This is a genomic window from Pseudoalteromonas sp. CO348 (assembly GCF_004208845.1).
GTDB classification, from domain to species: domain Bacteria; phylum Pseudomonadota; class Gammaproteobacteria; order Enterobacterales; family Alteromonadaceae; genus Pseudoalteromonas; species Pseudoalteromonas maricaloris.
In genome coordinates this window covers 57672-173014 of the sequence record NZ_SGPI01000017.1, presented here as the reverse complement: position 1 = coordinate 173014, position 115343 = coordinate 57672, and the positions used below count along the sequence as shown (strand labels likewise).

The window sequence follows — 115343 nt, the reverse complement described above, 5'->3', positions numbered from 1 at the left end:
TGAGGAAAAAGGTGAGTATTTAACCGAGCCAGACGCCGAAATTGCACTATTAAAAGCTCAGTGCCACAAGTGGTGGGCGCGCAAATTAAAAACTATCAGGCGCCGATATCTAGAGCATTTAGAGATCGCTACCGGAGAGGTGGGCCGGGACCTATTTACCACACATAACAAAAAGACAGGATCGGTCACCAAAAGAAAGGGGATTAATGCTTATTGCTCCAAACAAGCGCTTAAAGAGTACCAAGCCGACCGCGAAAAGGGTAGGCGATACTTAGAAAGCTTAGAGCTTATAAATGAACATAACGATGTAATTTCATTAATGAAAGCCGTTGAAGCGGGTGTGGCTAACCCAGAAAACATGCGTAATGAATTAATGCTACGGATCCGCGAGACTGAAGAACTTGCGGACGAAATGGGCTATGTAGGCGGTTTTTTTAACATTACAACCCCGAGCCGGTTCCATGCGAACTCTCCTAAGTGGGACGGCTCAACACCGAAAGAAGCAAGCAACTACCTCAATAAGCTGTACTCACAAGCACGGGCTAAGCTGGACCGCGAAGAAATCCCATATTTTGGTATTCGCGTTGCTGAGCCACATGCCGACGGCTGTACTCATTGGCATATGCTGCTGTGGATGCCTGAGCGTTGTTACCATCAAGTTAATCACATCCTGCGTAGGTACTTTACCAAAGACGATAGAGAGGTTTTTTTTGAACGGTTCAAAAATCGTAAATCACTGCGTGCCAGGTATGTTCGCGCTCGCAGAATATGGGGCCTGAATAAAAAGCGCAAAGTGTATACCCGAGAACCCAAAAAGGATTACACCCCAAGCGGCCCTCGCTATACGGCCATTAGAATGGAGCCACCAAAGGTTGATAAAGATGGCAACAAAACAGGTGGTGCGGCGGCTTATATCGCAAAATATGTAAGTAAGAATATAGACGGGTTTGCGTTAGCCAACGAATACGACGCGGAAACCGGTGAAAAGCTCGTTAAGGCTGTTAACCCGGTAAAAGCATGGGCGAGTACGTGGGGCATTCGCCAATTTCAATTTCAAAAATCCCCCTCAATTACCATCTGGCGTGAGCTGCGCAGAGTACGTGAAGAAGTTAAAGGCAATGACGAGCTAGAGCAAGTGCGTAAAGCTGCTGATGGAGGTGATTTTAAGACATTTGTGACCTTAATGGGTGGTTTTGGCATTGGCCGTGAGGCGAGGTTTAAACCTGCTTATCAACATACTGAGTTTGGCAATGCGTATTCTGAGTGTACAAAGCGGCTTAAAGGTGTTGTTGATGAACAAAGTAGATGCACGCTAATAACTCGGGTACACACCTGGGACAAACAACCAATTGGTACTGCCGCAGCTAACGACAACACCTATGATGCGAGTATGCACGATGCCAACAACGTCGGCGCAGCCGACCTACCTTGGACTAGTGGGAATAATTGTACGCCTTGCCCTACGGGGCATAGAGACGGATTATTGCTAGATATGATCGGATATACAGAAAAAGAGATCGCAGAGTTTAAAAAGGATCTAGCGGACGGTAAAAAGGTGCATCACAATGGCCGAGTTTACGTAATTCGGGGAGGTCAATTGCTCGTTATGAATGAAAAAGACCAGAAAAAAGCGATCAAACATGACTATGTGGTTCACGTAGCGCAAACGCTTGCCCAAAAACAAGCTGAAGAACGCAGGAACGAAGTTGTAAACAGCCTAGCGTATTGGGATGTCTTAGAAGATGATCAGCTCAAAGCGTTAGAAGAAGACGGAACCGTGATGGCTCATGGGCGGGTGTTCTATAAAGAGGGTGATAAGTTGCGTTCGTTTAAACAACTAGACTTTAGCGATATGGACCGAGCAATTGCAGCTACACCAGAAAAGGATCATTGGCGTGAGGCAAGAGAAATTGTTGATTTGGCATTCAGCTTGGCGGAAGCCGAACAGCGGCGCTTGCCGTCGAACTGCAAATACAAGAAGAAGTTGCAGTTAGTTGGAGATATGGAGCTAGCCAGGCTAATAGTTAGCGGACTAGCCACTGATATCAATACGAATGATTGGTGGGATATTGGGTTTAGTATGGCGTAGAAGTTGGTTTCTGTATACAATAAATTGTTCAGGGTATGAGAAAAGCAATATTTGATAAATAACCTTAAACGTTTAGTTTGAAAGAGCTACTACTAAGTTTATCAATGTTTTACGCAGTAGTTTTATTAAAGTAACTTACATATCATTTAGATAGAAACACAGGATAGATATCTATGGAGAGTACTTACATTGTCCAATGAACCTATAAATCACCATTATTTACCTCAGTTTTACTTAAAAGGATTTTCTGAATTAAAAAGGAGTAGCTATAGAGTCTATTCTTATGATAAAGAGCATGAAAGGAAAGTAATAAAGAAATCAGTAAAAAATATATGTTGTGAAAAGCATAGGTATACAGTTAGTCTGGATGGTGTGAATGATTACTTTATTGAAAAAAGCTATTCTGAGCTTGAAGGTATTATGTCAGAGGTTTTTAGAGCTAAAAAAGATTTTGTAAAATTAAAGTTGATAGAGAAGAAGAGAACGTATTGGTTATGGGATAGGCGTAAGTTTATAAAATGTCCGGAAGTTATATCTCTAGATGATATATTGAAAATTCCATTCTATGGAAGAATATTTAATTATTTCCTTTCCGTCTTGTATTGGCGTTCTACAGTGCATGATGAATACTTTCTTACCAAATCTAATAAAAGTTTTATATCAAGTTCAATTAAAAAAGTTGTTAGTGGATTTTCTAGTGATAAGGAGTTTAGCAGTTCATTTGGATTTAAAAATACTGAAGAATTAGACTGCTTAGTTGAAAGCGTTGATTCGAATACATCAAAAGATAGCATCGCGAAAATTCATAATAGTCTCATCTACCCTTTACATGGGCTTTTCAAGAATAGAGCAAAAACTCATGAACTTAGTCTTGTTTATATTGCAGACTTAAATGTCGTCAGCTCTGATTTTCCTTTTTTTACAAATGAAAGTTGCGTTAACCTAGAAAATGACTTTTTATTCGCGATGTCAAGTAAGTTAATATTTGTTAATGTTGATAGAAAAAAACGTATTAATATAGAGGATTTTTCAGATTGGACTTTTAAGTTGTCAATGCTTTATTACTTACAATCGAAAAGATACGTATTTTCTAATGATAAAGAACTGTTAGAAAATGTTATTAAATTTGCTAATGTTAGATATGGTTCTACGGGTATTAATGAATTAAAGAAAGAGCTTCTATCCTATTTTGTCTAGAACGTATACTTTTAATATACTTTTTCTTTTATTAAAGGCTGTTGTGTTTCCGACTAATTTTTACATACCAAGTAACTCCATTTGTTGATCTCTCGGAAGATTCTTAATTAGCCCCGCTGCAATTTGAGCTGTACTTTTGCAGGGGGGATTAATGAAATGATCAAATGATTGTGTCACTCGAAATGTGGCACCACACTCACGAGTATTACTGCAAGAACAATACAGTGTAACAACATGTGCGCTTTGTTTATCACGAGACGTGACGATAGCTTTAGCCTCACAGTTAGGACAAGTTACTCTAGCCATCAAAACCCCACATCAAAACAATTAATACACTGTGATTCTATACAGTATTCACTACCTCTGCAAATATCACTCAAAAATGAAAGCGAGAAAGCAAAAGGGTGAAAAATTCACTCCTCCTCGCCAAGCCCGCCGCTTTTGAACAAAAAGTTTGTGACATTCTGACACGGTTTGACTTTGGCATATTTTAAGAATTCTAAATATTAATCATCAAGTTGTAGGATCTAAAGGGATCGGGGGATCTATAGCGGCTTGTCAAAGTTGTGACATCTTGTGACATAAGTTGACACAATCAATGAAAAATCACTAGAAAAACTCAAAAAATCAAATAAAATAAAATTATTATGACTTAACTCATAACTATTCTATGAGATATCTTTTTAAAGGCATGCAGAGCCAAGAGCGTTTTGAATTGCTTTTGTCTCTCACTCGAATTCAAAGTGAAAATGTCATTAGTGCGCTTTTTGACTATTTGGTAAAAGGGATGGATAAGAAAGCCGCAGCAATGATTAATGGTGCAGAATTGCCTAATCTTTCTGCGGCCTTAAATAAGCTAGAAGAAAAAGCAGCTGTTATTGAAAGGATAAAGGAGTTAGATTTACCTAGTCAGCTCGATTAAAGAGTGAATATGATATAACCATTGAACATAAAAGGAATAAGCAATGTCGGTATTAAATTTTATTGAGTCTATTTTGGAAAGTGAAGGTTTATATAAACGTGCTGGGCCAACGCAAACCTCAGTGACGAAGCATCATTACAGGTATAATAACGAAGGTTTTTATGTAAACTTCAACTTAATTATTGATGAAGTTTGTTTTGATCCAACCGAGGAAGACAAAGAATTGTTTCGAGCTTTTCAAAACGACAAAGTACTTGATGAGAGGTTGAGTCAATTTGCTCACCATATAAGGTGCGCTGTTCAAGAATACAAGAATAAAGCGAAAGAAACTACGGGAAACCAAGAGGGCACAACTTTCAAGTTAACAAGCGATCTGAGATTAGAGAAAGAGCCATCCTAAACTCACGAATATGATACGACAATAATTAGCTTAAGAACACGCTACAACTTTATTATTAAAATAAGTAAATAGTAACTTTTTTGGTGTAAGTATTATTTCTATGTTTAGTATTGGGAGTCCGACAATTTTGTGGACTCCTAACATGTTTGAACTAATTATAATTACCATTAAAACAATTGAACACTTAGTACTATTTAGACACGCCTTTTATCTTCTCTACTGTTCGCAGCCCTGCGAGGCCAAGCATACCAAGGGTAAGTTCCATCATTACCTCAAGCGGAAGAGCTGGCGAGCCTATTTCAGGCCAAAGCCACTGAAGAATAGGGTTAATGACAAACGCAAATACAAATCCTAGCCCACATACCCACATCAAAAATGGCCTAGCACCCGCAACAAATATGCTGCGGTGTGCTGCCTGAACTGCATTGATTTTTGTTTGTGCTAATTGTGGCTTTTGTAAAAGTCGGAGTTTTACAGTTTCAAGCTTGAGCTCTTCCTCATCAGACGTAAATAATTCATCTAGAATATCGCCGATCGCACTTACGGGTTCTGCTGCTCCAACGCTAAAGATTTTTGATAGCAAACCCATTACTTTCTCCTTAGTTGGTTTATGACTTTCAGCGGATCCTTGCTAAATCGCTGACCTAAATTATTTAATCCATTGAATAGGTGGGGAGCCAAGTAAGCGCCTACGCCAATAAAGCCTGGTCGAGCGCTTTCGGCCACTTGCCAGAAATCGCAAAAGCTCGATACCAAATAAGCTGCAAGCAATGCCATTAGCGCATTAAAAAAGTAGCGTGCAAAGGTGAAAGCATGCGGGCTCAAATAAAGTTGTATTGCGGCAGCGACCATGCTGATCACCACAAACTGAAAAATGTGTTTTAGATATTCCATATCTATCATGCGGCCTTGTCCTTGTTAGGGTATAAATCGGAGTATTCCGGAATGTCAAAAGCAATGTGCAAATGGGACGGCAAGTAGCGATTAATGCCTGCCATCGTTTGTTGAAGAGGCACTACTTCATTGTTGTAATACGCTCGAGTGATTTTATCCAAATCACCAAAGCCCGGGCTATCGCCAGAGCTTTGGCCGCTCAATGCTTCTTGCGCACGATGCATGCTCAGCATGTCATTGAGAGTAATTTTCTTAATGCGTTCAAATTCATCCTTGGTCGAGATATCACCAACAGGTGTGATCTTAATAGACTTCTCAGCGTCGGCTTTATTACTCCTAAAGTTGAAGAACAAACTTCTAAAGTTACCCACGCCCTTACTGTCTTTAATTGCATCTTTGAGCTTGGCTTCATCATCAGTACTTAAATTAGGATCGGCCATACTAAATATAAAACCCATGTGTGCGCCGTTCTTGTAATAACGGCGCCTAAATAGTGTTGCGTCCTCATTGAGTAGGGCGCTTTGAATACCGCCGTAATACTCAGGTATACCGTAAATTCCTTGAGCCGGGTCGTATTCCTTCACATGTAATATTTCACCTGCTTTAAAGCGAATGGGTTCTAAGTAGTTATTACTGAGCTGCGCATATACCCCGCGCTCAGTTGTGTATCGCATAGTTAGTGCAGGCAGATGGCGCAACCGGATTATTTGACCGAATGGGTTTTTGATGATCTGCAGGTACGCGTTACCAGACCATAAATAATCATAAGCGAATTTTTTAAATGCTTCGTTGCTAAGCACTGAATTGGGTTTAAACCACTTTAAAATCATGTTGCGCTTAAAGCCTAAAATAGGCCCATGCTGTGCATTAACTCGCAACAGCTTTACCAGTCCATGTAAACTAACGGGTGGTGCGTAAATGCCGTTACTGTCTGCAAATACTCCGGTGTAATCGGTCAACCGGTTATCTAAACATGGTTCGGGATCTCCAAAACTAAATACATCGCTCATTGCTGTATAGTTTGGCGTCTCGCCACTTTTTACGTTTATCCTTGGCTTATCCATTAAGCTGCTATCCCTACAGATGTTTGACGGCCCATCGTGTTACCGTCTAATGGTTCAAATTTCATGGCGTGCATAATTGCCCATGCAATATCGGCGTGGCCCGTTGTTTCAGTGCGGTTTGTGGCATAGGTGATTTGGTCGCCAACTACCTTGCGACGAATGTTGATAAATGAGCTAGCAATGTTTACCGCATCTTTATCAAACTCAAAGCGGCGATTTTTAATCACGTTTAGCGCTTTAATTACCATTTGGTTTTTAATGATCGGGTTGTAGTGTATTGGCTCAGCATTTGGAAAGAATGCGGTTATTAGTTCCCACACGCCATAACCCATGCCCGTTGTGTCAACCCCGATGTGCTGTACATTGTATTTGTGAGTGAGCTCTTCTATTTCGCGGGCCATTGCCTCAAAATCGTTACCGCTCAAATCAAGCGCTTCTAGTAACCTAAATTTTTCGCCTGGTTTCATGGGTAGGCTCAATACCGCTACGCACGCTTTATCTCCAAAGCGTGCAGGGTCAAAACCAATTACCACAGGCTTTAAGCCAAATGGGCGTTCGTACTCATCGTCAAAATCATCCCATTTTGTTGAGTCGCCCACGCAGGCCATCAGTTGTTTTAAGTTAAACGCCGAGTGTGCATCGTCGATAAACTTACACATAAACAAGTTGTCGAACTCGTCTTGTGAGTATTCGTTTTCAAGTACCTCAATATCAATGCGGTCAAAGCCTGAGTTAACTACATCATGCACGTTAAGCATCTGGCGCCAAATGCCATCTTCACATAATCGACCATCTTTTAGCGCTTTATGACTACAATCAATTGCGAACTCAGGGTCGTTACAGGCTTTAGTTTTACGAAACCATTTACCATTCCAATGATCGTATGCTTCGTGGCTGGTAACTGAAGGCGTACTAAAGTAAGTGATCCTCAAATGCTTGTGAGTTGCCATTGCTTGGGCAAGGCTACGAAGGGTTTTGTATTTTGGTATCCAAAACACTTCATCTATATATAGGTCGCCACTTTCCGATTGTGCTGTTCTTGCATTGGTTGATTTGAAAATAAGCTTAACTGTTTTGCCACCTTTGAGCGTTAGCACCATAGGTGAGCCAGTGAGCTCAATATTAAAGTGCTCACGAACAAGTGCGATAATATTGGCTTTGAATACTTCGGCTTGGTCACGACTTGCTGAGATGAAAATTTTATTGCGGCCATTTACAACGGCATCATAAAACGCTTCGAATGCAAAATAGAATGTGGCCCCAATTTGGCGCGGTTTTAAAATAAAGCGGCTTCGGTGGTCTTGGTTCTCAAACCAATGGAGTTGGTGCGGATAGAGTAACTTTTCTTTTAGTTCGTCGAGCATTTCAACCGTGATGGCTGAGCAGTCGTTTTTCTTTTTCTTCTTCTTTTTACTACCGGCTGCGGAGCTATTACCTTCTGGTTGCCCGTCGTTGGCTGCTCGTTGTTTAGGTGCCGGCGCAAGTTTACTTTTGTTTAGTGCACAGAGCTGGCGAGTACAAAACTCTAACTCTTTATAATCAGCTTCGGTCTTTTCAGGTTTGTCGGTTAGGATATTAATACGGCGACTAAATGCCATTTCAGCATTGTAACTCGGGCACATATCTGCCCATTTACCATCATCAGCCCAGCGGCGAATACTGCGCGCACTCGGCATGTTTGGCAAATCTGCTATTTCGTCAAACGTGTAGCCTTGTACCACATATAAGTCTTGCGCTTGTTTGCGTACCTCTGGCCCGTACTTTGGTTGCATCCTGCACCATAATTCATCCTTTAATTCGTACAGTTTAAGGGCTAAAAGTAGCTAAATCGTCCAATTAAAATCCTAGCTATTCCTAAAAGCTAAATATAGGAATTTCAAAAAGTTAAACCATTAGGAATAATCATTTATTGTGTGCAAACTTGGCCTAACTTAATAACGCAACGCATTAAACAGGTTAATCAATGCCAGGTCAATTACGCACAATACCGCTTGCTATTGCAGCTGCTGGTTTAACAGTAGACGGGCGAGAAATCGAAGAGCAAGACATTAACGATATTGTTGAGACGTACAATCCTAAAAAGTATGGCGCCCGCATTAATATTGACCATTATGCAGATTGGTCTGGCTGGAAAGCCGAAACACTATCATCGGTTCAGCTCACGGGCGGTATGCTAGGCGATGTGATTGAGGTGAGCACCGACACTAACGAAGATGGCGTACAAGTTTTAAAAGCAGTTCTAGCGCCAAATGCTAGCTTTGTGCAACTAAACCAAGCCGATCAGCACGTCTACTTTTCTATTGAAATTGACCGCAATTTTATGGGCACCGGAAAAACCTACCTTACAGGTTTAGCCGTCACTGATTACCCAGCAAGCACCTACACATCAAGAGCCAAATTTAATAAGGGCGCAGATAACACGGACGTTTCTTTTTTACGCGCAGACCTTGGCCTACATAGCCAAAAGCCAGCTAAAAAACCATTTTTTAGAAATCTATTCAGCAAGGAAGATGACCCCATGCCATTAACGAAAGAAGATAAAGCCGAAATTGGTAACGCAGTTGCCGAGGCGCTTACCCCTGCATTTACTCAGCTTACGTCGAGTATCAAAGAGTTTGGTAAAAATAATGAGCAGGAAGCTCAGGGCCAACAGGATGAAGGCCAAGGCAGTGATGCCACAAACCTAGAGCTGACGGAGCAGCTCACCCAGCTAAACAAAAAGCTCGATGAGCAAGAAGAGAAGTTTAATGCGCTTCAAAACAAGTTTACTGAACTCTCAAGTACGGAAGCCGCTGGCACTACCGAAGCCGACGACGAGCATACCGGCGACGACGGTAAATATAGCAACTTATTGTAAGGAAACAGCAATGCGACCTAAAACAACTCAAATCTTTAATGCCATTTGTGTGGCGCTTGCAAGCAATTACGGTGTTGCAAGTGTGTCTGATAACTTTGCGGTAGAACCGACAATTGAGCAAAAGCTTTATGATGCGGTGTATGAATCGGCTGAGTTTTTAACTCGCATTAATCATGCGTTAGTTGATGACTTAGTGGGTCAATCGGTGTTTATGTCTGCGGGCTCAGGTGTTACTGGCCGTGCAGGTGTAGACGAAGACGGTAACAACGAGCGTAAAACTAAAGACGTGTCGGGTTTAACCAAACGCGAATACCGTTGTTATGAAGAAGAAATCGACGTGCATTTAACCTGGGCAAAAATGGATGCCTGGTCTAAGTTCCCTGATTTCCATAATCGTTATCGTAACCATGTCCGTCAGCAAAAAGCACTCGATATTATCAAAATCGGCTGGTATGGCACGCATGTCGCAACAGTAACAAATCTGACCGAACACCCCATGATGCAAGACGTCAACATTGGTTGGTTGCAATTGGTTCGCCGCGACGCGGAAGAGCGCGTAATCACAGAGGGTGAAGTTGCCGGAGAGGTGCGCATTGGCGAAGGCGGTGATTACGAAAACCTCGATTGCGCCGTGCACGACTTAATTCAAGGGATCCCGTTGCATAAGCGTGTAGGTTTGGTTGCCATTATTGGTGATGAACTTATTTCGCAAGACAAGGGCAAGCATTACGCCAAAAACGCCCACACTCCAAGCGAAAAAGAAAAAGTTGAAATGTCACAGGTGATCAACACTTACGGCGGCTTGCCTAGTTTTCAAGTGTCGTTCTTTCCACCGCGCGGCATTTTGGTCACGAGCTTTGACAATTTAAGTCACTATGTTCAGTCGGGCTCAACACGAATGAGCATTGAAAACAATGCCAAGAAAAAGCGAGTGGAAGATTACGAGTCGCGTAACGCCTGTTATTACGTTGAAGACCTAGAAAAAATCGTTTTCATCGAGTCTGACTCCGTAAAAATCCATAAAGATGCCGACGGTAACTGGTCTTAATTTCCTTTGAGGTAGAGCTTCGCCGCTTGGCAGTTTACAAGCGGCGTTTTTTAGAGAGTGTTTTTATATGAGCTTAGTCAAACGAGCGTTAGCCAAAACAAAAGGCGAAGTGCCAACAAGCATTAAAAGTAGTGCGCCAGCAACAAGCAAAGCGCAAAACCGCAAAAGTGAGCATACCGAGTACGCGTTTTTTAAAGCGGCCATTGACTCAGACTTGGCTCAGCTAAAAACATTCGGCGATATTAGCGACAAAGCTGACTATAAAGCCAAAGCGATCGAGAAGAACGATTACATAGGTTACTTAAACCAATACCGATTAAGTGGTGACAATCATCCAAACCTTGTTTTAGCTTGGGTGTTTATTTGGCTAGTTGATTTAAAGCGATGGTCTCAGGCGATTGAACTATTGCCATTGCTGATCGAGCAAAAGCAGCCGCTACCTAAACAATTTAACACCAAGCACTGGCCGACCTTTTTAATCGATCAGCTGTACGACGATGCCAACTGGTACTTACAAAACAGCTGCACAGTGGAAGATTTGGCAAACATGGCGTTTACACTCCAGCGAGTTATTCATGCCACTCGCAATCAAGACTGGACTGGAAGCGAAATCGCGGGCGGTAAGCTCTATGCCATTGCTACCAAAATAGAGGCCACGTTGCATAACAATGGTAATGCCATTCGGTTTGGCAAGATTGCACAACAGATTAATGAGAAAGCGGGTGTAAAAACACTCGTCGAAAAGCTAGAAAAAAACGTGAAATAGCTCCAACGCCAGTGGGCAACTTAGCGTAACCAGTTAACAGTATTTGATTGGCTGCTTACGTCTAAGTGGCGCCCACACAAATAGCAAGGGTAATTGATGAACTTAAGTGGAATGCCAAAAGCAGATTTGCAAATTGATGATCAGGTTGTCCCAGGCGATGGTTATTACCCTGATTTAAGTACTGCTTATTTTATTGAGCATTATGCCGTTGCCGGTGAATACGCCAATAAAAGCGAATTACTGGTTGAAAAGCTAAAACTTGCTCAAGCCGAAGTCAATCAGGAGCTGATGCAAATAGTACTAACAAATGCTGAAGCACTGCACCCACAGCAAGCGCTGTTCTACAAAAATGCTGTTTACAGCAAGGCCAAAGCCAACTTGCTAGTGAGTAAACTGGGCAGCACGCACCGCGATAATGCAACAGCGCAATCACAAGCCGCCATTGATAATTACGAATATTGGCAAAGTGAAAGCGTCAATGCACTGAGACTATTGCAGGCGCTCAGCCCCAACTTATCGGTGGAACTACTATGAGCCAAAGCAAAATAGCCAAGCTTAAGCAGCACTTAGTGAGTGCGGTATACCAAGGCCACAAACTAGCGCTAGAAACACAATTTGATTGTTGGATTGAAGGCGGGCGAATTGAGCCAAGTAGTAAAACAGTCAATGGCAACGGCTTATTGGCCGCAAGGTTTTATTACTCAGGGGTTATTAGCATAAACCCTTGTGCTGCACCGGCTGCATTGATATGTGCGTTTGCATCATTTTGGTTGCAAAACAATGGCGGTAAGTATGACAGCACAGGCATTGAATTTAGCGCTGACGTTAATGACGACAACAGCAACGAAGTTGAACTAACGATAGAGCAGCTTTGTGAGGATATTGAGCTTATTCAAACCGGCAATGGCCCGCTTGAATTAAATGGTAAGCGTTATGACTTTGGTGAGCAAAGCCTATGGATAGCTGAAGCATTCACGCTGCATGGTGAAGTAAGCCGTGCTTAACGTCAAATTTGACTACGGCCAAAGCAAAGAGCAGTTAGCGTTTTTACAGCTCAAGCCAAATAAAAGACGTAACTTGTTGCGGGGTGCGATAAGAGCCGCGAACCGCAGTAGTAAAGGGCGAATAACCCAACAAAAAGATTTAACGGGTAAAGCGTGGAAAGGCCGAGCTAACGGGCGCAAGAAAAAAATGCTCACTAAGCTAAAGCGTCGAATGAAAGTGCGGTACGGACCAAATAACGCCAGCGTTTATTTTAAAGATACACGTACTGGCAAAATAGCTAGAGCGCAGCAAGAGGGAATAAGCATTACTGCGCAAGTGCCAAAAAACAAAGGTGAGCAGCGCAAGGACGGTTTGGCAACCCGCAACCAAGCAAGAGCATTAATTGCAGCGGGTTACAAAATACCGCGCGGGAAAGGCAAAGGTACAAAACGCGCAAGCATTGTGTGGATCACAGAGCATTTAAGTAAAAGCCAAGCAGGTTTTTTGCTCCGAGAGTTAAAGGGCAGCTCAGGTAAGAGCGAATGGCAAATTGACTTGCCGGCCCGCTCCTTTTTAGGTCAAACACAGGCCGAAGAAAAAGAGCAACTGAATTTTATATTAAACAAAGCTATGCAAGTAGCGTAGCGCAAATAAGGAACGACCATGGCACAAGGAAAAGTATCCGTTGCCGCCATTCAAACTGGTAGTGGCGCTACGAAAGAAGTGGAACGCACGACTCTATTTATCGGACAAGCGCCTGCAAACATTGGCAGCATTCTACCCATCAATGCTCAAAGTGATTTCGATGATCTATTCGGAGCTGATGATTCACCATTAAAAACGCAAATTGCTGCCTGGCAGCGTAACGGTGATGAGCTAGTGAGTGGGTATGCAATTCCTCACGGTGCCGGCGATGATGTTATGGCGCTCATTGATAAAGCAATGAACCAAGATGTGAGCCCTGAAATCATTGTGATCTGTACCCCAGTCACAGGCAAAGCTGATATCGAGAGCTATCAAGCTAAGGCACTAGAGATCTTATCGAGTTTGGCTAGGCGCGTTCGATTTCTTATTGCTGCACCAGGTTTATCTGATGGTCAAAATTGGTCGGATTTAGTTACGGCGTTACAGCCGTTAACAGATGGTATCGTTGGCGATAGAGTGGCCGTTGTTCCTCTGCTATTCGGTGATGAGCTGGGCGCCGTAACTGGTCGACTATGTAAGCGAGCAGTTACGATTGCTGACAGCCCAATGCGAGTACTTACAGGCGCTATGTCGCTCATGCCATTGCCAAAAGATGCAGCAGGCAACCCGTTAACCAATGCAACAACCGCCGCACTTGATACGCTACGATTTAGCTGTACACAGTTTTATGCTGATTATGATGGTGTTTACTTTGGTGACGTTAACATGCTAGATGCTGAAGGTGGTGATTTTCAGCAAATCGAAACAGGCCGCATTGTTGATAAAGCCGCACGCGCCGTGCGCATCATTGCTATTAAACATATCAAAAATCGCCGCTTAAACAACAGTACTAGCGGTATTGAGTTTGGCAAACGCACACTGGGTAAGCCACTTCGTGATATGAGTAAGTCAGTAAACATTGGTGCAGATAAGTTCCCTGGTTTAATCGACACGCCGAAAGACGACAGTATCAATCTAACGTTTATGGACGAGCGAACCTTACAAGTTGTGCTGAAGGTAAAACCGATTGACTCCCCGAGCACCATTATCGTTGGGATTATGTTAGACCGAGAAGTGTAAGGAGCGCACATGCAAAAAGTATTAGGTGGTAAGGACTTTGATATCTTCATTGGTAATTCAATGGTCCATGTTATGGAAGCCACGGTAAAAATCACGGATGGCAGAAAGGTTAAAAAGGTTCGCGGTATACCAAAAGGCTTTATTGATGGTGATGTTGAAGGTGAAGTCACATTAAAACTTGACCATGAGAACTGGTTGATATTGCAAGCTCAAGCGGAAAAAGCTGGGAGCTGGAAAGCGATTGAACCTTTCGACGTTGCGTTTAACGCTGAAGTAGCGGCGGGTAAAAAGAACGTTGAGGCGTTCGGGTGTTTACCGCAACTAGAAGAGATTTTAAACATCAAGGCCGATGGTGGTGAAGAAGACACCACGACAATTAAATGCCCAATCACAAGCCCTGATTTTGTGAAAATCAACGGTGTGCCTTATCTAACTGACGATGAAGTAAGGGATCTGTGATGACAAAAGCCATTCGAAACTTAAACCCAGATATGGTGATAAACACCGTGCGTGCATGTGGCCATCGTGTATTTGAGGGAGAATTAAACCTCAATATCATCGGTGTTCGCCACAGTAATACACGAGCAAATACATTTAATGATGCGATCTGCGTGCTGTACCAACAAGGTGGCGAATGGCAACTAAAGCAGTATAAAGCAACAACTGATGCGGGACTTTACTGGCGCAAACATCCAATGAATGTAGACGGTACAGCCGTGCTTATCGCTGGGCAACACCTAAGCCTCTGGACACTTGGCTACCACCAAGGCAAGTACCGCGCACTTGTACAACATAAACCAGTAGTTGTCTTACGGGATAATAACCAGGACGACGAGTTGGACACCAATACCACGCCTCATGCAGAACTACAGCAAGGCTACTTTGGCATTAATTGTCATCGAGCGAGTGCAACAACGACCTCGACCCAAGTGGGTAAGTGGTCTGCGGGCTGTCAAGTAATTGCAAATCCGAATGACTTTGACGAGTTTATTGAGCTTTGCGAATTATCAGCTCAAAAATGGGGCCCATACTTTAGTTATACACTGCTAGACCAAGCAGATTTAAAAGAGAGTAATGACAATGTCACTAGCTAAAACAATCATCATCGAGACAGACACTACAGAGTTCAAGTTTAATGTTGATACTCCTGCATACAACAAGTACGTCAATGCATTAACTCCAATCAATAAAATTCAGCCGGCAACGAATTTTTTGATGTCTACAGTAGATGAATCACAAGCAAAAGCATTGAAAGATCTGCTACAGCAACCAGCGGCGGCATTGCATATGGCGAGTACGATTGTGGAGGATTTTCAACCGGAGTTTAACTTTACCGTAAAAAAATCGAAGAGCGCGCCAAGCAAATAAAGACAAACCGAATTGATCAGTTACTGGCATACCACGCTCGATACTTTGGGGCTATGCCAGTAACTGATGAGAGCTTAGCCCAAGCGCTCTTTTTAGAGATCCAGCAAAATGAGTTGTTAGCCACTGCCGTAAATAACGGTATATGTATGGCGTTAAATGGCGATGATTAGATGAGCTCACTCAGTAAATTAGACAAACTAATGTATTCAATAGGTGTGGTAGACAAAGTCACTGGGCCTGTGAATAAGATCATGGCTAAGATTAATCAGATGAGTGAGCAAACCGCAGCTGCGAAAGAGCAGATGACGGGTGGGTTAATGAGTGCCGCTGGCGGCGCGATGATGCTTGTTGGTTCTCTCAATCCTGCGATAGATGCAAAGGACGCGCTCGGTGAAGTCAGTTCACTCAAAGTAAGTAATGAGGCGTTAACTCAACTCAATAATACAGCCATGAATTTTGTAAGTAACTATGGCGGCAATTCAGCGGAAGTGATCCGCAGCTCTTATGATATCCAATCTGCAATAGCAGGGCTTAATGGTAAAGAGTTGTCACAGTTTACCAACTCATCAGCTATTCTCGCCAAAGGCACAAAGTCAGATGCCGCTACTACAACAGATTATTTCGGCACTATGTATGGTATTTATCAAGATACTGCAAAAGAGGTTGGTAAGTCTGAGTGGATACAAATGCTCACAGGCCAAACTGCTGCAAGTGTGCGTATGTTCAAAACCACTGGTAGTGAGATGGCGGGGGCGTTCTCAAGTCTAGGCGCAAGCGCAAACTCGCACGGTATTGAAATGAATGAGTCAATGGCAGTGCTAGGCCAGCTGCAAGCAACAATGTCAGGGTCTGAAGCTGGTACAAAATATAAAGCATTTTTAACAGGAGTGGGGGCCGCACAGCAAAAACTTGGCATTCAGTTGACAGATTCTCAAGGCAAGTTGTTACCAATGGTACAAGTGATTGATCGTCTAAAAGGACGGTTTGGGGAGATAGATACCGTAGCTAAGACAGATGCATTAAAGAATGCATTTGGTAGTGATGAAGCCGTTGCAATGTTACAGCTTCTTATCCCTCAAACAGAGCAACTAGAATCCAATATTAATCAACTCGCTCAAATAAAAGACATGGGAGTTGCCGTTGAAATGGCTAATTCAATGAGCAGTTCGTGGGACCGTTTTGGCGGTTCAATGAATGCTGCAATGACTAGCCTCGGACAAGCAGTCTTACCTATTATTGAACCTATCGTCGATGGACTATCTGCCATATTGAGAGGCGTTGTTTGGTTAACGCAAACGTTTCCAACCCTAACCGGGATCATTGCTGCAGGTGTTGTGGCCTTTACTGCTTATGTCGTTGTTATGGGTGCATTTAATGCGGTGATGGGGCTGTATCGTATGACCATGTTATCTAGTATTGCGTTAACAAAAGCACATTTACTAATTACTAAGCTATGGCAAGCTGCACTGGTCGCTTTACGTATCGCAGGGTTGATTACCTTAGTTGCAAGTCTGGGGGCAGCTACAGTTGCGATGGGAGCATTAAATGCGGTAATGGTGGCAGGAAAGTTCGCTGCACTGCTATTTAGTGCGGCGCTTTGGGCTAATCCAATCACATGGATAGTAGCTGGAGTCGTGGCACTTATTGCAGCAATCGGTGCGCTTATCTATTACTGGGATGATTTAGTTGCTGCATTTAAAGACACAGCATGGGGGCAAGTGTTGATGAGTGTCTTTGACCGTGTCAAATCGTCATTTGATGGCTTAGCAGATAGCGTGGGTTGGATACTAGAAAAGCTAGGTCTGATTGATGATACCGAAGCAAAATTAAAAGTAGAACACACAAGTCAGCCATTACAACAGCAGTTCTTTAAAGCAAACCCCGAACAAATGATGATAGCACAGCGGGAATTTGGTCAAACAGCGAACAGCCATCAGATCAGCAAAGCTGAATCAACCGCTGTACTTGGGCAGCTACAAAACACAATGTCAGGCGCTAATGCGGGTAGTAGTTACAGATCGTTTATAGAAAGTTTGCCATACGCTCAACAAAAGTTAGGTATTCAACTAAACGGTGACAAAGGCACCGCATTTCCTATCGTTACCATTTTAGAGAGGTTACAAGAGAAATATGGTGAGATTGACTCGGCCAAAGAATACAGTGAGTTAACACAAGCGTTCGGTAGTGATGGAGCCTTAGTAGTAAAAACACTAATGCCGCAAGCGGATAAGCTAAGAAATAATATTGAACAACTTCCTGGAGGTAACAATAACAAAGCTGCTCATGTAAGCATGAGCGGCGTTACTCAATTGCCTATCTACAATTCAGATCAAAATATTACCAACTCAGCAATCAATAGCGCATTAGAAATAGAGAGACAAAAAAGCGAGCTTCAGCAACAAAATAACAGCTACAAGGTGAAAACGCATAGGTCTGAGTTTTTACAAAGCTTAAGCAAGAACACAACAAACAACCAAGCAGTATCGACTGATAACTCGAAGCGCGTGATGATTGACTCTCTCACCATAAAGTCAGACAACGTGAAGAGAGATTTTGATGAGCTAATGGAGTTAGCTGGATGATACGTATAGACCTCAATATTGTTGATGGAGATATTCATCTAGATAGCCTATTCAACCCGTCACAAATCAATGATCGTGATGTGGTTGCACAGGATATTAAGCACCGAATTATTGAAAGTAAAAAACTCCCTTTGCTAATTGGCCTTAGGAACAAAGACCACATTGCAAAAGTACTCACTGAAATTGAGCTAATTGTTGAACAAGATGATCGTTTAGTTCCTGGCACAATAAAAATCACACAATTGACTACAGGCCTTATCAATGTAGAGGCAGATACTCGGGATTACGGAAGGATTGAGCCTAATGGATTATAAAGCGCTTTTTGAAAAGGAGATGCGAGCTGCTGGTATGTCAGTCTCCGTGGAAGATTTTTCAGCGCAGTTTGATGAGCACCTAAAAAATGCGGGGTTTGTAGTAAACAACCAAAGTCCATACAGCCCATTTTTTAGATTACAAAAAGCGTTAGTTGCAGAGCCTGCCGCTCAACTGGTCAAACAGATGACTACTCATGTAATGCCAAACAGCTTTGTTATGTTGGCTCAAAAAGAGTGGTTAGACATTCAAGGTAATGCCCGTGATATTAAGAGACTCAAGGCTGTGACTGCTAGAGGGCAGCTAAAAATAAGCCGTTTAGACGCATCACAAGAAATAGAGATCCCAGCAGGGACTATTGTAGAAAGCATACCGCTTAATGGAAAAGTATATCGCCTCGTTACAGAGAGCGATTGTGCCTTAGCAATAGGCCAATCAACAGCCTCACTGACTGCTGTCGCTGAATCTCATGGTCATGAATACAATTTAAGTGCTGGCTATTATGTTCGTGTCGTTGGCGAATATGATGGTGTAAATATCATAAATGACGACGACTGGTTGATCACAGCTGGGCAGTACATAGAGAGTGATGAGAACTATCGATTGCGAATAAAAGCGGCATTCGCACACTTAGGTAAATACCATGTGGATGACGTATACAAGAATATTATCGCAACAGCAGGTGGGATCCCCATGGACAATATCGCACTTGAAAAAGGCGCGCCACGAGGTCCAGGCACTGCAAACGCGTATGTTTATTTAACAGTAGGAACAATCAGCCAAGCGATTATAGACAGTATTAATAACCATATTGCTGCTGGTAATCATGGCTTGGCCGATGACATGAAAGTGTTTGCAATGCCAACTCAGTCATTTGATATGACAGTCACCTATGAGGCAAGCCGAGATATTAGCAGTGACATCAGTGTTTTTATCCGCTCTGTCTTTCGGGAGAACGCCGCTTACTCTTCAACTAGAGTCATGCCAAATACCGCATTTAGTTTTAGTTTATTGGCGGCAGAATTACACAACGCATTCCCTGAGTTAACACGAGTATCGTTTAATCAAACCAGCTTAAGCACAGGGTTTTGGTTACCAAAGTTAAATGAACTGGTGGTGCAGCATGGCTAACCTACCAAGTTGGATATATGGCGATGATGCTAAAAAGTTAGCAAAGGCCACTGAGGACTATTGGAACGAGCTCAATTCACAACTGCTATGGTGGAATACAATTCAACACAGCACAGACGCCAGCGAAAAAATATTAGATCTACTTGCATGGGAAAGAGGCGTTAGCCGGCTATCGGGTGAACCACTGAGCATGTACGCAAAACGAGTTCAGTTAGCTCATGTAAATGCTATTGATGCGGGCAGCGCAGCTGGGCTTGAAAGGATTTTCAGGCGTCTTGGAATATTAGCAGAAGTCAACGAAAGGGTAAGTGGGTTTGACTGGGACCAAGTACAAGTCTCAATGCTAGAAAAGAACTTCGCAGGGAGAGAGCGAATGATACTAGAGCTGATAGCGAGTTATGGCAAGACATGCAGGCGGTACGTGTTAAATGCAATGACAGCAATCACAACAGCAGAAGTATGTGGCTTGGTGTTGTACAACAAGGAGGTAGTTGGGTGAGCCAATTAAAAATTACAAGCGCAGGTATCGCGTATAAAAATGATGTCTTTGCAGGAACAGAAACCCTCAATATAACAAAGATGGTTTTTGCTCACGTACCAGGATTAAATGCAGATTCGCCGATTTTAAGCGATAGTGTGCCGGCAAACATTGTATATAACCAACCCATTGATCGAGTCAGCAGCTTAGATGGTGATGCAGTCGTGATATCAAGCGTGCTTGGCCACGACGTTGGCAACTTCACTTTTAACTGGTTTGGTGCAATCGCAAAAAAAGCTAATGGCACTGAAGTGCTGATTGCGATTGTACATACAAACGAGCAAACCAAAACGCGTACAGATGGAGCTAATACCGGTGACTATAGTGTTAAGTCAATAATTTGGAGAAGCCAGCAATTAGCTGGGGATCTGAATGTAACACTGGCTACTCTACCTTGGCAGGTCAGCGATGGAGTGTTCGCGACAGCACAAGATTTGTCAGCGCTAACAGAAAAGTTAAACCGTCGCACCCACGGTAGAAATATAGCCGTTGATTTGTCAGACCAAGTTCAATTGTCATCATACCGCAAAAGCGTGATTGCACTGTGTAAGTTAGTCAACACATCGAGCAATTATGAAAGTTGGAATTTTGGTGAGTTGTGTTTTACTCGGGTTAACGGCATTGTGCCGAATATAATTGCACAAGTCGCGGTCAGTCGACGGTATATGACCGAGAAAATGAGAGGAAGCTTACAGACAAACGGGTGTAGGTTCACACCCCGCCTGTGCACGTTTAAACTTAATGGGACTAGGTATGGCGGTGTTGAGTTTTATCATTCAGCGCCAGAACAGGATGTAGTCACGTACAACGGTACAGGTTCGTTCGTGCCATTTGGTTTGGATTACTATGACACCAGATCTAATCTAGCGCTAAATCAAGAGGTGGCTGATACAATCAATTTTGAGAGCACGATTGAAATTGACGATGAAATAGCGTTCAACGGTGCGAGTTTATTAACTGACAAGCGGTTTTGCGATGATGCAGATGTTGTGACTGGTGGGCGCACTGACCTAATTGTTAGCCCAAAAGCGGCAGCAGCCGGTGATAACCAAGTTCGACAAGAGATGGCTATTCATGGGGTGGGCAACAGGATGAGCCTTCAGTCGGGTTACTTTATAACTCGCTCGTTTGATATAACCATGAACTTGAATAGTCCCTGCGAATTTCCTGATTTGCCATCGGATGCATCTGATATTCTGGTATTCGGCACTACGCAAGGCACAGGCTCAGACTCAAATTTGGTCGCGCGATTCCATAAGTCGAATGGTGAGTGGAAAGCTACGCATATTTATACATATGACCTGTTCTCAAACCGCCCCAGTGTTAAAATTATCAACGGTAAACCGCATTTCACATGTTTCCATGCATCGAACTATGTATATAGTTTTTACTGTCAAATTGCACTCCAAGGAACTGGGTCGGCTCGGCCATTTGACTTCTTTGCAAACATATACAGTACACAAAACAAACCTACACCGCCTGAAATAGGAGCCATTTCAGATATTGGTAGATACATCGGCGGCGTTGATGCAAATGATTTAACTGAGCGCACTGAATGCGTTTTAGCGTTGAATAATGTGCAAAACCTGCCATCAGAATCGCCATATATTATTGAAGTGATTGTAGTAAAAACCCAGAACAGCAGCGAACAGCGAATTGTACAAAAAGCCCATCTTTATCATGGCGAACCAAAATCATATATTCGTTATCGAGTTGGAGAGGGCCAATGGTCTGAATGGGATTTAGTACTCACTACAAAAAACCCGCCGAGTAAAGCGCTGCTCGACTTAGACAAGGTGCAAAATATCAATGCGTTTGATTATATGCCACTGCACTCAAAGCGAGATTTTAAAGATGGCACGTTGATAAAAACCAGCATCAATTATGCGGTGGCTAGCGGTGCTGCGTGGATGTTGGAGATTAAAGGGAATGGGTACGGTGGTTCGCCAATCAGCGTAATAGCGCAGGGATATATCTATAGCAGTACGATGCTGAACTGCAGGGGGATTGCGACGGGTGAAAGATTGCATGGCCTCGTTGTATTAAATGTCGATAGCAAAATGTGTTTTTGGTTCCCAAGGCAGAGTTACTGGCAGGGAGTCGATGTGTATTGTAAAGACGTAAAAAGCGACGGGCGACTGACTAATAAAGTTGAATCTATCACAGATGAACCAAAGCCAGATGGTACGAAAGAAGTTGCTATTGCCATGGATTACGTCTACAGCACTAGCAACATCAAACCGGTGCTGATGCAAGAACATCGCCAAACATCTGCAACCCACGACTTATCGGCACACGAAAAGCGATATCTCACAACTGAGGGGCCATTCATCCTACCGCCAACAGCAGAACTGTCCGATGGGACAACAATAGCCCTCAATAAATGTCATGGCATTTGGCCTGTTATTAAAACGGCTGATGTCGATATCAAGTTAAGCAAGCGTCACGGTCAAGCCGTGCAAACTGGCAGTGAATTTATGTACAAAGCAAATCGAGAAATTTTAGTCGCATTCAACGGCGAGCATTGGGAGGTTCAATGATGATGTCAGTAACAGATGGTGTCACACCTCGACCTGTGGAATTACTAACAGGCACATTTTACGCATCGAACCCATCACTAGCGTGTACCACCATGCAAGTGGGAACTGATGAGGTCATATTGTTTGAGCACAACGATACTCAGGGGGTATTGACATACCTAAACTCCCTAGACTATGTGGCAATCACAGAGTTAACCGTAGATGGCGAAAATGTGCTGGCAACATTTGAGGCTGCTCGCGGCTCAAATCATCCGATGACAGAATCAAATCTAGACAGAATTTTACCACTACATTTTGATAGTCAAATTAGATTAAAGGGAAAAAAGCGTAGCGGCTCTGGAGATACGGCATCGTTCCAATATGAGATATGGAGAACAGAATGACAATAGTAGCATACGAAACATTAAATAATGAACCGTTGGATTCGCCTGAGGCGCCGTGTTACAAGCTAACAATTGGTGATAACAATAACGTACTATCTCGAGTTCTGTATCATCCAGTCCCACGAGACAATAGGCCAACAATTACGCTGGAATCAATTGAGCTAGAAAGTTCTGCGTCTCGCAAAATCGGGGATATTTGGTGGGTGCCTTTGGGTGAACCTATCACAATAACAGCCCAAGCTTTGGGTTTACCAAACGGCGGGCTCATGGTGATGGTTGAGCGCGTAGTAAATGCGAGCCAACCAATTGAAGACCTACGGTTTATTGCGACTATCAAAGATGGTGTGGTGACGTTGCCATTACAGTTTGATACCAGCGGTAATTATCTCATTACTGCTAAGAGGCTTAACGAGGGTTTGGCACGTATCGAAAACGCGCCGTTTAGATTGGATTTTGAAACGATGGAGTTTGACGTTTATGTCCCAGTTGCCACAGCCTAAGCTGGAATTTATAGGGTGTGGAAAAGCGCGCGTGCTTGAGCCAATTAAACACAAATATGGAGAGGTCGCTGCTGGGTTCGTAACGGATGGGTTCAGTATTCCGAGGTGGCTATGGTGGTTTCACAATCCATTTGGAGATGGGCTACTAGCTGCAATCATTCATGATGATGAGCTTAGAAAGCGCAACCCACAAGCACATAAGTATTTTCGAGAATATCTTGAGCTTGGTGGTGTGAGTAAATTCAAAGCTCACATTATGTATTTTTTTGTGCTCGGGTATCAAAAAGTAAAATACCCCAATGCTTTTAAGGATCACACCTATGGACAGGGCAGCGTTAAATAGGCAAATAAAAACACTCCATAAGCTAAGCCATTACAGCTATCAAACATCACGAACTATGACCAGTGCAGCAGGGGCCGCTGAACTTGCGGAAGCTGTACAAGATGAAACCAGAATTGATAGCCCTAACAGTTGGGATGGTTTACTGCTCTATAGTTCTGGACAAACCGCAAAAGCTCTAAAAAGTAAGCTAGAGAACTTTAATCAATCATGTCCAATTGCTGATTTTATTCACACGGCAGCTTATGCAGAGAGCTTAACTACTGTGGAGCAAGATAAGTTTACAATCACAAACGGGCAAAGTTTAGAGTGGCAAACGTTAACTACAACATCATTAAAACCTTTGAGTTTACAATGGCTCAATGACTCAAAAAGGCTCATAAATGATGAGGGGACAACCCTCATTACATCCATTGACAATGCGATGACAGAAACTGAAAAACTAAAAGCTGAGCGAAATTATAGGCTGAATCCTAGCGAAGCACACATTGTAACGAGACTTAATGCTGAGCTGATTAAAGCTTCAAGCAGAGGCTCTCTTGCACAAGCTATAACTCGATATGGCAATAATGACGAACACTGGGTTTTTGTGTTACTCGTCGGTAATTTTGAAAGCCTAAGCATAGTGAAAGACGCAATATGATCAGTATAGATGGATGGCGAGTACCAGGTTATGAGACTAAGGTAAGCGCGGCAGTAAAAATTAAAGGTGATGATGCATCGGGATTCGGATCGTTTGCCTTGTCACTTGACCAAGGTATTAAGGCCTCAGTGCTTACTGTAAAAACAAAGATCCCATTCGCTGAAGAACAGGAGTTAGAAGCGTTGATCAGTAAGGCAAAGGCACTCGATGAGGATGGCGGGCGTAGAACCTATACCATCAACAGCCCCATTTCAGCAGCATATAAAATTCGCCGCGCCAAATTTGATGGCGATGTAAAAGCAACTGAAGATGAAGACGTGAGGGCTTGGCTCGTGTCTTTTAACCTGCTCGAAGTGAGATCGGTATCAGAGCGCCAACAACAGCAACTAGACTCCAAAGGGCAGCGACACACTGCGGCGCAGTCAACGACAGGCCATGAAAAAATATTGGCTCAATTTAGTGAGGTTGAAGGGCCTTGAAATTAAATGAGCAACTAACAATTGGCGGAGTGCCAGTAACAACAATCGAAAAAAAGCTAGTGCAACTGGATATCGGTTCTACAGGCAGGGCGAGCTTTCAAGTCGTTTGTGACTTCGAGCCAACCGGACTAGTTGAGCTGCATATAGGATATCAATTAGACGCGTTAGAGCCTTACTTTTTGGGTGTGATTGAATCAAAGTTGTATTCAAACGGCTTGTGGCACTTAACATGTAGAGAGCTAATTGGCGCACTAAGCTTTAAAATACCTATGGCAATTAGGCATGCAACGATTGAAAAGGTATTGGCAGAGCTATCACAAGGACAGCTAGAATTTGTCATACCAGATGTACAGTATTCGAAAGCCGTCGTACCAGCATTCTACCATGCAGGATCAGGCATTGAAGCGCTACGCCAAATTGGTGCTGTTTGGCAAATACCTCACTACATAGTACAGCAGCGACCAGATGGGAAAATCTACGTTGGCAGTTGGGAGCATTCAAAGTGGGCCACCTCTGAGGTTAGTGAGTTCCCTGAGCACGCAATTAAAACGATAAACAGCTTAAGCGGCGAGGTGTTAGCAATACCAAAGTTAAGACCTGGCATAAAAATCAATGGCCGATACATCACGGAAGTAACACTAAACAATGACAGGATGCAATTAAGATGGTCAAACAAGCTATTAAACGGCTCATACTAAGGTATTTTCCTGAGCTAGGTGAGCGAAAACATTTACCACAGCTGGCAAAGTTTGTTGCTATATATGATTTGCCTGCAGATACACCAAAAGCTAGCACTCCGTTTCGCCCATACAAAGCTGCAGATATACAGCTCATAAACCCACAGACTCTTGAGCCAACTGATGCACCGGTATTTCAACAAGTAACATTAGCTATTGGACAGCCAAATAATGCAGGTGTCATCTCACACCCCAAGCCCGGAATGCTTTGTCTACTGCAATATATTGATGGGCTCAACAGTCTACCTGTGATCATTGCAATTTTACCGTGGCAAAGCTTAGTGCCAAACTATAAACACACAGACGTATCTCTTTTACAAAGTACTTCCAGCAGTATCCAAGGCCGGGATGAAAGCTGGCATATGAAAACGGATAGAGATATCAGTCAACGTAGTGACACAAGCACCGTTATGGCGAGGTCAAGAAATGAGGCCTACCATGAGCGCACGTGCAACATAGAGAGTCATGACACAACAAAGATAGATGGCAACCAAATAAATGAGGTGATGGGGGCCCTGAAAACAATTGTGGGTGAAAAGGCGTTACTAACCGCGCTCGAAGGCGTATTGATTGGCAGCAAAAAACAAATTGAAATAAAAGCACATGGTGATATGCAGTTGCAAAGCCTGAGGACGCTTTATGCAAAAGCTACTGATCTTGCAAAAGTAGAGGGGGCGACTGTATGGGTTGGTGACAACTCAGTTAATGCGATAAGAATTCTTTTAGAACTAATCGAGGTTGTCGCAGAGACTAACGAAAAAATAGCAACACACAAACATGGGGTCACCAAGCCACCCCCAATTAACGCCGCTGAGTTTATCGGTTTTAAAAGCAAAGCTGATGCGTTACATGAGAATCTTCAGCCAATAACTGAATGAGCACGTCAAGTGTGTATATCACTGTGTATATAGTATTGATTTTTATTTTAAAAGTTTAACTAAAACATGTGGTTAGTTGGTGGTTCGATTAGTCGTGCCAGAAAATAGTTGGGATGTTCTGGGCATTATTTGGTGTATCTGATTGGTTTGTATTTGTCATAAAATCAAAAAGTTATTCTACTGTTTTTGTTTGTTTTGGTTAATCATACTTGTCGTGATGGTATGACAACTGTGTATATTAATGTGTATATCAGTTCACACCAGTGTGTATACCGTGATAACTAAGCTGTTTGCCGCTACGCGGATACATATGACTAACGATAGATAGGCATTATCGCATAGAGGCGAGCTTAGAGTAAGGCGTAACCATAGCGGATTGTGTTATTAAAGCAGAGCAAAGCGATAATTGGGGAAGCGACATCACTTATTGATTTATCAAGCTGCCCAATTATCTATTGATCAATCACTAAATCGCGATTAAAAGCGCTTTCTTTGAAAGTTTTTCCACATAACAACCGTTATAACTACCAATAGAGTTGAGATAACAATCAAGACATTAAAATTAAGCGTGTGGTTTTCGCGAGGCGTGACTAGCAAACTTGCAATGGTGCCGCCAGAGGCTATCGCAAAGTGCTGTATCGCATTTTGCAGACTTATAAAGGTACTGCGCTCTTCTGCGTGAAGTGAGGTTATAAGTTCTGTCACTAAGATCATAGAGCGGGTAGCGCTTGCAATCACAAACAGGGTAAAAAGTCCGGCTGCAAAAACAACTGAGCTTATCGTAAAGCCAAACAAGGCTGCCAATATCATCAATGCACTAAGAAAGTAAATTAAGTATGAGGTTGTGTGATTGTTTAGCTTACGTCGAGCGTATAGCTGAACTGCAATAAACGAACACACACCACTTAACAAATAGCATGCGCTTAGTATTGGGCTTGAGATGTTTAAGTTGGTAATTAGCATCACCGGAAATTGAGTTGAAATTGCAAATGTACTTAGCACCACAAAAAATGCGATGAACAGCGCGTATTTAAGGGTTTTGGTCGGGTTAAATGTGTAGCTTGGCATTGGGTTGCTAGCGCTGCTTTGCGAAGCTTGCTTTATGTTTGAGAGGAATATAAATGTAAATAATAGCGCTGTAATGGCTAAGCCACTTCCTAGTATCATGAACCCCAACTGCCAGCCTTGATTTGCTGTGATAAATAATAGAGCAGGGATCCCAATTGCCAAGGCGAGTGGAAAAGCACTCAGCAGTATCGCGGTGTCTTTTTTCTTGTCGTTTTCATGGCTTAGCTGGATCACCAAGTTGAGATTGAGTACTACCAATGCGCCGCCACAGATGCCAGTCAATGCACGTACGAAAAGCAGGATATAAAAACTCTCGAGCGCTGAAGTAAGCAAGGTTAACAATGTGGTTGCTGACAGAAAAATAAAGACCTTGTATTTCTCCTTTGAAAGGTTGCCGGTACCACGCACCCATAAACAAGTGAAAGCAGCGGCAATTGCATAAGCCGAAACGAGTAGTCCTGAATTTGATGGGCTGGTACCTGAACTTAGCGCCATTTCTGCACTAAAGGGCACGATAATTAATGCATCTAATGCGATTAAAAAGTGGATGACAAAACATAACCCAAATTTAGCTTTTGGGCTTGCTAAGGTGGTCATTGAAGCTGAAAACATAGACATCCTTAATTGATGTAAACAAAGAAGTCTTGATTGTATTAGCCTTGATTAGGTAATAAAGTGTCCATTATTGAATTGATAAACCCATATTTTGGGCTAATAAAATGATTGATCAGATTGACCCTCAGTGGCTTAACAGTTTCCACTGTGTTTATGAATGCTTAAGCTTCAAACAAGCGGCAGAGTTTCTGGATATCCCGACTTCTAACGTAAGTCGTCACATCGCACTACTTGAAGAAAAGCTTGATGCAAGATTGTTGGAACGAACGACAAGACGGATCTCAGTGACAGAGGCGGGTGAGCAGCTTTATACCAGTACCAAGCCGTTAATCGATTCGCTGTCGGATGCGTTGCAAGAAGTCAATAAACATGCCTCTACGCCAATAGGTCATTTGCGTATAGTGATGCCCGATATCCCCATTCTCGGTCAAGCAGTGGTAACCTTTTGCGCTGCGCATCCATTAATTTCAATAAGTTGTGACACTAGCCTAAGTCCGAGAGAAAACCTCTTAGATGGCTTTGATGTCGTGCTCTACTTTCATCGTGGCAAGCTTGAGGATAGCAATTGGGTGGTTAAAGAACTGGCTCGATTACCAAGCGTTGTGGTGGCAGCTCCCAGCTTGCTAGAAAAGCATACTTCGCCGTATAGATTAGCAGATTTACAGTCTCTTCCTTGTATTTCAACCCTTACCGCCGTAAACGGTACGCCTTGGATATTTACCACCAAGGAAGGAAGATTAACGACGGTGAATGTTAAATCGAACTTCAGAGTTAACAGTGGGTTTATAGCCAAGTCTGCCGCGCTATCTGGGGTTGGGTTTGCCATCTTGCCACTGAACTCCTGTAAAGCAGAAATCGAGTCAGGCGCGCTGATACCAATCGAGTTAGAGCAGCAACCGGAAGACCTTGTGCTTTATGCGTTCTATGCTGGCCGTAAACATCTGGCCAAAAAAATATCAGCATTTCTGGCACATTTAGAACGCGCGCTACAATGACCCTCTAATGATTTCTACTTTAAGCCAAATCACCGTTGATCGAATCTAGTAATTCAATAAGTGCTTGCGCTTTTTGCTCGTCGATACTTGGAAACTTACAACGGATCTGCTCGGGAATTGTGGCAGCTTGGTGTCGCAGATCATGACCCTTACTTTGTAGTTTTACCACTCGTTTGCGCTTATCTTTTTCGTCTTTAACGATAGAGATCAGGGCTTTGTCAGTCATTTTCTTTAAGATTTGCGTCATAGCACCGCCATCGATGGCGGTTTTTTCTAGTAACTCAGCTATGCTGATTTCATCTTTCTCCCAAAGTGCCATCATCACCACATATTGAGGGTAGGTTAGGTCGAGTTTTTGTAAAGATGCTCGGTAAGCACGGGCAATACCATTGGAAGCCATGTAGAGGCGGTGGCAGATTTGGGCGTCTAGTTTTAGTTGTGGGTAGTTCATCACATATTCCTACAAAGTAGCTAAGCTATATTTTAATTTGCACACAAAGTATTTGCAATTCTAAAAAATTGATTCTATTATTTTGCATGCAAAATAAGTGTCGAATTGATTTTACTTCATCTAGAGTAAAGCCTCGCTGCGTTAGGGTGTAGGTGAGTACTCTACAAGCACAAACTTAGGAGAACGAAATGAAAGAACTACAAAGTATTGCATATACGGCGAAAGCAACTGCTACAGGTGGTCGAGAAGGTGTGGCGAAGTCTGACGATGGTCGTCTTGATGTTGCACTTTCGACACCAAAAGGCTTAGGTGGTGATGACGGGCAAGGGACTAATCCAGAGCAATTGTTTGCAGCAGGTTATGCGGCGTGCTTTATTGGCGCATTAAAATTGGTGGCAGGCAAAGCAAAAGTTAAGTTGCCAGAAGATACACATATTAACTCTGAAGTGTCTATTGGGCCAATTGAAGGTGGCTTCGGGATAGCGGTGAAATTAGCGGTATCGGTTGGCGACTTAGACAAAGACACGGCGCAGTCACTCGTTGAAAAAGCTCACGAAGTTTGTCCATATTCAAATGCTACTCGTGGCAATATTGCGGTTGAGCTTTCAGTTATTTAATTAACCTGAGGTTTGGATAAGGAATGAACTAACTAACTGTTTTTTTATCGCCTTAAACTATCTTCTTACCTAGCCAGAGAGTTTTGAGGATAACACCGCTTCCGCGTCCTGCTCTCGCTAAGGTACCTACTTCCTGTAGGCAAGGCGAATTTACGTACCAATAGCTGGCTATTGGAAGTGAATTCAACGCAGTTAGCGTTAAAACTGGCTGCTAGAAAGGCATTAATTATCCGAAGCTCAGGTTAACTCACTTAAGTGAGTTAGAGCCAGCGTATTTTGACGCTGGCTTATGTGTTTTCTAACGGGTCGGTGACATTAAAGCAATGAATATCACCGCCCGTTCTAAAATCAACACGTTTAACTTGCTCAACGATTTCCACCGTATTATAGCCATTGAGTAAACCAAACATTGCCGCTTGTTGGCCTGAGCCAATGGCATAAGATTGCGCTAAGGGTTCAGATTTACAGGTGCCCCTTTTTACACAACCATACCATACGCCTTTTTTGGGGTGGTATTTAATGAATTCCAGACTCTCAATCGTATCAAACTGATTATTTGAAAAGTTGTGCTGCAAATTGTATATATCGCATGTTTGCCCGGTGCAAAACACTCTCCAGCCGTGATAATCAAACCACTTTTGAGCGTTATCGGTAACGATTATCTTGTCGGTAGTGGTTCTACTATCACAGGCTATTTCTGCAGTTTCTGCGTTATAGACGATGGTTGTCATTCCTTTTGACTCCTATGAAATTACAATTCGATGAAACCATGCAATAGTGCAGGTAAAAATGCTGATGGTATAAAGACTTGAATGCTAATTGAATGTTGCACGAGAAGAAGTTTACCTGAGGTGAATGTCTGCGCTTTCTAATTTCAGACAAGGATTATAAGAATTTTACGATGTTATTCAATTGTAACTTAAGTGAACTTTCTTCAATTTAGCTTATTACATCTAGCCAACTAAAATGGGGCGAAATTGACCGTTAACTCACAATCGTATTTATCACTTCATAAAGTTTTTTCATATCTATCGGTTTTGCGACGCAATTATCAAATCCAAGTTGCTGATAATTTTCTAAATCTCCCGACATCACGTTGGCTGTGACGGCAACCAGCGGGGTTGTTTTATCTTGTTCTCTGACTTCTGAACATACTTTTAGGCCATCTTTTTTTGGCATCTGAATATCGACAAAAAAGATATCAGGTTTCAATTCGTGATAAAGCTCAATCGCTTCTTCACCATCCTGAGCTATGACAAGATTCGCTTCAGTTGGTTTAATCATGGCACTAAATATTTTTTGATTAAGGGGATTGTCTTCAGCAAGTAGCAGGTTTTTATCCTTCAAGGCGGGTATAGCTTGCAAGTCTTGCATGATAGATTGTTCTGGTGCGTCGCAAATATCGAGTACGAGTTCAACTGTGAACTCACTACCAATACCTTCTTTACTTGTCACCGTAACACGGCCGTCCATTAACTCGGCGAGTTGTTTTACAATTGCAAGTCCAAGACCGGTTCCTCCATACTTTCTGGTGGTAGATGAGTCTGCCTGTTGAAAACGATTAAATAGCTTCTTTAGCGCGACTTCGGAAATACCGGCGCCCGTATCTATTACACGGATGGAGAGATGTTTACCGCCATCTTGGAGTATAACGGTTACAGAGCCGTCACTGGTAAATTTAACGGCATTGGATATTAAATTCCTTAGTATCTGCTTCAAACGCAGTGAATCACCAAGTCGATAGGGGTTAGCGAGTTCCTCAGTATGAATAATCAGGTCGATTTGCTTAGCACTGGCAGTATGGACAAACTCTTGTTTTACTTCAGTGACAATACTTTTGACATCCACCGTCGCTGATTCCATCTTTAATTCACCAGCTTCAATTTTAGAGAAATCAAGTAAATCATTGAGTAAACTAAGTAATGTTTCTGTGGACGTCATGCCTTGCGCAATGAGTTCTTTGGAGTCTGCTGCATTTCTATGATGCTTCATCAACTGAAATACGCCATAAATACCGTTAAGTGGCGTTCTTAATTCGTGGCTCATGTTCGCCAAAAAGTGACTTTTTGCCCGCTCTGAACTTTGTGCTTTTACTTTTTCACTTTCAAGAGAGCTGATCTGCTCTTTGATTTGCTTCGCAAGTTGGTTAAGAGTCACTTGGAGTGTTCTTAATTCTCTAAATTCAAAATCGCTTTTTGCAGAAACGTAATGTCCTCGTTTCAGTCGTTCACAATGGCGTTCAAGTGCTTGCATCGGATTGGTCAAGCGTTTTGCTAATCGGCGTAAATACCAGGTAAGTAATACCACTAGCATCAACCCGATAAGCACTATGTATAACACTGCGCGTAAAATGTCGTTACTGTATACTTCGGCTTCTCGTTGTAGCTGTAAATCAAGTGCTACAAAATCGTCTTTTAGTGAATAAATAGGACTACGGTAGACACCTTCAGTGGCATCAGAGGACTGTGTTCCCTCAAGCACAAGCTCTTGACTGGTGAGCCAGATAGAGCCTTTTTCCTGATTGGAACCTAAAAATGGTTCAAGATCGACTTCAAGGAAAAGCACACCCGTATATTTATAAGGACGCATTAACGATGATAATTTCTGTCTAAGGGGAATAGCGAGAAACAACTTGGCCTGATCAGACGGTTTTTTTTCAATGCTTTCAATTGGAACAACCAGTTTGTCGATTCTTAAAGTGCGTCGCTGTTGCGAGAGGACCTTGTTAGCATGCTCGCTAAATACGGAGTTGTTCCAACGTAAGGTATCAAAAGGATATCCCTCTACGGTAAACACGGAGCCATCGTTGATAAACGCAGACTTCACCATGTCGGTATTGTCGACTAAGTTAGTTAGCGCCTTAACCGCGTATTGAGTAAACAGTAGATCGCTCGGTAAGGTAGATAAAATATGGTCTTCACTTAATGGTGCAACTTGATAGATAAGCTCATTGACTTGCGCTTTAAAATCGCTGATAAGACTTGCGCCAGTGCGTTTAACGTCTTCTTGCTCTAAGGTTGCCTTTTGTTGCATCAGAGAAAAACCAACCATCGCAACCAGTACAACGAGGAAGAGAGAGAATAATGCCGTAATTTTTCTTTTTATTTCATCAACGATGCTGCGATTTGCTTTCATTCTGTCCCGACTTTGTGACGATAAATTGCATATATTGCGTCGTTTCTTCGACACTATACACACCACCTAAATAGCGTGTTAGTCCTTTTAACATGGCTTCCCAAATATAGGCCATAATAGGTTCATTGGGTTGTGGATAGGTTTCATGCAAAGATGCAATCAGCTGAGACAGTGCTTCGTCGCCGCGTTTTGTAAGTCCAGCTAAGCTGTCGCCGTTTGCAGGCAACGCATTGAGCTCATCCCACAGTTTATCTTGTACCTTCTGGCTTTGCATAAAGTCAACAAGCAGCTTTAGATGTGGACCTTTTTTAGATTCTATGCCATTGGCAGGAAAAGCCAGTACATGAGACGATGCTAGAGACATCAGCTGATGATTACCCCACCTCGGTAAAGGCGCGATAGCTAGGTCGTCTTTAAGCTTGTCTTTAAGTTGACGATATGCCCAAATTCCATTCACAAAGTAATCGAGCTTGCCAGTCTTAAAGCGATTCATTAAGCATTGGTAAACACAGTCAGCGTCTATGATGCCGCTGTTGAGAAGTGATTGATAATTGGAAATTGCAAGGCGCATCGCTTTGGTGTCAAGCTGTGGTACGCCTGCCTGGATGAGATTAGGCTGAAGGGCGTTCGCAAAGGTCACAAACCAATACATTTCATAAAAATTCCAGCCGAGCGTAGGTTTGTCTGTAACAGCATGCTGTGCGTAGGTTTGTAAGTCGGTAATAGGGTGTGGCACAAGTGCACGGTTGTAATAGAGTACAAGATGGTTGCCATACATAATTGGTACGCCCTTGAGCTCACCATTGACCTTACTGTTCTCAATGACTTTTTGTGTGAGCTTTTTGCTTAACCAAGACTCAGGCACCTGAGAAAATTGCAGTTCCGACAACCCCATATAATCGCTAGGAATAATCACGGCATCCGGTAACTGCAGGGCATCTGCATACAACAATAACTCGCTTTTCAACTGATTGTTGTTAAAAGCAAGAATGTTAACTTTAATCCCTGTTTTTGCACTAAATTCTTCAAATAATGGCTGAAAATCAAAGTTTTCAAGTCCTACCGCGACATCTATCTCTGGCGGCTCACTTGCACGTGCATGTACTGGGCTATAAACCAGAAGAAGTAACATGAACACCAAGCAAAGCATTTTACCCAGCATATCAATACGTTTCCTTTACGGGCCTAAAAGGCATGTTAATGTTGCTCGGCATGGGGCGGTTCTTACATAAAACTAATCGGATGTGCTTGTTATTGTAGACCAAATTTTTCTGTTTTAAATTATTTTCAGAATGACAAATTCAATTTACCAGGCAATTCAATTCTATTTCAGTCGTGAATAATTCACTAAAACACGATAAAATAACAGCCAAATAAGAATGATGAGTACGTCCTTGCTATGAAAAAAGGGTTTATGCTGGTCTGCGATGGCAGCAATGGCGCTGGAAAAACAACGGTTATTGCCGGATTGGAAGCGTATTTAAAACAACGCGGTATTGAAGTTGTGATGACTCGTGAACCTGGTGGAACAGAGATCTCAGAGAAGATCAGAGAAATCATTCTAGATCCCTCAACCCCCGAAATGACAGACATGACGGAGCTTATGTTGTTTGGGGCTGCGCGTGCTCAGCACGTTCGTGAAAAAATTATTCCAGCACTTGAGCAAGGCAAAGTCGTTATTTCTGATCGATTTGACGCTGCAACATTTAGTTTTCAACATTATGCAAGAGGACTAGATCTTGCCACCATCACAACCATTAATCAGCTTGCGCTTGGCGGTTTTCGTCCAGACATGAATTTGATTTTGGACTTGGACCCTGAAGAGGGCTTACAGCGAGTCAAATCGCGAGGTGAGGGGCTAGATAGACTCGAGGATGAAAAGCAACAATTTTTGCAGCGCGCACGTGAGGGTTATCTCGTTCAAGCGAAAAATGACCCTGAACGATTTACTGTGATTGATGCCAGTCAAAGTAAAGCACAAGTACTTGAGCAAAGTATTGAATTGCTTGATAGCTTGATAGCCACACACCTTACAGTGGATGGCAATGAATAATTTGCTTCCAAGTTGGCACAGCAACGCTTTGAGTTATCTTGCTCGGGCACAGCAAAATGGTCGTTTGCATCATGCTCAGTTGTTATCGGGTAAAAAAGGCGTGGGAAAGTCTCTGCTTGCGGCGCACTTGGCAGATGCACTGTTATGTTTACATCCACAAAATCTCACTGCCTGTGGGCAATGTAAGCCATGTAACTTGAACTTTGCTGGTAATCACCCTGATAGACTGAGTGTAGTGCCTGAGGGAAAATCAATCGGGGTGGATGAAATTCGAGAGATTACGCATTTCTTGAACCATTCAGCGCAGCAAGGTGGCAATAAAGTCGCGTTGATTGAACACGCGCATTTGATGACCCATTCAGCTGCAAATGCGCTGTTAAAAACACTTGAAGAGCCAAATGCTAATCGTTATTTGGTCGTTACCAGCGATGATGATAGTAAGTTACCTGCCACCATTTTGAGCCGTTGTAATAAAGTGGCGATTCACTCGCCCAATCAAGCGGAGGCCGCGCAGTGGCTGGCAGCTAAAAATATCGCTTGTGATTTCCCTTGGTTTGATGAATTTTCTCTACAGCCATTTATTATCGAAACGTGGCAACAAGAAGGTGCGCTTGACGATGTGACTGCGCTTTATCACGCGGCGAATCAATTAACAGTAGAGAGTGCGCAAACGGTTGAAAAAATTTTGTTAAAGCACAGCGCAATGAGTGATGTATTCGCCCGTTTTTTGCTCAACCGTTTAAAAGGGGCGATGACACAAGGGAATGGTTTGAGTTTTACCCAGTATCAAGACTTAGTGAGCTTAGTACATCGGTTTATGTACGAACAGAAAAATGTGTTAGGGTTAAATCAAAACCTGAGCATTTCTAATTTACTTTTTGCCTTACAAAAACAGCTATAAAGAGGTGGTGCATGCAAGAGTTACTTGCGGATTTTGAAGATTTAGATGAGCTATATCGTTGTTATATGCCATTTCTGAAATCCGGTGGCATATTTATCAAGTCCAATGCCCATTTTGATATGGGGCAAGAATTAAAGCTCAGAGTCACCTTGCCTGACGCCCTAGAAGCGGACGAAGTTGACGTGGTTGTTGCTTGGTTAACACCGCAAGGCGCGCAAAATTCTAATCCATCTGGGGTTGGCGTTGCGTTTGTTGACGCGCCAGCTCTGAACGATAAAATAAATAAGCTTTTGGGTGCGACTTTGCATTCAGATAAACCAACTTACACCATGTAGAGCCAGTATGATTGTAGACTCTCACTGTCATTTAGATAGACTCGATTTTGAAAAGTTAGGCCTAAGCCTTGAAGAAGTACTCAGCAACGCGAGACAAAAACAAGTAGAACACTTTTTATGCGTTAGCGTGACGCTAGACCAATTTCCATCCATGTTAGAAAAAATAGCCCATTTTGATGATGTTTCTGCATCTTGTGGGGTACATCCACTGGATCAAAAAGATAAATTGGATGTTGAAAGGCTAGTACAACTGGCGAGTAATGATAAAGTCGTTGCTATTGGTGAAACTGGATTAGATTATTATTATTCAAAAGATACGCATCAGGTACAGCAAGAAAGCTTTGCTGGACACATAGATGTGGCTAATCAGCTACAAAAACCACTGATCATTCATACTCGCGATGCAAAAGCGGACACGATAGACATCATGCGTGCCCACAATGCGCAAAATTGCGGTGGCGTGTTGCACTGTTTCACCGAAGATTGGCCGATGGCAAAACAGGCACTAGACCTTGGTTTTTACATTTCAATCTCAGGTATTGTGACGTTTAAAAATGCGACGGCGCTTCAAGAAGTCGTTAAGCAAATCCCTATGGACCGATTGCTGATTGAAACCGATTCACCTTATCTTGCACCTGTCCCGCATCGTGGTAAAACTAACCAGCCTGCTTACGTACAAGACGTTGCGTATTATATTGCTGACTTAAAAGGAGTGAGCTACAAAGCGCTTGCGGAGCAAACCACGAATAACTTTTACTCTTTATTTAATTTGGTGAAACGCCAAGATGGTAGCACAACTTAATCAGCTACCTCAGGTGTTGATGGGCCCGCTGGTTCGCCGAGCTGAGCAGAATAAAATTTGTATTCAGGTTGTTACTTGTGAAGCCGTGGACATCTCGGCTTCGCTATTGACCCATCAAAGTCGGTGTGAGGTTGAGACATTTCAGCTCGGTGCAGCCTGCTTTTTGCATTTTTTGATGATAAGCAGCGAGAAGGCTCTGCCAACAGCGCAGCTGCTCGAGTATCAAGTGCTTATTAACGGTGCCGCGTATAAGCCAGATTATCTGCGTTACGGAGAAGAGCTCAGCTTTGCGATACCTGCTGTGCTCAAGCAAATATTACATGGCTCATGCCGTAACCCGCATCACCACGCAAAAGACAGTCTACATACTGCGGATCAGTGGCAGGAGCAGCAGCGCGAGCTTGGTGAATTAGGTGCTGACTTGTGTATTTTTTCTGGCGATCAGATTTATGCAGATGATGTTGCCGGCGCCATGTTGTTGGCTATTCATCAACTTATAGCAAGGCTAGGTTTGTTTAAAGAAACCAAATTGCCAATGCACTTACCTGCTGATCAACAAGCCCAGCTTTACCATCGCCACTTATATCTGCCGAAGACGCCATGGCAGGAGCGCTCAAAGTTTTCACCGGGTTACTGGTTTCGAAAGGATGAACCGCACTTTTCTAGTGTTAAGGCTTTTAATCACCTAATTTTCTTTGAAGAGTTTGTCGCCTGTTACCTGTTAAACTTCTCTCATCTTGCTTGGCAGTTGGTTAACTTTGATGCGCTTCATTATGACGGTGGCAACGACAAAGTTAGGCGAATATTTGAGTCCGAACTTGACGCCTTAAAAGGCTTTGTCGAAACGTTGCCTAGCGCTGAGCGGTTGTGTGCGAACGTGCCCGTTCTGATGATGTTTGATGACCATGATGTGACCGATGATTGGAACTTGACGGCTAAATGGGAACAGGCAATTGCAAACCATAAAGTGAGTCGCCGTATAATCAGTAATGGCATCATTAGCTATTGGTTGTTTCAAGGCATTGGTAATGATGCGTTTGAGTATAGCGGGGCACTGACATCAGGTTTTAATTCAAGCCTGATTGACAACGAATGGCACTTTTCGGCGTTTGACAAACAAGTTCGTCGATTCACACACTGGCATTATTGTTTAGATACTTTTCCTAAAGTGGTGGTGCTAGATACTCGCACACACCGCTGGCGTAATGAACAGGATTTCAATGAACCAAGTGGTTTACTCGACTGGGAAATGCTGATGGAGCTGCAAGACACGCTTATCGACCACAGTGCTGTATTGATGGTCAGTCCTGCGCCAGTATTTGGGGTAAAGGCAATCGAAACCATACAAGCTGTATTTAATGCGTGTGGTGAGCCACTGATGGTGGATGTGGAAAATTGGATGGCGCATGAAGGGGCTGCGAAGAAGCTCATAGAAATTTTTAAGCGTCCAGATACACCTAAAGAAACAATTATACTCTCCGGCGATGTACATTATTCGTTTTGCTTTTCGGTTCAGGCACGTTTTGGTCGTCATGATAACCGTATTTGGCAGCTAACCGCATCAGGGATAAAAAATGAATTTCCAAAGCCGCTTATCAATATTTTGGATAAGATGGACACGATTTTGTATGCCAAATATAGTCCTCTGAATCTCTTTACGAAACGTTGGCAGCTATCTGTAAGTAAGCATCCTTCGTCGCTAAAAAAACATGGTTATTTGGTGTCAGACTCTGCGATTAGCTTAGTAACGCTTGAGAACGGTTTGCTAGAGAAGTATGAGCTACTGCACGGGACAGGGATCCACAGTCATTTTGAGTTATAAATCCTCTAAGGCCTAATACACCGTTTTTAGCTATTTGTAGCTTAGCTCTGTAGCGCATGTATGCGCTAAACCCATCAAAAAACACATGCTCTTTTTCGCTTTTGCTATAGTTAATATAACGCGGGCTAACATCTCGACTATATGACTCTACTCAAGCGCATGTCTCTGTTCGTTGTACCATACAGCACACTGAAATGGTTTTGTGTGTTGCTGCTGTTGTTATTACCGAGTTCTCCTTGTGCCGCCAGCTTTCCCGAATTTAGCGATACGGCGCAGGTTATGCGACGCTATGACTATAATTCTGGCCTCAGTCAGGTCACTATCACTGCCATTACGCAAGATCAACTCGGGTACATTTGGGTTGGCACACAGTCCGGTCTAAATCGTTTTGATGGTCATGATTTTGTTCAATTTGAAGTAAAGCAGAACTCCAAACATCATCTCTCCGGTGGCTTTATTACCTCACTATGCCACAGTGGCAAATATATCTGGGTTGGAACAAGTACTGGGCTTAGCATTTACGATACTGAAGCGGGGACCTTTCGCTCTATCTTAGCGGCGCAGAATGAGGCGGTGAGCTCCGATAGAGTGAAAAAAGTGGCCTGTTATGGTGAATCAGTCACTGTATCAACAGAAGAAGGCGACGCTTACCGGGTTAACTACCAGACCTTGACGCCTGAAAAGCTTTATTTAACCGGTAAATTTGTTCGTGAAGTCCAAGAAACAAGGGATGCGTTTGTTTACCTCAATGCGGATGGCCTAGTCCGTCAGCCAAAAGACAAAGTCGGAGCCAATGTTCTGTTGGAAGGTGAGTTTAAAACACTGTCGCTTTCCCACGGACGGATATTCGTGGTTGACGCGGATGATAAAATCATTAGTTTCGACACTCAGTTCAATAAAGTGCAATGGCAAAAGTCGGTCAGCGCGAAAGTAAATCTTAGTATTCATCAAATTAAAGTCAGGGCGAATGAAATACTCGTCGCTTCCAATACAGGTGTGTTTATTTTAGACCTACAAGGTAATATCAAACGTCATTGGTATCGTCGCGCAGAGCAATATGACGGACTACAAGACAACAATGTTCTGAGCGTTCAACGAGACAGAAATGGTGATTTGTGGATTGGTACGGAATCACAAGGCCTGCACTTTTTTAGTCAGCTGAGCGAGTCGTTTGGTCATGTTGGTGAACAAAACTTTCCGCACGCTCCCTTGGGGCATCCTGATGTTAGGAATTTCGCATTAGACAGTAGTGAGCGTTTTTGGATAGGTACGTCATCCGGTTTATATATTTATCAAAAATCGAGCTTTATCGAAGCGCATCGAATTTTCCCGAGTTTGTCTGCAATCAAAGGAAGCTTTATCACCCAAGTAAAGATTTATGATGACACCTTGTGGGTAACAACAAGGGGAGATGGCGTTGTTAGATACGCCTTAACTCAAGGGGAATATAGCCATTTGATGCCTGACTCTGATAATGGCCCAGAACTCAGTTTTAATGATGTCATTGAGTACCAATCTCAGATCTTAGTGAGTTCAAGGACGCTAGGTCTCATGAGGTACGACGAAGAATCGAAAACCTTAGTGCAGTTTTTTGAAAATCGTTCAGATGCGCCTTCACATGTGTCGTCGTTTAAAGTGGTCGGGCAAGACCTATGGTTTGGTTCTATCGGTGAGGGTTTATTCAAATTTAATAAAGGTCAGCTTCATAACCTCACCACACAGGATGGCTTAAAGTCGAATTTGGTCTTTATGATCGATGAAGATCCATGGCAACGTATCTGGGTTGCAAGTGAAGCGGGTATTAGTTTAGTTGATAAACAAATGAAAATTGTCCGTACTATTGGTGAGCAAGAAGGACTAGGAAACCAAGCCGTATGGGGGCTGGTTTACGATGACTACGAATACATGTGGCTTGGAACCAGTGGTGGGCTGTCCCGCGTTAATGTGATGGATTTTGCTATTGACAACTTTCTACCCATTGACGGAGTGCAAGCCCATGAGTTTAACTACAATGCCGCGTGGAAAGCCCCTGATGGCCGAATTTTTATGGGTGGAGCCAAAGGCTTTAATCAATTTTTTCCTCAGAATGTATCAATTTCAAATACCGCGCGACCTATTTTGGTCTCAACAATCGAATTACTAGGCGAGCCATTAAAGCCAAGTCTAGATGGGATCCTCACGGTCGCACCGGAGCTGGCGGGTTCATTGCGGCTACGCTATGACCAAAATATTATATCGCTACAATATTCAAGCTTAGATTTTGGTTCTGAGAAGCTGAACTTTTATTACCGTATTAAAGGATTAAGCGACAAATGGTTAAAACTTGCAAATGGAGCACGGCAAATAAACTTACTCCAGCTTGAACCCGGCACCTATCAAGTAGAAACCTATACCGTAAATCGCTTTAATATGCAGTCGCCCGTTCATGAATTTAGTATTTATATTGCCGCGCCAATTTGGTGGAATGCTTACTCGAAAACCCTTTACACCTTAGTCATTGTGCTGATCATCGCTGCATTTGTTCGAGCGAGACAGCGGCGTTATCAACAAGTACTGCGGGATAATCAGAAAATGTCTGCGCTACAAGAGCGGTTGGAGTTGTCGTTGTGGGCGAGTGGTGACGAACTTTGGGACTGGCATGTTGAGTCGGGTAAAATTTATCGCTACAGCGTGAATCCAAGGATCGACTTTAGTGAACTCCAAGATAAACTTATTCTCAATGAGCTTGACCAGTTTGTACACCCTAAGGATTGTGTGTTACTTGAGGAGCGTCTGCAATCCTGTGTAGACGGACGAGAAGACGTATATGAACTGTCTATTCGAGTTAAAGATCAACAGGGAGAATGGATCTGGGTATTAGACAGAGGAAAGGTGGTGGCCCGAGATGACAATGGTAGAGCAACGCGGATAGCGGGGGCACTGAAAGATATTGCTGATTTAAAGGCACATCAACAAGCCTTGCAGTCGTTAAACGAGCAACTTGAGATAAAAGTCGCGATGCGCACCGATGAGCTATATAAAAAGAATCAGAAACTTGAGCAAGCAATGTTTGAGTTAAAGCAAACGCAAGAAGACTTGATTGAAAGTGAAAAAATGGCTTCTTTGGGTGTTGTGGTTGCGGGTGTTGCGCATGAAATCAACACCCCGTTAGGTATAGCTATCACCGCACTTTCGCATAATGAAGATTGTTTATCTGAGCTGGTAGAAAAGCTTGAGAATAAAACCCTTAAGCAAAAAGATTTGGTCACTTCTATCGATGCACAGCAGGAAGGCTATCTGCTGATCAGTCGCAATCTGCAAAGAGCAGAAAGCCTTATTAGTAACTTTAAGCAAGTTGCAGTCGATCAATCCAGTGAGACGGAGCGTGATATTAACCTGCTTGAATATATCAACGATGTATTCGATTCACTCAAACCATTGGCTAAAAATAAAGAAGTATATTTGTCTATAGATGGGAATGCTGATGTAAATCTCTCCACCTATCCAGGCGCAGTTTATCAAATAATGGCAAACCTATTTAACAATTCCGTTATCCATGGTTTTGAGGGGAGTGCCTCTGGCACAGTCAGCGTGTTAGTCGAGGCGACAGATAGCCACTGGACTATTGTATATCGCGATAATGGTGTCGGCATGGACGAAGCAATGCAAAAGACCTTGTTTGAGCCATTTGTAACCACAAAACGTAATCAAGGCGGATGCGGATTAGGCATGCATATTGTTTATAATTTGGTTACGCAACTTTTAAAAGGCGAGATCCGCTGTAAAACGGCGAAATTACAAGGTGTCGAAATTACAATAAAAGTACCGTTTAAGAAAATAACGGCTGAAAATTAACTTAGGTGAATTACAGCAAGCTAACGGTCTGTGACAATGCTTCTTTTAGGAGTTTGTCATGTTCTTATTATCTCAAGTTTTGGTTACCGTTGCTGTTTTACTCGATCTCGCCTCATTTCAATTTATGAAACGCCAGCAAGTGTTATTGGCACTCAGCTTGTCGACTGCACTCACTGCAATTCACTTCTATCTACTTGATGCTATGGCTGGTGCTTTGCTTATGGCGGTTGCGAGCCTCAGATATCTGGTGTTCATCAAGTCGCAGTCAAAGCGCTTGCTTATCGGGTTTCTACTACTCAATACAGTGCCACCTTTAGTACATTTAAATGCAAATTACGAACTTTATGCTGTTTTTGGTAGTATTTTATTGACATTAGGGGCATTTATTCGCGAGCAGGTGGCATTTCGGTGTGTGATGATGTTAGGTACGGTGTGCTGGCTGATACATAATTGCTATGTCGGCTCACCCATGGCGATTGTGTTAGAAAGTACCTTTTTGGTGAGTAATTTGATTGGGCTAGGGCGAATTTATATGAAACGTAAAACGAATAAGTTGAAGGCTGAGTAAAACGCTCAGGCTAGCAGCCGAGTTGAAATGGATCCAATTTTACTGCTGTAGACACCAATTAAATTTAAAATATATCAAATAACTCAATGAATTAGGTTAGTCCTTGTCTGCTTTCTAAGCTGTTTGTAATGAGTTCAAGCGGTATCAAAAACGAGCTGAAATAAAAATTAATAAATAATTCCTATCTAAATCAAAGTGTTATTATCTTTATATGCAATTATTGCATAATTAATATTGTATACAATATATCTATTGTGTATTGTTTGTTCGTTACCAAAAAAACACTCAAATCAATGGGAACAAAAGGACAACAATATGCGTAATAACAAAAAAACAGCGCAAACACTGTGTAAATCACTCACAGCATCAGCACTTGCTCTAGCATTGGGGACTACTACTGCATTTGCTGCAGATGGCAATAGCACTGTGAAAGGGAGCATCGTTAATGGTCAAGGTCTTGAGTTATCGCAGGCTGAATTGACCTTTACACATAAAACTAAGGGGCTGAAGTTTGCTGTACAAACTAATGGCAAGGGCGAATACATTTTACGTAATCTGCCTGTTGGTCGTTACAGCGTGTCGATTAATAAAGCAGGATTTGAAACCGTTATTGAAGAGGATGTCGAGCTTAATATTGGACAGGCGCTGATCTTAGACGCTCAACTATTACAACAAGGACAGGATATAGAACGGATAGCAGTAACTGGTACGGCTATCCGACGTGTTGATATGGCCTCGTCAACGGCTGGCGTAACCTTTACAGACGCAGAGCTTAAAGTTATGCCAGTAAACACCGGCTTTGAAAGTATCGCGTTACTCGCCCCGGGTACCGCTGAACCTGGTGGTAGTTCATTTCGTGGTGCATCAAGCTTTGGCGGTTCTTCGTCAGCAGAAAATGGTTATTACTTTAATGGCCTAAATGTCACGAGTATTCAAACGGGTTTAGGCTCAATTCGCTTACCTTGGGAAGCCATTTCGCAAACCCAAATCAAAACGGGGGGAATTAGCCCTGAATTTGGTGGTGCACTAGGGGGGATCGTTAATGCAATCTCTAAATCTGGTGATAACGAATTTAACTTAGGGGCGGAAGTGAGGGTCGATCCTTCATCAAGTCATAGTTATCACGACTCTAATTATTTAGATAATGGCACCATCAATATAAATACCGAGCAAGATTATGACTCGTTCAAAGAACTGCAAATCTGGGCGAGTGGTGCACTCATTGAAGACAGCTTATTTTACTATGGTCTGTATGCGCCTCGACGAGAGGTTAATCGCTGGGCTGGGCAAACGACCTTCAATGACAGAAGCCGAGATGAAGACCGCTGGTTTGCAAAACTAGATTGGTTTATCAATGAAGACCACTCAATCGGCTTTTCAGCCATGAATAACAAAAGAGAATGGACGAGACAAACCTATGCCTATAATTGGGAAAGCGATGCGATTGGTGGTAAACAAGGTGTAGCGGCTCCCGGTGAAGATGGCGGTAAGGTTTACAGCATCAACTATAATGGCTACTTTTCAGACTTTTTCTCGGTGTCTGCGGTAGTTGGTCGAGTCACTGAAAATGTAGAAAATATTGTCGCATCAACCGTACCGGGAGTTTGGGATGAAAGAGAAGGGACGGTAACCTTATCAAGCCACACGGCAAGTGGTGTTTCTGAGCAAGAATTTATCCGTGACCAAGCGAGAATAGATTTTAATATCGATTTGGATTATCACTCCATTCTGTTTGGTGTCGATTATACCAAAGTGACAGTAGATTATTTTGAAGGTCAAAATGGTCTTGGTGATGCAGAAGGCTGGTGGACAATTAAAACCGCTGGTGAAGGGAGTATTTCCGGTGCTGCACTTGGTCAAGATTATATTGAACGCCGAGTGAGGACTAGGACGGTTGATTCTGAGGTTAACTCGCTTGCTTTCTATGTCAATGATTCTTGGCAAGTCACCGATCAGCTCGTGTTAAATCTAGGCCTGCGTTATAGTCAGTTTGAAAATACCGTCACTGACGGCAGAGCATTTGTTGATATGGATAACCAACTTGCGCCTAGATTTCAAGCGATTTACGACCTAAATGGTGATGGCGAATCCAAAGTTTTCTTTACTTACGGGCGATACTTTCAACCTGTGTCTGCCAACATGAACATCACTCAAGGCTCGGCTTCAGTAGAGTGGTTTGAGTATTTCGACCTAGATCAAGTCGACAGTGATGGCTATCCCGTTTTATTAAGTGATGGCTCGCCAAGTCGAGGGGAGATGCTTCGAGATAGACGCTGGCGCCAACGCGGAATTACAGAGCCCGGTTTGATTGCTTCCTCCACCCTTAAGCCGATGTATTCTGATGAGTTGACCTTAGGGTACCAGACCACCGTTTTTGACGATATGGCATTTGGGGTTAGAGCGATTTATCGAGATCTTGGACGCAGTGTTGAAGATACGGATGTCGGCCCTGTGCTTGCGAAGAAATTAGCCGAACTCGGTATCCAAGACAATGTCGGTCAGGGTTCTTACTATGTGCTAAATAACCCGGGTGAAGCGATCACCATGAGTTATGACTTTGATGGCGATGGCCAAGTCGATGAAGTGACACTCACTGCAGAAGAGCTTGCCCTGCAACAAGCTGTGCGTAAATATCTGGCACTTGAATTTACCTTAGAAGGAAATATTACCGACAAGTTACGGATTAATTCTTCTTATACTTGGTCACACAGCTATGGTAATACAGAAGGTTTAGTGAAAACCGATAACGATCAGGCAGATCCTGGTTGGACAACTTCCTATGATTACGCGGATCTGATGGATCACGGCTATGGTAATTTGCCGAACGACCATCGCCATTCAATAAAAGTATCAGGTTCTTACGATATTACAGATGAGTTAACTCTGGGGCTGGTTGCAAGAACGTCATCAGGTCGCCCGACTAACTATTTCTCAAAACACCCTGTCGGTGTAGATAGCTGTGCGCCTGGTAACCCTTGGGATGCTTGCGTGAGTAAATATTACGGCCATGTTTCGCATTATGACGAAAACGGCAATCCAGCTCCTCGCGGCAGCGTTGATAATCTTCCTTGGGCAACCACGGTAGACTTATCACTCAGTTACTCTACCGATATCATGGGACATGACTTGTTACTCAAGGGCACCGTTTATAACCTACTAAACAGTGATAAAGCGCTTGGGATCAATGAACAGCGATCTTTAGATGGTGCAAATGGCTTAATCGTTAACCCTGACTACGGCATTACAACGTTACGACAAACTGAGCGTTACGCGTCGTTGGTTGCAAGGTTTACATTCTAGTTTCCCTGGTGATAGCCAAGACTGGGTGCTATGCACCTAGTTCTTGGTTTAAGCCAAGCCAAGTGTTTGGCTTATTTTCAAAAAAGTATAGCAAGGAGCTGTATTAGTTCTAAGGATCCGTTTAACTTAAATCAAAATAACGCAATACAAAGAGAGTTTTAATTACGATGAATGTGGATTACGCAGCCAGACAGCAACGCTTAGTCAATAAATTACAACAACACCAAAGTGACGCTATCATTATTTATGGCTACGAGAATATTGTATATTTAACTGGCTTCACCGGTCATGCAGCAACATTGTTGATGTCTTCAAATGGGCGACACCGACTCATTACCGATTATCGTTACTTTGAGCGTGCTAGCAATGAAGCGGTGGGAGTCGAAGTCATTTTAAGAAATCGTGATAAAGAAACGCTACCTGATTGTATTTTTAGATTACTGGATGAGCCGCGACAGCTTGCATTTGAAGCGCATCATATCAGTCACGCAGATTATGTCTCATTAAACATCAGCGCAAAAAATACCACGCTTATTGCCGCGCCGCTGTGGGTGGAATCACTAAGACAAGTTAAAGATAGCTATGAAATTAACTGTATTAAACGTGCCGCCGAGATAGCTGACTTGGCGCTTGCCCATACACTGCCTTTGTTAAAAGTAGGGATCACTGAGCGAGACGCGGCAATTGAGCTTGAGTATCAGATGCAAAAGCTAGGCTCCGAAGGTCTTTCTTTTGACACAATCCTATTATTTGGTGCACGTTCTTCCTTACCGCACGGAAACCCAGGACAGACAAAACTTAACCTAGGCGATTTGGTACTTATCGACTTTGGTGCGGTGATAAGCGGCTATCGCTCTGATATGACGCGAAGTTACGTGTTAGGGGAGCCGACGAAGCAACAACAATCCATTTATGACACGGTCCAACATGCGCAGCGAGCTGCGTTGGCGCTAATAAATGCAGGCGTTAACTGCATAGATTTAAATAACGCATCACACGATGTGTTGAGTCATAGTGACTTTTCACAATATGCAGGTGAGGGACTTGGTCACGGTGTGGGACTATTTTTACACGAGCAGCCATTTATTAAACCTGGGGTCGATCACCAATTAGAAGCTGGCAATATCATAACCATAGAGCCTGGTATTTACATTCCAAATTATGGTGGTGTGCGCTTGGAAGAAGATGTACTGGTGACTGAAAATGGTTTTGAATGCTTAACCCACGCGCCACAAGTATTTCAGCTTACGAACTAAGGAATGATGATGCAAATTATTACTCGCCAAGAAGTCGCGGATAGCCTCAACTACCCAAGCTTAATTCAGGCGCTTAAACAGGGTTTTGCGCAACCAGCAGGTACACCAACACGGCAAGTTTTTGAGCTAGATGATAGTCACAGCAATCATGACGCTTTTGCTGTTTTACCTGCTTGGAATGCCGACGTGATTGGCGTAAAGGCGTTTACCTATTTCCCTGATAACAACCAGCACGATAAAGCCAGCCTTTACTCAAAAATCATGCTGTTCTCCAGACAGTTCGGCGAGCCGATCGCGCTTGTGGACGGCACCGAAGTAACGTTGTGGAGAACCTCTGCTGTGTCAGCATTAGCCGCAGAGTATTTAGCACCTAAGCATGCCAAACATTTGGTTTTCTTTGGTTCAGGCAATTTAGCCAGTTACATGATTAATTCGCATTTAAGTGTTAGAAATTATAGTAAAATTTCAATAATTGCACGCAATGCTAAAAAAGGACGCCTGTTGCTGGAGCTATTGTCCTCGCAGCATCAGGGAGTGGAATTTTCATTGTATCAGCAGGCAACTGCGTCTGTTATCGCTTCGGCAGATGTGATCAGCTGTGCAACAGGCAGTCATACGCCTTTGTTCAATGGAGAGTGGTTGAGCGATGGTACGCATATAGATTGCATTGGCAATCACCATAAAGATTGTCGAGAAATTGATACCACAACGGTAACTAAGAGTCGCGTTTTTGTAGATAGTCGCGCCAATGTATTGAACGAGGCGGGCGAACTGTTGTTACCGATCAGTGAAGGTAAATTTAGCCCCGAGAAGGTGGTTGCAGAGCTTAGCGAAATGACTAAAAATAATCTAGGTCGAAGTAACGAGAACGAAATTACTTTGTTTAAGTCTGTAGGAACAGCACTGAGTGATTTAATTGGAGCGAAATTAGTGTATGACTTGGTTCAAAAATAAAGAGCACGGTAAAGTGTATGAAGTAACTGCAGTAGTCAAAGCTGCTGATAAGCGCTTGGTGAATCCGCTTATTTGTCACGAATGTCACATGTTGGTTAGTTATCAAGGAGTTGGTGGCGAAACGAAAAGTGAAAAGCTGCTATATGATGAGGTGTTTTACAAAGCGTTTCAAAACCACGATAGCTGTTACGTCATGGTGGATGACAATGGTATTCGCCATTATCATCCAAGTGAGTAAAGTGACTTATTCAATTAAGTGAACACAATTAAGTGAATAAGCGCTAATTTTTGACCTGACAAAGTACAAATATAGAACGCTATAAATTCTGACATTTCAGCTATTGGTCAAATGCGGACAGCGGTACTAACATGTTTCTGTCCAATTTCGTTGGTTGGCAAGGAAGGTTAAAAATTGTGTAACCTCTTCCGTTCCCATTGTTTCAGGGTGACGCTTGTGGTGAAAGTTAATGAATGCCTTAATCCAATATAGGTAGGTTTTTTTCTGTTCTAATGCTGTAACCACGGATACGCATTTCCTCCTGAAGACCTTTCAGAAATGGGCTTTTTAGACTCATGATAACTCCTCATTCCACATTGTTGTATATATATACAGCGCTATCTAAAGTTCTCGGATATCAAGGGAAAGAATGAAAAAATTTTTGCGCGTTTACGCATGAATAGATTAAAAATGTTATTGTTTATCAAAAGGTTATTTGTCTGCGATTTGAGATAATAGGTTTGGGAAACGCGCATGCGCATTTTTCCAGATGGTATATTTAGCAGAATGTTGATAAGTTCTTTGCATACTGATAGTTAACTGTGCGCGTTTTCACTGGTCCAATGAGGTAAACGCGCATGCGCACGAATAAAATGTTAAACGTCATTTCGATAACAGGATAAAGCGACAATATGGATAAAGGATTAGTAACAACCAGCAGCCTTTTGGATAAATCAGTAAATGGCCTGTTGGACGACTTTGGCGCAGGAAATTCTGCACCAGGATCAGGGAGCGCAGCTGCACTTATGGGAATATTGGCTGGAAAGCTAATAATTACAGTTTGTAGCCTGAGCATCAAAAAAGCCGCCCAAGAAAAACGCGCAATCGATGACGGTACTATTAAATCAAATCAATTGAAATTCATTCCTTTTGAGAATCAATTTCAATTCATAATTGATGACATTAAAAATAATATAGAGCCCGAGTTGAAATATCTTTTCGAAGAGGACTCTAAAGAATTTGAACAAGTCGTCGAACTCAGAAAGCAGCGGATTCAGGCAGGAAATGACGGTAACAAAGAATTGCAATCAAGATATAACAAAGAATCATTAGATAAGTTACAGCATGTGACTGACTTTGTTTTTCGAATTTCAGATCAGTGTTTTAAATTGATTGATCATGGGAATTTTATTTTCGATAAAGCCTATACTGCGGTGAGAGGAGACTCCGGTGCAGCAATCAGCGCGGCAATAGCCGGTGTTACGTCTTCAATATTTATCATCAATTTAAATCTCGTTTCACTTAGCCGAAGAAATTGGTCTAAAGATAAAAAGAAAGCTTGTGATGAAATGTACGAGAAGCTCCAGAAAAAGCAAATTGAAGCTTTCACAAGAGTTGGCGCACTAAGCTCTGAAGTTGTAGAAACAATGCAATTTAATATAGATGACGTTTAACAAGCAGCAGCATCGGACTGTCAAACCCGTCACTCAAATTGCTTCGCAATTACGTGCCAGCTTTGCCAGCCGCTGTGCTGGGCGTTATGTTTCCGAGAGTTTAATAGGATGATAGGAATGGAATATGAAATTGGTATAGATTTATCAGGTAACCTTGTTATGGCTGGTCATACTATTAACGGATTTGAGATTGTACCAAACAACTTTCCTGATATGGTTGGGATGATTAACACGGATAGTGTAAAAGTACGAATGTATAATATAGTCAGTCCTACTATCCCGACTGATGCCAAAGTTGAAATGTCAGTCAAACATGACCATAAAAATGATGCATTTCTTTTGGTTTCTGGTGGTTGGATACCATGTTTATTTGTTAAAAATAATACAATTTTATTGGCTGATAGGAATGTTATTAGTGAAATTGTTAGTAGATATAAAAACGGAGAAAAGAAAAATAAATCCCCTTTAGATTCATTTGATAGAATTTTCTTGAACAACAAGGTTAGTGTCGATATCACTGCATTTGTAATCGAAGGTAATGAACGAAAAATTCCTGATAATAGTATGATTGATGAACAGATTGAGAATGTAACAAAATCTCTTAATTCAGCATTGCCGAAGTTAAAGGTTACTAAATACCCAAATGGCAATAATTATTACTATAGTTTTAGGGATATGTTATCTAGTTCAATAGAAAAGAGAATGAGCTTTTTCGAAAAGATTGCCCCTAAGATAAATAAACAGTTCACTGAGAAATCTAGACAGCTTGCGGTTAAACAAGTATTTTCTGCAGCAGAGGAATTAAAACTAAGCAAGACAGATATCGCGGTAATCCTTGCATTACTTAGAATCACTATGGTTGGTAAAAAGACAGCAGCTCAACTGGTTCTGAAAGACTCTCAAATTTACAATGAGGATAAATCTTATAATGCAGCATGTGATTTAACAGCTCTTGAATTACTGTTTAACTTAAATCGATTTCACATTGATAGGAAAAGTGGCTACAACGTTTCATTTATTACAAAAGATAAAGGCTTGTCACTGTTATCGTCGTTATTCTCGAATGTTGAAGTCAATGGAAGTGATGGAGAAAGCTTAAGTATAAATGCTACGATTGTTGGCACTGTGTTCGGTGATGATGAGGATTTAATAAAAACTTATCAAGACTGGTTTGCAGGTAAAGTTTAGTCATCAACGAAGAAACATAACAAACAATTTAAGAGTGATTCCCAACGCTTGGCATTTTCAGTTCAAGGTAGGGTTTCGTGTTTACGGTGCAATGGTTTAGGTTAGGTGGCTGCGTTGTTCACACCTTAATGCGGCGTTCTATTTCTCGGAGGAATAGATGAAAATTAAAATTTTGATTATTTTGTTCCTATTACCGTTTGTCGCTAATGCAGAGAAGTATGCATTTATAGGTTCACCTTATTCCGTGTCTCAAAGCGATGGCTTATGTGAAAGGTTGTTCTCAAAACAAGGCGATGAAATCATTTGTACAAGTGTTGGCTTTGAACTTAAGTACGATGTCATCGAATGGATCTTTAACCCTCAAAAAGGAGATGAGTTCATCTTTTACGGTTTTTATCATTACACTGGTTTGCCTTCTTATACTGCTTACCCATATGCTTTGGTTGTCGTCGAAAAACGAAATAGTATTTTTGTAATGCAACAAATCAAGCCTATTTTAGATAATGACAGTGAAGATTGGATGGTTTGCTCAACGGACACTGCAATGGATAGTTCAGAATGCGCATTGCCAATGCCAGTAAACGAATATATCCAGTCAGTGGTAAATGAAATATAACAAGCCAATGAATCAGATTCACCAAGGCATGTCATGCCATTTGCTGAGCAAATCGCCCGCCAGCACCTGGCTCACTTATTATTGAAGCGTTAGTTTGCAACCATATTTAAGCGCATAGAGGCACTATGGATAGAGTTAAAGTTGTAGCTATTAGCGGTGCATCTGGATGCGGTAAAACATCAACTGTCAGGCAACTATCCAGTGATTTCGATTGCCCTTTTTTACATTTTGATGATTACGTTCATAAATTCAGCTATCCACAAGACATGAAAAAGTGGCGTGAAAATGGTGCCAACGTATCCGAAATCAATACGCCTGATATGGTCATTAAGCTTCGGCAATTAATTGAAGGCAATTACTCGTATATTTTTGTCGAAGAGCCATTTGGTAGAGAACGCAGCTGTATTTCTTCGTTGATAGACTATGTGATTTTACTTGATCAGCCTATGGATATTTGTCTTTCTCGGGTTGTTAGGCGAAACATTGAACACGGCTCAAATGATTCACATAGTTCAGTTCTAAAATATCTGGGTAATTACGAAGGGCACTTCAGAGATATTTATATTGAAACGGTAAATCAAGTTCGTAAAAACTGCGACCTAATAATTCAGGAAATTTGCCCTGTTTCAGTAAACGTAGATATTGTTAGCAAGTGGCTAAAAAGTAAAACAAACTAACAAGCGGCTGTTGTGCCCTTTCAGGGCTGGGACGGCCTTTTCGCCGCTTTGCGGCTACAAGTCCGCCCCAAAAGCCGGGCGTTAGCCCATAGAAATTTTTATTCGAAATTCGTCTAATATAGCCGACGACCTAAAACATTTTTGTCCAAAAATAAGTTTATTTGACCGTCCGCTATTCGCTCTTTTCGGCAATTAATCAGTTACGAGCGGTCAGATTTGGTTGAACTCATAACCCTAAACAGCCAGATCGTGCTTGAGCCAGCGTCAGATCACTTCGTCGACGTGCTCAAATATTAAGCCAAATTAATGTAGTAGAGGCCGTAGCCCACGATAAATGCAGGCACTGCAGAGTAGATAGTGGCAAATAGCGCCGCCCTTGGTGCCAGTGCTATCGCTGGAAATAACGCATCGCCATCGTTAGCAACGGCATTGGCCGCCAGGGCACTAAATGGCACGACGCCTTGCAGGTACAGCGTTGTAACAACAATTTGGGGTCCACAGCCTGGTAATAATCCGACAAGAATAGCCACCAGTGGTGCATACAGCGCATAGTCTTTAAACCAAACCGCGAGATCAAGCCCTAAATACGCAGTAGATAGCTCGTAAAGCAAAAAGCTTGCAACGACCCAAGCGGTCACAAAGTGCGTGTCCTGTAGTACTCTAGTGAGTTTTGACGGTGGGTCACATTCACCTTCTTCACAGGTGATATCTTTATAGCTTACGCCTTTTGAATTAAGTGCCCACACACACACAGCAAAAAGGCACAATGCTGCTCCAAGCCAAGCAATTTCTGTATCAAAAGGTGCTAAGTCGACGTTAAAAGCAATCGCGAGCGCAATTGCAAGGCTAGGCAGTAAGCCCAGCTTCCACACCTTACGGCTTAGACTAAACGCACGGCTCGCGTGTAAGGTTTCTTCTTCGACCTCATTGATGGTCTGCGGGACACAAAAGTCGGGTTGATGAATTAAATGCACACATAGCCCACTCACGATACCCACACCAACCCCCATCGCGATGATAGTGAGGCCTGTCAGCGGCTCTTTGGCGAGTAGCAAAAACGCTGCATCTCCCATCGTCGCAGTAAGCACTGCGACAACTGAAGCAAAGCTTGCTTGTTTTTTGGTAAATTGGGTGACCACGATAATTGCACCACCACAGCCGGGCAGTGCGCCCAATATTGACGCCATGGCTATTTCGAGAATAGGGGATTTGGTACTCAAATAACTGAGATTAAGCTGTGGAATTTTATCAACAAGAAAGTAGTACACGAGTAGAGTAGCGGCAACAAAGACGCTGACTTGAAAGAATGCATCGCTCAGCGCGCTGACCACAATTGGTCTCGCCGTTTCAAATGCTAAAAGTACAATAATAACGAGGGGTAAAATTAGCCGTTTGTTGAACAATAAACTCACCTTAGCGCCATGTGCTGGTTGAGAGTATCGAAGTAGAGATGAAAACATAAAGTGCAACCCGTGTATTGTCTAAGTTGCACTTTAATTTTATTTTAAATGAAAATCAATATCATTTGCATTATTTTCTTTGAAACTCTGCGGTTGCTTTCCATTTCGGCCATGCATCTTGCTCAGAGACATCGTAGCCAACTTTAAAGAACAGCTGTAGATCCTGTATCGCGCCGCTTAAATCCCACTCTTCACGGTAGCGGTCACACGGCTGATGATAACAACCACGCAATACTAAGCCCATACGTTTACGGTAGGTTTCAGTCTCTTCGTCACGTGCTTCGGTTCCACCACCGGCGTACATGGCAGGCACACCCATGTTCGCAAATGCGAAGTGATCAGAGCGATAGTAACCACCAGCGGCAGGACGTGGATCCCCTGAAACGACGCGGTCTTGCGCTTTTGCTGCGGTTTCCAGCATTTCATCAAGCTCAGATTTACCAATACCGACTACGCTGATGTCTTTTACTTTACCCAATAAATTTAGGCTATCCATATTGATGTTAGCAACGGTTTTCTCTGCTGGAATAACAGGGTTTGCAGCATAAAATTTTGAGCCTAATAGACCTTGCTCTTCAGCCGTCACAGCCAAAAACGTAATTGAACGGCTAGGGCGAGTTGGCAGTTTAGTAAAGGCTTCAGCTACCTCAATCATACCGCCTGTACCGCTAGCATTATCATGCGCGCCGTTATAGATCTGATCGCCTTTACGGTTTGGATCGGTACCTAAATGATCCCAGTGTGCTGAGTAGATGATGTGCTCGTCAGACTTATTACTACCTGGTAGGGTGGCGATAAAGTTATACGAAGTTGATTTTTTGATGGTGTTTTTGACGGTAACTGACGCGCTTAGGTTGCCCATATCAACGTGGTATGCGCCAGCTGCTGCCTTTTTCTTTGCTGTGTCAAAATCAAGTCCAGCCTTTTGAAACAGCTCTTTAGCAACGTCTACTGTTACCCAGCCTTCAACCGCAACGCGGTCCATATTGTTGTTTTCTTTTTGGAAGCCAAACTGTGGGCCACTCCAAGAATTTTCTACTACGCTCCAAGGATAAGAAGCCGGCGCTGTTTCATGAATAATGATCGCACCTGCTGCGCCTTGGCGTGAAGCTTCTTCGTATTTATACGTCCAACGACCATAATAGGTCATAGCTTCACCGGTAAATTTACCCGAATCAGGATTAGCAAAACCTGGATCGTTCACTAGCATCACCACTGTCTTGCCTTTCACGTCTAGGCCTTCGTAGTCATTCCAGTCGTACTCTGGAGCATTTACGCCATAGCCAACAAAAACCAGCTCTGAATCTTTGATTGACTCGAGTTCGCTGATACGGGCCGAGCCCATCACCATGTCTTTTTTATATTCGTAGTTTTTGCCACCGATTGTTAACGTCATATTAGGATCGGCTTCAAGCGAAACAAGCGGCACTTCTTGTAAGAAGCTGTTGCCATTACCAGGCTGATAGCCAAGTGCTTTAAAATGTTTGGTTAAATAGGCAAGCGTTAGCTCTTCACCTTTTGTTGACGGAGCACGGCCGCCAAACTCGTCAGAGGCAAGGGTTTTAATATGGGCTCTGAGTTGAGCATCATTAATACTATTGTATGCAGTATCGATGTCTTGGGGGCTATTGCTAGTGCTAACACAGCCCGCCAGCACCGCCATAGATAAAGCGCTGAGCGTCAGTTTAAGTTTCATAATTGCCTTTCTTTTACTTGTTAGGAACCCATAAGTAGTAACATAAAATGCGTAAAAGTTCGAGCGGGACAAGACGGCTAGAGGAGATAGAAATCAATGAAAATCCGTAGCTGGTATAAAGCACAGCACAATTTTTAATAATTACCTTAATTTTAGCATGCGATGTAGCCTGTTACGCTCATTTACAATTGGCTTTTGCCAAGTATCAGGCGCTTCAGTAAAATAGTCGGCTAATTGCATGATAAGTATCTCAATCAAATGAAAAAGTTTACAGCGCCTGAGGCGTGGCAGGTTGCATGTTTACATGCTGAACCATTTTCCCATTTAAATCAGCTTTTTGACTTAAAAAGCCAACAAGACTGGCCAAGCCCCCAGTGGCTGTCTTCGCACGTAAACAGCATTAGCTTGCAACAGTATGATACCCGCTTTGTGGCCGATGAAACGATAGACTTTGGCGATAAATACTATGAAGAGATTATCTTTGAAACCCATCAGGTACCGACGCGTAGTCAAAATTGGCACGACTTATTTGGTGCGTTGATTTGGTGTTTATTCCCAAAAACAAAAGCTTTGTTAAATGCCCTACATATCGAAGAAATAGCGCAGTTTGGTTTAAAGCAGCGGAGTAAAAAGCGTAACGCGTTAACACTCTTTGATGAGTGTGGTTTGGTGTTGGCAATCGATGATGATAAATGGCGTAATGCCTTTAAATCACACCAATGGCAGAATGTATTTTACGATAATCGCTCAGAATGGCAGCAAAACCTAAAGCCTTTTGTATTTGGTCACGCAAACTACGAGATGCTAACCAATCCCTTTATTGGGTTAACGGGAAAACTGGTGTGTATCAATGTTGATGCTGCATTTTGGCAACTTTCACTAAGCGAACAATATCGTTGGTTAGATGATAAATTGGTCGCACTGATCAATGATGGGCTGCTTGAAGACAATACCAAAATGTCACCCATTCCGCTGCTTGGGATCCCAAACTGGCATGAGCCACAAGATTTAGAATTTTATCAAAATACGGACTATTTCAGGCCGAAAAGAAGGAAATAGCATGATAGCTATCAATGGATTAAAAAAACGCTTCGCCCTGACTCGCGAACACAAAAAGAAAAAGAGTCAGACGGATCCTCGCGAGCGTGATGGTTTTTTTCACAGTGTAGAAGAGGTTAACCTGCACTGTGGGCAAGGTGAAGTACTTGGATTGCTCGGCCCCAATGGGGCGGGAAAAACCACCACTTTGCGTATGCTATCAACTGCGCTGACGCCGGATGCCGGCACTATCTTAGTGGATGGTCAGGATATTGTGAAAAAGCCTGTTGTTGCACGCAAAGCCATCGGTTTTTTATCAGGGTCAACAGGGTTATATGGACGTCTAACAGCCAAAGAAAATGTTGAATATTTTGCACGACTTCATGGTTTAAAAGGAAAAGCATTAAAAGCGAAATGCGATGAGCTGTTTCAGCGCTTAGAGATGGAGACCTTTCTAGATAAAAGGGCTGAACACCTATCGACCGGTATGAAACAAAAGACCAATATAGCAAGGGCGGTGGTACATAGCCCTAAAGTCGTGGTACTAGATGAGCCTACGACAGGCCTTGATATTATGACCACACAAACGGTTATCTCTTTTATTCGCGACCTCAAAGCACGTGGTACACCCGTTATATTTTCTACCCATCACTTAGATGAAGTTGCATTATTGTGCGATAGGGTGTCTGTTATCGATAAAGGGATCACCTGTTTTGATGGCAGTTTGGCTGAGTTTAAAGCAAAGGGGCAAAGTGAAGAGCTAAATCAGGCATTTTTGAATTTGTTGACGGGAGCACAGCATGTTTGAGGTATTTTTAAAAGAAATTAGAGAGCTGCTGCGCGACCGCAAAACACTGTTTTTTGTGATTGCACTACCGATGTTGGTATTTCCCGTGATTATGGCGTTAGTCGGCTTTATGGCTTCACAAGCTGCTATGGAAGCGAAGCAAGAAGTTCATACGTATTACATCGCAAATGAAGCCTATGCTGAAAAGTTCTCTGAGCAGGTTTTTTATCATAAAAGTTTTAAGAAATATACTGGTGAGCTCAAGCTTGATAGCGTCGAAGCACTGAGTGATGCGGTACGAAGTGGCGTGATCGATGTTGGGGTTTTTATTCCATCCGATCCGGTTGAAAACCTGGAGTCTGGCGTAAAAAGTGAATGGAAAATCGTGTTTAACGATGCGCAATCTATCAACTTTATTTATGACCGTTTGTCTAAACTTGCTAAGAAGTTTTCTGATGAACTCAGAGCGGCGAAGTTAACCTCACTGGGGTTGTCGCAAGCGGAGCAAGTGGCAGTGCTCCAGCCTATATCGATTACTAAAGTGGATACTGCTGACAAACGCGAAAATTTAGGCGAGAAGTTAGGTGCGTTTATCCCTTACATGTTAATTCCGTTGGTATTGATGGGGGCAAGCTATCCAGCTATTGATTTAGGCGCTGGAGAGAAAGAGCGTGGCACCTTAGAGACGCTGTTATTAACACCAATCTCACGCACAGAGCTGGTGTTAGGTAAATTTTTAACCGTATTGAGCAGTTCAATATTCTGTGCGCTTATCACGGTTTCCAGTATGGCACTGTGGATAGGAATTGCCAGTAGCTTTGTCGAACTAGATGTTATTAAAAACGCCTTCTCGTCGGTTGCATTATTAGACTTTGTGTTGATTTTTGCGTTGTTGCTTCCTGTTGCAGTGATGCTTTCGTCGCTAACACTTGCTATCTCAATTTACGCTAGAACCTTTAAAGAAGCACAAAACTACATGGGGCCGCTCAGCATGGGGATCTTCATTCCCATTGTGATGTCTTTAATGCCAAATATGGAGTTAACCGCAAAAACCGCATTGATCCCAATTACCAATGTCGCATTAGCGATTAAAGAAATCATCAAAGGCACAGTTGATTATGGTTACGTAGCATTAATTTTTGGCGCTTCTGCTGTTCTAGCGGCGGGGTTACTCGTATGCTGCGTTAAATGGTTTAATAAAGAAACCGTATTGTTTAGGTAAAGTTTCAGCTAGGCGTGAGTCATTGAGAATTATGGCGTTTTTCTGTACGATAAACGCCTTATTCAGCGTTTAATTTTTTGTAATTTAGTCTTCTACCTGTTTAGGTAGCTTGTGCAAGTAGTAGGTTTCAATATTAGTCACTCAAGGAATGTAGGATGACATCAACCACGGTACTTAAGTCAGTCAGTGAATCAGTTACTAACGGCATTGCCATTTTATTCTTGTTATCGTCGGTTTTTCACTTAGTCGGGTCAAGCTTTTTGGAAGCTCTGATCTACTTAGTGATTTCTTTGTTACTATTTTCATACCGTAATCGATTGATGTTTGACCCTGCACAAAAGCAGTTTGTTATCACTAAACGACTATCGTTATTGAATATAAATATTCGGCGAATAGACGAGTGTGTGATACCGCTTTCAACCGTGACTGATGTATCTTCGGGTTGTAACAAGCAACTCAATTATATTGGTATAAGTTATCTATCAGAAAGTGAGGAGCCTGCGGTCTATTCATTTTCGTGTTTGCGGCAAGCTGATAAACTCACCGCGCTTTTGTCGGCATCAGGTCTTGACCATAACGTTCAACCGATGGCAGATGCGGATGCAGATAGAAGATCAGCTACGCGCTCAACTCCAACTAGCCTTGCAAGATTATTTCCTTTATTTATGAATAGCAATCGCGATATTGAAGCACGATTCTCCGTGTTACGATGTGCACTACCGACGCCTAAGCATAAGCTGCATATAGTTTGGATGGTGGTAGGGGCTTTTGGTCTAATGACCTGCTTTATTCTTTACTCGTCACAAAATTACATTGCTGGTTTAGTATTTTTGGTGCTCACGTATTTGAGCTATTGGTTGACGTCATTATTTATCAGTAATAAACACTATTTTGTTTACCAATCGCCCTGTAACCAAATTAAGGTTGAGGAAAATAGTTTGCTGCTACCTGCGTTACTGTTTACAGATAAACAAGCACGAGAGGTAAAAAAGGATGAAGTTAACGATATTAAGGTACACTGGAATACGTTTACAGTTAGCGACTTGGATAGGTTAACCGCGTCGACTCGTCGTAATCATATTGTTGATTTGGTCTTTGATACTGAGTATGGCGCAACGGTTTCACTCTCTGGTATGAGCGTAGAAGCTGAGCCACTCTTACTTGCGTTAACGCATTGGCAATATCCTTTGTCTATTGAGCGTACGGATAAAGCGGTGTTCCCAATGGTGAGGCACTTTCAATATGGCATTCTAGTGTTTATTTTGGGTATAATTGTCTGGGCAATGACTACATTTGTGATATAACGCACCTGACGAAAAGCGGAGATTGTTTTCATAAAACGTCTTTTTAAGTGATAAAGCTTGGGTAATTACCCATTCTTGGGCAACAAGTATTGTTAACAAACGGCGATTGTTTATTTCTAATATAACTTCGCTAAAAATAAGTGAAAGCATATGAAGAAAAATCAGGATTGTCCTCAAGCGCTGTTTGAGGATATGTCGCGAAAGGAAGCGATACTAAAAGAGTTTAATTCGCTGAGGCCTAATAATAAGCGACGATTCTACCAGATCATCGGTATGCTAACGGCAGTCGTATTTTTAATTTATCGCTACCCAGAAATTATTGAACAACCCGTTTTATACATCTTTTTGATTTTAATGATGAGCTTAAGCGCAGAGGCATACGTGCAAAACAAGCGTATCAATAAACGCATCGATTTACTGCATAAGCTATTAAAAGAAGAGTGACCGGAAGAACTGAAGCCGCTAACTAAGCGGCTTCAACATTATCGGTTTTAACATTGTCAATTTCAACTACGTTGAGTACGGACTGTACATCTGACCAATGCAGCAATTCGATACGACCTTCTTGGTTTTCAACCAATGCCGTGCAGTTTTCTATCCAATCACCATCGTTGCAGTACACAATACCATCTACGACACGGATCTCTGGTTGGTGGATATGCCCGCAGATAATACCGTCGACACCTTGCTTCTTCGCTTCATGAATTGCTGCATTCTCGAATGCGGCAATGGCCTCTCTGGCTTTATGCACGCGTTTTTTCAGCCAAGATGCAAGCGACCAATAATGACCGCCATATAAGCGCCGTACACGATTGGTCCAGCGATTTAAGAAGAGTAGAAAATCATAAGCGGCATCCCCAATGATACTGATCAATTTGTTGTATCTTGTTGCCGAGTCAAAATCATCACCGTGTAGTAATAAAAACCGCTTACCTGCTGAAGTGGTATGAATAAAGGTTTTATGCACTTCGACTTTAAAAAGCGTTTGCCCAACATAGTTTCTGAAGGTTTCGTCGTGATTACCCGGTATGTAGATAACGCGTGTACCAGATCCCGCTTTTTTTTGTATGCATTCTAATACCTGATAGTGGGATGGATCCCAAAAAAACTGGCGTTTCATTGACCATAGATCAACGATATCACCAACCAGATAGAGTACATCACATTCAGTTTTGTTGAGAAAATCTAGCAAGAACTTCGCTTTACAGTCCTTGTAGCCCAAGTGTACGTCTGAGATCCAAATACTCGGATAGTATGTTGTTTTCATGGCTTGGCTCTTTAGCGTAATAATGACAATGCTAAGAGGCAAAGATGACAGTGGCGGGGCAGTTAGGAGAAGCTAATATGACAAAAGAGCATACACCTGTATGCTCTTTTATTATACAATTTACGTAGGCTTATTTGCTTTTAATTGCATTAACGATTGTTTCAACCGCAGATCCGATATCCAGCATCAGCTTTTCGCCCGTTTGACGATTTTTCAGCTCAACCTTATTTTCATCAAGGTTACGCTCGCCAATCACTAGGGTGTATGGAATACCGATAAGTTCCATATCGTTAAACATAACGCCCGGACGCTCTTTACGGTCGTCGAATAACACATCAATTCCCGCATTTTGTAGATCTGCATAGAACTTTTCTGCGATCTCTGGGATACGGTGAGACTTATGCATATTCATTGGCACGATTGCCAACTCAAATGGCGCAATCGCAACAGGCCATTTGATACCATAATCATCGTTATTTTGCTCAATTGCAGCGGCAACGATACGAGAAACGCCAATACCATAACAACCCATGGTTAATGTTTGGTTTTTCCCTTCTTCGCCAAGTACACCAGCTTTCATTGCTTCAGAGTACTTAGTACCAAGTTGAAACACGTGACCTACTTCAATACCACGTTTGATAAGGATTTTACCTTTACCACAAGGGCTTGGATCGCCTTCAACCACGTTACGGATATCTTCAACAGTATAAGCGCTTACGTCTCTGTCCCAGTTGATCCCACTGTAGTGAACACCATCTTTGTTTGCACCAGCAACAAAATCAGCCATGATAGCTGCGCTGCGATCGACAATAACAGGCATTGAAAGACCAACAGGCCCCAAAGAGCCTGGTTTTGCACCAATAGTGTTAACAATGTCTTCTTCGCTCGCCATCTCTAGCGGTGAATCCACTAGTGCTAATTTCTCAGCTTTCAGCTCATTTAAATCATGATCGCCACGAACGATAAGTGCGACAAGGCCGCGTTTACCATCTTCGTCTGGTGCACCATACACGATGAGTGTTTTCACACCACGGTGTGGTTTAACGCCATGTTTTGCTTTTAGTTCAGCGATGGTGAAAGCTTCTGGCGTGTCAAACGTGTTAAGTTCTTTACTTGGCGCTGGGCGAGCTTCAGTTGGTGCAAGCGCTTCTGCCTTTTCAATGTTTGCAGCGTAGTCACTTTCATCACTGAATGCGATTGCATCTTCACCAGACTCTGCAAGTACATGGAACTCATGCGATAGGTTGCCGCCAATTGAACCACTGTCAGCAATAACAGGACGGTAGTCAACGCCTAAACGATCAAAAATGTTGCAGTAAGCTTGGAACATCTTGTGATACGTTTTTTCAAGACACTCATCAGTCATGTGGAATGAATAGGCATCTTTCATGGTGAATTCACGCGCGCGCATCACACCAAAACGTGGACGAACTTCGTCACGTACTTTCGTACTGACTTGATAAAGTGTGATCGGCAGTTGCTTATAGCTGTTGATTTCGCGACGTACAAGATCAGTGATCACTTCTTCATGCGTTGGACCAAGTGCAAATGGACGGCCATGACGGTCATTAATACGAAGTAGTTCAGGACCAAACTGTTCCCAACGGCCTGACTCTTCCCATAGCTCTGCAGGCTGGATCACGGGCATTAGCAGCTCAATCGCTCCCGCTTTGTCCATTTCTTCACGGACTATTCGCTCTACTTTGCGGAAAACTTTTAGGCCTGATGGTAGCCAAGTATAAAGACCTGAAGCCAATTTACGGATCATACCCGCTCTAAGCATTAGCTGGTGGCTTACCACCTCTGCATCAGACGGCGTCTCTTTTAGAGTCGCTAATATATATTCACTCGTACGCATTCTTATTCCAGTATAAGTTACTTATTGTTCTCTTATTGGCGGCTATTCTAGCAGTGCAGTAGCCGCTTAAAAAGCTTTAATACCTAAACATCTTCATAATTTATAAGTTTATTGGCAAGCCGCTGAATTTGCTATTTTGCTAACGAAATTTCAGTGACATGGTTATGCTCACCATCTACTGTCCAGCGGATATTAAAATCATACAAACTCATACCATAGTCCTGCTGTGATGTGCGTTTCTTTTTATAAGCTGGACGAGGATCTTGCTTCAGTACATTGGTAATGAATTGCTGAAGTTCAGGATAGCTTTTTTGTTTTTCAATAAAAACAATAGCCTCGTCTGAGAAACTAACAGACATTTGCGTTTCTGGCCGAGTATCAGCAAAGCCTGCTGTGGCATCCACCAAGGCATCTGAATAGGGGAGATACGGCTTTATATCAATGATTGGTGTACCGTCCAATAAATCTACGCCAGAGAGCAACAGATCCAGCTGACCATTTTTATATTCTACGCCCTCGAGCTTTACTGCACTCATGCCAATCCCGTTGGGTCGAAAAGTCGCTCTAGTCGCAAACACGCCTTTACGTTCATTGCCACCGAGTCTCGGAGGGCGTACAAGCGCAGAGTAGCCTTTATCAGCGGTTTCATGAAAACGAAACAACAACCAAATATGCGTGAACGCTTCAATACCACGAACAAATTCTTCGCGATTGAATTCACCAACAAATCTAAGCTTGGCTTTTGCCTCTGGGACAAGCCTTGGTTGTCTCGGGATAGCGAACTTCTGTTTATAAGGAGATTGGATAAAGCCGATGGGCTCGATAGTGATTTGTTCCACTATGGTCTCTGTTTTAATTAAGATGAGCGAAGTTTACTATTGATCCTGACTTTCACAAAATCCTGCTCGTAATTAGCCTTGTAATGTCATGTAATTCATTTATTCAGATTTTTCGCATAACCTTGTAGATCATGGAATATTGATGGAAGTCGGAACATGAATCGGTATACTTTTTCGCCCCAAAATAGCTTACGTTCGAGTTTACGCACAGATAACGAACAAATTATTGGTACTAGAGCATACGAATACAAGCAATTGGTCGAAGACATAAAACCAATTCGAGGCTTACGAGAAAAATTACAAGCATTTAATCGCCTGAAACGAGATGAGTGTAAATAAATGGAGTTTCATAGAAAGGTTGACCAAAGCTGTCAAGAAGCGCTCTGCAAATCTTCTCCTCTAAAGCCTATTTTGATCCGCGCGATATCTGAGCGCAGAGCATCGTTGCAAGCAATAATTAATGATTTAACCGAAGGGGCGGTAAGTCCAACTAAAATGGATGTACTGCTCAGTCAAGAAGCGGAAAAAGTAAGCTTACAATTATTAAAAGAAGGCAACTTAAGCAAACGCGACGCGCTCGCTGCAAGTGAAAAAGCCATATTTACATTAGCAAGAAATTTGCTTTAGCGCGACTTAACTAGCCAGCCAATATTCCCAAATGATTTTGTATCTTGAGTTCTAGTTTTCATAGGCTCTACAGCCAATACATTAATCTAGCTCCCATTAAAGTGCAGGACCAGCAAGGCACGCATTTTTCATAGGACGTACGGATCTTATCAGAGTCAAAATCCTAAAAAAAAGGCCCCATTTCAGGAGCGTTGTTGGTAATATAAAGTCTGTGCTATATTTTAGCTGCTATCAATAACGGACAATTTGATATGGAAAATTTTATTAAATCTACTTTAATGACCTCAGTTCTATTCGCTTCACTCACAACAGACGCATTTGCGCAAAGCGAGCCAAACTTACATTTATCTACAATCGTAAATGCATCGGCTGTTGAAAGAGTTGCTCCTCAGTATCCACGTAATGTTGCGTTAGTCGGCGGTGAAGGCTGGGTTACGCTGAGCTATATCATCAATGAGGATGGTTCGGTGGCGTCTCCGATAGTGGAGGATTCATCTGGACAGAAAGGCTTCGAACGCGCTGCACTGCGAGCAATCAAACGTTGGCAATATTCTCCAGCAACAAAAGATGGTAAGCCGATTAAGCAGTGCAAAAATAGTGTGATGTTTTCATTCAATATGTCAGATGCGGAAGAAGGGGCATCTCGAGGTTTTGTGAGAAGTTATCGCAACATCAATAACCTCCTTGACGAAAGTAAACTAAAAGAAGCTAAAGAACATATTGATAAACTAGCAAAAAAAGGTCGTTGGAATCGATATGAAGAAGCCTATTTTAACTTAGTAAAAGCGCGATACTTCCAACTAACAGCTGAACCTAGACAAGAACTTGAGGCGCATAGAGGGATCATCTGGCACGGTAAGGATATCGTTAAATCTGAACTCTACGCCAACGCCCTTATCAATGCAATTAAGCTCCAAACTCAGCTGCAGGAATATAAAGGAGCGCTGAAAAACCATAAAAAACTAATGGAATTAGATGGACAAGACACTTATAAGTCAGCAGTGCAACCTGTCATAGATGAAATCGTTGCTTTGATAGCGGATAAGAGCAAGATGCTTGTTATTGCCGCTGAAATCAAAAATGATGATGTCTGGACACATGCATTATCCAGACCCAATTTCGCTATCTCTGAGGTTTCAGGCGCACTTCACACCCTTGAAGTACGATGTGATAACCAGTTTTCACAATTTAAATTTGCTGAAAATATGCAATGGAATATACCGAAAAGTTGGGGCGAGTGTAATGTCGTGGTTTTTGGTGAGCCGAATAGCTCCTTTAAACTGATAGAAGTTCAATCGTAGCTGAACTTCTACACTTCAATTATTGTTATCAGACCTTTATGTTATTTACTATCGGACAAGGTTTCTTCTAATAGCGATTCGGTCTGGATCGCTATTTCCTTCATTTTCACCGCATAGGCTTCCAATTTTTTCTCCTCTTCGGTTTTCGCTTTAAACTGCGGAATTTGAATTGGATACCCAGCTTGGTCCATGGCGATAAAGCTGATAATACAGTGATTGGTTTCGACAAGTCGCTGCGTTTTTGGATCGCCACAGCGCACCTGAATAAAAATCTGCATACTGGTGTTTCCGGTGTGGGCAATGCGCGCGGAAACTTCAACAATCTGACCCACAAGAATAGGGCGGTGGAAGCGCATGCCCGCTACTGAAACGGTAACGCAGTAGCTACCGCTCCAACCCGCGGCGCAAGCATACCCAGCTTGATCAATCCATTTCATGACCATACCACCGTGTACTTTACCGCCAAAGTTGACGTCGGTGGGCTCTGCTAAAAATCGAAAGGTGACGGATTGTTGTGGCATAGACTCAACTCTATTTTAAAAATATACGCTAAGTATAGGAAAGAAAGGGGCATTTCGCCCCCGCAATTTAGGATTTATTGGTATTACATGTTTGGATAGTTCGGACCACCAGCCCCTTCTGGTGTGACCCAGGTAATATTTTGGCTCGGATCTTTAATATCACAGGTTTTGCAATGAATACAGTTTTGCGAATTGATGACAAACTGCTTCTCACCTTGCTCGTTTTCGTTTACTTCATACACGCCTGCGGGGCAGTAGCGCTGTGCAGGCTCATCAAACTTAGCTAAATTCACTTTGATTGGTATATCAGAATCTTTTAACTGTAAATGACATGGTTGCACTTCTTCATGATTGGTATTCGATAAAAATACGGAAGAAAGTTTGTCAAAACTTAATTTACCGTCCGGCTTTGGGTAACTTATAGTTTGCGATTCAGATGCAAGCTTAAGCTGTGCGTGATCCTGATGTTCGTCCTTAATAGTAAATGGTAGCGAACCTGAGAAAATGTTTTGGTCGATCATATTGTAGGCGCCACCCATAATACGACCTAACTTATGCATTGCTGGGCCAAAGTTGCGAGATTGATAAAGCTCATCATAAAGCCAACTTGCCTTAAATTTGTCGGCAAAGCTTACCAAGTCTGACGGAGCGCTCTCTTGGCTGAGTGCCTCAATGATGGCATCGGCTGCAAGCATACCGGACTTCATTGCTGTATGGTTGCCTTTAATTTTGGCAAAGTTGAGGGTACCTGCGTCACAGCCAATCAGTAAACCACCTGGGAAATGCATTTTAGGTAGGCTGTGGAAGCCACCTTTGGCGATTGCGCGAGCACCATAGGCAATGCGCTCACCACCTTCCAGTACACTCGCAAAGGTGTTGTGATGCTTCATACGCTGAAATTCATCAAATGGACTTAGGTGTGGATTAGTGTAATTTAAGTCGATGATTAACCCGACCACGACTTGATTGTTTTCAGCATGATACATAAATGAACCGCCATGGGTATCATTGTCGAGCGGCCAACCTGTGCCGTGTACAACAAGACCTTCTTTATGCTTGCTTGGGTCTACTTGCCAAATTTCTTTAAAGCCGATGCCATAGTGTTGAGGGGAAGCGTCTTTATCCAGTTTAAATTCAGCTATAAGTTGTTTGCCTAAGTGGCCACGGCAACCTTCAGCAAATACGGTATATTTCGCTCTAAGCTCCATTCCAGGCATATAGCTGTCTTTAGGCTGGCCATCTCTATCTAGGCCCATATCACCGGTAATAATACCTTTAACTTGTTGCTCTTCAACAATTAGAGAGTGGGCGCTAAAGCCTGGGAAAATTTCAACGCCAAGTTGCTCTGCTTGTTCAGCGAGCCAACGGCAAACATTCCCCATCGAAACAATATAGTTGCCGTCATTTTTAAATGTTTTTGGTACCACTAAATGAGGCAGTTTGGTGGCATTGGTTTCATTTTTGAATAAATAAATGTCGTCACCCGTCACTTTCGTTGTTACGGGAGCGCCCTTTGCAGCCCAATCAGGGATAAGTTCGTCTAGTGCTTTGGTTTCAAATACTGCACCCGACAAGATATGTGCACCTACTTCTGAGCCTTTTTCGACTACACAGATCATTAATTCTTGTTGTTTTTCTTGAGCCTGTTGAGCGAGTCGGATAGCGCAAGACAGGCCCGCAGGACCTGCACCAACTATCACAACATCAAACTCCATGGTTTCACGTTCGACCATTATTAACCTCACACTATTTGACGGTAGATTAACTAAAGAGAGGCTTTAGTTTGATTTTCGTTAAACTAAGGTTATTTGAGGTTGACGTTTACGTCAACAGGAAGTAGTCTGAAACCAATAAAATAATTTGTTGACGTAGACGTCAGCTTAGAGAATAACCAGATGATGGAGTAACCATGAAAGTACTTGTGCCAATCAAACGCGTGATTGATTACAACGTAAAGGCAAGAGTCAAATCTGACAACAGTGATGTTGATTTGAGCAATGTTAAAATGGCGATCAACCCATTTTGTGAAATCGCAGTAGAAGAGGCGGTTCGTTTAAAAGAAGCTGGCACCGCAACGGAAGTTATTGCCGTATCAATTGGCGATAAAGCTTGTCAAGAGCAGCTAAGAACGGCGCTTGCACTGGGGGCAGATAAAGCGATTCACATTGAAACAGACGCAAAGCTTGAATCTCTGCACATTGCAAAACTACTGGCTAAGGTAGTGGAACAAGAAAGTCCGGAACTGGTCATTCTAGGTAAACAGTCTATCGATTCTGATAATAACCAAACAGGACAAATGCTAGCGGCATTAACTAAACGTGCTCAGGGCACTTTTGCCTCTAAAGTTGTAGTTGAAGGCGATAAAGTGCAAGTGACGCGTGAAGTTGATGGCGGTTTGCAAACGGTATCGCTATCACTTCCAGCTGTCGTGACAACAGACTTGCGTTTAAATGAACCTCGTTATGCTTCATTGCCAAATATCATGAAAGCTAAGCGTAAACCACTAGACGTAATCGCTGCGGATTCGTTAGGCGTTGATTTAGCTCCTCGTATTGAATTGGTGAAAGTTGAAGAGCCAGCTAAGCGCTCTGGTGGCGTGATGGTTGAGAGCGTTGAAGAGTTAGTAAACAAGTTAAAAACAGAAGCAAAGGTGATCTCATGAGCGTATTAGTTATTGCTGAGCATGAAAATGGTGTATTGAAACCTGAAACCGCTAAGGTGGTTGCTGCTGCAACAAAAATCGCAAGCGACATTACCGTATTAGTTGCAGGTCACAATATTGCTGAGGCTGCCAATCACTCTGCACAGATCGCTGGCGTACAAAAGGTGGTTGCTGTTGACGATGCTTCATTCGAACATCAATTGGCAGAAAACACATCTGAGCTAGTTGTTGAATTAGCAAGTGACTTTTCACACATTTTGTTTTCAGCGTCTACCACAGGTAAAAATATCGCGCCACGTGTCGCGGCGTTACTCGACAAATCACAGATCTCAGAAATTATCGATGTGATTGATGCAGACACCTTTAAGCGTCCAATTTATGCGGGTAATGCAATTGCGACTGTAAAATCATTAGACTCACAAAAAGTTATCACTGTGCGTGGATCAGCATTTGATGCCGTAGAGACTCAAGCAGCATGTGACATTGAGGATCGCTCGCAAAGTATTGCCTCTCAAGTGAGTGAGTTTGTGAGCATTGAACAAACTGAATCTGAGCGCCCTGAATTAACTGCCGCACCGGTTGTTATTTCAGGTGGCCGTGGTATGCAAAACGGTGAAAACTTTGCCTTGCTAAATGGTATTGCTGACAAACTAGGGGCCGCAATTGGTGCATCGCGTGCTGCTGTTGACGCGGGCTTTGTGCCTAATGATATGCAGGTGGGCCAAACCGGTAAGATTGTGGCGCCTAACTTATATATTGCAGTTGGGATCAGCGGCGCAATTCAACACCTTGCGGGTATGAAAGATTCTAAGGTCATTGTCGCTATCAACAAAGACCCAGAGGCCCCCATTTTCCAAGTGGCTGATTATGGCCTTGTTGCGGATCTATTTGATGCGTTACCAGAGCTTGAACAGGCACTGTAACGCTTCTTTTTGTAGCTAGCCTACATCAAGAAAAATAATTCTGGTTGTTAAAGCCGTTGTACCTTTGGTCGCGGCTTTTTTCGTGTCTAGCTGGAGGCGAAATGCTTACAGGTATAAATCACATTACAATAGTAGTATCTAACCTAAACATATCACTGGATTTTTACTGCGGTTTGCTAGGGTTTGATCTTTGGGTAACTTGGGACAAAGGGGCATATTTAACGCTTGGTGACGTATGGCTTTGCTTATCTTTAGGTGAGGTATCTCCAAGCTCAGATTACAGTCATGTAGCGTTCAATATTGCTGCCGAAGACTTTACAACTTTTTCTAAAACATTATTGGAAAACGGGGTTGGCGTATGGCAGCAAAATAGCAGCGAAGGAGACTCGCTCTATATTTATGACCCCGATCATCACAAACTCGAGATCCATAGTGGTAGTTTGCAAAGTCGGTTAAAAAGTTTGCAGCAGCAACCGTATTCAGGCCTCACTTGGTACAAAGCGGTGTGATTCTATTTTCTAGAATGCTTGTATCTATAATTGCGCATTTTACTTCTGGTTACTGAGCTCCATAATAAAACAAAACATGATGGAGCAAAGTAATGGCAATTCAACTAAATGGCAAAGCACATGACATCGGTGGTCTTTCAGTAAACCGCGTACTTCCGCAGCGTGCGAAACGTATGGTAGGTCCTTTTATCTTTTTTGATCAAATGGGCCCTGGTAACTTCAGTGCGGGTGATGGTATTGATGTAAGGCCGCATCCACATATTGGGCTTGCAACTCTCACTTATTTGTTTGAAGGTAACTTGCTCCATCGTGACTCTCTTGGTAATCAACTTGAGATCCATCCAGGGGATGTAAATTGGATGGTAGCAGGGAGCGGCATTGTACACTCGGAGAGAGAATCGTTTGAAACCAAAGCGCAATCACATACTATTCATGGTTTGCAATGCTGGGTGGCGTTACCGGAAGAAAATGCTGAAGTTGAACCCAGTTTCTCACATATAAACCGTTTTGACTTGCCTACTAGGCAACTAGAAGGGGTGATGGCTAGGGTCATTATCGGCAGTGCATATGGCTTGCATTCTCCTGTCCCAACATTTTCACCTATGTTTTATGTTGATGTGATGGCAAAAGCTGGCGGACATATTGAAAGGCCTGATCAGACACAAGAAGTTGGCGTATATGTGATTTACGGCGAAGTGGTGGTGTCGAATAAATCATATAGTGCAGGAGCATTTGTATTACTTGAAGACGACGACGCGCAATTACATTTCAATGAGAATAGCAGAGTGGTATTGCTCGGTGGAGAGGCGTTTAAAAAAGTCCCTTATATTGATTGGAACTTTGTTTCTTTTAGTAAATCCCGTATTGAACAAGCGAAGCAAGATTGGCGTGAGGGCAGGTTCGATATGATCCCCGGTGATAAATTGGAGCATATTCCTTTGCCTTAGGGTGACAAAAGTACACCCTAATAGAAAATGCTCCCTTTTATCTATTAATAGTCGTAACTAATATGCTGGAAGAAGCGTACGTTGACATCTTGCTTTTCAACATTAACAGGAAGTTGCGCAACAAAGCGTTTAATAGCCGTTTCTACGTGATTCATAAAACGACCATAGCCCATGTCCTTTTTGTCTTTGTCATTGGCAACGATCACAAAGCGAATGGTGTCCACTAGGTTTGCTTCGTTAAATAGCGAGTAAATTTGATTGTCACCGGAGCCGGTATCAAAACTCAGCTTTTGTAGCTCTCGGTTAGTATCGGACTTATCGAGTTTGGCGCTTCTGATGATAGGCAGACGGCCATCGGCTACCATTGCTACCATATTGAGCTGTTTATCGGCACAAGAAGACAGAAATGCGTCTTCTAGTGTGCGATAGAATTGTCCGTAATCACTAGGGCGCATTTGGCTTTGGAACTCTGTTTTTATTGCACGTGACACTGGAATGTTAAAGGTCGCGTAGGTCATTTCACTATATTCTTCTGGTAACGTGCAGTTTCTGGCTTGATAACGTGGGTAAAGTGCACGCAACTTATAACCATACGACTCTTTGTCACCTTTCGCTTTAGCAAATAGGTCATAGGTTAAATGTTGGTGGTCTCGCACTCTAAACTGAGGTTCTAGCGGAGAAAAGCCTTCTTTAAGTGCATCTAGCACCTTTTTCACTTTGTTGTGGAAGGTCGCTGCATTGGCGCGTAATTCATTACCCGTGGCTAAAAATAATAAGCGGATTTTACGCGCTTGGTATCCGTCATTGAGATAAGTTTGGTGCGCTTCGTGGAACTTAGGATTATAGAAAAACAAAATCTGCTTTTCTGTTTGCATAGTATAGGCTTCGTCATGGTAACGCACCACCGGCAATTTATCGTTCGCAATTACATGTACATTATGCAGCTCATATTCGTCACACAGTGCGAATAGCTGGCGAGACAAACGCTCGTAACACGCGCTGCTGGAGTCAAAACATGCATAGAATGCATCATCCGGTTTAAACTCAGCAAGAATATAGTGATTGTTCCTAGCCTTAGTTGATATATAAACACGATTCAAATTCATTGAAGCCATTACTTTTGTCCTTTCCTCGGTAACGTGACTTAAGCAGTGTTTGTGGTATAAACACTGAGATGGCGCAACTATAGGATGAAGTTGTGACGGAAATATTGCGCTAGAACAAAATTTGTCACAAAAATCTGATGAACATTTAACCAAATGAATAAATCCTGATACAGCGCAGATAATTGCTGTAAGTTCGGCTGAGTTTTTGTAATAATGCCGAGGTTAACTAAGAGCATAATTCAGAGGAAAGATTTCCTATGGCGGAAACTGAAAATCGCCCATCAAACTTTATTCGCAACATTATTGATGCGGATCTTGCCAGTGGCAAACATGCGTCCACGCACACACGTTTTCCACCTGAGCCAAATGGCTTTTTACACATTGGCCATGCTAAATCAATTTGCTTAAATTTTGGTATTGCCCAAGATTATCAAGGTAAGTGCAACTTACGCTTTGACGATACCAACCCAGAAAAAGAAGACATCAATTACGTTAAGTCGATCCAACAAGACGTACAGTGGCTAGGGTTCGAATGGGATGGCGAAATTTGCTATTCATCAAATTACTTTGACAAGCTCTATAGCTACGCAGTTGAGCTAATCGAAAATGGCAAAGCGTACGTTTGCTTCTTGTCGCCTGAGCAGGCGCGTGAATATCGCGGCACGCTGACTGAGCCTGGCAAAAATAGCCCTTATCGTGACACTTCACCTGAAGAGAACTTAGCCTTATTCGAAAAAATGAGAAATGGCGAGTTTAAAGAAGGGGAATGTGTTCTTCGTGCTAAGATTGACATGGCAAGCTCATTTATGGTGCTTCGCGACCCTATCATCTATCGTGTACGTTTTGCACACCATCATCAAACCGGTGATAAGTGGTGCATCTATCCGATGTATGACTTTACGCACTGTATTTCCGATGCGCTTGAAGGGATCACGCATTCACTTTGTACATTAGAGTTCCAAGATAACCGCCGTTTGTACGACTGGGTGCTAGATAACATCAGCATCGAGTGTCATCCGCAGCAAATCGAGTTTTCTCGTTTAAACCTTGAATACACGGTGATGTCGAAGCGTAAGCTCAATGACTTGGTTGTTAATAACCATGTTGAAGGATGGGATGACCCGCGCATGCCGACAATTGCAGGGCTTCGTCGTCGTGGTTATACACCAGCTGCAATTCGCGAATTTTGTAAGCGCATTGGCGTAACCAAAATGGACAACATGGTTGAAATGGGCATGCTAGAAGCGTGTATCCGTGACGACTTAAACGAAAATGCACCACGCGCAATGGCGGTACTTGACCCTGTTAAGCTAATCATTGAAAACTTTGATGCAGATAAAGTTGAAATGCTACAAGCGCCTAATCACCCAACATTAGACATGGGTGAGCGTGAGCTACCGTTTACCCGCGAAGTCTACATTGAACAAGAAGATTTCCGCGTAGAAGCGAACAAAAAATTCAAACGTTTGGTGCTAGGTAAAGAAGTGCGTCTTCGTAATGCTTATGTGATTAAAGCTGAGCGCATTGAAGAAGACGAAAACGGTAATATTACGACAATCTACTGTAGCTACGACCCTGATACTTTGGGTAAAAACCCAGAAGATGGTCGCAAGGTGAAAGGCGTAATTCACTGGGTATCTGCTTCACATTGTATTGAAGCGCCAGTGCGTCAGTATGACCGCCTATTTACTGTGCCAAACCCAGCGGCTGCTGAAGATTTCACGGAAGTGTTAAACCCAGACTCTTTGGTAACCATTGCAAATGCCAAACTTGAGCCAGCGCTTGCAAACGCTAAACCTGAACAAGGTTATCAGTTTGAGCGTTTAGGTTACTTCTGTCGTGATAACAAGTCAGAAGCGCTAATGTTTAACCAAACTGTTGGTCTACGTGATTCGTGGGCTAAGATAGAACAGCAAGGTTAATACCCAATGAGGTCGGCTAATGCCGACCTTTTTTATTGCTTTTTCTGCGTACAATTATGTCTGAAAAATCCATCCAACACTTCTATATCAACGAACAGCAGTCCATCTACTTACTGTCTCATCATGATGCAAAAAAGCACCGTCAATGGCTGAATATCTGTAAAAAACAATTGAGCCAACTTGGCTATAAACATGTTGAGGTAATTGGCTCCGGTGCATTTGGCTTCGTATTTGCTGGTACAAGTGATATGGGGAAAGACTGGGTGTTTAAATTTTCTCGGATCACGCTTGCCCAAAGTGTGCGTGATAGGCTTGAAGATGAAGGCTATATGTTGTCGCAAATTGACAACCCGATGGTGCCAAACTTCTATGCCTTCGAGCGAGTAAAAAAGCAAGGCATTTTAATGATGGAGCGTGCCCCTGGTGAAGACTTAGAAAAGATTTCACTCAAAAAGGGCCGTTTTAAAGCGCATGAGTTGGTGAGCCTCGCGCTAAAACTCAGGAATGTGTTGGTTGATTTGCGTGAGCGTCGCAATGGCATGTCTCCTCAGCCTATCGTTCATGGAGATATTAAGCCATCCAATATCGTTTGGGATGAAGCTTCCGATGGTTTCTCTTTGGTTGATTGGGGAAGCTCTGTCTATGCTCAGGTGGACGTGTATGGCGAGCCTATCGCGAGCAATATCATGGATTTGATGTCATCTGATGTAAGTACGACTAACGCTCGGATGGGAGATGTGTACTTTATTGGCGATGAGCAAATGTCGGGTGCACAATCTTCTCCTCGCTTCGATGAACAAGGCGTTGCATCGACGATTTATGCACTGGCTAGTGCACAATCATGTCGCTTTGGTGCTCAGGTCATTCCTGCTAGCGCTTTGGGGCTGCCAAAAGTATTTGCGCAGGTGCTGGATGGCATGCTTAGCAAAGACAAAGCAACGAGGGATAATGCAGGGGATTACTTTGTTCGTAATATGCCAGCAATGGCAAAAATGTATTTACCGGATTTAACGCTGTCAGAGAAAAAATCCCGCATTCCTTTTTGGACTTACGAAACCACAGTTAAGCCTGAAACAGTCGTCTACAGCTCACGCAAGCAGTTTTTGCGTCGTGCTGACGATAAACACAATCTAAGAGACGTAAACGACGCGCAATTAGATAGATACTATAAAGAGTTTTTGTTTGATACCGGCGATACCGAGAAAGCCTTTTTGGCCTCAATCAGCAGACTGGCAAAATACCCGGTCGTTGGTGGTCTCAGTTTTCACTGGAAAGACACGCAAGTATTTGTTGAGTCGAGTCTTATTTTACATGATGAAACATTAAGCCTTGCATTTAAAGACGCGTTGAATGCCACCGTAATGATTGCGCAGGGGATCAAACAAAAAGGCTTGTTTAAATGCTGTTTGTTCGACGCGCGACAAACCATTCAATTGACTCGTGACGGCACCGGTGCGTTCCAATTTGACCATCTGCCAGAACTCGAGTTTAGCGTTAGCGATATTTCGAGCAATGAAATTACACGCCCGCATTCATACTTTGAAGACGGCAAAGATCCAGACGAGCAACTGCAGCTGCCCAGACAGATAATTCAATGCGTGTTCGAGTTAAATCAGATCCATCATACAGGTTGCATCATTTTTGAATCATTGCAAGATAGGATGAAAATCCATTATTACTACCGGCTACTGGATGCTAATAAAGAAACGCAATTTAAGGCGCTACTGACTCGGATCATGCAATACGCGGTTAGTATTCAAGATTATGGCGTAGCAGGGTTTATGAAGCTGCCCTATAAAAATACACGTGAGTTTGCTTTATGCGACCGTCAGCCTGACTTTTTCTTTCCCAAAAACCCCAAAACATTTGTTGTTAACACTTAGGTGTTAGTACCACTTCTGGCCAGTCATTAACTACTAGTTCTTTACACTAATTATAGTGAAAGCAGGAGTGGTAAACATGACAACACAATTTCAAATTAACGCGATTGACTACAAACAATTTAAGCATTTATTTTCTTTAAGTGATGAAGAGCTAGCGGCATTACATGCCAAGAAGCTCGTCGTTGACGCTAAACCCGGCTACCCTTGTCGCGTTTCCCTACAAGAAGCCGAGATTGGGGAGGTGGTGTTGTTATTACATTATCAGCACCATACTACTTTATCGCCATATCGCTCTTCTGGGCCTATCTTTGTGAGGGAAAATGCAGTACTGGCAGAGCCTAAAGTAAATGAAGTGCCAGAAATCTTGCAAACTAGATCACTGTCCATCCGGGCCTACGACAGCTTGGGTGTAATGATTGAGGCGCAAATAGTAAAAGGAATGGAAATTAAAGACTGCCTCCATACCATATTTGACGACCATAAAATCGAATATGTGCATATTCACAATGCAAGCCCCGGTTGCTTTAATTGCATCGCGCGCAGAGTATAGGAAAAAGAAGGTGGATCTGCCCAGGCTAAAACCAATCTGCTGAGTCTTTCAGAGTTGATGGTGTCAAGTTGAGGCTCTTGCTGATTTATGAAATAGTGACTATACCAATTCAAATGGCGATAACCTAGCTGACGAAGGAAAGTGATGAGCAATCAACTTGCTTGCGATAGCAATGCTATTCGTAAGTCTATAGAAGTGCTGTACAAGCAAGAAAGCCGGAAAATTTACGCCACACTGATCCGCCTTCTAGGTGACTTTGAGTTAGCGGAAGAAGCATTGCAAGACGCGTTTAATGTTGCGTTAAAACATTGGCCTACTCAAGGCATGCCAGAAAACCCAGTCCCTTGGTTAATTTCTACTGGTCGCTTTAAAGCCATTGATGCAATACGTAAACAGCAACGTCAAAGAGAAAAGCTAGAAGTTGCTGCTACTGACTTGGATGGGGTTTCTGACATCGCAGGCCAAGCTCAAGAGCAAAATGCCAATGCAATTGAAGACGACCAATTGCGGTTAATTTTTACTTGCTGCCATCCGGCTATTGATCCAAAAGTACAAGTTGCGCTTACTCTGCGGGAGGTCTGTGGACTAACAACAGAAGAAATTGCCAGTGCATTTTTGGTGTCTAACACAACAATGGCACAACGAATTGTGCGCGGCAAAGCGAAGATCCGTGATGCCCGTATTCCGTTCGAGCTGCCAGACGACACTGACTTTAACAACCGACTTGATGCGGTGCTGACAGTTATCTATTTGGTCTTTAATGAAGGATATTCAGCAACACAAGGCGAACTTGCAATACGCAGTGAGCTGACTTCGGAGGCCATCCGTTTAACTCGTTTACTTTATTCTCTAACGCCAGATCCTGAAGTGGCGGGGTTACTCGCCCTGATGCTCCTGAATGATGCAAGAAAGGCGGCGCGCACCAATGCCTGTGGCGACATTATTTTACTGGAAGATCAAGACCGAAACCTTTGGAGTAAAGGTATGATTGCAGAAGGTACGCAGTTGGTCGCTGAAATAATGCGCGCCGGTGAATATGGCTTTTACACCATTCAAGCGGCTATCTCTGCGACTCATGCAGTTGCGACAACTGCAGCGGCGACAGATTGGTCACGGATTGTTGAATTATATGCTCAGCTACACCAAGTAAGCCCGTCTCCTGTTATTGAGCTCAACCAAGCGGTCGCAATCGCTATGAAAGACGGCCCTGATGCGGGTATTGCCATTATAGAGCGGCTATTTGAGCACAAAGAAATGCAAAGGTATCACTTGGCTCATGCGGCTTATGGCGAACTATTATCTCGTGCTGGCAGAACGGCTAGTGCGATTAATGCATTTAAAACGGCTCTCAACTTAACAACGCAATTACCAGAGCAAAGAGTTCTCAAACAAAAGCTTCTCAAGCTCGGTGAAAATTAATTAAGAAAATTTTCCTTACTTTGTCGATCTCTTGAGAATGCATTCGACTAGATTGTATAGAGCACTTTATATATTAACACCGCAGGTAACCTTTGGTTATCCAGCTCTATTTAACAACAGGAGAATTGACGATGAAAGTAATGGTGATTGTAAAAGCGAGTGAAGGGTCTGAAGCAGGGGAGTTACCAACCGCGGAATTAATGGCTGCGATGGGAGAATTCAATAATGCATTAGTTGATGCTGGAATAATGACTTCTGGTGATGGTTTAAAGCCGAGTAAAGAGGGAGTTCGCGTTCGTTTTAAAGGCGAAGAGCGCATAGTAACTAAAGGACCTTTTGCAGAGACTAATGAGTTAATTGCAGGTTATTGGGTATGGGAAGTAACATCAATGGAAGAGGCGCTAGAATGGGTTAAGCGCTGTCCTAATCCTATGAATGAGGAATCTGATATTGAAGTTAGACCGTTTTATGAAATGGCTGACTTTGCAGATATCGATCCCAGCGGCGAAATCCTCGAAGACGAAGAACAATTAAGACAAAAGATTGCGATGCAAACTGCACATGTTTGCAATTATTTGTTTTTTGCAGGGCGTACCGAAGAGGCACTTGAATACTATCAACAGCATCTATATGCCAAAGTCGGTCTGCTTATGCGCTTTAACGAAAGTCCAGATCCTATCCCTGATGGTGCGATACCAGAAAACTTTTCAGATAAAGTAATGCACTGTGAGTTTAGTATTGGCGATATGAAGATTTTTGCATCTGACGGCTGTGGTGATGATGCTTCGTTTGCAGGATTTAGCCTGTCTATAACCATTGATTCTGAACAAGAAGCTCACCGGGCATTCAATGCTCTAGCTGATGGTGGCACGGTCAGAATGCCATTACAAGAAACATTTTGGTCTCCCCTTTATGGTCAAGTCGTTGATAAATTCGGTGTTGCGTGGATGGTGATGTTACCTAGTAATACTAATTAACTTTGAGCACGGAATAGCTAAGTGAAAGCGAGCAGCAAAAGACGCTTGCTATTCAGATACTAATTAATAAGGAGCTGGACACACTATGAAATATGTCGCTTTGGTTTATTACGATGAACAAGCAATGGAAAAGCTCTCACAAGATGAATGGGACGCACTTAACCGTGAATGCATCGCGTGTGGGGAATCATTAAAAGAGCGCGAGCAAATGATAGGGGGTAATGCGTTACTCTCAACCCAAAGTGCGACAACACTACGGATACGAGCGGGTAAAGTTGATATTACCGATGGCCCATTTGCAGAAACTAAGGAGCAGCTTGCGGGATTTTATTTACTAGATGTTAAAGACTTAAATGAGGCCATCCAAGCGGCTAGCAAAATTCCGCCTGCACGCTATGGCAGCATCGAAATTCGGCCTGTTCGCGAGTTGCAAGACGAGAACAATGTCAGCTATGAAGCACAAAGACGAGAATAATAGAGGGGTCAAAGATGAGTTATATTGATGGTTTTGTATGCGTCGTACCCACCAATAAGCGCGAAGAATATCAAACGCACGCCAGTAAAGCGGCAAAAGTGTTTAAAAAATTTGGGGCAGAACGCGTTGTCGAGGCATGGGGGGATGATGTTCCTGATGGAACGCTTACCTCTTTTCCACTGGCTGTAAAGTGTAAGCCCGATGAAACAGTGGTGTTTTCCTGGATCACTTGGCCTTCAAAAGAAGTCCGTGATGCTGGAATGGCAGAAGTATTTAAAGATCCTATTTGCGATCAAGAAGCTAATCCAATGCCGTTTGATGGCAAAAGGCTTATCTATGGTGGCTTTAAGACCATAGTAGAGTGTTAACCTTAGTTATTAAATTGGGCTGAGTTATCAGTCCAATTGACATGGAGCTGATATATGCCGAACTTTACCATTACCACGTTTGATTGGGTGCCTGAGCTGCCAAGAGGGTATGTCAGGGACATTCGCTTGCGCTGGGCGCTAGAAGAGGCGGGCATACCCTATGATATAGAACTTAGCGCTTTCAATGAACGAGAAAATACGCATTATTTACATCAACCATTTGGCCAAGTTCCTTGGCTTAGCCATGAAGATAAGGAAATATTCGAAAGTGGTGCTGGTCTGTTATACATCGCTGAACATAGCGATGAATTAATATCCACAGAAAATAGATCATCGGTAATACAGTGGTTATTTGCCGCGCTCAACTCTGTAGAAATGGCAACTCTTCCATGGACAATTTTGAAATTTTCTGGAGATACTTTTGAGAGTGATGGCAGCAAAGCGATAGAGCGATTTTTACATAGTCGCTTGAAACACTTGAATGAATATCTTCGGGGAAAAACTTGGTTGGCTGAGCAATTTTCTGTTGCAGACATCGCGATGGCTGATGTACTTCGTTTGGTCGATAGGTTTGATGGGCTAAAACAATATAGCTATTGCCGAAAGTATCTAGAGACTTGCGTTTCTAGAGCTGCTTTTAAAAAAGCATACAAAGATCAGCTGGAATTGTACTCTACGATATAGTGACCATATAAATGGAAGGTGGTGTTTATGCAACAAATCAAAACAGATGCGGGTAATTCTAACAGCTGAGTCTTACATTGAGTTATTCCAATAGTTAAATGACAGATTTGTTGATAGATGGAAAAATGGCCCTGTAGAGCGCTCTATAAAATAGCTTATAATATTGAAATAATTGATAGATGTAGAGACTTTATTGGGTTACATCGTTATTGTTGACGTAACCCATTGATTTACTATTTTGTATATTTCAGGAAAAGCTTGTATCTACGGTGCTGAACTTCATAACCTGGAATCGGCCCTCCGACATCTATTGCTCGAGTTGTAACAGTTACATACTCATTGCAACCTACGTCTCCATTTTTTACAACCCTATGTATATCACCTAAAGAAAAGCGCCCATTGATATAAGGCATATACTCACAATATGTTGTTACATTATTGCTTTGACTCGAATTAAGCGCTGTATTTGTATTTGCATTTAATGTTAGTGATGTTATTAATGCAAAAAATACAATAGTTTTTTTCATTTTTATTCCTTTTTAATTGTGGTTGTAAATAACGGTACACACTTTATAAATAACTTTCAAGTTTTTGTGTTTTTATACTTTAAAAAGTTGAGCTTATATTTTAAGTTTTGATTTGAAATGTAAAAAGAGGTAAGTGGTATTTTTCGTCGTTTTATTTAATATTTTCGTAGTTCCTTAGTTGACCATGACCTAACTTGTACCATGAATTTAATCGAATAACATTGGCAGATTTTAATAAAATACATGGCCTTATAGATATTATTGTCTTAGTGAGACTAGTACTATTATGGTCTAAACTGAGAGCCTGTAGTTTCTGAGGCATTGCTTGCAACCATTGGTAAATGGGGTCAACGAACAGCGAAAAAACAAGTTATTTTGCTCAATGGCAAATGTTACATTGTCCACAATAAAAACCCGCCTTACAAATGGTAATCGTGTACGATACAAAAATAAATTCAGTGTTTAGTCAAAAGTAAATACCTTGTACACAATGTGAAATGATGTTGAAGGCTGTACGTCATTACACATGATGTTGTATTGTCTACGAACGGCTCTCAATAAAATAGTAGATAGGAAAACACATGTAGTGGAGCAGCTTAAGAAAGTAGGTTATTAGTGATATACATCAAAATGTGCTGGGTTGGAAAAAGTCTCATTTTTTATACAGCTGAAACCAAAAAGGAATGGAATACTGCAAGAGCTATAACAGCCATTCTCGGTATTATTGTAGTGGAACTGCACTGGAAATGTGTCTATAGATACTCGCTAATCGGTCGCTTAAATTGTACTATCGTATAGATTGCTTGGGCATTCAACTTTTTAACACTAAATTGAGGATTTTGTATTTAAAGAAGATTACTCAAGGGACTGATTTGATGGCAAGGTAGAGAGTTGTGCGCTATACCAGCTTTGTATGAATATGCTCAAGCAAAGTGATTATGGTTCGTCAAGACAACGAAGTAAATTGAAAACGGTATATCGGAGTTAATTCAGTAGCTAAATTTAGGAGGGCATTCAGAATTCTGTGTCAGCCTAAATTGCTAAATATCTAGCACACAATCTAACCGGCCTTCGAAGTGGATGGCTAATTGCGACAATGTCAGATTCCAGCTATGGATTGTCATTGTCCATTTCTTCGAAGCATTCAATATGCCCGCATACAATAATTTCATCAAGCTATTTTCGTTCGGGAATGCCCCCTTAGTTTTGGTTAACTTCCTAAATTGACGGTGCACTGCTTCAATTGCATTGGTCGTATAAATCGCCTTACGCACATAATCAGGATACTTGAAGTAAACGGATAAATTCGACTATTTACGGCGCCAAGATTCGATAACGATGGGATATAGCTTGCCCCATTTGGCATCGAGTTCGTCGAGTGCAACATGAATGCTTTTTGGTGTTTTGAAGCAACGTATTTCATTGAGTTACGTATTTGATGGATAACGCACTGTTGAACCTCTGTTTCAGGGTAGATAGTGCCAATCGCTTCAGGGAAGCCTTTAAGTCCATCAACACAAGCAATTAAAATATCGGATACGCCACGATTGCGTAAATCAGTTAACACCGATAACCAGTAGTTTGCGCCTTCACTTTCTGAAACATACAGACCAAGTAATTCCTTACGGCCTTCGATATTAATACCAAGGACGGTGTAAACCGCCTTGCTAACGTAGCGGCCATTCTCTTTGATTTTATAGTGAATAGCATCAAGCCAGATGAACGGATACAGGGTATCAAGACTTCGTGATTGCCAAGCCTTAAGCTCTGGTATTAGCTGGTCAGTTATGCCTGTTATAGTGGCTTCTGATATTTCAATGCCGTACATTTCCTGAGCGTGGCCTCGAATATCCCGGTAGCTCATGCCTAAAGCAAACATGGAAAGGGTTTTTTGGTCAATTTCAGGCGTTAGCTTGGTTTGATTTTTCTTAACCAACTGAGGCTCAAACGAGTCTGTACGATCTCTTGGCGTTTCAAGCTCAAATTGATCGACGGATGATTTAATCGTTTTCTTGCTTGTGCCGTTCTTGCGGTTAGGTTGCGGATCAGAGCCTAAATGTTGTTCTAGCTCTGCTTTTAAAGCAGCTTCGGTTAACTGTTTAATGAGTGGCGTTAAAACACCATCTTCGCCAGTTAAACCTTTACCAGATTGAAGTTCGGCTAATGCTTTGTTGAAGACGAAAGATTGAGTCATGTGTCATTCCTTTCTCTTAATATTACTGAAATGACACAGATTTCTAAACACTACCAAATTTAGCGAACTAAAAAGCCAGCAATTTGCTGGCTTAATGCTTAAATTGGCGAAAAGGTAGGTTAGTTACCATTTTCCTCAGCGTACTTTTTGCACGCTTCTTTATCTTCACACTCACCGTATAGATATAGTGAGTGATTTGTTAGCTTGATGCCATTGCTGTTCGCGATTTCTTCTTGGCGTGTTTCAATAACGTCATCTTCAAATTCGACAACTTTGCCACATTTTAAACATACCAAGTGATCATGGTGCGTGCTGCCAGACAGCTCGAAAACAGATTTACCGCCTTCAAAGTGGTGACGTGTTACAATACCAGCATCATCAAATTGGTTTAGTACGCGATATACCGTAGCTAGGCCAATTTCTTCACCTTTGTCTAATAAGATCTTGTACACATCTTCTGCGCTGATGTGTTGATTATCAGGAGACTGAAGGATCTCTAAAATTTTGATGCGTGGAAGCGTTACTTTTAAACCAGCCTTTTTAAGCTCTAAGTTGTGATCAGTCATTAAATCTGTCTCAATCTGTTAGTTATAATTTGTCTTAGGTCAATATTCACGACGCTATACCTAAGAATAACTTGCTCGGGCAGCAAGTGCAAAGCAAATGGAATTAATCTTCCAACTCGCTTAAGCACATTTCATCATATACTTGTGCGCACCATTGTTTAACACGTTGCTCTGTTAGCTCAGGTTGGCGGTCTTCGTCTATCCCAAGGCCAACAAACTTACCGTCTTCAACCACAGCTTTTGATGCTTCAAAGTCATAACCGTCAGTAGACCAGTGACCAACTACAATCGCACCGCGTTCAGTAACAATGTCATTAACCATGCCCATCGCATCGAGGAAGTATTCAGCATAATCTTCCTGATCGCCACAGCCAAAGATTGCAACTAGCTTGCCTTCAAAATCGACTTCTTCAAGCTCAGGGAAAAAATCATCCCAATCACACTGTGCTTCGCCGTAATACCAAGTTGGAATGCCGAATAGTAGTAAATCGAACTCAGCAATCTCTTCTTTACTGCTTTTAGCAATATCTTTTACGTCTACGAGCTTTTTGCCCAGCTCTTTTTGAATCATTTTAGCAACGTGCTCTGTATTACCAGTATCACTGCCGAAAAAAATACCTACGCTTGCCATTAATTGCTTACCTTCTATCTATTAACCGCTAACTTTTCTTGTAAGATGGTCTCGATGAGTGCACTTCGACTAATGTTTTGCGACTCTGCCATATCACTTAGCGCTTGATACAACTCTGATGAAACCTTAAATTCTACCCTTTTTAGGCCACGAGCACGATCTCTCTTTATTTGATTGCGCTTGTTAACCTTTAACTGCACTTCTCGTGGCAGTGGATTTGTCTTAGGACGTCCGGGACGTTTTTCATTTTCAAATAGGTCGATAGTCGTTCTATCTGTTTCAGCCTTGGCCATTATCCAACACCTGCGCCTTGCCAAAACACCTGGATCAAGCCTTTTGCTATAAATCCAGAGCAACCTAGAAACAACACCAGCCAAACGATATAGCGTCCGAACTTTGGCACATCGCCTTTTTTCAGTACGTCCTGAATCGCCATACCGATGAAAAAGAATATACCAGCTAGCGCAAACCACAGCCCTAGCGTTTCAAATTCATTTATAAATTGACTGACCATCTGAGCTCTACTCAATACTTAAACGGCGGCTACTATAACATAACCTAAATGCATAAATTAAGTTTATAACGGTAAATTCGATTCGTTTTATTGAAGAAAATCAATAATTGAGCGATTTACCGCTTCGGGCTTTTCTGCATGTAACCAATGGCCCGCACCTTGTATTATTTTTGCTCGCGCATTTGGGAAAAAACGAGCGATGGCATCCCTATGCTCAGGTTGGATGTAGTCAGAATTATTCCCTTTAATGAACAAAGTATTGCACAAACAGGAATGAGTTTCATTAATATTTGATGTGATTGTATCGTATTTTTCAGTAATTACATCTAAATTGAAACGCCAAGCAAGTTTGCCTTCTTCATTTTTTGCCAAACTTTTGAGCAAAAACTGACGCACGCCGACGGTTTCAATATACTGCGACATGATAGTATCTGCTTCACTACGACTTGAAACATCACTTTTTTGCACTTCGTTCAGCGCAGCAATTATTGCATCATGTCTAGAGTGATAATCAACAGGTGCAATATCTAATACGACAAGTTTGTTGATGCTTTCTGGAAATAATTGGGCGAATTGCATTGCCACTTTGCCACCCATCGAGTGACCAACGAGGTGTATTTTATCCAGTTTTAACTCATCCATTAGTGCTTTGACGTCATTTGCCATTATTGGATAGGACATTTGTTCATCATGAAAAGAGCGACCGTGATTTCTCAAATCGACGTTAACTACATTGAAATGTTCGGCAAGTGCTTTTGCCACCACATTTACGTTTTCCAAAGAGCCAAAGAGTCCGTGCATAACAAATACACTAGGTTTGGCTTGGTCGCCAATTTGTTGATAGTTTAACTGCATAAATCCTCCAAATTTCGCGCTAATTGTGACATTGAAGAGTAAAAATGCAAAGCCATAGAGTAATAAGTTAAATTTGGATATACTAAGTGACAATTGAAATGAGTTGCTCCTAATTAGCATAGATGACAGGAAACGCATGAAAAAGATAGAAATAGATGACGAGCTATATCAATACATTGCAAGTAACACACAAAGTATTGGAGAAAGTGCTTCTGAGATTTTACGTCGTTTATTAAAACTTACTCCTGGGACCGAATCTAAACCCGTCGCACAGCAGGAAGAAAAACAAGTACAAGAAATTGCAGCTGAGTCACAAACAAAAACACCAAACCAACCTGTAAAGCCAGCAGCGAATGTCTTTAATATTCTAAATAAAGAAGAGCTCGCCATGCAAAAAGGTGTAGTCGGGCGCTTTTTGTTTATCCTATCGGCGCTCCATCGTACACATAAATCCGAATTTAATAGTGTGCTTGAAATTAAGGGCCGCGATAGAATTTACTTCGCTACGAGTAAAAATGCACTACTCGAAAGTGGCAGCAGTATGAACCCGAAAAATATTGCAGACAGCGAATATTGGGTGATGACAAATTCAAATACGACTAGAAAGAAAATGATGCTTCATGAAGTAGCTAAGGTGTTAGGTTACACAGATGAAGCTGCCGAGAAAATTAGAGACTACCTATAAGTAAGGAAATCTTATGGCGATCCATCCGCAAGCTGGCAAAAAGGTATCGAAAGAATTATTGGTAAATGTACCTAAGCTGGTTTCATCGTACTATTTAAATGAGCCTGACTTAGAAGCGCATCCAGAGCATTGTGTCGCCTTTGGCACAAGTGGCCACCGAGGTTGCTCACTTAATTTTAAGTTTAATGAGTCGCATATTCTGGCCATCACTCAAGCGATCTGCGATTACCGTAAAAACAACAATATTTACGGTCCGCTTTTTCTTGGTAAAGACACTCATGCGTTGTCGGAAGCCGCTTTTAACTCGGCTATTGAGGTCTTGGTGGCCAACGAAGTACAAGTTATCACACAAGAAAATGATGACTACACACCAACCCCTGTGATCAGCCATGCGATTGTCTCGCACAATTTAAACAATCCACACGAGCTTGCAGATGGCATTGTGGTGACGCCATCACATAACCCGCCAGAAGATGGCGGGTTTAAATATAACCCACCAAATGGTGGACCGGCCGATACCGATGTCACCAAATGGATTGAAGATAGGGCGAATCAGCTACTACTCGAAGATTTGGTTGAAGTTGAATTATTCCCGTTCGCGAAAGCGAGAAGATCTGGATTTATCAAGTATGAAGATCTGATCACTCCATACGTTCAAGACTTGGGTAATATAATTGATATGGAAGCTATTGCTCGAGCCGGAGTTAATATAGGTGTGGATCCACTTGGTGGTTCAGGTGTTAATTTCTGGCCAGTGATCGCCAAACACTACGACTTAAAGCTTACGGTTGTAAATGACGTCGTCGACCCAAGTTTTGCCTTTATGCCACTTGATAAAGACGGCAAGGTGCGCATGGACTGTTCATCACCTTATGCAATGGCTAATTTGATAGCACTGAAAGACGACTACGATATCGGTATTGGTAATGACCCAGACTTCGACAGACATGGTATTGTCACACCTGATGGCCTGATGAATCCTAATCACTTTTTAGCGGTTGCAATTGACTACCTCATTAAACAACGAGGCTGGAAGAGCTCAGTAAAAATCGGTAAAACATTGGTATCTAGTGCCATGATTGACAAAGTGTGTGGCGCAAATGGCCGAGAAGTTTACGAAGTGCCAGTTGGCTTTAAATGGTTTGTGGGCGGGTTAGCAGCTGGAGAGCTCGCGTTTGGCGGTGAAGAGAGTGCTGGCGCAGCGTTTTTAAGAAAAGACGGCACCACATGGTGTACAGACAAAGACGGTTTTATCATGGGGTTACTTGCCGCTGAGATCCTAGCTGTTACAGGTAAATCGCCATCTCAGCATTACCAAGCATTTGAACAAGCATTTGGCGCGCCTGTATACAAACGTATCGATGCGCCCGCAAATACTGAGCAAAAAGCAAAGCTCAAGGCATTAAGCGCGGACAATATCAAGGCGGACACCCTAGCAGGTGATAAAATTACTCAGGTATTAACCAATGCCCCTGGTAACGGGGCAGCTATTGGTGGCCTTAAAGTCGTTACCGAAAACGGTTGGTTTGCGGCGCGTCCATCGGGCACTGAAGATATCTACAAAATTTATCTTGAATCATTTAAAGGTGAAGCGCATTTAGCTGAACTTGAACATGAGGCAAAGACATTGGTTGACTCAGTGATTAGTTAACAAAAAGCTTCTACAAGCCATACTCCTCGTATGGCTTTTTTGTATCCCAATGCGGATTATTCAACAACATCAATTTGGAATTATGACGTACTTAGCAGAATTAAAACAAAGCGGTGACTTTCTTACTATCACAAGAAATAACGAATTTACACTTGAACCCGTGAACTTCACTTTAGACAACGGTACCTTGGTGGAAGTCCATGATACTGGTGTGATCCAGTTTACGCCGGCAGGTGAAACAACAAAAGATATTGTGCTATCGAGCGCTGTGCACGGCAATGAAACCGCGCCAATTGAAATATGTGACGAGCTTATCCAACATATTATTACTGGCAGATTGGCATTGGCACAGCGGGTGTTATTTATTTTTGGCAACCCGAAATCCATTAATATTGGGCAGCGTTTTGTCGATGAAAATCTAAACCGCCTATTTAACGGTGCACATAATCAAGAAACAGATAATCCCGAAAAGGTCCGAGCACAAAAATTAGAGGGTTACGTTAGACGCTTTTTTGAACAGGCTGGTAACGAGCGCTATCGTTGTCACTATGACCTTCATACTGCTATTCGGGGGTCTAAAAACGAAAAGTTTGCAGTTTATCCGTTTTTACATGGTGAGCCGTGGAAGAAATCACAGCTGCAGTTTTTATTGTCATGCGGTGTCAATACCGTATTAATGATGCGCTCGGCGGCGACAACATTTAGTTACTTTTCTTCTTACCAGTTTGGGGCTGATGCTTTCACTATCGAACTTGGGCAGGTGAAGCCATTTGGTGAAAATAACATGGCGAGCTTTGCAAAAACCAAGGAAACGCTAAAAGCATTAATTAGCCAAGAAAAGGTGGAATATAAAGAATTTAATGCAGATGAGTTCGAGCTATTTACCGTTCATCGTACTATCAATCGTACTCAAGCCGAATTTTCTTTTCCATTCCCTGATTCTGCAGAGAATTTTACAGGCTTTGCGAAAGGTGAATTACTAGCGACGGACGGAGGTAACCAGTATTTCGCTGAGGTTGAGGGGGAAGCTATTATCTTCCCAAATGCCAATGTTGCTTTGGGGCAACGTGCATTACTAACCGTTGTACCGTTAGAGGTTGATGAAAACTTCATATAAATCATAGATGTAAAATTCTACTTGCCTTCGTATCAAAATCTTTCCAAAAACATTGATGCATTTTCACGGTTATTCATCTAGGATTAGTTGAATAACCGTTTACGTTAACGTAAAGTTGAAATGCTTTAATTTAATTTACTTACTTAAATCGCAAATATTATTCAGTCTTTGATAAGTTGTTAGACCAGTTATTCATACTAACCACAAATGTGATCAAGACCAATTAACACAATCATAAATGCGAGGTGAGTTAAGACTCTTTTCGTCTTACGCAATCTGAAACCAGATCTCGTATGAGAAAGTCGGGTTTGAACTCCGTAAGTTTGTTATGACAACAAGAGAAGGTAGGTTATGACTAACCCCAATAATATATCCTTAAATATCAGCCACGCGCTGGAATTTATAGATGGTCATGCACTCAATATCCCTACATTAAAGATTTTAAGTGACCAAGGCGATGTTTTAGACGGTGCAACAGCACCAGATATTGATAAAGAAACGGCATTAAGAATTTACTCTACAATGCGGTTTATTCGTTTACTTGACGAGCGTATGCAAGGTGCTCAGCGTCAAGGACGTATTAGCTTCTACATGCAATGTCTTGGCGAAGAAGCCGCTGTTACGGCAAGTGCTGCGGCGCTTAAAGAAGATGATATGATCATGGCTCAGTACCGTGAGCAAGCCGCAATTCACTATCGTGGTTTTTCGCTTGAGCAGTTCATGAATCAGTTATTCTCGAATGAGAAGGACTTAGGCAAAGGCCGCCAAATGCCTGTGCATTATGGTTCTAAAGAATTACATTACCTGACTATTTCGTCGCCGCTAGGAACGCAAATTCCTCAAGCAACGGGCTATGCGTACGGCCAAAAGCTAAAACACATCGATAAAGAAACCGGTGAGCTAACGTCTGAAATTGATAACGTCACGATTTGCTATTTTGGTGAAGGTGCTGCGTCAGAAGGTGATTTCCACGCTGGTCTAAACATGGCCGCGGTGCATGGTTCACCAGTTATTTTCTATGCACGTAATAACGGCTATGCAATTTCAACACCTGCGGATGAACAGTTCAAAGGTGATGGTATTGCCGCTCGCGGTGTTGGCTATGGTATTAAGACCATCCGTGTGGATGGTGCCGATGCGCTTGCCGTTTACGCCGCGACACAAGCCGCGCGTAAAATTGCAGTTGAAAACGGTGAGCCTGTGATGATTGAATCTATTGCATACCGATTGGGTGCACACTCAACTTCTGATGATCCGTCTGGTTACCGTACTAAAGATGAAGAAGCTGAATTTAAAAATAGTTGCCCGGTAAATCGATTTAAGCAATGGCTTCTAAAACAAGATTGGTTGGATGAAGCCCAAGATGATGCGGAAAAAGAGAAAATCCGTGAAGATATCTTGGCTGCATTGAAGGTTGCAGAGAAAGTACAAAAGCCTGCATTAGAAGATCTGGTCTCAGATGTTTATGACACGCCAATTCCATCGCTGCAGAAGCAATATGATGAATTGAAAGCGCATATTAAAGCTTATCCAGACGCATACCCAGTCACAGCAGGGAGAATTAAATAATGGCTAAAATGAACATGCTACACGCCATTAATTCGGCGCTAGATATCACGATGGCGGAGCATCCGCAGGCTTGTATTTTTGGTGAAGACGTTGGCTACTTTGGTGGTGTATTCCGTGCAACGTCAGGCCTTCAAGAAAAATACGGAAAACACCGTGTTTTTAATACGCCATTGACTGAACAAGGTATTTTGGGTTTTGCCAATGGTCTTGCAGCGTTTGGTGCCCCTGCGCTTGCTGAAATTCAATTTGCAGATTATATCTTCCCGGCATTTGACCAAATCGTGAACGAGTCGGCCAAGTTCCGTTATCGCTCAGGTAATGAGTTTGATGTGGGTAACTTAACAATTCGTACGCCATACGGTGGTGGTATCGCAGGTGGTCTATATCATTCACAATCGCCAGAAGCTTACTTTGCGCATACACCTGGTCTTAAAATTGTAGTACCGCGTAACCCGTATCAAGCAAAAGGCCTACTGCGTGCTGCCATTAAAGACGATAACCCGGTTATTTTCTTTGAACCTAAGCGCTTGTATCGCGCTTCTGTTGGTGAAGTGCCAGAAGAAGATTACAGCATCGAGCTTGGTAAAGCCGAAGTGATTAAAGAAGGTACTGACATAACGCTATTGGCTTGGGGCGCGCAGATGGAAATCATCGAACAAGCGGCGCAAAAAGCTGAAGAAGCGGGTATTAGCTGTGAAATAATCGACTTAAGAAGCATTCTTCCTTGGGATATGGACACGGTAGCCAAGTCCGTGGTTAAAACAGGTCGTTTGGTCGTGAGCCACGAAGCGCCAATCACGAATGGTTTTGGCGCTGAGATTGCAGCAACCATACAAAAAGAGTGTTTCCTGCATTTAGAATCTCCAATTGAGCGAGTTTGTGGATTAGACACGCCATATCCTCTAGCACTTGAGAAAGAATATGTGCCAGATGCACTTAAAGTGTTCGCCGCTATCAAACGTTCTATGGAATTTTAAGGATAAGTTATGGCTAAAGAATTTATCTTACCAGATATTGGTGAAGGCATCGTAGAGTGCGAAATCGTCGAGTGGTTGGTGGCTGTTGGTGACGAAGTAAAAGAAGATCAACCTATTTGTGACGTAATGACGGATAAGGCACTAGTGCAGATCCCCGCAGTACATGACGGTGTGATCACTAAGCTGCATTACGAAAAAGGTGAAATTGCAAAGGTGCATGAACCTTTGTTTGCAATGGATGTTGCCGGCGAGCAAGCTGCTCAGCCGGAGCAATCAGCACCTCAATCCTCGCCAACTACTTCAACCAGTACTGTACTTGAAGACTTTATCTTACCAGATATTGGTGAAGGCATTGTTGAGTGCGAAATTGTTGAATGGCTTGTCGCTGAAGGTGATGAAATCAAAGAAGATCAGGCCGTTTGTGATGTAATGACTGACAAGGCGCTAGTGCAAATTCCAGCCAAGTACGATGGTATTGTTGAAAAACTCTATTATAAAAAAGGCGAGATAGCACAGGTGCATAGTCCGCTATTTCAAATGAAGTTGGCGTCATCTCACGCCGGAAAATCAGACGATCCAATCGCTGATGTCCACAAGCCTAAAGAAAGTAATGCACAAGCTGCTACTGCAAACGATGAGGCTACGCGCAGTTTGCCGAAAAATGGTAAAGCAATTGCATCTCCGGCAGTACGCCGCAAGGCGCGCGAAGTTGGTGTTGACCTCTCTGAAGTGCCTGGCTCTGGTAAAAATGGGCGCGTTTATAAAGAAGACATCGAACATTTCCTTGAGCACGGTGTAACTGACGCTTCAACCACGAATGAAGCTAGCACCACGGTACAGCCTCAAACGCAAAAGTCGGCTACTACCTCAGAAGGTGGTAAAAGAGTTGAGCCTCTACGTGGTATGAAAGCGGCGATGGCCAAACAGATGGTGGCCTCTGTTTCGACGATCCCACATTTCACTTACTGTGACGAGATTGACTTAACCGATTTAATTGCACTTCGTGGTGTTTTGAAAGAGCAATATGCCAAACAAGGCGTGAAGCTGACGATGATGCCATTTTTTATCAAGGCGTTGTCACTCGCTATCAACGAATTCCCAATTTTGAATGCAAAAGTAAATGATGACTGTACGGAAATCACTTATTTTGATGACCACAATATTGGTATGGCGGTGGACAGCAAGCTGGGTCTTCTTGTACCAAATATTAAATCATGCCAAAGCAAATCGATTGTAGAAGTTGCCCAATCTGTTACTGAACTGACAGAAGCCGCTAGAGAAGGGCGTGTGCCTCCTGATTCATTGAAAGGCGGTACTATCTCAATCTCAAACATAGGGGCGATTGGCGGTACTGTTGCGACACCGATTATCAATAAACCTGAAGTTGCAATCGTTGCACTTGGCAAAGTTCAGCAGTTACCACGCTTCGATGCACAAGGTAATGTGGTTGCACGCTCTATCATGCAGGTAAGTTGGTCTGGCGACCACCGTATTATTGATGGCGGCACGATCGCACGCTTCAATAATTTATGGAAAACCTTCCTAGAGGAACCCGCTAAAATGATGATGGCAATGCGCTAATCCTTGTTTTTGCTAGTTTCTACTTGTTGTAAAGGGCCTTTACGGCCCTTTTTTATTTGTAAAAATTTAACAGTAGTAAGCGGTAATATTCAAATTTTTTTATTGGAAATTACTGTGAAAGTTATGCTGAAATTGTGTCAATGCAATAGCTGAACATGATTTGGCCGATAAAAATAGCCATTCAATCAATTATAAGGCTTTAAAACTAGGTAAGTTTCACTGATTGAATTACTTGGATTGATTGGCGCACCATCTCTGATGTGCGAGACAATTCTTTACAAGGTTGCATAACTCCAAATACCTGCAAGTTATATATTTAACCCTAAATCTTACGTAGTTCAATTTGATTAGTGAATGTGAATTACTTCCCATATGCTTCGTTGGAATTGTACTTTGGGTGTAGTAGGTGCGTAGCTGGAAGTCTTATTCCAATGCGCTTAACTAAGTGCTCTATTTTTAGGCGAGAGGATCTTGTCAATAACACCGCTTCCGCATCCTGCTTACGCCAAGGTACCTACATCCTGTGGGAAGGCGAAAATTTTGCTATTTAGTTGTTCTAAATGAGAAACTTTTAACGCAGTTAGCGTCAGATTTGCTCCTTCAAATTGAGCAAGTATTAAGTTGTACTGTTAAGATCTCTGTTCATGGGAGCAAAAAGAAGCCTTAAAAAGATGCCATTTCACTCATGAAATGGCATCTAGATTTATAACGTACTAAGAAATTTTAAAACTTGTACGTGAAACCAGCGCTGAATACGCGGCCATAAGTGTATCTAGCAACTGATAGCTCACGAACACTTGGGTACCAATCGAATAGATTATCCACTCGGAAACGCACAACGGCATTATCATTCAGGTAATATGAACCACCTAAAGTATATAAAGTCTGTGATTGGATCTTGTTATACGGATTACCGTTTTGATCAATATAATCATAGAAATTAGTAGAGTCGTTGTTGCGATTACCTTCACCGTGGTACTCAACATCAAAATACACGTTAATGTCTTCGAGAGTATAGTCAAATCTTAAATCACCAAGCCAATCAGGGTTGTCGTATTCACCTGTATTGTCTTCGAAGTCGAAGCCGGTATTAGATTTTGCGTCTTTTTTAAGGTTATATAGACGTGAGCGAATACCTAACTCACCAGAGTTTTCAGGTAGTAATCCACCAATAAGCGGATATTGGTGCAATGGACGCTTGAACATGACCTCATATTCATATGTCTCAAACTCTTGAAGTGCAGCATTTACATAACCAGATTCAAACGCTTTATCAGCAGGGATCTGGAAGTCTGCGCCTCGTCTAAATTTACCACAGAACTCATTCGGGTAATTAGTAGAGTCGTAACATGCATTTAAGATGTCGGTTAGAGTAAAGTCAACAATCGCGTCTTCAATATCGATCTTTATATAATCAATTTTAAAGCTGAAGCCTTCAAACCACTCTGGAGCATAAACAAGTCCAATATTTAAACCTTCTGCTTTTTCACTTTCAAGGTCTACATTACCACCAGTTGTACCAACCCTTGAGGCATTTCCTGATACCGCCTTATAACCATCTGGTACACCAGCAGCTTCACAGTTAGCTCTTCTTGTTGCTGGGCTTGGACCTTTATCTATATTATTGATATCACAAGGATCTGTGCCGAATTGAGAGTCTTGAATTACTGGTAAAAATAGTTCGGTAACAGACGGGGCTCTAACGGTTTCTGAATAGTTAGCTCTAACCATTAGGTCACTGATTGGCTGGTAATTTAGACCTACAGCCCAAACATTGTCTTTACCCGCCGAATCATTGTCAATTCTACGGAATGAAGCGTCAACGCTCAGCGTATTTACAAGTGGAATATCCATGTCGCTTGAAACTAGCGGTAGACTGATTTCTGCAAATAAATCTTGTGTAGTATACGAACCTGAAGTAGATGCATTAGCCAAACCACTGTTTAACACATTTGTGCCATCTTCACTAAAGCTTGCTTTTTCTGTACGTCTTTCGTAACCAAATGCTGCAGCTAAATAACCTGCAGGTAATTCGATAATATCACCTGTGGTGAACGCTTGAAGGATATCTTGTTCAACACGTGAATAACCCATTGCAGGGTAGGTGATATAATCAAGAACTTCTTGAGAAGCAGGGCCAAATGGGTTGTACGCAACACACTTGCCAACTTCACCCAGTACTGATTGGGTTTCTGTTACACCAAAACCGCTAGTTGTATACTTGTCGTGATAGCCGTCGACATAGTTGGCTTTACAGTCAATAGCGCCATTGTTAAAACCTACATCGATAGCCGCTAAGAAGCGATTTTCGTTGATGTTAAAGTCTTGAGAGAATATTTTGCTTACACCCTGTTGATAGAAAACATCCCATTTCCATTCGTTTTCTCCCAGTTCAAAATAACCATCAAAGCCAATTTTTATACTTCTTACATCAGATTCATTGGTAATTTTACGTTTACCCAATGAAGTCCAAGCTTTGTGCATATAAAACTCACCTGGACCACCAAGGTAGTTCTCAAGGCGATTCCTTGTTTCACTTGGTAAGTAAACATAGTCTGTATCGAATTTAAGTGCAGCGCCAAGGCCACCGAATAGACCAGAACTATATTTGTTTGGCTGGTAGCCTTCATTTACCGCATCTGATGAGTTAAAGAAACCTAGTACAGACATGTTGACATCATCTGTAAGCTTATAATTACCTGATATAGTAAAGTTGTAACGCTCAAACCCTTCTCGAGCAGTATTAGATTCAGCAAGGTCTAAGCCGTCACCACCAGAAGACCAAACAGCATTACCTGTAGGTGTTCCTGTGTTGAACGGGATTAATTGTCCGTTACCACTTGGGTCAAATTGCAAAAATGAACCGTCTGGCCACGCACCTAAACCCGCATTAACTACCGCTGTCGGTCCTGGTGTGATAAGACCAGAGTTTGATAGAATTCCAGCTCTACCATTTGGGTATAAACGACGTTGACCTGTAACAGGGTTGCCATCGGCATCAACTACCGCGTCAGATCCCAAAGGCGTATAACCACCCCATTGGTCAACCCATGATGGTAATTCGGATGCTAAGATACTCTTCTGATCTTGGTATTCAAAACTAAAAACTAAGTTGCCTTTATCTTCATTGAAGTTTCCGCCAAATAAACCGCGGAATGACTTATCGTACTTACCTGCTTCATCATAATTTGTTACGTCAGCTGAGAATTCGGCACCTTCATAGTCAGTTTTTAAGATAAAGTTTACAACACCTGAAACAGCATCGGCGCCATAAACCGGTGCACCACCCACCTTAACTACTTCTACTCGCTCAATAAGAGAAACCGGGATATTGTTTATATCTACCTGACTACCTGGAGCACTACCACCACCTACAGGTGAGTTACTTGACACAAAACGTGAACCATTAACAAGAGTTAGGGTACGTTGAGAACCCAGTCCGTACAAATTAACGGTACTTTGACCAACCCCTTGGGAAGCGGCTTGTTCGTTACTTGAAAGGTTTGCTGTCGCTGCAAGCGCGATACCAGGAACTTCCTCTAACACTGATGCTAAGTTAGTTGTACCTCGTTTACTTATATATTCTGAGTCAATTGTTTCTATAGGTTGTGTCGGCTCTAGATCAACTCGAGAAATACGTGAACCTGTTACTTCTATGCGCTCAACTTTATCTGCTGCAGTTTGATTTGCATCTTGTTCTTCTGCGTATACTGCTGGAGATACCGCTGCGATTGTCGCACTTACGGCTAAAGCCGCTTTGATCGACGATGAGAGTGTATTGATTTTCATAATTATTCCTATTTTTTTAGCATATCTATGTATGCAATAGCGACTATATTTAGATTAATTACAAATTTACACACCCAATTGATAATTTACTTTTTCAAAATTAAATTGTTACATTTTATACTTTGAAGCTGGTTTTTACGTGTTTTTTTGGTTTTTTGTTACCAATTGTTAAATCTATTGTTGTTGTATTGGGGAAATTAAAAGTGGGTTGTATTGATTGGTTTACGAATTCAATATTTGTTTAAAGAGAGATAACTTATTTGACACTAATTTTATAACATTATTTAACTACAGAATGATGGAAGGCATGAGACTCAATCAATTTATTATTGAGTCTCGATAACGAATTTAAGGTTTATTCAATTCCTTTCTTTGAATAAAGAGTTACTTTATCGGAAAGCAGCGTTACTTTAATGTGCTTGTTTTCGCTTCCCCAAATGCAATTGGTGTGTAGCGTTTTTTCTTCACATTTATCAGCAGAGCCAAGAATGTTCTCAACTTCAGCTTTGTCCATGCCTACTTCTAGCTTGTTGTAGTTTTCCAAACTTACTTTAGAACAGCCGACTAGGGTGAGTAGCGCAGCAGCAGTTAGTAATTTTTTCATAGGGTTGCCCGTCTAATGTTTGTATTTTCTTATTTGAAAGATGACCCCAAGTTTAGGGTGATCTAAGTAATGTATGTCGCCGCTATACACGCGTGTATATTGAGACATACGAGCAGTACGAATATCGTTACCGTCTTCGTACTTTAAATCTAAATCTGTGGTCACGTAAAGGTAATGTCTCACGTGAATTTTAATCAAGCCTTCAAGCTGCCAATGCACTTGATCTTTTGATTCCTGAATACTAAATCGGTTCGATAGTGACGAAAACTGATCGTCATTTTCTATTACGCTATAACTGGATGGTGACGCAAACTGTTTGCCAGCAATAATTTCGATATTAGGCGCACGTTTGTTACTTTGTTCCGGGAATCGCCAACCTGTGTGCAACAGTGGCTTGAGTCCTTTACGTTTTAATTCAGCGACTTTGTTAGAAAAATTAAACTGTGACTCATCCAACAGATAAATTGAGTCCATATGTTCTTGTGGCTCAACTTGCGGTGAAAGAGGCAAAGTGCCGAATTTTTCAACATAGTTTGCATCTGGGTCGCAAGAGCTGGAGCGCGCACCCGACGTTAATCCACGAATAAAATCGTGCTCAGCAAACTGCTCACTGCCTTCTAAGCATAGTTTATAGCCGGTGGTATTAAAACCGTCGAATAATAGTGACTTGATGTTTTTTTGATTGAGCGGCTCAGGTTCAATACTAAAGTCTTCTCGCAAAGAGAAACTAGGCTCTTGCTCAAATGCTATCAATTCTACTTCAAACCAACGGGTGGCATGTGCAGACGCGCTACTTACCAAAGCCGCTAGGATGGCCAGACTTTTTATTGTTTTCATGCTACAGCCTTTTTCTCAAAGTCATCAATCATCGCATTGACCAGTTTTAATCTCTCTTGGCCATTTTTCTCTTCGATCAGGAACTTCAGTTTATTCGCGCCTTCCATTCTATAGGTTGACGGGCTACTTTGTATCAATCCTATGATGAATGTTGGGTTAACTTTTGTATGACTACTGAACTCGAAGAAGCCACCTTTGGGGTTTGCTTCGATCTTGTTAATGCCTAATTGGGTTGCCTTTAGCTTAACAGACTGCACCGCAAATAGGTTTTTAGCCGCATCTGGCAACAGCCCAAAGCGGTCGATTAATTCGATTTGCAGCTCATCAAGCTCCGCCAGCGACTTTGTGCTAGCAATGCGTTTATACATACTAAGGCGAATATTTACATCATGAATGTAATCATCCGGTAGCAGTGCTGGGAACTTAAGATCAACCTCGCTTTGCTGTTGGAGTAGGTTATCGAGTGTCGGCTCTTTGCCATTTTTTAAGGCTTCAACTGCTTGTTCTAGCATTTCCATATACAGCGTGAAGCCAACGGTTTGAATTTGACCGCTTTGGTCATCTCCCAGTAGCTCACCCGCACCACGGATCTCTAAATCGTGGGTGGCAAGGGCAAAACCTGCGCCTAAGTCTTCGAGTTGTTCTATAGCCTGTAAGCGCTTGACCGCGTCTTTAGTTAAGGCTTGGCTATTCTTCGTGAGTAGGTATGCGTATGCTTGGTGATGGCTTCGTCCTACACGGCCGCGAAGCTGATGTAACTGTGCCAATCCGAGTTTATCGGCTCTATCCATAATGATAGTATTAGCAGAGGGGATATCAATACCGGTTTCAATAATGGTTGTACACACAAGCACGTTATACTTTTGGTGATAGAATTCGCCCATCAAGTGCTCAAGTTCTTTTTCACGCATCTGCCCGTGGGCAGTGGTGACGTTGGCCTCTGGCACGAGCGCCGAGATATCAGCGGTGATTTTATCTATTGTCTCGACATTATTGTGGAGGAAGTAAACCTGTCCACCGCGCTTGATTTCACGCAGAATTGCTTCGCGGATAAGCTCGTCATTGCGCTCTCGCACAAAGGTCTTTACTGCTAATCGTTTGGCTGGCGGTGTCGCGATAATAGAGAGATCACGCATACCACTCATTGCCATATTCAGTGTACGCGGAATTGGGGTAGCGGTAAGGGTAAGAATGTCGACATCCGCTCTAAGCTGCTTAATCTTTTCTTTTTGCCTCACACCAAAGCGGTGTTCTTCGTCAACAATCAACAAACCCAAATCGGCGAACTTGATGTTTTCTTGAATAAGCTTATGGGTGCCTATTACAATATCAATTTTGCCTTCTTCAAGTTTTTGTAACGTCTCTTTTTGTTCTTTCGCTGAGTTAAAGCGCGAAAGCACACCGACTTCAACAGGCAGATCGGCAAAACGGTCTTTAAAGTTCTCGAAGTGTTGTTGGGCAAGGAGCGTAGTTGGCACTAAGACAGCCACTTGTTTGCTATCGTTGACGGCAACAAATGCTGCGCGCATGGCCACTTCGGTTTTACCAAAGCCAACATCACCACAAACGAGTCTATCCATTGCTAGGCTTGATTGCATATCTGCAAGTACGGCTGTGATTGCATTGCGTTGATCGTCTGTTTCTTCAAATGGGAAGCTATCAGAAAAGTCTCGATAGGCACTCGCATCTAGCTTAAATGCATATCCCGGCTTACTTTGGCGTTTTGCGTATATGTCTAGGAGTTCAGCAGCAACATCTCTGACTTTTTCAGCCGCTTTGCGTTTTGCTTTTTCCCAGGCGTCATTACCCAGTTTATGAAGTGGTGCAGAAGCTTCTTCACCTCCTGAGTAACGACTGAGCATATGAAGCGAAGAAACTGGCACATAAAGTTTAGCGTCATTGGCATAGATGATAGTCACAAACTCGGTAGCAATACCCGCTGCATCTATGGTTTCCAGCCCTAAATAGCGGCCTACACCATGATCTAAATGAACAATAGGTTGACCTTCTTTTAACTCAGCGAGGTTTCGGATCAGGGCATCTTGCCCTTGTTCGTATTTATGTTTACGGCGGCGCTTTTGGGAGATCTTAACACCTAAAAGCTCTTGCTCGGTGATGATAGACAGCGATTGTTTATCCAGAAGTTTCACACTGGTAGCAAGTGGAGTGACGACCACACCAACATCTGAGTCGCTAGAGACAAACTCTGCAATGCGTTTATAAGGCTTTAGCTTTAGTCCTGTCGGCTTTAATAAGGTAAGCAGTGACTCTCGTCGGCCCTCTGATTCAACACTGAATAACACCCGAGACTTTTGCTTTTTCTCAGCAGCGATGTAATCGAGGATTTTTTGATATGGATTAGCGTGTTTATGCTCAATGCGGACATCGTCGATTAATTCCGCTGCGACATTGTTATTGCCCGCTTTGGTTCCCAGCATCGCTTGACTAAGCTTTATTCGAGAGAAGCCGTTAAGGCCTTCAAATAAGGTCTCTATAGGCTGATATAGCTTGGCTGGTGAAAGTAGAGGGCGAAGTGGGTCAACCCGGCGACTTTCGTAGCGTTTAGATACGTCTTGCCAAAAGGTTTGCGCTGCAGATTCAATGTCGCCAAAAGGCATAAATACGGTATCTTCAGGCAAATAGTCAAACACCGTCGCTAATGAATCAAAAAAGAGCGGCAAATAGTACTCTATACCTGCAGGCCAGTTCCCTTTACTGACTTGCATATAAATACTGTCTTTTTCACTACTTGCGCCGAACGCTTCACGGTAATTAATTCTAAAGCGTTCAATGTCTTCTGCATTGGTTGGGAATTCGTGCGCCGGTAGTAAATCGATAGCATCAATCTCATCGTTTGAGCGTTGGCTTTCGATATCAAAATGACGAATGGAGTCTAACTCATCATCAAAGAAATCTAGTCTAAAGGGGAGTGGGCTACCCATGGGGTATAAATCAATAATGGAACCTCGAACAGCAAACTCACCGTGCTCCATTACCTGCTGAACATGACGATAACCCGCTTGAGTTAAGGTATCACGCAAGCTTTGTGCGTCTACTGTGTCACCTTTTGTTACCTGAAGACTCATGCCGTGGATAAAGCTAGGTGGTGCGGTACGTAGCATGAGGGTTGAAACAGGAATGATGAGTACGGATTGCTTTTCCTGTTTGAGTGTATTTAGCGTCGCAAGACGCTGAGAAATAATGTCTTGATGTGGTGAAAAGTGATCATAGGGTAATGTTTCCCAGTCAGGAAACATCATGACAGGCGTGTCTTTTAAAAGATACGCCAGTTCATGCTCAAGGCGAAGTGCAGAAGGTGTATCGGGGGTGACCAGTACAACTAAGTTGTCGTGTTGTTGGATGTGCTCACTCAAACACAGTGATAAGCTGCTGCCAACCAAATTACCCCACGAAATTTTATCCTTGTTTGATTTTACCCAAGGTAAATCGTTCCATTGCACATTCGCCATTGATTACTCCTATTTATTAATCGCGATAAATTTTGCAAAGATCCTGATAGTGATCGATTCGTCTGTCTCTTAAATACGGCCAGATGCGACGAACAGATTCACTGCGTGCAAGATCAACATCAACAACCGAGATTTCCTCAGCTTCTTCAGATGCATGCAATAACATTTCGCCTTGTGGACCGGTAACAAAAGAATTGCCCCAGAATTGAATACCTTCACTTTGACTTGAAGGGTCTGATTCATGGCCAACACGGTTAACGCTGATCACAGGTACTCCGTTCGACACTGCATGTGCACGCTGTGCAATTATCCAAGCATCTCGTTGACGAAATTGCTCTGCTTTGTCATCGCGAGGATCCCAGCCGATTGCCGTTGGGTAGATTAAAAACTCAGCGCCCGCCATTGCCATCAGACGCGCACCTTCTGGGAACCATTGATCCCAACACACCAGTACGCCTAATTTGCCTACAGAAGTCTGAATCGGAGTAAAGCCCATGTCGCCAGGAGTGAAGTAAAACTTTTCATAAAAACCTGGGTCATCAGGAATATGCATTTTACGGTATTTGCCAGCGATCGTACCGTCAGACTCAAGTACAACTGCGGTGTTGTGATAAAGCCCTGTTGCACGTTTTTCAAATAACGACGCAACGATGACAACATTCAGCTCTTTTGCAAGTGCGCCTAGTGAGTCTGTGCTTGGACCAGGAATGGTTTCCGCTAAGTCGAAGAGATCGGTGTCTTCAGTCTGGCAAAAATACAAGCTGCGGTGCAATTCTTGTAAAACGATAAGCTTAGCACCCTGACTTGCCGCTTTTCGGATACCGTCACAGGTTTTCGCAAAGTTGTTTACGAGATCTGTAGAGTTGCTATGTTGAACAATACCAACTTTGATGTTTTTTTCAGTCATGGTACTTACCTTAAAAAACCTTTTGGTAACTGCATCGTAATACAGTGCAGGCTACCGAATTGATGGATGATTGGTAGGCAGTTAACGCCAATTACCGTTCTTTCTGGGTGGGCAAGAGAGACTTTGTCCAGTGCTTCTTGATCTTTGTCGTCGCCATAGATAGGTACTAACACCGTTTTATTCAAGATCAGATAGTTTGCATAGGTTGCAGGTAATCTCTCACCCTCGTTATCAAACTTAGCACTAGGCCAAGGTAAACTAATTAAACGGTATGGATCGCCATTTGGGGTGCGGAATGTGCGTAGCTGCTGTTCCATTTTATTGAGGGCATCATAGTGCTCGTCTGATTTGTCGTCGCACTTTACATATACCAAGGTGTTATCTGGTGCAAAACGCACTAACGTGTCGATATGACTGTCAGTATCATCACCGGCTAAGTATCCATGATCTACCCACAGGAATGACTCAGCACCCAACTCTTTTTGCAACAATAGTTCTAATTCGGTTTTACTTAGATGTGGATTGCGATTTGGGTTCAACAGACACTCTGAAGTAGTCAATAGGACATTGGACTCGTTGATCTCAATACCGCCGCCTTCAAGTACCACGTCAACCTTTTCAAAGGTACAGTTTGGGTTGAGGACCTGTTTGGCTAGCTGCTGATTTATCTTATTGTCTAAATCCGCAGCAAACTTGTTACCCCAACCTGTAAAGGTGAAATCTTTGATACATAGATTTCCTGTACTTGTTTGCGTCGTAAGTGGACCGTGGTCACGGGCCCAGGTGTCATCGCAAGGCGTCACAACAAAGTGACACTTGGTTAAGCTAACCTCAGCTGCGCCGAGTAGGTTTTCGATATGCTGTTTTAACGCATCATTATGCGCCACGATAACGACTTCTTGAACTTGGGTAATATGTTGGCAAAGTGCAACGTACACAGGTTCAACGTCACTGAGAATGTCGCTCCAATCGGTATCAGAATGCGGCCAAGTAAGCATGATAGCGTCTTGTGGTGCCCATTCTGGGAGTAAAGTAAAACTCATTAAATCATCACCATATAATAATAAGCCTATAGTTTATCATTAACCTCAGGTGTGTCAGTAAGTTTTGTGAAGATAATTGAGCATTTAAAGAAGGCACTTAATGCGTTAAATGCCTTATTGGTCTTTTTGCTGCTTTAGCTTAAGTTGTCTGGTCTGGGCGTGTAAGCTCGCCCGTACGAGCAACTCTTGATCCGCTTCTCTAATAGCGGTAAAGGCGAGGGTGAATTTACCATCTTGCTTGGCAATGACTTGTGAGTAGCAAAAGATAGCACTGGCTTCATTGCGCAAAAATATTTTAGTTCGTAACGATTGTCCGACTTCATAATCTGCTTCTAACGTTGCGGTCAGGCCGCCGCCGCCGTAGCTGTCACAAAATAGATGACTGTCGTCAGGCTCTTCGGTTGCGAGAATATGGCTGATAATTAAATCAATCTTACGTGATTGCGCCTGCAAATAAGCTGCTAACTCATTGGCAATATCACCCAGATTACGAAGTGGTCGCAGGGCATTAAGATCTAACTCATTAATTTCGTTCGCGAGCTTAAATAGCGGCGGAATTGCAGCTTCTAATTGATATTCGTTTTCTGGAACCATATTGTCATCAACTGGGTAGAGGTTGATCTGAACCTGTTCAGCTATCTGAAAATACTGTTCAAATAATTCCTGCAAATTCGCTTTCATGTTTTATCTCTTGGCATCGCGCCGCTTTACAACTGTCTCTATAGTAACGGTTTAGTTTACCGATAATCAAACTTTGAATTGCTCAAGTAGTTGTTCTTGGGTTGTTATCTTTTCTACTTGAGACTGCATGGTGGCATCTACGCTCTTAGCTTCGCTATACACCGACTCGGAAATACCACGAATTGATGAGCTACTGCTATTCACGTTATTTACAATGTCATTTTGCTCATTCAGCATATCAGCAATGCGGGAATTCAAATCGACAATATGGCGAATGGCACTACGCATATCTTCAAGCGCGGCTCGAGTTTGCTCTGCCTTTTCAACCGTTTTATCGACATAATGTTGGCTTTGCTTCATTACAGTAACCGCGCTTTCTGAACCTGACTGTAGTTGACTTATCATTCCACGGATTTCAGTTGTGGCTTCTTGTGTTCTTTGTGCAAGCGATCTTACTTCGTCTGCAACGACGGCAAAGCCGCGGCCAGACTCACCGGCCCTTGCGGCTTCAATGGCAGCATTGAGCGCTAGGAGATTGGTTTGCTCAGCGATGCTGTTGATAACCGATAATATTTGCTCAATAGCTGTAGACGAGCTTTCTAACTCCGTAACTACGGTCATTGCCGAACTGATTTGATTAGATAGCTCTTGAATTGTCTCCGTTGTTTCTGCAACGATTTTTTCTCCTTGGCGAGCAACTTGATCGGTGGTTTTAATTGCTTCAGCGGCTTCATGGGCAGATTGTGTTACTTGATGTTCAGTTGTAGACATGTGTGTTGTTGCTTCATCAAGGACTTTGATACTCGCTAATTGCTCTTGAATGGAAAGTTTGGCTTTATTTGCAACTTTAGATGTTTGTTGAGCATCGTTTAAAACTTCATGGCCTAAACCCTGAATATTCGCTATTAGAGACTGTAAGCTACTGGTAAAGGCATTAAAATTTTGCGCCAGTGCTGCAAATTCGGGTTCATGCTCGGTATTTAATCGTACGGTTAAGTCCGCATTACCGCGTGCGATAGCAGCCATGGCGGTGTTGATTTCATCAAGCGGCTTTAATAATAAGCTAATTACAAAAGAAAGTAGTACAGTCGCGAGTGCCACAGAAATAAAGGCAAATATGGCTGCATCTCTTTGCAGTCGTGAAAGTGCAGCAAAAACGGTGTCTTCATCCAGCATCACCCCTAAATACCAATCTAAGCCTTCGACCTCTTTAAACTGTACTAATTTGTCTTCGCCATTTACTTCAACGTATTGGATATTTTCTGAGATACTTATGTCACCGAGAAATGTACGAGAAGACTTACCATTTAGTTTTACATCAGGGTGTGAGATAGTCGACCCGTCTTTACTCACCATAAAGGCAAAACCTGCGTCGAGCAGGTTGAACGAGTTAATCATTTCGCCGAGTTTTGCCAAACTAACGTCGTAAAAAATCGCGCCGTTGAATTGGCCTTGTTTAAACACTGGTGCACCGATTGATACCACAATTTCGTTACTTACTGCGTCAGCGTAAGGCGCTGTGATAATGAGCTTTCGTGCAGTTTTTGCGTCGGTATACCAAGGTCGCTTTCTCGGGTCCCAGTTTGCACCAGGGTTCCAATTTGGATCGCTAGCGACATATTTTCCTGTTTGCTCTTCACCATAACCTATCAGTAGGAAAGAGGTTGTGAGCTGTGGCTGCGAGAGGATAGGAAAGGCTGCGTCTAGGGTGTCAGTGGAAGCCACGAGATTGGTAGCAAGCGCGGCGAGATCGGTTGCTCCTTTCATTTGCGCAGTGACAGTGTTACCAATTCCTTGAATTATTTCATTCACACTTTGTTCGGCTTGTGCTTTGATTGCTGATTGCACGGAAATGTATTGAATAACAGATAAGATCAGTAATGCTGCAAGTAGCACAAGCGCAGAGACGGATACGACTTTGTGTTTAAACTTCACGGCCACACTCCAATAAGTTTGATACATTAAACTTATGACATTTAATAAGAAAATGCCAAATCTTCTGCGTTGATTTGAAGGTATTTCAAATTATTGCGTTTATATTAATTATTTATTCATGGTGCAATTCCTATTCTCTAAAACTTAGAAGAGGAGAAAACATCATGTATAAACCAGCTTTAACAGCAATTGCCTCGGCAATGATACTCGCTGCATGCGGTGGCGGTTCAGGTTCTGACTCAAACGACAACAACACCACGCAACCAACCCAAAAAACCACCGTAAGTGTTGGTGTGTCAGATGCTGCTGTGAATAATCTTGCAGAGGTAAACCTTGTTATTCAACGGCTGACATTTAGAGCATCTGGAAAAGAAGATGTCACATTTGATACCTTGGATGCACAGGGTAATCCAATGAAAATCAATCTGCTTGAATATACGGGTGATGATATCTATTTGGTTGTAAATGACCAAGAGATCGATGCTGGTGATTATGAGTGGATCAGAGCCGATGTTGTAAACGGTAGTGCGGGGTCTAATTTTGATTTAACCTCTAGCGTGCGTTTTTTAGATGGTAGTCAAGCACCACTAGCCGTAACCCGTAAAGGTAACGATGGCGTAGGTGAAATCCAACTCAATAACTTCTCGTTAAATGAAGGTGAGAACCAAATCGTATTGGAGTTTGACTTAAATAAGGCGCTGTTGAAGCGCACAAATGATGACACCGTTTATCTAAAACCAACAGCTGTCCGTTTGGAAAATCTGTTAACCAGTTTCGAGATTGAGGGCATGGTTAGTGAGTCTGTGAAAAATGCATGTATAGCAGATAACGCGGACCTAGCTCCTCTAGTCGGAGAGTACAAACATGTTGTTTATCTTTATAAAGCGGATGTTGCAGTGCCTAGCGACATCAGTGATGAAGACTCAGCGCCAGTAGCAACCGCAAACTTAGATGCCGAGAGTGAATATGAGATAGCATTTATTGGTTCAGGTGATTACAAAGTAGGGTATTCGTGCTTAGGTCATTTAGATGATGCCGAAACGATAGATGCAGATTTTAGTTTGTATCAAACAAAAGACGTTACGTTAACGCAAGATACAGAAGTGAATTTCGAGACGAACTAATATCAACTAGTCTTTTAGGCGAATTGGTATAACAGCAAAACAAAAAGGGCTTCAATTGAAGCCCTTTTTACTACTTAAATTCAAAATTAAGCATTTTCTAGTGCAGCGCGTGGGTCAACATATTCCATGTTGAAGCCTTCTGCCACTTCTTTACACGTTACTTGACCTTTCAGAACGTTTAAGCCGTCCATGAAGTGTTTGTCATTTAGTAGCGCTTTTTTGTAGCCTAAGTTTGCAAGCTTGATGATGTACGGAAGCGTTGCATTGTTAAGTGCAAACGTTGAAGTACGAGGTACAGCACCTGGCATGTTAGCTACACAGTAGTGAACTACGTCATCAACAATGTATGTTGGCTCTGCATGTGTAGTCGCTTTAGAAGTAGCGATACAGCCACCTTGGTCGATTGCAACGTCAACAATAGCAGCACCAGGCTTCATTGCTTTGATGTGTTCTGCAGTTACAAGCTTAGGAGCCGCTGCACCAGGAATTAGTACGCCGCCGATCACAAGATCTGCTTCTAGTACGTGCTTTTCAAGTGCGTCAGCCGTTGAGTAGATAACTTTAGCTTGGCTACCAAACTGTGCATTCAAAGAACGTAATACATCAATGCTACGGTCAAGAATAGTAACGTCTGCGCCTAGACCTACCGCCATTTGCGCTGCGTTACGTCCAACCATACCACCACCGATCACAACGACTTTAGCTGGTTCAACACCAGGTACACCACCTAGCAGCATACCACGGCCTTCACGCGACTTTTCAAGCGCTTGAGCACCTGCCTGAATTGACATACGACCAGCAACTTCTGACATTGGCGCTAGCAATGGAAGACCACCACGCGCATCAGTTACCGTTTCGTATGCGATACAGATAGCACCGCTCTTGATTAGATCTTCTGTTTGTGGAAGGTCTGGTGCTAGGTGAAGGTAAGTAAATAGGATTTGATCTTCACGTAGCATTGCGCGCTCAACAGCTTGAGGCTCTTTTACTTTAACAATCATATCAGCAGTAGCAAAAACTTCTGCCGCTGTGTCTAAAACTTTAGCACCAACTTGAACATAATCTTCGTCAGTAAAACCAATGCCGATACCAGCATTTGTTTCAACAACGACTTCGTGACCGTGATTGATTAGTTCACGAACGCTCGCAGGAACCATACCAACGCGGTATTCGTGGTTTTTTATCTCTTTAGGTACACCAATAATCATAATATTCGCCTCAAAATAAGAACGGGGTAAAATTTTTGACTATTATATTTACCTATAGCCAGTGTGTCTCACTGTTTTAATATTTCAATGTAGTGATATACTCTGAATTAATGAATCATTCAGGATAAAAAACTACACTATGTATCAACAACTAGACAGAATCGACAGAAAGATTTTAGTCGAACTTCAGAAAGATGGCAGAATTTCGAACGTAGAATTAGCCAAACGCATAGGATTGAGCGCTACGCCTTGCTTGGAGCGCGTTAAAAAGCTGGAGCGGGAAGGATTTATTCGAGGTTATAAAGCCGTAGTCGATCCTGCTAAGCTTGGACAGGGACTTTTAGTGTTTGTTGAAGTTACAGTGAATAAAAATTCGCCTGATGTGTTCGATAGATTTAATCAAGCAGTAAAGCAGCATGATGAAATTATTGAATGTCACCTTGTGTCCGGTAGTTTCGACTATTTATTGAAAACACGAGTGACCGACATGTCAGAATATCGCGGAGTTTTAGGAGAAATTTTACTTAAACTGCCAAATATCAGTGAAAGTCGAACTTTTGTGGTCATGGAAGAAGTAAAAGGAGAAGAAGGAGAAGTAATAAAACCTTGTGCACCTTGAGGTATTTCTTGGTAAGGTGTAAGTATATACAGCAATACTAACGCAAATCACTAATTTGCTGACGTTTTGGGCTTTTATAGTCCAGAAAAGAAACAGAAAAAAGGTTTAATTACAATGCGCTTAAATGGTGTGCAACGCCTCTTAGAGACAGGTTTGATTGTAAGCACGGCTGCAGCAATATTTATGTTGTGTGCGTTGATAAGTTTCGACCCAGCCGATCCAGCTTGGACTCAATCCGGTGAGTACGTAAAAGTAAACAATATAACGGGTGCTGCCGGAGCTTGGCTGGCAGACATTATGCTGCTGAGTTTCGGTTGGCTGGCGTTCTTGATCCCAGCAGCGCTGCAGTTTCTTGGTTATCTACTGTTTAAAAAACCGCATAAGCTACTGCAACTCGATTACACCACGTTAGGTTTACGCCTTATTGGCGCGACGCTGTTTATTACCTCTGCAAGTGCAATTAGCAGCATCAATTTCGATGATATCTATAATTTCTCATCTGGTGGGGTAGTAGGGGATGTGGTTGCTGGTGCAATGATGCCTGCCTTTAACTTTACCGGTACTTCTATACTGCTACTGTGCTTTTTCTTTGCCGGAATGACACTACTTACCGGTGTGTCTTGGGTTGAATTCGTTGATTATTTAGGTGAAAAGGTACTGGCTGGCTTTAGATGGTTACGCGATAGGCTGACAGCAGAGCGCAATATAGAGCAAACGCAGTCAGTTTCACAGAAACCGGAGGGTGCTGGCACCAAAACGGATAGAGTAGAGAGTGAGACACCAATAATAGCTAGCGAGCGAAAAGATGATCTCGAGCAGGTTTACCAGCAACAAACCGATACTGAAATTAATATAGATTTCGATGCTGAAGAAGAACCCAGTGGACTTGGCAAATTAAAAGATAAATTGTTCCGCAAAACGAGCACTGAACCTGCACCTCAATCCACGTCTGCACCGCACTCTGATCTACAAGAGAAGAAAGAGCCGTCGGTATTTGATGAGCTAGATGATATTCTAGAGCAAGAAATCAACTTTTCAGCGATAGAGGATGAGCCACTGGATACTGTCGCGGCATTAAATGCCTTGGATGAAGCACCAGTGCATGAAACCAAAGTGGTTTCTCCGGCAAGGCCTCTTAAGCCTAAAGTACCTGAAAAGGCGGCCAATGGTTATCAGCCTCCACCAAGCGCAAAAGAGCAATTTGAAGCGCTTCTAGAGGCTCAGCCACCTGCGGATCCATTGCCTTCATTAGATTTGTTGGATAGACCTGACAAGGCTAAAAACCCAATTTCGCAAGAAGAGTTAGATCAGGTTTCGCGGTTGGTTGAAACTAAACTATTAGACTTCAATGTACAGGCGCAGGTAGTTGGTGTGTATCCAGGCCCTGTCGTTACGCGTTTTGAGTTAGATCTCGCGCCGGGCATTAAAGTTGCTAAGATCACAGGTTTAGCAAAAGACTTAGCGCGTTCATTATCTGCAGTCAGTGTGCGTGTAGTTGAGGTTATCCCAGGCAAGACGTATGTGGGTTTAGAGCTACCTAACAAACACCGTGAAATCGTGCGTTTGTCTGAAGTGATAGGCGCCCCTAAGTTTGAACAAAATCCATCTCCTTTGACTATGGTGCTTGGTAAAGATATCGCAGGCCAACCGGTCGTTGCTGATTTAGGCAAAATGCCGCATTTGCTGGTGGCTGGTACCACTGGTTCTGGTAAGTCAGTGGGCGTTAATGTCATGATCTTAAGCTTGTTATATAAGTCGCCGCCAGAAGATGTGCGAATGATCATGATAGATCCGAAAATGCTTGAGCTTTCAGTTTACGAAGGTATCCCACATTTATTATGCGAAGTGGTTACCGATATGAAAGAGGCAGCAAACGCGCTACGCTGGTGTGTGGGGGAAATGGAACGTCGTTATAAGCTGATGTCGGCACTCGGTGTTCGTAACCTCAAAGGCTACAATCAAAAGATTAAAGACGCTAAAGAAGCGGGTCATCCAATTTTAGATCCACTCTTTAAAGATACAGACGGTATGGCGGATGAACCACAAGAGCTAGATAAATTACCGAGTATCGTGGTCGTTATAGACGAATTTGCCGACATGATGATGATTGTTGGTAAAAAAGTAGAAGAGTTAATTGCACGTATTGCACAAAAGGCGCGAGCGGCAGGCATACATTTAGTGCTGGCAACACAGCGTCCATCAGTAGATGTTATTACGGGGTTGATCAAAGCGAATATACCAACGCGAATGGCGTTCCAAGTATCAAGTAAGATTGATTCACGTACAATCTTAGACCAACAAGGTGCGGAGAATCTGTTGGGTATGGGTGACATGCTCTATTTGCCGCCAGGAACGAGTGTTCCGGTTCGTGTACATGGCGCGTTTGTTGACGATCATGAAGTACATGCGGTAGTGAGTGACTGGAAAGCAAGAGGCAAACCAAACTACGTAGAAGAAATTCTATGCGGTGAAGCGACTGAGGATATTTTACTACCAGGCGAAGCACCGGAAGGTGGGGATGAAGAGTCTGACCCACTTTATGATGAAGCCGTTGGGTTTGTTATTGAAACAGGCAAAGTGTCTGTTTCGAGTGTACAACGTAAGTTAAGGGTTGGTTATAACCGTGCCGCTCGATTAGTTGAGCAAATGGAAATGTCTGGAGTGGTAAGTGCTCCTGGTCATAATGGTGCACGAGATGTATTGGTAAAAGGTGGAGCCAATTAATGAAAAAATTTAAGCAAATTGCGTTGCTAACGGTATTATCAAACCTCTTTATTCAGCCTGTGTGGGCTGATGAGGCAGCGATGCAAAGTCTAAAAGGAAGACTGGCTGAATTAACCAGTTTTCAAGGTAAGTTTGAGCAAATCGTTAAAGATCAAGAAGGCAATGAGTTGCAAACCGGCGAAGGGGCGATAACCTTAGCGCAGCCACTAAAAATCCGCTGGCAACAAGAGATGCCGGATGACACTTTATTTGTATCAAGCGGAGCAACAACCTATTACTACGATACGTTTGCTGAGCAAGTGACCATCCTAGATACGACTAAACTTATTGATACTACGCCATTTGTGCTACTTACGACCCAAGAGGACAGTCAATGGTTGAAGTACAACGTAGCTCTTAACGGTCAAGAATATCTGATCACGCCAAAAAACAAAGTAGACTCGCAGGTAGAGCAATTAACACTGCGTTTTGATGATAAAAACGACGGCTTAGCATTATTGAAAGTGAACGATATTTCAGGTCAAGTCTCTACGTTTAGCTTTAAGGAAAGCAAAGTCAATGTACCAGTAAAAGAGAGTTTGTTTGAGTTTACAATTCCACAAGGAGTGGTCGTAGACGACCAAAGAGGCAGTGACTAGTTTAGGGTTTGATTTTACACCAGATGTACGACCGTTGGCCGCAAGAATGCGGCCAACCTCGTTAGAGCATTATGTCGGGCAGAGTCATATTTTGTCCAAAGGCTCTGTACTTTATCGTGCGATTGAATCTGGACGCTGTCATAGCCTGATCCTTTGGGGGCCACCCGGAGTGGGTAAAACCACCCTTGCTGAGATCATTGCCAACTATGCGGATGCAGAGCTTATCAAGCTTTCCGCTGTCAGTGCAGGAATTAAAGAGGTTCGTGAAGCGGTCGTCGATGCTAAAAACCGATTAGCTCAGTTTGGCAGACGTACGCTGTTATTTGTTGATGAAGTACATCGCTTTAATAAATCCCAGCAAGACGGATTTTTACCTCACATTGAAGATGGCACCTTTATTTTTATTGGCGCGACCACTGAAAACCCTTCTTTTGCACTGAATAACGCGATCTTGTCTCGAGCGCGTGTCTATACCTTACAATCGCTTGTAGAGGACGAACTAGGTCAAGTACTTAAAGATGCGTTGTCCCGCGATGAACAGCTGTCGAAATTAGCTATCACCATTGATGACAGCGCGCTTGAACTCATCGCCAAAGCAGCTTCGGGAGATGCAAGAAAGGCGCTTAATCTACTAGAGCAGGCGGTTGACTTAAGTTTTGAGCCAAACTCAAACACTCATTTGGTGAATGAACTTGTACTAAAACAAGTATTGCCCAGCCAATTATCAAGTTATGACAATAAGGGCGACCTATATTATGACCTAATCTCAGCGTTTCATAAGTCAGTTCGTGGCAGCGCACCAGATGCGGCACTTTATTGGTATTGCAAAATATTAGCAGGTGGAGGCGATCCGCTCTATGTTGCAAGGCGATTGCTGGCGATCGCCACTGAAGATATCGGCAATGCAGACCCAAGAGCGATGCAAGTTGCGTTAAATGCTTGGGATATATTTCATCGGGTAGGGCCAAGTGAAGGAGAGCGTGCGATAGCACAGGCAACGCTTTATCTTGCGAGTGCGCCAAAAAGTAATGCGGTCTACATGGCGTTCAATCAAGCTAAACGTGATGCTGAAAGTGATCCAAATTACCCCGTACCTGAACATCTCAGAAATGCACCGACAAAACTAATGAAAGAACTCGGTTTTGGCGAAGAATATCGTTATGCACATAATGAACCAGGCGCGTTTGCTGCTGGAGAAAATTACTTCCCAGAAGCCATTCAAGAGCGACAATATTATCATCCGACAGATAGGGGACTTGAGAAACAAATCGCCGACAA

At 42.6% G+C, this 115343-nt stretch carries 107 protein-coding genes and 2 pseudogenes (2 of these 109 cut by a window edge); 74 read left to right on the top strand and 35 right to left on the bottom strand.

The genetic code is table 11. The annotated features are described in order from the left end of the window. On the top strand, nt 1-2089 hold the 3' portion of the coding sequence (locus tag EXT48_RS08290) for a replication endonuclease (protein ID WP_240703366.1). 1061 nt of this gene lie to the left of the window's left edge; 2089 of the gene's 3150 nt are visible here — the last part of the coding sequence; its start codon lies beyond the left edge, outside the window; the stop codon is at nt 2087-2089. A 189-nt stretch (nt 2090-2278) separates the two neighbouring features. Next, nucleotides 2279-3286 carry a DUF4238 domain-containing protein gene (locus EXT48_RS08285; RefSeq protein ID WP_165384100.1) on the top strand — a complete coding sequence of 336 codons (1008 nt, stop codon included), beginning with the start codon at nt 2279-2281 and terminating at the stop codon, nt 3284-3286. Between the two features lie 60 nt (nt 3287-3346). Here EXT48_RS08285 and EXT48_RS08280 read toward each other — a convergent pair whose 3' ends face one another. Then, nucleotides 3347-3592, bottom strand: coding sequence for an ogr/Delta-like zinc finger family protein (locus EXT48_RS08280; RefSeq protein ID WP_130164165.1), 246 nt, complete (start codon nt 3590-3592; stop codon nt 3347-3349). A 364-nt stretch (nt 3593-3956) separates the two neighbouring features. Between EXT48_RS08280 and EXT48_RS08275 the strand changes: the two genes are divergently transcribed. Next, nucleotides 3957-4208 (top strand): PapB/FocB family fimbrial expression transcriptional regulator, encoded by a 252-nt coding sequence (locus EXT48_RS08275; protein WP_130164164.1) that lies wholly within the window; start codon nt 3957-3959, stop codon nt 4206-4208. Nucleotides 4209-4251: 43 nt separating this feature from the next. Then, on the top strand, nt 4252-4608 hold the full coding sequence (locus EXT48_RS08270; RefSeq protein ID WP_130164163.1) for a hypothetical protein: 357 nt from the start codon (nt 4252-4254) through the stop codon (nt 4606-4608). A gap of 190 nt (nt 4609-4798) precedes the next feature. Here EXT48_RS08270 and EXT48_RS08265 read toward each other — a convergent pair whose 3' ends face one another. The 4 genes from EXT48_RS08265 to EXT48_RS08250 are packed head-to-tail and all read right to left on the bottom strand — an operon-like array spanning nt 4799 to nt 8338. Continuing rightward, nucleotides 4799-5197 (bottom strand): 3TM-type holin, encoded by a 399-nt coding sequence (locus EXT48_RS08265; RefSeq protein ID WP_130164162.1) that lies wholly within the window; start codon nt 5195-5197, stop codon nt 4799-4801. After that, the gene (locus EXT48_RS08260; protein WP_039497804.1) at nt 5197-5511 is read right to left on the bottom strand and encodes a hypothetical protein; all 315 of its coding nucleotides are present in this window, start codon (nt 5509-5511) and stop codon (nt 5197-5199) included. The genes EXT48_RS08265 and EXT48_RS08260 overlap by 1 nt, the downstream gene beginning before the upstream one ends. Further along, complete coding sequence (locus tag EXT48_RS08255) at nt 5508-6566, bottom strand: phage portal protein (RefSeq protein WP_130164161.1); 1059 nt, start codon at nt 6564-6566, stop codon at nt 5508-5510. The genes EXT48_RS08260 and EXT48_RS08255 overlap by 4 nt, the downstream gene beginning before the upstream one ends. Continuing rightward, a complete protein-coding gene (locus EXT48_RS08250) occupies nt 6566-8338 on the bottom strand; it encodes a terminase family protein (protein ID WP_130164160.1) in 1773 nt (590 codons plus the stop codon). The genes EXT48_RS08255 and EXT48_RS08250 overlap by 1 nt, the downstream gene beginning before the upstream one ends. Before the next feature lie 191 nt (nt 8339-8529). Here EXT48_RS08250 and EXT48_RS08245 point away from each other — a divergent pair, with 191 nt between their 5' ends. The 22 genes from EXT48_RS08245 to EXT48_RS08140 all read left to right on the top strand — a co-directional run bounded on the left by EXT48_RS08245 (nt 8530) and on the right by EXT48_RS08140 (nt 26416). Further along, nucleotides 8530-9423 (top strand): GPO family capsid scaffolding protein, encoded by an 894-nt coding sequence (locus EXT48_RS08245; RefSeq protein WP_130164159.1) that lies wholly within the window; start codon nt 8530-8532, stop codon nt 9421-9423. A 10-nt stretch (nt 9424-9433) separates the two neighbouring features. Continuing rightward, on the top strand, nt 9434-10471 hold the full coding sequence (locus EXT48_RS08240; protein WP_130164158.1) for a phage major capsid protein, P2 family: 1038 nt from the start codon (nt 9434-9436) through the stop codon (nt 10469-10471). A gap of 67 nt (nt 10472-10538) precedes the next feature. Next, nucleotides 10539-11237: a phage terminase small subunit gene (gpM, locus tag EXT48_RS08235; RefSeq protein WP_130164157.1), complete on the top strand. Its 699-nt coding sequence runs from the start codon at nt 10539-10541 to the stop codon at nt 11235-11237. A 96-nt stretch (nt 11238-11333) separates the two neighbouring features. Continuing rightward, entirely contained in the window at nt 11334-11771 is a 438-nt protein-coding gene (locus EXT48_RS08230) for a head completion/stabilization protein (RefSeq protein ID WP_130164156.1), read from the top strand. Beyond that, nucleotides 11768-12241 carry a phage tail protein gene (locus tag EXT48_RS08225; RefSeq protein WP_130164155.1) on the top strand — a complete coding sequence of 158 codons (474 nt, stop codon included), beginning with the start codon at nt 11768-11770 and terminating at the stop codon, nt 12239-12241. Before EXT48_RS08230 ends, EXT48_RS08225 begins: the two co-directional genes overlap by 4 nt. Then, on the top strand, nt 12234-12866 hold the full coding sequence (locus EXT48_RS08220; protein ID WP_130164154.1) for a phage virion morphogenesis protein: 633 nt from the start codon (nt 12234-12236) through the stop codon (nt 12864-12866). The genes EXT48_RS08225 and EXT48_RS08220 overlap by 8 nt, the downstream gene beginning before the upstream one ends. 18 nt (nt 12867-12884) lie before the next feature. Continuing rightward, complete coding sequence (locus tag EXT48_RS08215) at nt 12885-13985, top strand: DUF2586 domain-containing protein (protein ID WP_130164153.1); 1101 nt, start codon at nt 12885-12887, stop codon at nt 13983-13985. Between the two features lie 9 nt (nt 13986-13994). Further along, a complete protein-coding gene (locus EXT48_RS08210; protein WP_039497824.1) occupies nt 13995-14444 on the top strand; it encodes a phage protein in 450 nt (149 codons plus the stop codon). After that, nucleotides 14444-15079, top strand: coding sequence for a hypothetical protein (locus EXT48_RS08205; RefSeq protein ID WP_130164152.1), 636 nt, complete (start codon nt 14444-14446; stop codon nt 15077-15079). The genes EXT48_RS08210 and EXT48_RS08205 overlap by 1 nt, the downstream gene beginning before the upstream one ends. Beyond that, nucleotides 15060-15353 carry a putative phage tail assembly chaperone gene (locus tag EXT48_RS08200; protein WP_240703365.1) on the top strand — a complete coding sequence of 98 codons (294 nt, stop codon included), beginning with the start codon at nt 15060-15062 and terminating at the stop codon, nt 15351-15353. The genes EXT48_RS08205 and EXT48_RS08200 overlap by 20 nt, the downstream gene beginning before the upstream one ends. Before the next feature lie 170 nt (nt 15354-15523). After that, nucleotides 15524-17935, top strand: a complete 2412-nt coding sequence (locus EXT48_RS08195) for a phage tail tape measure protein (protein ID WP_130164151.1) — start codon at nt 15524-15526, stop codon at nt 17933-17935. Then, nucleotides 17932-18249 carry a DUF2590 family protein gene (locus EXT48_RS08190; protein WP_130164150.1) on the top strand — a complete coding sequence of 106 codons (318 nt, stop codon included), beginning with the start codon at nt 17932-17934 and terminating at the stop codon, nt 18247-18249. The genes EXT48_RS08195 and EXT48_RS08190 overlap by 4 nt, the downstream gene beginning before the upstream one ends. After that, nucleotides 18239-19378, top strand: a complete 1140-nt coding sequence (locus EXT48_RS08185; protein WP_130164149.1) for a baseplate J/gp47 family protein — start codon at nt 18239-18241, stop codon at nt 19376-19378. Before EXT48_RS08190 ends, EXT48_RS08185 begins: the two co-directional genes overlap by 11 nt. Continuing rightward, on the top strand, nt 19371-19877 hold the full coding sequence (locus tag EXT48_RS08180; RefSeq protein ID WP_165384099.1) for a phage tail protein: 507 nt from the start codon (nt 19371-19373) through the stop codon (nt 19875-19877). The genes EXT48_RS08185 and EXT48_RS08180 overlap by 8 nt, the downstream gene beginning before the upstream one ends. Then, nucleotides 19874-22456 carry a phage tail protein gene (locus EXT48_RS08175; RefSeq protein ID WP_165384098.1) on the top strand — a complete coding sequence of 861 codons (2583 nt, stop codon included), beginning with the start codon at nt 19874-19876 and terminating at the stop codon, nt 22454-22456. The genes EXT48_RS08180 and EXT48_RS08175 overlap by 4 nt, the downstream gene beginning before the upstream one ends. Beyond that, on the top strand, nt 22453-22839 hold the full coding sequence (locus EXT48_RS08170) for a hypothetical protein (protein WP_130164146.1): 387 nt from the start codon (nt 22453-22455) through the stop codon (nt 22837-22839). Before EXT48_RS08175 ends, EXT48_RS08170 begins: the two co-directional genes overlap by 4 nt. Further along, nucleotides 22836-23339, top strand: coding sequence for a hypothetical protein (locus tag EXT48_RS08165; protein WP_130164145.1), 504 nt, complete (start codon nt 22836-22838; stop codon nt 23337-23339). Before EXT48_RS08170 ends, EXT48_RS08165 begins: the two co-directional genes overlap by 4 nt. Next, nucleotides 23317-23682, top strand: a complete 366-nt coding sequence (locus tag EXT48_RS08160) for a DUF1353 domain-containing protein (RefSeq protein WP_130164144.1) — start codon at nt 23317-23319, stop codon at nt 23680-23682. The genes EXT48_RS08165 and EXT48_RS08160 overlap by 23 nt, the downstream gene beginning before the upstream one ends. Continuing rightward, nucleotides 23660-24322 (top strand): hypothetical protein, encoded by a 663-nt coding sequence (locus EXT48_RS08155; RefSeq protein ID WP_130164143.1) that lies wholly within the window; start codon nt 23660-23662, stop codon nt 24320-24322. Before EXT48_RS08160 ends, EXT48_RS08155 begins: the two co-directional genes overlap by 23 nt. Then, the gene (locus tag EXT48_RS08150) at nt 24319-24801 is read left to right on the top strand and encodes a hypothetical protein (RefSeq protein WP_130164142.1); all 483 of its coding nucleotides are present in this window, start codon (nt 24319-24321) and stop codon (nt 24799-24801) included. The genes EXT48_RS08155 and EXT48_RS08150 overlap by 4 nt, the downstream gene beginning before the upstream one ends. After that, the gene (locus EXT48_RS08145) at nt 24798-25499 is read left to right on the top strand and encodes a hypothetical protein (RefSeq protein WP_130164141.1); all 702 of its coding nucleotides are present in this window, start codon (nt 24798-24800) and stop codon (nt 25497-25499) included. Before EXT48_RS08150 ends, EXT48_RS08145 begins: the two co-directional genes overlap by 4 nt. Then, nucleotides 25466-26416, top strand: a complete 951-nt coding sequence (locus EXT48_RS08140; RefSeq protein WP_130164140.1) for a hypothetical protein — start codon at nt 25466-25468, stop codon at nt 26414-26416. The genes EXT48_RS08145 and EXT48_RS08140 overlap by 34 nt, the downstream gene beginning before the upstream one ends. A gap of 477 nt (nt 26417-26893) precedes the next feature. Here EXT48_RS08140 and EXT48_RS08135 read toward each other — a convergent pair whose 3' ends face one another. After that, on the bottom strand, nt 26894-28096 hold the full coding sequence (locus EXT48_RS08135; protein WP_130164139.1) for an MFS transporter: 1203 nt from the start codon (nt 28094-28096) through the stop codon (nt 26894-26896). Between the two features lie 107 nt (nt 28097-28203). On the opposite strand from EXT48_RS08135, the gene EXT48_RS08130 reads away from it, so the two are divergent. Further along, a complete protein-coding gene (locus tag EXT48_RS08130; RefSeq protein ID WP_130164138.1) occupies nt 28204-29094 on the top strand; it encodes a LysR family transcriptional regulator in 891 nt (296 codons plus the stop codon). Nucleotides 29095-29113: 19 nt separating this feature from the next. On the opposite strand, the gene EXT48_RS08125 is transcribed toward EXT48_RS08130, so the two are convergent. Then, the gene (locus EXT48_RS08125; protein WP_130164137.1) at nt 29114-29545 is read right to left on the bottom strand and encodes a MarR family winged helix-turn-helix transcriptional regulator; all 432 of its coding nucleotides are present in this window, start codon (nt 29543-29545) and stop codon (nt 29114-29116) included. A gap of 188 nt (nt 29546-29733) precedes the next feature. On the opposite strand from EXT48_RS08125, the gene EXT48_RS08120 reads away from it, so the two are divergent. Further along, nucleotides 29734-30162, top strand: a complete 429-nt coding sequence (locus EXT48_RS08120; RefSeq protein WP_010604667.1) for an organic hydroperoxide resistance protein — start codon at nt 29734-29736, stop codon at nt 30160-30162. Nucleotides 30163-30449: 287 nt separating this feature from the next. Here the strand turns inward: EXT48_RS08120 and EXT48_RS08115 are convergent, their stop codons facing one another. From EXT48_RS08115 to EXT48_RS08105, 3 genes are all read right to left on the bottom strand, one after another. Beyond that, nucleotides 30450-30893 carry a hypothetical protein gene (locus tag EXT48_RS08115; protein WP_130164136.1) on the bottom strand — a complete coding sequence of 148 codons (444 nt, stop codon included), beginning with the start codon at nt 30891-30893 and terminating at the stop codon, nt 30450-30452. A gap of 253 nt (nt 30894-31146) precedes the next feature. Beyond that, complete coding sequence (locus EXT48_RS08110; RefSeq protein WP_069022539.1) at nt 31147-33297, bottom strand: ATP-binding protein; 2151 nt, start codon at nt 33295-33297, stop codon at nt 31147-31149. After that, complete coding sequence (locus tag EXT48_RS08105; RefSeq protein ID WP_130164135.1) at nt 33272-34459, bottom strand: extracellular solute-binding protein; 1188 nt, start codon at nt 34457-34459, stop codon at nt 33272-33274. The genes EXT48_RS08110 and EXT48_RS08105 overlap by 26 nt, the downstream gene beginning before the upstream one ends. A gap of 237 nt (nt 34460-34696) precedes the next feature. On the opposite strand from EXT48_RS08105, the gene tmk reads away from it, so the two are divergent. The 11 genes from tmk to EXT48_RS08050 all read left to right on the top strand — a co-directional run bounded on the left by tmk (nt 34697) and on the right by EXT48_RS08050 (nt 49360). After that, nucleotides 34697-35350: a dTMP kinase gene (gene tmk, locus EXT48_RS08100; protein ID WP_130164134.1), complete on the top strand. Its 654-nt coding sequence runs from the start codon at nt 34697-34699 to the stop codon at nt 35348-35350. Further along, the gene (gene holB / locus EXT48_RS08095) at nt 35343-36251 is read left to right on the top strand and encodes a DNA polymerase III subunit delta' (RefSeq protein WP_130164133.1); all 909 of its coding nucleotides are present in this window, start codon (nt 35343-35345) and stop codon (nt 36249-36251) included. The genes tmk and holB overlap by 8 nt, the downstream gene beginning before the upstream one ends. An 11-nt stretch (nt 36252-36262) precedes the next feature. Then, entirely contained in the window at nt 36263-36586 is a 324-nt protein-coding gene (locus EXT48_RS08090) for a PilZ domain-containing protein (RefSeq protein ID WP_039497871.1), read from the top strand. A 7-nt stretch (nt 36587-36593) separates the two neighbouring features. Then, nucleotides 36594-37388, top strand: a complete 795-nt coding sequence (locus EXT48_RS08085) for a TatD family hydrolase (protein ID WP_010604674.1) — start codon at nt 36594-36596, stop codon at nt 37386-37388. After that, nucleotides 37372-39210, top strand: a complete 1839-nt coding sequence (locus EXT48_RS08080; protein WP_130164132.1) for an alkaline phosphatase D family protein — start codon at nt 37372-37374, stop codon at nt 39208-39210. The genes EXT48_RS08085 and EXT48_RS08080 overlap by 17 nt, the downstream gene beginning before the upstream one ends. A gap of 159 nt (nt 39211-39369) precedes the next feature. Then, nucleotides 39370-43044, top strand: a complete 3675-nt coding sequence (locus EXT48_RS08075; protein ID WP_240703364.1) for an ATP-binding protein — start codon at nt 39370-39372, stop codon at nt 43042-43044. A gap of 58 nt (nt 43045-43102) precedes the next feature. Next, nucleotides 43103-43612 (top strand): YgjV family protein, encoded by a 510-nt coding sequence (locus tag EXT48_RS08070; RefSeq protein ID WP_130164131.1) that lies wholly within the window; start codon nt 43103-43105, stop codon nt 43610-43612. 315 nt (nt 43613-43927) lie between these two features. Then, nucleotides 43928-46912, top strand: a complete 2985-nt coding sequence (locus tag EXT48_RS08065) for a TonB-dependent receptor (protein WP_130164130.1) — start codon at nt 43928-43930, stop codon at nt 46910-46912. Between the two features lie 167 nt (nt 46913-47079). Continuing rightward, nucleotides 47080-48168: a Xaa-Pro peptidase family protein gene (locus EXT48_RS08060; RefSeq protein ID WP_130164129.1), complete on the top strand. Its 1089-nt coding sequence runs from the start codon at nt 47080-47082 to the stop codon at nt 48166-48168. Nucleotides 48169-48177: 9 nt separating this feature from the next. Continuing rightward, a complete protein-coding gene (locus EXT48_RS08055) occupies nt 48178-49122 on the top strand; it encodes an ornithine cyclodeaminase family protein (protein ID WP_130164339.1) in 945 nt (314 codons plus the stop codon). Continuing rightward, on the top strand, nt 49103-49360 hold the full coding sequence (locus EXT48_RS08050; protein ID WP_017217477.1) for a hypothetical protein: 258 nt from the start codon (nt 49103-49105) through the stop codon (nt 49358-49360). The genes EXT48_RS08055 and EXT48_RS08050 overlap by 20 nt, the downstream gene beginning before the upstream one ends. Before the next feature lie 144 nt (nt 49361-49504). On the opposite strand, the pseudogene EXT48_RS08045 reads toward EXT48_RS08050, so the two are convergent. After that, a pseudogene (locus tag EXT48_RS08045) lies at nt 49505-49697 on the bottom strand (site-specific integrase); the annotation flags it as partial. Nucleotides 49698-50031: 334 nt separating this feature from the next. Here EXT48_RS08045 and EXT48_RS08040 point away from each other — a divergent pair. The 4 genes from EXT48_RS08040 to EXT48_RS08025 all read left to right on the top strand — a co-directional run bounded on the left by EXT48_RS08040 (nt 50032) and on the right by EXT48_RS08025 (nt 53274). Next, a complete protein-coding gene (locus EXT48_RS08040) occupies nt 50032-50793 on the top strand; it encodes a cyclodeaminase/cyclohydrolase family protein (RefSeq protein ID WP_130164128.1) in 762 nt (253 codons plus the stop codon). Nucleotides 50794-50910: 117 nt separating this feature from the next. Further along, nucleotides 50911-51981, top strand: a complete 1071-nt coding sequence (locus EXT48_RS08035; protein WP_130164127.1) for a hypothetical protein — start codon at nt 50911-50913, stop codon at nt 51979-51981. A 157-nt stretch (nt 51982-52138) separates the two neighbouring features. Further along, the gene (locus tag EXT48_RS08030) at nt 52139-52597 is read left to right on the top strand and encodes a hypothetical protein (protein WP_130164126.1); all 459 of its coding nucleotides are present in this window, start codon (nt 52139-52141) and stop codon (nt 52595-52597) included. A 125-nt stretch (nt 52598-52722) separates the two neighbouring features. After that, nucleotides 52723-53274, top strand: coding sequence for a hypothetical protein (locus EXT48_RS08025; RefSeq protein WP_130164125.1), 552 nt, complete (start codon nt 52723-52725; stop codon nt 53272-53274). 293 nt (nt 53275-53567) lie between these two features. Here the strand turns inward: EXT48_RS08025 and EXT48_RS08020 are convergent, their stop codons facing one another. Next, a complete protein-coding gene (locus tag EXT48_RS08020) occupies nt 53568-54734 on the bottom strand; it encodes a putative manganese transporter (protein ID WP_130164124.1) in 1167 nt (388 codons plus the stop codon). A gap of 70 nt (nt 54735-54804) precedes the next feature. Then, nucleotides 54805-56430 carry a M28 family metallopeptidase gene (locus EXT48_RS08015; protein ID WP_130164123.1) on the bottom strand — a complete coding sequence of 542 codons (1626 nt, stop codon included), beginning with the start codon at nt 56428-56430 and terminating at the stop codon, nt 54805-54807. Between the two features lie 258 nt (nt 56431-56688). Here EXT48_RS08015 and EXT48_RS08010 point away from each other — a divergent pair, with 258 nt between their 5' ends. The 5 genes from EXT48_RS08010 (at nt 56689) to EXT48_RS07990 (ending at nt 61225) form a co-directional block, all read left to right on the top strand. Beyond that, nucleotides 56689-57489, top strand: a complete 801-nt coding sequence (locus tag EXT48_RS08010; RefSeq protein WP_130164122.1) for a DUF3025 domain-containing protein — start codon at nt 56689-56691, stop codon at nt 57487-57489. Nucleotide 57490: 1 nt separating this feature from the next. Next, a complete protein-coding gene (locus EXT48_RS08005; protein WP_010604694.1) occupies nt 57491-58276 on the top strand; it encodes an ATP-binding cassette domain-containing protein in 786 nt (261 codons plus the stop codon). Next, complete coding sequence (locus EXT48_RS08000) at nt 58269-59477, top strand: ABC transporter permease (RefSeq protein WP_130164121.1); 1209 nt, start codon at nt 58269-58271, stop codon at nt 59475-59477. Before EXT48_RS08005 ends, EXT48_RS08000 begins: the two co-directional genes overlap by 8 nt. Nucleotides 59478-59632: 155 nt before the next feature. Further along, entirely contained in the window at nt 59633-60781 is a 1149-nt protein-coding gene (locus EXT48_RS07995; protein ID WP_130164120.1) for a hypothetical protein, read from the top strand. Nucleotides 60782-60931: 150 nt separating this feature from the next. Then, entirely contained in the window at nt 60932-61225 is a 294-nt protein-coding gene (locus tag EXT48_RS07990; protein ID WP_130164119.1) for a hypothetical protein, read from the top strand. Nucleotides 61226-61247: 22 nt separating this feature from the next. Here EXT48_RS07990 and EXT48_RS07985 read toward each other — a convergent pair whose 3' ends face one another. From EXT48_RS07985 to tsaA, 3 genes are all read right to left on the bottom strand, one after another. Beyond that, on the bottom strand, nt 61248-62048 hold the full coding sequence (locus EXT48_RS07985; protein WP_010604698.1) for a UDP-2,3-diacylglucosamine diphosphatase: 801 nt from the start codon (nt 62046-62048) through the stop codon (nt 61248-61250). A 130-nt stretch (nt 62049-62178) separates the two neighbouring features. After that, nucleotides 62179-63906, bottom strand: a complete 1728-nt coding sequence (locus tag EXT48_RS07980) for a proline--tRNA ligase (protein WP_130126379.1) — start codon at nt 63904-63906, stop codon at nt 62179-62181. 131 nt (nt 63907-64037) lie between these two features. Beyond that, nucleotides 64038-64745 carry a tRNA (N6-threonylcarbamoyladenosine(37)-N6)-methyltransferase TrmO gene (tsaA, locus tag EXT48_RS07975; RefSeq protein ID WP_069020685.1) on the bottom strand — a complete coding sequence of 236 codons (708 nt, stop codon included), beginning with the start codon at nt 64743-64745 and terminating at the stop codon, nt 64038-64040. 156 nt (nt 64746-64901) lie between these two features. Between tsaA and EXT48_RS07970 the strand changes: the two genes are divergently transcribed. The 3 genes from EXT48_RS07970 (at nt 64902) to EXT48_RS07960 (ending at nt 66673) form a co-directional block, all read left to right on the top strand. Further along, the gene (locus tag EXT48_RS07970; protein ID WP_045990062.1) at nt 64902-65084 is read left to right on the top strand and encodes a hypothetical protein; all 183 of its coding nucleotides are present in this window, start codon (nt 64902-64904) and stop codon (nt 65082-65084) included. Continuing rightward, entirely contained in the window at nt 65085-65372 is a 288-nt protein-coding gene (locus EXT48_RS07965; RefSeq protein WP_039495966.1) for a hypothetical protein, read from the top strand. It begins immediately after the preceding gene. A 251-nt stretch (nt 65373-65623) separates the two neighbouring features. Then, nucleotides 65624-66673, top strand: a complete 1050-nt coding sequence (locus tag EXT48_RS07960) for an energy transducer TonB (protein ID WP_130164118.1) — start codon at nt 65624-65626, stop codon at nt 66671-66673. 41 nt (nt 66674-66714) lie between these two features. Here the strand turns inward: EXT48_RS07960 and EXT48_RS07955 are convergent, their stop codons facing one another. Next, nucleotides 66715-67194, bottom strand: coding sequence for an acyl-CoA thioesterase (locus EXT48_RS07955; protein WP_010372647.1), 480 nt, complete (start codon nt 67192-67194; stop codon nt 66715-66717). An 83-nt stretch (nt 67195-67277) separates the two neighbouring features. Beyond that, nucleotides 67278-68927, bottom strand: a complete 1650-nt coding sequence (locus tag EXT48_RS07950) for an electron transfer flavoprotein-ubiquinone oxidoreductase (protein WP_130164117.1) — start codon at nt 68925-68927, stop codon at nt 67278-67280. Between the two features lie 176 nt (nt 68928-69103). Here EXT48_RS07950 and EXT48_RS07945 point away from each other — a divergent pair, with 176 nt between their 5' ends. The 4 genes from EXT48_RS07945 to EXT48_RS07930 all read left to right on the top strand — a co-directional run bounded on the left by EXT48_RS07945 (nt 69104) and on the right by EXT48_RS07930 (nt 72235). Further along, nucleotides 69104-69856 carry an electron transfer flavoprotein subunit beta/FixA family protein gene (locus EXT48_RS07945; protein WP_017217459.1) on the top strand — a complete coding sequence of 251 codons (753 nt, stop codon included), beginning with the start codon at nt 69104-69106 and terminating at the stop codon, nt 69854-69856. Further along, nucleotides 69853-70779, top strand: coding sequence for an electron transfer flavoprotein subunit alpha/FixB family protein (locus tag EXT48_RS07940; RefSeq protein WP_045990058.1), 927 nt, complete (start codon nt 69853-69855; stop codon nt 70777-70779). The genes EXT48_RS07945 and EXT48_RS07940 overlap by 4 nt, the downstream gene beginning before the upstream one ends. A 101-nt stretch (nt 70780-70880) precedes the next feature. Beyond that, entirely contained in the window at nt 70881-71288 is a 408-nt protein-coding gene (gene fos, locus EXT48_RS07935; RefSeq protein WP_130164116.1) for a fosfomycin resistance glutathione transferase, read from the top strand. A 92-nt stretch (nt 71289-71380) separates the two neighbouring features. Beyond that, the gene (locus EXT48_RS07930; RefSeq protein WP_069020682.1) at nt 71381-72235 is read left to right on the top strand and encodes a pirin family protein; all 855 of its coding nucleotides are present in this window, start codon (nt 71381-71383) and stop codon (nt 72233-72235) included. Nucleotides 72236-72279: 44 nt separating this feature from the next. Here EXT48_RS07930 and EXT48_RS07925 read toward each other — a convergent pair whose 3' ends face one another. Beyond that, nucleotides 72280-73350 (bottom strand): DUF3083 family protein, encoded by a 1071-nt coding sequence (locus EXT48_RS07925; RefSeq protein ID WP_045990056.1) that lies wholly within the window; start codon nt 73348-73350, stop codon nt 72280-72282. 248 nt (nt 73351-73598) lie between these two features. On the opposite strand from EXT48_RS07925, the gene glnS reads away from it, so the two are divergent. The 8 genes from glnS to EXT48_RS07885 all read left to right on the top strand — a co-directional run bounded on the left by glnS (nt 73599) and on the right by EXT48_RS07885 (nt 81619). Then, nucleotides 73599-75263, top strand: coding sequence for a glutamine--tRNA ligase (gene glnS / locus EXT48_RS07920; protein WP_130164115.1), 1665 nt, complete (start codon nt 73599-73601; stop codon nt 75261-75263). Between the two features lie 56 nt (nt 75264-75319). Next, nucleotides 75320-77146, top strand: coding sequence for a protein kinase (locus tag EXT48_RS07915; RefSeq protein ID WP_130164114.1), 1827 nt, complete (start codon nt 75320-75322; stop codon nt 77144-77146). Between the two features lie 76 nt (nt 77147-77222). Then, nucleotides 77223-77696, top strand: a complete 474-nt coding sequence (locus EXT48_RS07910) for a DUF1203 domain-containing protein (protein WP_130164113.1) — start codon at nt 77223-77225, stop codon at nt 77694-77696. Nucleotides 77697-77840: 144 nt separating this feature from the next. Continuing rightward, nucleotides 77841-79115 (top strand): RNA polymerase sigma factor, encoded by a 1275-nt coding sequence (locus EXT48_RS07905; protein WP_130164112.1) that lies wholly within the window; start codon nt 77841-77843, stop codon nt 79113-79115. 131 nt (nt 79116-79246) lie between these two features. Then, nucleotides 79247-80092, top strand: a complete 846-nt coding sequence (locus EXT48_RS07900; RefSeq protein ID WP_045990053.1) for a YciI family protein — start codon at nt 79247-79249, stop codon at nt 80090-80092. A gap of 85 nt (nt 80093-80177) precedes the next feature. Next, entirely contained in the window at nt 80178-80567 is a 390-nt protein-coding gene (locus EXT48_RS07895; RefSeq protein ID WP_045988513.1) for a YciI family protein, read from the top strand. A 14-nt stretch (nt 80568-80581) separates the two neighbouring features. Next, a complete protein-coding gene (locus EXT48_RS07890) occupies nt 80582-80935 on the top strand; it encodes a DUF1428 domain-containing protein (RefSeq protein ID WP_130164111.1) in 354 nt (117 codons plus the stop codon). A gap of 54 nt (nt 80936-80989) precedes the next feature. Continuing rightward, nucleotides 80990-81619 carry a glutathione S-transferase family protein gene (locus EXT48_RS07885; RefSeq protein ID WP_130164110.1) on the top strand — a complete coding sequence of 210 codons (630 nt, stop codon included), beginning with the start codon at nt 80990-80992 and terminating at the stop codon, nt 81617-81619. A gap of 233 nt (nt 81620-81852) precedes the next feature. Here EXT48_RS07885 and EXT48_RS07880 read toward each other — a convergent pair whose 3' ends face one another. The 7 genes and pseudogenes from EXT48_RS07880 to EXT48_RS07850 all read right to left on the bottom strand — a co-directional run bounded on the left by EXT48_RS07880 (nt 81853) and on the right by EXT48_RS07850 (nt 86906). Continuing rightward, on the bottom strand, nt 81853-82146 hold the full coding sequence (locus EXT48_RS07880) for a hypothetical protein (RefSeq protein WP_045963822.1): 294 nt from the start codon (nt 82144-82146) through the stop codon (nt 81853-81855). A gap of 1040 nt (nt 82147-83186) precedes the next feature. Beyond that, nucleotides 83187-84340: pseudogene (locus EXT48_RS07875) on the bottom strand (IS256 family transposase). Nucleotides 84341-84459: 119 nt separating this feature from the next. Then, nucleotides 84460-84906, bottom strand: a complete 447-nt coding sequence (gene fur / locus EXT48_RS07870) for a ferric iron uptake transcriptional regulator (RefSeq protein WP_010372691.1) — start codon at nt 84904-84906, stop codon at nt 84460-84462. Between the two features lie 103 nt (nt 84907-85009). Continuing rightward, a complete protein-coding gene (fldA, locus tag EXT48_RS07865) occupies nt 85010-85537 on the bottom strand; it encodes a flavodoxin FldA (protein ID WP_010604714.1) in 528 nt (175 codons plus the stop codon). 14 nt (nt 85538-85551) lie between these two features. Further along, the gene (gene ybfE / locus EXT48_RS07860) at nt 85552-85830 is read right to left on the bottom strand and encodes a LexA regulated protein (protein WP_010372698.1); all 279 of its coding nucleotides are present in this window, start codon (nt 85828-85830) and stop codon (nt 85552-85554) included. After that, the gene (locus EXT48_RS07855) at nt 85830-86051 is read right to left on the bottom strand and encodes a DUF2788 domain-containing protein (protein WP_010372701.1); all 222 of its coding nucleotides are present in this window, start codon (nt 86049-86051) and stop codon (nt 85830-85832) included. Before EXT48_RS07855 ends, ybfE begins: the two co-directional genes overlap by 1 nt. 87 nt (nt 86052-86138) lie before the next feature. Beyond that, nucleotides 86139-86906: an alpha/beta fold hydrolase gene (locus EXT48_RS07850; RefSeq protein ID WP_130164109.1), complete on the bottom strand. Its 768-nt coding sequence runs from the start codon at nt 86904-86906 to the stop codon at nt 86139-86141. Between the two features lie 136 nt (nt 86907-87042). On the opposite strand from EXT48_RS07850, the gene seqA reads away from it, so the two are divergent. The 6 genes from seqA to EXT48_RS07820 all read left to right on the top strand — a co-directional run bounded on the left by seqA (nt 87043) and on the right by EXT48_RS07820 (nt 94486). Beyond that, the gene (gene seqA, locus EXT48_RS07845) at nt 87043-87591 is read left to right on the top strand and encodes a replication initiation negative regulator SeqA (protein WP_045988517.1); all 549 of its coding nucleotides are present in this window, start codon (nt 87043-87045) and stop codon (nt 87589-87591) included. 13 nt (nt 87592-87604) lie between these two features. Beyond that, nucleotides 87605-89242: a phosphoglucomutase (alpha-D-glucose-1,6-bisphosphate-dependent) gene (pgm, locus tag EXT48_RS07840; protein ID WP_130164108.1), complete on the top strand. Its 1638-nt coding sequence runs from the start codon at nt 87605-87607 to the stop codon at nt 89240-89242. Between the two features lie 82 nt (nt 89243-89324). Then, nucleotides 89325-90359 (top strand): succinylglutamate desuccinylase, encoded by a 1035-nt coding sequence (astE, locus tag EXT48_RS07835; protein WP_130164107.1) that lies wholly within the window; start codon nt 89325-89327, stop codon nt 90357-90359. A 351-nt stretch (nt 90360-90710) separates the two neighbouring features. Next, a complete protein-coding gene (locus EXT48_RS07830) occupies nt 90711-91928 on the top strand; it encodes a thiamine pyrophosphate-dependent dehydrogenase E1 component subunit alpha (protein WP_039495931.1) in 1218 nt (405 codons plus the stop codon). Beyond that, nucleotides 91928-92905: an alpha-ketoacid dehydrogenase subunit beta gene (locus EXT48_RS07825; RefSeq protein ID WP_010604720.1), complete on the top strand. Its 978-nt coding sequence runs from the start codon at nt 91928-91930 to the stop codon at nt 92903-92905. The genes EXT48_RS07830 and EXT48_RS07825 overlap by 1 nt, the downstream gene beginning before the upstream one ends. A 9-nt stretch (nt 92906-92914) precedes the next feature. Beyond that, nucleotides 92915-94486, top strand: a complete 1572-nt coding sequence (locus EXT48_RS07820; protein ID WP_130164106.1) for a dihydrolipoyllysine-residue acetyltransferase — start codon at nt 92915-92917, stop codon at nt 94484-94486. A gap of 723 nt (nt 94487-95209) precedes the next feature. On the opposite strand, the gene EXT48_RS07815 is transcribed toward EXT48_RS07820, so the two are convergent. The 8 genes from EXT48_RS07815 to EXT48_RS07780 all read right to left on the bottom strand — a co-directional run bounded on the left by EXT48_RS07815 (nt 95210) and on the right by EXT48_RS07780 (nt 107752). Further along, a complete protein-coding gene (locus EXT48_RS07815) occupies nt 95210-98275 on the bottom strand; it encodes a TonB-dependent receptor (RefSeq protein WP_130164105.1) in 3066 nt (1021 codons plus the stop codon). Between the two features lie 355 nt (nt 98276-98630). Continuing rightward, the gene (locus EXT48_RS07810) at nt 98631-98879 is read right to left on the bottom strand and encodes a lipoprotein (protein ID WP_039495925.1); all 249 of its coding nucleotides are present in this window, start codon (nt 98877-98879) and stop codon (nt 98631-98633) included. Between the two features lie 12 nt (nt 98880-98891). After that, a complete protein-coding gene (locus EXT48_RS07805) occupies nt 98892-99716 on the bottom strand; it encodes a CsiV family protein (protein ID WP_130164104.1) in 825 nt (274 codons plus the stop codon). Continuing rightward, nucleotides 99713-103186 carry a transcription-repair coupling factor gene (gene mfd, locus EXT48_RS07800; protein ID WP_130164103.1) on the bottom strand — a complete coding sequence of 1158 codons (3474 nt, stop codon included), beginning with the start codon at nt 103184-103186 and terminating at the stop codon, nt 99713-99715. The genes EXT48_RS07805 and mfd overlap by 4 nt, the downstream gene beginning before the upstream one ends. A 16-nt stretch (nt 103187-103202) precedes the next feature. Then, nucleotides 103203-104093 (bottom strand): carbon-nitrogen hydrolase, encoded by an 891-nt coding sequence (locus EXT48_RS07795; RefSeq protein WP_130164102.1) that lies wholly within the window; start codon nt 104091-104093, stop codon nt 103203-103205. Nucleotides 104094-104098: 5 nt separating this feature from the next. Then, nucleotides 104099-105136 (bottom strand): agmatine/peptidylarginine deiminase, encoded by a 1038-nt coding sequence (locus EXT48_RS07790; protein ID WP_130126344.1) that lies wholly within the window; start codon nt 105134-105136, stop codon nt 104099-104101. Between the two features lie 114 nt (nt 105137-105250). Then, nucleotides 105251-105817, bottom strand: coding sequence for a PilZ domain-containing protein (locus EXT48_RS07785; protein ID WP_128728098.1), 567 nt, complete (start codon nt 105815-105817; stop codon nt 105251-105253). 66 nt (nt 105818-105883) lie between these two features. Next, nucleotides 105884-107752 (bottom strand): methyl-accepting chemotaxis protein, encoded by a 1869-nt coding sequence (locus tag EXT48_RS07780; RefSeq protein ID WP_165384097.1) that lies wholly within the window; start codon nt 107750-107752, stop codon nt 105884-105886. Between the two features lie 164 nt (nt 107753-107916). On the opposite strand from EXT48_RS07780, the gene EXT48_RS07775 reads away from it, so the two are divergent. Further along, nucleotides 107917-108876: a DUF4382 domain-containing protein gene (locus tag EXT48_RS07775; RefSeq protein ID WP_130164100.1), complete on the top strand. Its 960-nt coding sequence runs from the start codon at nt 107917-107919 to the stop codon at nt 108874-108876. An 86-nt stretch (nt 108877-108962) separates the two neighbouring features. On the opposite strand, the gene ald is transcribed toward EXT48_RS07775, so the two are convergent. After that, entirely contained in the window at nt 108963-110084 is a 1122-nt protein-coding gene (gene ald, locus EXT48_RS07770; RefSeq protein WP_130164099.1) for an alanine dehydrogenase, read from the bottom strand. 139 nt (nt 110085-110223) lie between these two features. Between ald and lrp the strand changes: the two genes are divergently transcribed. From lrp to EXT48_RS07750, 4 genes are all read left to right on the top strand, one after another. Beyond that, nucleotides 110224-110703, top strand: coding sequence for a leucine-responsive transcriptional regulator Lrp (gene lrp / locus EXT48_RS07765; protein WP_010372754.1), 480 nt, complete (start codon nt 110224-110226; stop codon nt 110701-110703). Between the two features lie 114 nt (nt 110704-110817). Next, nucleotides 110818-113427: a DNA translocase FtsK gene (locus EXT48_RS07760; protein WP_130126336.1), complete on the top strand. Its 2610-nt coding sequence runs from the start codon at nt 110818-110820 to the stop codon at nt 113425-113427. Continuing rightward, nucleotides 113427-114065, top strand: a complete 639-nt coding sequence (gene lolA, locus EXT48_RS07755) for an outer membrane lipoprotein chaperone LolA (protein ID WP_069020658.1) — start codon at nt 113427-113429, stop codon at nt 114063-114065. The genes EXT48_RS07760 and lolA overlap by 1 nt, the downstream gene beginning before the upstream one ends. Further along, nucleotides 114058-115343, top strand: partial view of a replication-associated recombination protein A gene (locus EXT48_RS07750; protein ID WP_130164098.1) — the 5' portion only. 55 nt of this gene lie beyond the right edge of the window; only the first 1286 of its 1341 coding nucleotides appear in the window; its start codon is at nt 114058-114060; its stop codon lies off the right edge, out of view. Before lolA ends, EXT48_RS07750 begins: the two co-directional genes overlap by 8 nt.

Excerpts from the sequence above, each read along its gene's own strand:
- EXT48_RS07905 (WP_130164112.1), top strand. The coding sequence starts at position 77,841 with ATGAGCAATCAACTTGCTTGCGATAGCAATGCTATTCGTAAGTCTATA.
- EXT48_RS08110 (WP_069022539.1), bottom strand. The coding sequence starts at position 33,297 with ATGAAAGCAAATCGCAGCATCGTTGATGAAATAAAAAGAAAAATTACG.
- EXT48_RS07930 (WP_069020682.1), top strand. The coding sequence starts at position 71,381 with ATGGCAATTCAACTAAATGGCAAAGCACATGACATCGGTGGTCTTTCA.
- EXT48_RS08000 (WP_130164121.1), top strand. The coding sequence starts at position 58,269 with ATGTTTGAGGTATTTTTAAAAGAAATTAGAGAGCTGCTGCGCGACCGC.
- EXT48_RS08150 (WP_130164142.1), top strand. The coding sequence starts at position 24,319 with ATGATCAGTATAGATGGATGGCGAGTACCAGGTTATGAGACTAAGGTA.
- EXT48_RS07885 (WP_130164110.1), top strand. The coding sequence starts at position 80,990 with ATGCCGAACTTTACCATTACCACGTTTGATTGGGTGCCTGAGCTGCCA.
- EXT48_RS08155 (WP_130164143.1), top strand. The coding sequence starts at position 23,660 with ATGGACAGGGCAGCGTTAAATAGGCAAATAAAAACACTCCATAAGCTA.
- fos (WP_130164116.1), top strand. The coding sequence starts at position 70,881 with ATGCTTACAGGTATAAATCACATTACAATAGTAGTATCTAACCTAAAC.
- mfd (WP_130164103.1), bottom strand. The coding sequence starts at position 103,186 with ATGGCGAATGTGCAATGGAACGATTTACCTTGGGTAAAATCAAACAAG.
- EXT48_RS08250 (WP_130164160.1), bottom strand. The coding sequence starts at position 8,338 with ATGCAACCAAAGTACGGGCCAGAGGTACGCAAACAAGCGCAAGACTTA.
- EXT48_RS07910 (WP_130164113.1), top strand. The coding sequence starts at position 77,223 with ATGACAACACAATTTCAAATTAACGCGATTGACTACAAACAATTTAAG.
- gpM (WP_130164157.1), top strand. The coding sequence starts at position 10,539 with ATGAGCTTAGTCAAACGAGCGTTAGCCAAAACAAAAGGCGAAGTGCCA.
- EXT48_RS07940 (WP_045990058.1), top strand. The coding sequence starts at position 69,853 with ATGAGCGTATTAGTTATTGCTGAGCATGAAAATGGTGTATTGAAACCT.
- EXT48_RS08205 (WP_130164152.1), top strand. The coding sequence starts at position 14,444 with ATGACAAAAGCCATTCGAAACTTAAACCCAGATATGGTGATAAACACC.
- EXT48_RS07760 (WP_130126336.1), top strand. The coding sequence starts at position 110,818 with ATGCGCTTAAATGGTGTGCAACGCCTCTTAGAGACAGGTTTGATTGTA.
- EXT48_RS07825 (WP_010604720.1), top strand. The coding sequence starts at position 91,928 with ATGGCTAAAATGAACATGCTACACGCCATTAATTCGGCGCTAGATATC.
- EXT48_RS08180 (WP_165384099.1), top strand. The coding sequence starts at position 19,371 with ATGGCTAACCTACCAAGTTGGATATATGGCGATGATGCTAAAAAGTTA.
- EXT48_RS08030 (WP_130164126.1), top strand. The coding sequence starts at position 52,139 with ATGAAAATTAAAATTTTGATTATTTTGTTCCTATTACCGTTTGTCGCT.
- EXT48_RS08125 (WP_130164137.1), bottom strand. The coding sequence starts at position 29,545 with ATGAACTACCCACAACTAAAACTAGACGCCCAAATCTGCCACCGCCTC.
- EXT48_RS07810 (WP_039495925.1), bottom strand. The coding sequence starts at position 98,879 with ATGAAAAAATTACTAACTGCTGCTGCGCTACTCACCCTAGTCGGCTGT.
- EXT48_RS08070 (WP_130164131.1), top strand. The coding sequence starts at position 43,103 with ATGTTCTTATTATCTCAAGTTTTGGTTACCGTTGCTGTTTTACTCGAT.
- EXT48_RS08165 (WP_130164145.1), top strand. The coding sequence starts at position 22,836 with ATGACAATAGTAGCATACGAAACATTAAATAATGAACCGTTGGATTCG.
- EXT48_RS07815 (WP_130164105.1), bottom strand. The coding sequence starts at position 98,275 with ATGAAAATCAATACACTCTCATCGTCGATCAAAGCGGCTTTAGCCGTA.
- EXT48_RS07945 (WP_017217459.1), top strand. The coding sequence starts at position 69,104 with ATGAAAGTACTTGTGCCAATCAAACGCGTGATTGATTACAACGTAAAG.
- EXT48_RS08200 (WP_240703365.1), top strand. The coding sequence starts at position 15,060 with ATGACAATGTCACTAGCTAAAACAATCATCATCGAGACAGACACTACA.
- holB (WP_130164133.1), top strand. The coding sequence starts at position 35,343 with ATGAATAATTTGCTTCCAAGTTGGCACAGCAACGCTTTGAGTTATCTT.
- EXT48_RS07965 (WP_039495966.1), top strand. The coding sequence starts at position 65,085 with ATGGAGTTTCATAGAAAGGTTGACCAAAGCTGTCAAGAAGCGCTCTGC.
- EXT48_RS08270 (WP_130164163.1), top strand. The coding sequence starts at position 4,252 with ATGTCGGTATTAAATTTTATTGAGTCTATTTTGGAAAGTGAAGGTTTA.
- EXT48_RS07795 (WP_130164102.1), bottom strand. The coding sequence starts at position 104,093 with ATGACTGAAAAAAACATCAAAGTTGGTATTGTTCAACATAGCAACTCT.
- pgm (WP_130164108.1), top strand. The coding sequence starts at position 87,605 with ATGGCGATCCATCCGCAAGCTGGCAAAAAGGTATCGAAAGAATTATTG.
- EXT48_RS07820 (WP_130164106.1), top strand. The coding sequence starts at position 92,915 with ATGGCTAAAGAATTTATCTTACCAGATATTGGTGAAGGCATCGTAGAG.
- EXT48_RS08230 (WP_130164156.1), top strand. The coding sequence starts at position 11,334 with ATGAACTTAAGTGGAATGCCAAAAGCAGATTTGCAAATTGATGATCAG.
- EXT48_RS08185 (WP_130164149.1), top strand. The coding sequence starts at position 18,239 with ATGGATTATAAAGCGCTTTTTGAAAAGGAGATGCGAGCTGCTGGTATG.
- EXT48_RS08035 (WP_130164127.1), top strand. The coding sequence starts at position 50,911 with ATGGAATATGAAATTGGTATAGATTTATCAGGTAACCTTGTTATGGCT.
- ald (WP_130164099.1), bottom strand. The coding sequence starts at position 110,084 with ATGATTATTGGTGTACCTAAAGAGATAAAAAACCACGAATACCGCGTT.
- fur (WP_010372691.1), bottom strand. The coding sequence starts at position 84,906 with ATGACTGATCACAACTTAGAGCTTAAAAAGGCTGGTTTAAAAGTAACG.
- EXT48_RS08210 (WP_039497824.1), top strand. The coding sequence starts at position 13,995 with ATGCAAAAAGTATTAGGTGGTAAGGACTTTGATATCTTCATTGGTAAT.
- EXT48_RS07955 (WP_010372647.1), bottom strand. The coding sequence starts at position 67,194 with ATGCCACAACAATCCGTCACCTTTCGATTTTTAGCAGAGCCCACCGAC.
- EXT48_RS08260 (WP_039497804.1), bottom strand. The coding sequence starts at position 5,511 with ATGATAGATATGGAATATCTAAAACACATTTTTCAGTTTGTGGTGATC.
- EXT48_RS08215 (WP_130164153.1), top strand. The coding sequence starts at position 12,885 with ATGGCACAAGGAAAAGTATCCGTTGCCGCCATTCAAACTGGTAGTGGC.
- EXT48_RS08090 (WP_039497871.1), top strand. The coding sequence starts at position 36,263 with ATGCAAGAGTTACTTGCGGATTTTGAAGATTTAGATGAGCTATATCGT.
- EXT48_RS08245 (WP_130164159.1), top strand. The coding sequence starts at position 8,530 with ATGCCAGGTCAATTACGCACAATACCGCTTGCTATTGCAGCTGCTGGT.
- seqA (WP_045988517.1), top strand. The coding sequence starts at position 87,043 with ATGAAAAAGATAGAAATAGATGACGAGCTATATCAATACATTGCAAGT.
- EXT48_RS08075 (WP_240703364.1), top strand. The coding sequence starts at position 39,370 with ATGTCTCTGTTCGTTGTACCATACAGCACACTGAAATGGTTTTGTGTG.
- EXT48_RS07915 (WP_130164114.1), top strand. The coding sequence starts at position 75,320 with ATGTCTGAAAAATCCATCCAACACTTCTATATCAACGAACAGCAGTCC.
- EXT48_RS08040 (WP_130164128.1), top strand. The coding sequence starts at position 50,032 with ATGGATAAAGGATTAGTAACAACCAGCAGCCTTTTGGATAAATCAGTA.
- EXT48_RS08130 (WP_130164138.1), top strand. The coding sequence starts at position 28,204 with ATGATTGATCAGATTGACCCTCAGTGGCTTAACAGTTTCCACTGTGTT.
- EXT48_RS07830 (WP_039495931.1), top strand. The coding sequence starts at position 90,711 with ATGACTAACCCCAATAATATATCCTTAAATATCAGCCACGCGCTGGAA.
- EXT48_RS08240 (WP_130164158.1), top strand. The coding sequence starts at position 9,434 with ATGCGACCTAAAACAACTCAAATCTTTAATGCCATTTGTGTGGCGCTT.
- EXT48_RS07785 (WP_128728098.1), bottom strand. The coding sequence starts at position 105,817 with ATGAAAGCGAATTTGCAGGAATTATTTGAACAGTATTTTCAGATAGCT.
- EXT48_RS07890 (WP_130164111.1), top strand. The coding sequence starts at position 80,582 with ATGAGTTATATTGATGGTTTTGTATGCGTCGTACCCACCAATAAGCGC.
- EXT48_RS08120 (WP_010604667.1), top strand. The coding sequence starts at position 29,734 with ATGAAAGAACTACAAAGTATTGCATATACGGCGAAAGCAACTGCTACA.
- EXT48_RS08080 (WP_130164132.1), top strand. The coding sequence starts at position 37,372 with ATGGTAGCACAACTTAATCAGCTACCTCAGGTGTTGATGGGCCCGCTG.
- EXT48_RS08140 (WP_130164140.1), top strand. The coding sequence starts at position 25,466 with ATGGTCAAACAAGCTATTAAACGGCTCATACTAAGGTATTTTCCTGAG.
- EXT48_RS07990 (WP_130164119.1), top strand. The coding sequence starts at position 60,932 with ATGAAGAAAAATCAGGATTGTCCTCAAGCGCTGTTTGAGGATATGTCG.
- EXT48_RS08195 (WP_130164151.1), top strand. The coding sequence starts at position 15,524 with ATGAGCTCACTCAGTAAATTAGACAAACTAATGTATTCAATAGGTGTG.
- ybfE (WP_010372698.1), bottom strand. The coding sequence starts at position 85,830 with ATGGCCAAGGCTGAAACAGATAGAACGACTATCGACCTATTTGAAAAT.
- EXT48_RS08115 (WP_130164136.1), bottom strand. The coding sequence starts at position 30,893 with ATGACAACCATCGTCTATAACGCAGAAACTGCAGAAATAGCCTGTGAT.
- EXT48_RS08050 (WP_017217477.1), top strand. The coding sequence starts at position 49,103 with ATGACTTGGTTCAAAAATAAAGAGCACGGTAAAGTGTATGAAGTAACT.
- EXT48_RS08025 (WP_130164125.1), top strand. The coding sequence starts at position 52,723 with ATGGATAGAGTTAAAGTTGTAGCTATTAGCGGTGCATCTGGATGCGGT.
- EXT48_RS07925 (WP_045990056.1), bottom strand. The coding sequence starts at position 73,350 with ATGGCTTCAATGAATTTGAATCGTGTTTATATATCAACTAAGGCTAGG.
- EXT48_RS08255 (WP_130164161.1), bottom strand. The coding sequence starts at position 6,566 with ATGGATAAGCCAAGGATAAACGTAAAAAGTGGCGAGACGCCAAACTAT.
- EXT48_RS08065 (WP_130164130.1), top strand. The coding sequence starts at position 43,928 with ATGCGTAATAACAAAAAAACAGCGCAAACACTGTGTAAATCACTCACA.
- EXT48_RS07880 (WP_045963822.1), bottom strand. The coding sequence starts at position 82,146 with ATGAAAAAAACTATTGTATTTTTTGCATTAATAACATCACTAACATTA.
- EXT48_RS07985 (WP_010604698.1), bottom strand. The coding sequence starts at position 62,048 with ATGAAAACAACATACTATCCGAGTATTTGGATCTCAGACGTACACTTG.
- EXT48_RS07980 (WP_130126379.1), bottom strand. The coding sequence starts at position 63,906 with ATGCGTACGAGTGAATATATATTAGCGACTCTAAAAGAGACGCCGTCT.
- EXT48_RS08005 (WP_010604694.1), top strand. The coding sequence starts at position 57,491 with ATGATAGCTATCAATGGATTAAAAAAACGCTTCGCCCTGACTCGCGAA.
- EXT48_RS08135 (WP_130164139.1), bottom strand. The coding sequence starts at position 28,096 with ATGTTTTCAGCTTCAATGACCACCTTAGCAAGCCCAAAAGCTAAATTT.
- EXT48_RS08275 (WP_130164164.1), top strand. The coding sequence starts at position 3,957 with ATGAGATATCTTTTTAAAGGCATGCAGAGCCAAGAGCGTTTTGAATTG.
- EXT48_RS08280 (WP_130164165.1), bottom strand. The coding sequence starts at position 3,592 with ATGGCTAGAGTAACTTGTCCTAACTGTGAGGCTAAAGCTATCGTCACG.
- EXT48_RS08170 (WP_130164146.1), top strand. The coding sequence starts at position 22,453 with ATGATGATGTCAGTAACAGATGGTGTCACACCTCGACCTGTGGAATTA.
- EXT48_RS07850 (WP_130164109.1), bottom strand. The coding sequence starts at position 86,906 with ATGCAGTTAAACTATCAACAAATTGGCGACCAAGCCAAACCTAGTGTA.
- EXT48_RS08190 (WP_130164150.1), top strand. The coding sequence starts at position 17,932 with ATGATACGTATAGACCTCAATATTGTTGATGGAGATATTCATCTAGAT.
- fldA (WP_010604714.1), bottom strand. The coding sequence starts at position 85,537 with ATGGCAAGCGTAGGTATTTTTTTCGGCAGTGATACTGGTAATACAGAG.
- tmk (WP_130164134.1), top strand. The coding sequence starts at position 34,697 with ATGAAAAAAGGGTTTATGCTGGTCTGCGATGGCAGCAATGGCGCTGGA.
- EXT48_RS08010 (WP_130164122.1), top strand. The coding sequence starts at position 56,689 with ATGAAAAAGTTTACAGCGCCTGAGGCGTGGCAGGTTGCATGTTTACAT.
- EXT48_RS08060 (WP_130164129.1), top strand. The coding sequence starts at position 47,080 with ATGAATGTGGATTACGCAGCCAGACAGCAACGCTTAGTCAATAAATTA.
- EXT48_RS08225 (WP_130164155.1), top strand. The coding sequence starts at position 11,768 with ATGAGCCAAAGCAAAATAGCCAAGCTTAAGCAGCACTTAGTGAGTGCG.
- EXT48_RS07960 (WP_130164118.1), top strand. The coding sequence starts at position 65,624 with ATGGAAAATTTTATTAAATCTACTTTAATGACCTCAGTTCTATTCGCT.
- EXT48_RS08020 (WP_130164124.1), bottom strand. The coding sequence starts at position 54,734 with ATGTTTTCATCTCTACTTCGATACTCTCAACCAGCACATGGCGCTAAG.
- astE (WP_130164107.1), top strand. The coding sequence starts at position 89,325 with ATGACGTACTTAGCAGAATTAAAACAAAGCGGTGACTTTCTTACTATC.
- EXT48_RS08055 (WP_130164339.1), top strand. The coding sequence starts at position 48,178 with ATGCAAATTATTACTCGCCAAGAAGTCGCGGATAGCCTCAACTACCCA.
- EXT48_RS08160 (WP_130164144.1), top strand. The coding sequence starts at position 23,317 with ATGTCCCAGTTGCCACAGCCTAAGCTGGAATTTATAGGGTGTGGAAAA.
- EXT48_RS07855 (WP_010372701.1), bottom strand. The coding sequence starts at position 86,051 with ATGGTCAGTCAATTTATAAATGAATTTGAAACGCTAGGGCTGTGGTTT.
- EXT48_RS08085 (WP_010604674.1), top strand. The coding sequence starts at position 36,594 with ATGATTGTAGACTCTCACTGTCATTTAGATAGACTCGATTTTGAAAAG.
- EXT48_RS07895 (WP_045988513.1), top strand. The coding sequence starts at position 80,178 with ATGAAATATGTCGCTTTGGTTTATTACGATGAACAAGCAATGGAAAAG.
- EXT48_RS07995 (WP_130164120.1), top strand. The coding sequence starts at position 59,633 with ATGACATCAACCACGGTACTTAAGTCAGTCAGTGAATCAGTTACTAAC.
- EXT48_RS07775 (WP_130164100.1), top strand. The coding sequence starts at position 107,917 with ATGTATAAACCAGCTTTAACAGCAATTGCCTCGGCAATGATACTCGCT.
- EXT48_RS07950 (WP_130164117.1), bottom strand. The coding sequence starts at position 68,927 with ATGGTCGAACGTGAAACCATGGAGTTTGATGTTGTGATAGTTGGTGCA.
- EXT48_RS07900 (WP_045990053.1), top strand. The coding sequence starts at position 79,247 with ATGAAAGTAATGGTGATTGTAAAAGCGAGTGAAGGGTCTGAAGCAGGG.
- EXT48_RS07970 (WP_045990062.1), top strand. The coding sequence starts at position 64,902 with ATGAATCGGTATACTTTTTCGCCCCAAAATAGCTTACGTTCGAGTTTA.
- lolA (WP_069020658.1), top strand. The coding sequence starts at position 113,427 with ATGAAAAAATTTAAGCAAATTGCGTTGCTAACGGTATTATCAAACCTC.
- EXT48_RS08265 (WP_130164162.1), bottom strand. The coding sequence starts at position 5,197 with ATGGGTTTGCTATCAAAAATCTTTAGCGTTGGAGCAGCAGAACCCGTA.
- EXT48_RS07790 (WP_130126344.1), bottom strand. The coding sequence starts at position 105,136 with ATGAGTTTTACTTTACTCCCAGAATGGGCACCACAAGACGCTATCATG.
- glnS (WP_130164115.1), top strand. The coding sequence starts at position 73,599 with ATGGCGGAAACTGAAAATCGCCCATCAAACTTTATTCGCAACATTATT.
- EXT48_RS08015 (WP_130164123.1), bottom strand. The coding sequence starts at position 56,430 with ATGAAACTTAAACTGACGCTCAGCGCTTTATCTATGGCGGTGCTGGCG.
- EXT48_RS07805 (WP_130164104.1), bottom strand. The coding sequence starts at position 99,716 with ATGAAAACAATAAAAAGTCTGGCCATCCTAGCGGCTTTGGTAAGTAGC.
- EXT48_RS08105 (WP_130164135.1), bottom strand. The coding sequence starts at position 34,459 with ATGCTGGGTAAAATGCTTTGCTTGGTGTTCATGTTACTTCTTCTGGTT.
- lrp (WP_010372754.1), top strand. The coding sequence starts at position 110,224 with ATGTATCAACAACTAGACAGAATCGACAGAAAGATTTTAGTCGAACTT.